This is a genomic window from Flavobacterium soli DSM 19725, from assembly GCF_000422705.1.
GTDB classification, from domain to species: Bacteria; Bacteroidota; Bacteroidia; order Flavobacteriales; family Flavobacteriaceae; genus Flavobacterium; species Flavobacterium soli.
Genome location: NZ_AUGO01000002.1, coordinates 1 through 115,343, shown reverse-complemented (window position 1 = coordinate 115,343; position 115,343 = coordinate 1). Strand labels below are relative to the sequence as shown.

General features: G+C 36.1%; 97 protein-coding genes, 2 tRNA genes and 1 rRNA gene (1 of these 100 running past the window's edge). 50 read left to right on the top strand and 50 right to left on the bottom strand.

Going from position 1 to position 115,343, the window contains the following annotated elements; all coding sequences use genetic code 11:
- The 4 genes in view from G508_RS0103585 to mraZ are tightly spaced (at most 5 nt apart) and all read right to left on the bottom strand, a layout consistent with a single transcriptional unit that may run on beyond the window.
- Positions 1 to 832 carry the beginning of a penicillin-binding protein gene (locus G508_RS0103585; protein ID WP_026704037.1) on the bottom strand. 1,172 nt of this gene lie to the left of the window's left edge, so only the first 832 of its 2,004 coding nucleotides appear in the window; it begins with the start codon at positions 830 to 832; its stop codon lies beyond the left edge, outside the window.
- Complete coding sequence (locus G508_RS0103580; RefSeq protein WP_026704036.1) at positions 823 to 1,170, bottom strand: FtsL-like putative cell division protein; 348 nt, start codon at positions 1,168 to 1,170, stop codon at positions 823 to 825. The genes G508_RS0103585 and G508_RS0103580 overlap by 10 nt, the downstream gene beginning before the upstream one ends.
- Before the next feature lie 5 nt (positions 1,171 to 1,175).
- Positions 1,176 to 2,084, bottom strand: a complete 909-nt coding sequence (gene rsmH / locus G508_RS0103575; protein WP_035694053.1) for a 16S rRNA (cytosine(1402)-N(4))-methyltransferase RsmH — start codon at positions 2,082 to 2,084, stop codon at positions 1,176 to 1,178.
- A complete protein-coding gene (gene mraZ, locus G508_RS0103570; protein WP_026704034.1) occupies positions 2,059 to 2,532 on the bottom strand; it encodes a division/cell wall cluster transcriptional repressor MraZ in 474 nt (157 codons plus the stop codon). Before mraZ ends, rsmH begins: the two co-directional genes overlap by 26 nt.
- A 408-nt stretch (positions 2,533 to 2,940) precedes the next feature.
- On the opposite strand from mraZ, the gene G508_RS0103565 reads away from it, so the two are divergent.
- Both G508_RS0103565 and yihA read left to right on the top strand, forming a co-directional pair.
- Entirely contained in the window at positions 2,941 to 3,705 is a 765-nt protein-coding gene (locus tag G508_RS0103565; RefSeq protein ID WP_026704033.1) for an alpha/beta fold hydrolase, read from the top strand.
- A gap of 97 nt (positions 3,706 to 3,802) precedes the next feature.
- Entirely contained in the window at positions 3,803 to 4,420 is a 618-nt protein-coding gene (gene yihA, locus G508_RS0103560; RefSeq protein WP_026704032.1) for a ribosome biogenesis GTP-binding protein YihA/YsxC, read from the top strand.
- Between the two features lie 83 nt (positions 4,421 to 4,503).
- Here the strand turns inward: yihA and gldC are convergent, their stop codons facing one another.
- Both gldC and gldB read right to left on the bottom strand, forming a co-directional pair.
- Complete coding sequence (gene gldC, locus G508_RS0103555; protein WP_026704031.1) at positions 4,504 to 4,839, bottom strand: gliding motility protein GldC; 336 nt, start codon at positions 4,837 to 4,839, stop codon at positions 4,504 to 4,506.
- Complete coding sequence (gldB, locus tag G508_RS0103550; protein ID WP_026704030.1) at positions 4,839 to 5,801, bottom strand: gliding motility lipoprotein GldB; 963 nt, start codon at positions 5,799 to 5,801, stop codon at positions 4,839 to 4,841. Before gldB ends, gldC begins: the two co-directional genes overlap by 1 nt.
- 216 nt (positions 5,802 to 6,017) lie before the next feature.
- On the opposite strand from gldB, the gene nadE reads away from it, so the two are divergent.
- The gene (nadE, locus tag G508_RS0103545; protein ID WP_026704029.1) at positions 6,018 to 6,821 is read left to right on the top strand and encodes an NAD(+) synthase; all 804 of its coding nucleotides are present in this window, start codon (positions 6,018 to 6,020) and stop codon (positions 6,819 to 6,821) included.
- 91 nt (positions 6,822 to 6,912) lie between these two features.
- A complete protein-coding gene (locus G508_RS0103540) occupies positions 6,913 to 7,542 on the top strand; it encodes a response regulator transcription factor (RefSeq protein WP_026704028.1) in 630 nt (209 codons plus the stop codon).
- Here G508_RS0103540 and dnaG read toward each other — a convergent pair.
- The 7 genes from dnaG to G508_RS0103495 form a co-directional block, all read right to left on the bottom strand.
- Positions 7,539 to 9,521 carry a DNA primase gene (gene dnaG / locus G508_RS0103535; protein WP_026704027.1) on the bottom strand — a complete coding sequence of 661 codons (1,983 nt, stop codon included), beginning with the start codon at positions 9,519 to 9,521 and terminating at the stop codon, positions 7,539 to 7,541. The two genes, G508_RS0103540 and dnaG, sit on opposite strands and share 4 nt — an antisense overlap.
- A gap of 429 nt (positions 9,522 to 9,950) precedes the next feature.
- Positions 9,951 to 11,006 (bottom strand): V-type proton ATPase subunit G, encoded by a 1,056-nt coding sequence (locus G508_RS0103525; RefSeq protein ID WP_026704026.1) that lies wholly within the window; start codon positions 11,004 to 11,006, stop codon positions 9,951 to 9,953.
- Between the two features lie 29 nt (positions 11,007 to 11,035).
- A complete protein-coding gene (locus tag G508_RS0103520) occupies positions 11,036 to 11,761 on the bottom strand; it encodes a hypothetical protein (protein ID WP_026704025.1) in 726 nt (241 codons plus the stop codon).
- Positions 11,748 to 12,308, bottom strand: coding sequence for an RNA polymerase sigma factor (locus G508_RS0103515; RefSeq protein WP_026704024.1), 561 nt, complete (start codon positions 12,306 to 12,308; stop codon positions 11,748 to 11,750). The genes G508_RS0103520 and G508_RS0103515 overlap by 14 nt, the downstream gene beginning before the upstream one ends.
- 155 nt (positions 12,309 to 12,463) lie before the next feature.
- Positions 12,464 to 13,441 (bottom strand): polyprenyl synthetase family protein, encoded by a 978-nt coding sequence (locus tag G508_RS0103510; RefSeq protein WP_026704023.1) that lies wholly within the window; start codon positions 13,439 to 13,441, stop codon positions 12,464 to 12,466.
- 255 nt (positions 13,442 to 13,696) lie between these two features.
- Positions 13,697 to 14,740, bottom strand: a complete 1,044-nt coding sequence (gene rlmN, locus G508_RS0103500) for a 23S rRNA (adenine(2503)-C(2))-methyltransferase RlmN (RefSeq protein WP_026704022.1) — start codon at positions 14,738 to 14,740, stop codon at positions 13,697 to 13,699.
- Between the two features lie 62 nt (positions 14,741 to 14,802).
- Positions 14,803 to 17,067, bottom strand: a complete 2,265-nt coding sequence (locus tag G508_RS0103495; protein ID WP_026704021.1) for a T9SS type A sorting domain-containing protein — start codon at positions 17,065 to 17,067, stop codon at positions 14,803 to 14,805.
- A 97-nt stretch (positions 17,068 to 17,164) separates the two neighbouring features.
- Between G508_RS0103495 and G508_RS0103490 the strand changes: the two genes are divergently transcribed.
- Positions 17,165 to 17,806 (top strand): O-methyltransferase, encoded by a 642-nt coding sequence (locus G508_RS0103490; RefSeq protein WP_026704020.1) that lies wholly within the window; start codon positions 17,165 to 17,167, stop codon positions 17,804 to 17,806.
- 41 nt (positions 17,807 to 17,847) lie between these two features.
- Here G508_RS0103490 and G508_RS0103485 read toward each other — a convergent pair whose 3' ends face one another.
- The 9 genes from G508_RS0103485 to G508_RS0103445 all read right to left on the bottom strand — a co-directional run bounded on the left by G508_RS0103485 (position 17,848) and on the right by G508_RS0103445 (position 25,393).
- Positions 17,848 to 18,417: a phosphatase PAP2 family protein gene (locus G508_RS0103485; RefSeq protein WP_026704019.1), complete on the bottom strand. Its 570-nt coding sequence runs from the start codon at positions 18,415 to 18,417 to the stop codon at positions 17,848 to 17,850.
- Positions 18,417 to 18,788 carry a Sec-independent protein translocase subunit TatA/TatB gene (locus tag G508_RS0103480; protein ID WP_026704018.1) on the bottom strand — a complete coding sequence of 124 codons (372 nt, stop codon included), beginning with the start codon at positions 18,786 to 18,788 and terminating at the stop codon, positions 18,417 to 18,419. Before G508_RS0103480 ends, G508_RS0103485 begins: the two co-directional genes overlap by 1 nt.
- Before the next feature lie 91 nt (positions 18,789 to 18,879).
- Positions 18,880 to 21,105, bottom strand: coding sequence for a M1 family metallopeptidase (locus G508_RS0103475; protein WP_026704017.1), 2,226 nt, complete (start codon positions 21,103 to 21,105; stop codon positions 18,880 to 18,882).
- A 63-nt stretch (positions 21,106 to 21,168) separates the two neighbouring features.
- Positions 21,169 to 21,672 carry a DUF6702 family protein gene (locus tag G508_RS0103470; RefSeq protein ID WP_026704016.1) on the bottom strand — a complete coding sequence of 168 codons (504 nt, stop codon included), beginning with the start codon at positions 21,670 to 21,672 and terminating at the stop codon, positions 21,169 to 21,171.
- Between the two features lie 12 nt (positions 21,673 to 21,684).
- A complete protein-coding gene (locus G508_RS19425; RefSeq protein ID WP_051197428.1) occupies positions 21,685 to 22,485 on the bottom strand; it encodes a carboxypeptidase-like regulatory domain-containing protein in 801 nt (266 codons plus the stop codon).
- Positions 22,475 to 23,227 (bottom strand): peptidase associated/transthyretin-like domain-containing protein, encoded by a 753-nt coding sequence (locus tag G508_RS0103460; RefSeq protein ID WP_026704015.1) that lies wholly within the window; start codon positions 23,225 to 23,227, stop codon positions 22,475 to 22,477. The genes G508_RS19425 and G508_RS0103460 overlap by 11 nt, the downstream gene beginning before the upstream one ends.
- Entirely contained in the window at positions 23,217 to 23,927 is a 711-nt protein-coding gene (locus tag G508_RS0103455; protein ID WP_026704014.1) for a hypothetical protein, read from the bottom strand. Before G508_RS0103455 ends, G508_RS0103460 begins: the two co-directional genes overlap by 11 nt.
- Positions 23,917 to 24,672 (bottom strand): hypothetical protein, encoded by a 756-nt coding sequence (locus tag G508_RS19420; protein WP_051197426.1) that lies wholly within the window; start codon positions 24,670 to 24,672, stop codon positions 23,917 to 23,919. Before G508_RS19420 ends, G508_RS0103455 begins: the two co-directional genes overlap by 11 nt.
- Entirely contained in the window at positions 24,662 to 25,393 is a 732-nt protein-coding gene (locus G508_RS0103445; RefSeq protein WP_026704013.1) for a hypothetical protein, read from the bottom strand. The genes G508_RS19420 and G508_RS0103445 overlap by 11 nt, the downstream gene beginning before the upstream one ends.
- Before the next feature lie 159 nt (positions 25,394 to 25,552).
- Between G508_RS0103445 and pepE the strand changes: the two genes are divergently transcribed.
- Positions 25,553 to 26,272 carry a dipeptidase PepE gene (pepE, locus tag G508_RS0103440; RefSeq protein ID WP_026704012.1) on the top strand — a complete coding sequence of 240 codons (720 nt, stop codon included), beginning with the start codon at positions 25,553 to 25,555 and terminating at the stop codon, positions 26,270 to 26,272.
- Between the two features lie 38 nt (positions 26,273 to 26,310).
- Here the strand turns inward: pepE and G508_RS0103435 are convergent.
- Both G508_RS0103435 and G508_RS0103430 read right to left on the bottom strand, forming a co-directional pair.
- Positions 26,311 to 26,383: transfer RNA gene (locus tag G508_RS0103435), tRNA-Gly, on the bottom strand.
- A gap of 369 nt (positions 26,384 to 26,752) precedes the next feature.
- Complete coding sequence (locus G508_RS0103430; protein ID WP_026704011.1) at positions 26,753 to 27,460, bottom strand: murein L,D-transpeptidase catalytic domain family protein; 708 nt, start codon at positions 27,458 to 27,460, stop codon at positions 26,753 to 26,755.
- Between the two features lie 200 nt (positions 27,461 to 27,660).
- Between G508_RS0103430 and G508_RS0103425 the strand changes: the two genes are divergently transcribed.
- From G508_RS0103425 to G508_RS0103390, 7 genes are all read left to right on the top strand, one after another.
- Positions 27,661 to 30,063 carry a DUF5916 domain-containing protein gene (locus G508_RS0103425; protein ID WP_035694048.1) on the top strand — a complete coding sequence of 801 codons (2,403 nt, stop codon included), beginning with the start codon at positions 27,661 to 27,663 and terminating at the stop codon, positions 30,061 to 30,063.
- 151 nt (positions 30,064 to 30,214) lie between these two features.
- On the top strand, positions 30,215 to 31,735 hold the full coding sequence (gene gpmI, locus G508_RS0103420; RefSeq protein ID WP_026704009.1) for a 2,3-bisphosphoglycerate-independent phosphoglycerate mutase: 1,521 nt from the start codon (positions 30,215 to 30,217) through the stop codon (positions 31,733 to 31,735).
- Positions 31,736 to 31,905: 170 nt separating this feature from the next.
- Positions 31,906 to 34,971, top strand: a complete 3,066-nt coding sequence (locus G508_RS0103410; protein WP_026704008.1) for a T9SS type B sorting domain-containing protein — start codon at positions 31,906 to 31,908, stop codon at positions 34,969 to 34,971.
- A gap of 111 nt (positions 34,972 to 35,082) precedes the next feature.
- On the top strand, positions 35,083 to 35,757 hold the full coding sequence (locus tag G508_RS0103405; protein ID WP_026704007.1) for a TetR/AcrR family transcriptional regulator: 675 nt from the start codon (positions 35,083 to 35,085) through the stop codon (positions 35,755 to 35,757).
- A 2-nt stretch (positions 35,758 to 35,759) separates the two neighbouring features.
- Positions 35,760 to 37,424, top strand: coding sequence for a peptidase domain-containing ABC transporter (locus G508_RS0103400; protein WP_026704006.1), 1,665 nt, complete (start codon positions 35,760 to 35,762; stop codon positions 37,422 to 37,424).
- A gap of 5 nt (positions 37,425 to 37,429) precedes the next feature.
- Entirely contained in the window at positions 37,430 to 38,782 is a 1,353-nt protein-coding gene (locus G508_RS0103395; RefSeq protein ID WP_026704005.1) for an HlyD family secretion protein, read from the top strand.
- A complete protein-coding gene (locus tag G508_RS0103390; protein ID WP_026704004.1) occupies positions 38,779 to 40,158 on the top strand; it encodes a TolC family protein in 1,380 nt (459 codons plus the stop codon). The genes G508_RS0103395 and G508_RS0103390 overlap by 4 nt, the downstream gene beginning before the upstream one ends.
- Before the next feature lie 9 nt (positions 40,159 to 40,167).
- On the opposite strand, the gene G508_RS0103385 is transcribed toward G508_RS0103390, so the two are convergent.
- Entirely contained in the window at positions 40,168 to 41,442 is a 1,275-nt protein-coding gene (locus G508_RS0103385) for an acetyl-CoA hydrolase/transferase family protein (RefSeq protein WP_026704003.1), read from the bottom strand.
- A 102-nt stretch (positions 41,443 to 41,544) separates the two neighbouring features.
- On the opposite strand from G508_RS0103385, the gene map reads away from it, so the two are divergent.
- The 3 genes from map to G508_RS0103370 all read left to right on the top strand — a co-directional run bounded on the left by map (position 41,545) and on the right by G508_RS0103370 (position 43,599).
- The gene (map, locus tag G508_RS0103380) at positions 41,545 to 42,363 is read left to right on the top strand and encodes a type I methionyl aminopeptidase (protein WP_026704002.1); all 819 of its coding nucleotides are present in this window, start codon (positions 41,545 to 41,547) and stop codon (positions 42,361 to 42,363) included.
- Positions 42,364 to 42,442: 79 nt separating this feature from the next.
- On the top strand, positions 42,443 to 42,817 hold the full coding sequence (locus G508_RS0103375) for a GxxExxY protein (RefSeq protein WP_026704001.1): 375 nt from the start codon (positions 42,443 to 42,445) through the stop codon (positions 42,815 to 42,817).
- Positions 42,818 to 42,834: 17 nt separating this feature from the next.
- Positions 42,835 to 43,599 carry a class I SAM-dependent methyltransferase gene (locus G508_RS0103370; RefSeq protein WP_026704000.1) on the top strand — a complete coding sequence of 255 codons (765 nt, stop codon included), beginning with the start codon at positions 42,835 to 42,837 and terminating at the stop codon, positions 43,597 to 43,599.
- A 50-nt stretch (positions 43,600 to 43,649) separates the two neighbouring features.
- On the opposite strand, the gene G508_RS0103365 is transcribed toward G508_RS0103370, so the two are convergent.
- Positions 43,650 to 46,460, bottom strand: a complete 2,811-nt coding sequence (locus tag G508_RS0103365) for a M16 family metallopeptidase (protein ID WP_051197423.1) — start codon at positions 46,458 to 46,460, stop codon at positions 43,650 to 43,652.
- 194 nt (positions 46,461 to 46,654) lie between these two features.
- On the opposite strand from G508_RS0103365, the gene G508_RS0103360 reads away from it, so the two are divergent.
- Positions 46,655 to 47,908, top strand: a complete 1,254-nt coding sequence (locus tag G508_RS0103360) for a type IX secretion system plug protein (protein WP_026703998.1) — start codon at positions 46,655 to 46,657, stop codon at positions 47,906 to 47,908.
- Between the two features lie 102 nt (positions 47,909 to 48,010).
- Positions 48,011 to 48,397: a Co2+/Mg2+ efflux protein ApaG gene (apaG, locus tag G508_RS0103355; RefSeq protein ID WP_026703997.1), complete on the top strand. Its 387-nt coding sequence runs from the start codon at positions 48,011 to 48,013 to the stop codon at positions 48,395 to 48,397.
- Between the two features lie 118 nt (positions 48,398 to 48,515).
- Here apaG and pdeM read toward each other — a convergent pair whose 3' ends face one another.
- From pdeM to G508_RS0103330, 5 genes are all read right to left on the bottom strand, one after another.
- Positions 48,516 to 49,157, bottom strand: coding sequence for a ligase-associated DNA damage response endonuclease PdeM (pdeM, locus tag G508_RS0103350; protein WP_026703996.1), 642 nt, complete (start codon positions 49,155 to 49,157; stop codon positions 48,516 to 48,518).
- Between the two features lie 129 nt (positions 49,158 to 49,286).
- A complete protein-coding gene (locus G508_RS0103345; protein WP_026703995.1) occupies positions 49,287 to 51,746 on the bottom strand; it encodes a ligase-associated DNA damage response DEXH box helicase in 2,460 nt (819 codons plus the stop codon).
- Positions 51,747 to 52,021: 275 nt separating this feature from the next.
- Complete coding sequence (locus tag G508_RS0103340) at positions 52,022 to 53,623, bottom strand: ATP-dependent DNA ligase (protein ID WP_026703994.1); 1,602 nt, start codon at positions 53,621 to 53,623, stop codon at positions 52,022 to 52,024.
- Positions 53,624 to 53,797: 174 nt separating this feature from the next.
- On the bottom strand, positions 53,798 to 54,835 hold the full coding sequence (locus tag G508_RS0103335) for a ligase-associated DNA damage response exonuclease (protein WP_026703993.1): 1,038 nt from the start codon (positions 54,833 to 54,835) through the stop codon (positions 53,798 to 53,800).
- A 119-nt stretch (positions 54,836 to 54,954) separates the two neighbouring features.
- Positions 54,955 to 55,731 (bottom strand): hypothetical protein, encoded by a 777-nt coding sequence (locus G508_RS0103330; RefSeq protein ID WP_026703992.1) that lies wholly within the window; start codon positions 55,729 to 55,731, stop codon positions 54,955 to 54,957.
- A 104-nt stretch (positions 55,732 to 55,835) separates the two neighbouring features.
- On the opposite strand from G508_RS0103330, the gene G508_RS0103325 reads away from it, so the two are divergent.
- From G508_RS0103325 to pruA, 8 genes are all read left to right on the top strand, one after another.
- Positions 55,836 to 56,255 carry a hypothetical protein gene (locus tag G508_RS0103325; RefSeq protein WP_026703991.1) on the top strand — a complete coding sequence of 140 codons (420 nt, stop codon included), beginning with the start codon at positions 55,836 to 55,838 and terminating at the stop codon, positions 56,253 to 56,255.
- 406 nt (positions 56,256 to 56,661) lie between these two features.
- Positions 56,662 to 57,747 (top strand): SMEK domain-containing protein, encoded by a 1,086-nt coding sequence (locus G508_RS0103320; RefSeq protein ID WP_026703990.1) that lies wholly within the window; start codon positions 56,662 to 56,664, stop codon positions 57,745 to 57,747.
- Positions 57,748 to 57,820: 73 nt separating this feature from the next.
- Positions 57,821 to 58,471 carry a hypothetical protein gene (locus tag G508_RS0103315; protein WP_026703989.1) on the top strand — a complete coding sequence of 217 codons (651 nt, stop codon included), beginning with the start codon at positions 57,821 to 57,823 and terminating at the stop codon, positions 58,469 to 58,471.
- A gap of 44 nt (positions 58,472 to 58,515) precedes the next feature.
- The gene (locus G508_RS18505; protein ID WP_051197422.1) at positions 58,516 to 59,031 is read left to right on the top strand and encodes a hypothetical protein; all 516 of its coding nucleotides are present in this window, start codon (positions 58,516 to 58,518) and stop codon (positions 59,029 to 59,031) included.
- Between the two features lie 272 nt (positions 59,032 to 59,303).
- Positions 59,304 to 60,161, top strand: coding sequence for a hypothetical protein (locus G508_RS0103305; RefSeq protein WP_035694046.1), 858 nt, complete (start codon positions 59,304 to 59,306; stop codon positions 60,159 to 60,161).
- 287 nt (positions 60,162 to 60,448) lie between these two features.
- Positions 60,449 to 61,441 (top strand): SDR family NAD(P)-dependent oxidoreductase, encoded by a 993-nt coding sequence (locus tag G508_RS0103300; RefSeq protein ID WP_026703987.1) that lies wholly within the window; start codon positions 60,449 to 60,451, stop codon positions 61,439 to 61,441.
- A 31-nt stretch (positions 61,442 to 61,472) separates the two neighbouring features.
- Positions 61,473 to 62,282 (top strand): AraC family transcriptional regulator, encoded by an 810-nt coding sequence (locus G508_RS0103295; protein WP_026703986.1) that lies wholly within the window; start codon positions 61,473 to 61,475, stop codon positions 62,280 to 62,282.
- Between the two features lie 131 nt (positions 62,283 to 62,413).
- Positions 62,414 to 64,042: an L-glutamate gamma-semialdehyde dehydrogenase gene (pruA, locus tag G508_RS0103290; protein WP_026703985.1), complete on the top strand. Its 1,629-nt coding sequence runs from the start codon at positions 62,414 to 62,416 to the stop codon at positions 64,040 to 64,042.
- 173 nt (positions 64,043 to 64,215) lie between these two features.
- Here pruA and rsmG read toward each other — a convergent pair whose 3' ends face one another.
- Complete coding sequence (gene rsmG, locus G508_RS0103285; RefSeq protein ID WP_026703984.1) at positions 64,216 to 64,845, bottom strand: 16S rRNA (guanine(527)-N(7))-methyltransferase RsmG; 630 nt, start codon at positions 64,843 to 64,845, stop codon at positions 64,216 to 64,218.
- A gap of 153 nt (positions 64,846 to 64,998) precedes the next feature.
- Here rsmG and G508_RS0103280 point away from each other — a divergent pair, with 153 nt between their 5' ends.
- Complete coding sequence (locus tag G508_RS0103280; RefSeq protein WP_026703983.1) at positions 64,999 to 66,093, top strand: fatty acid desaturase family protein; 1,095 nt, start codon at positions 64,999 to 65,001, stop codon at positions 66,091 to 66,093.
- A 46-nt stretch (positions 66,094 to 66,139) separates the two neighbouring features.
- Entirely contained in the window at positions 66,140 to 67,324 is a 1,185-nt protein-coding gene (locus G508_RS0103275; RefSeq protein ID WP_026703982.1) for a pyridoxal phosphate-dependent aminotransferase, read from the top strand.
- 292 nt (positions 67,325 to 67,616) lie between these two features.
- On the opposite strand, the gene G508_RS19980 is transcribed toward G508_RS0103275, so the two are convergent.
- The gene (locus G508_RS19980) at positions 67,617 to 67,802 is read right to left on the bottom strand and encodes a hypothetical protein (RefSeq protein ID WP_157485866.1); all 186 of its coding nucleotides are present in this window, start codon (positions 67,800 to 67,802) and stop codon (positions 67,617 to 67,619) included.
- 44 nt (positions 67,803 to 67,846) lie between these two features.
- Complete coding sequence (locus G508_RS0103265) at positions 67,847 to 68,818, bottom strand: carboxypeptidase-like regulatory domain-containing protein (RefSeq protein ID WP_026703980.1); 972 nt, start codon at positions 68,816 to 68,818, stop codon at positions 67,847 to 67,849.
- A 133-nt stretch (positions 68,819 to 68,951) separates the two neighbouring features.
- Here G508_RS0103265 and purT point away from each other — a divergent pair, with 133 nt between their 5' ends.
- The 6 genes from purT to G508_RS0103235 all read left to right on the top strand — a co-directional run bounded on the left by purT (position 68,952) and on the right by G508_RS0103235 (position 74,580).
- A complete protein-coding gene (gene purT, locus G508_RS0103260; RefSeq protein ID WP_026703979.1) occupies positions 68,952 to 70,121 on the top strand; it encodes a formate-dependent phosphoribosylglycinamide formyltransferase in 1,170 nt (389 codons plus the stop codon).
- Between the two features lies 1 nt (position 70,122).
- Positions 70,123 to 70,464 carry a DUF6370 family protein gene (locus G508_RS0103255; RefSeq protein WP_026703978.1) on the top strand — a complete coding sequence of 114 codons (342 nt, stop codon included), beginning with the start codon at positions 70,123 to 70,125 and terminating at the stop codon, positions 70,462 to 70,464.
- A 244-nt stretch (positions 70,465 to 70,708) separates the two neighbouring features.
- Positions 70,709 to 71,383 (top strand): response regulator transcription factor, encoded by a 675-nt coding sequence (locus tag G508_RS0103250; RefSeq protein ID WP_026703977.1) that lies wholly within the window; start codon positions 70,709 to 70,711, stop codon positions 71,381 to 71,383.
- A 1-nt stretch (position 71,384) separates the two neighbouring features.
- Positions 71,385 to 72,773, top strand: coding sequence for a sensor histidine kinase (locus G508_RS0103245; RefSeq protein WP_026703976.1), 1,389 nt, complete (start codon positions 71,385 to 71,387; stop codon positions 72,771 to 72,773).
- 80 nt (positions 72,774 to 72,853) lie between these two features.
- Complete coding sequence (locus G508_RS0103240; protein WP_026703975.1) at positions 72,854 to 73,579, top strand: hypothetical protein; 726 nt, start codon at positions 72,854 to 72,856, stop codon at positions 73,577 to 73,579.
- 50 nt (positions 73,580 to 73,629) lie between these two features.
- Positions 73,630 to 74,580, top strand: a complete 951-nt coding sequence (locus tag G508_RS0103235; RefSeq protein ID WP_026703974.1) for a bestrophin family protein — start codon at positions 73,630 to 73,632, stop codon at positions 74,578 to 74,580.
- Positions 74,581 to 74,629: 49 nt separating this feature from the next.
- On the opposite strand, the gene G508_RS0103230 is transcribed toward G508_RS0103235, so the two are convergent.
- Entirely contained in the window at positions 74,630 to 77,482 is a 2,853-nt protein-coding gene (locus G508_RS0103230; RefSeq protein ID WP_245569839.1) for a helix-turn-helix and ligand-binding sensor domain-containing protein, read from the bottom strand.
- Between the two features lie 331 nt (positions 77,483 to 77,813).
- Between G508_RS0103230 and G508_RS0103225 the strand changes: the two genes are divergently transcribed.
- The 6 genes from G508_RS0103225 (at position 77,814) to G508_RS0103200 (ending at position 88,879) form a co-directional block, all read left to right on the top strand.
- Entirely contained in the window at positions 77,814 to 80,945 is a 3,132-nt protein-coding gene (locus G508_RS0103225; RefSeq protein ID WP_026703972.1) for a SusC/RagA family TonB-linked outer membrane protein, read from the top strand.
- An 18-nt stretch (positions 80,946 to 80,963) separates the two neighbouring features.
- On the top strand, positions 80,964 to 82,469 hold the full coding sequence (locus G508_RS0103220) for a RagB/SusD family nutrient uptake outer membrane protein (RefSeq protein WP_026703971.1): 1,506 nt from the start codon (positions 80,964 to 80,966) through the stop codon (positions 82,467 to 82,469).
- A gap of 18 nt (positions 82,470 to 82,487) precedes the next feature.
- On the top strand, positions 82,488 to 83,351 hold the full coding sequence (locus G508_RS0103215) for a PKD domain-containing protein (protein ID WP_026703970.1): 864 nt from the start codon (positions 82,488 to 82,490) through the stop codon (positions 83,349 to 83,351).
- An 88-nt stretch (positions 83,352 to 83,439) separates the two neighbouring features.
- Positions 83,440 to 84,900 carry a glycoside hydrolase family 30 protein gene (locus G508_RS0103210; RefSeq protein WP_026703969.1) on the top strand — a complete coding sequence of 487 codons (1,461 nt, stop codon included), beginning with the start codon at positions 83,440 to 83,442 and terminating at the stop codon, positions 84,898 to 84,900.
- A gap of 11 nt (positions 84,901 to 84,911) precedes the next feature.
- Complete coding sequence (locus G508_RS19750; protein ID WP_026703968.1) at positions 84,912 to 88,187, top strand: carbohydrate-binding protein; 3,276 nt, start codon at positions 84,912 to 84,914, stop codon at positions 88,185 to 88,187.
- Entirely contained in the window at positions 88,184 to 88,879 is a 696-nt protein-coding gene (locus G508_RS0103200; protein WP_026703967.1) for a hypothetical protein, read from the top strand. The genes G508_RS19750 and G508_RS0103200 overlap by 4 nt, the downstream gene beginning before the upstream one ends.
- A gap of 126 nt (positions 88,880 to 89,005) precedes the next feature.
- Here the strand turns inward: G508_RS0103200 and G508_RS20350 are convergent, their stop codons facing one another.
- From G508_RS20350 to G508_RS0103150, 9 genes are all read right to left on the bottom strand, one after another.
- Positions 89,006 to 93,481, bottom strand: a complete 4,476-nt coding sequence (locus tag G508_RS20350; protein ID WP_051197420.1) for a choice-of-anchor I family protein — start codon at positions 93,479 to 93,481, stop codon at positions 89,006 to 89,008.
- A gap of 271 nt (positions 93,482 to 93,752) precedes the next feature.
- Positions 93,753 to 94,496, bottom strand: coding sequence for a hypothetical protein (locus G508_RS0103190; RefSeq protein ID WP_026703966.1), 744 nt, complete (start codon positions 94,494 to 94,496; stop codon positions 93,753 to 93,755).
- A gap of 145 nt (positions 94,497 to 94,641) precedes the next feature.
- Positions 94,642 to 94,716, bottom strand: a tRNA-Val gene (locus G508_RS0103185).
- 80 nt (positions 94,717 to 94,796) lie between these two features.
- A complete protein-coding gene (locus G508_RS0103180; RefSeq protein WP_026703965.1) occupies positions 94,797 to 96,017 on the bottom strand; it encodes a bifunctional folylpolyglutamate synthase/dihydrofolate synthase in 1,221 nt (406 codons plus the stop codon).
- Positions 96,018 to 96,026: 9 nt separating this feature from the next.
- Positions 96,027 to 96,818, bottom strand: a complete 792-nt coding sequence (locus G508_RS0103175) for an energy transducer TonB (protein ID WP_026703964.1) — start codon at positions 96,816 to 96,818, stop codon at positions 96,027 to 96,029.
- Between the two features lie 2 nt (positions 96,819 to 96,820).
- Positions 96,821 to 97,216 (bottom strand): ExbD/TolR family protein, encoded by a 396-nt coding sequence (locus G508_RS0103170; protein ID WP_026703963.1) that lies wholly within the window; start codon positions 97,214 to 97,216, stop codon positions 96,821 to 96,823.
- Between the two features lie 2 nt (positions 97,217 to 97,218).
- A complete protein-coding gene (locus G508_RS0103165; RefSeq protein WP_026703962.1) occupies positions 97,219 to 97,926 on the bottom strand; it encodes a MotA/TolQ/ExbB proton channel family protein in 708 nt (235 codons plus the stop codon).
- Positions 97,927 to 98,065: 139 nt separating this feature from the next.
- The gene (locus tag G508_RS0103160; RefSeq protein WP_026703961.1) at positions 98,066 to 99,292 is read right to left on the bottom strand and encodes a Glu/Leu/Phe/Val dehydrogenase dimerization domain-containing protein; all 1,227 of its coding nucleotides are present in this window, start codon (positions 99,290 to 99,292) and stop codon (positions 98,066 to 98,068) included.
- Positions 99,293 to 100,278: 986 nt separating this feature from the next.
- Complete coding sequence (locus G508_RS0103150; RefSeq protein WP_026703959.1) at positions 100,279 to 101,358, bottom strand: anhydro-N-acetylmuramic acid kinase; 1,080 nt, start codon at positions 101,356 to 101,358, stop codon at positions 100,279 to 100,281.
- 96 nt (positions 101,359 to 101,454) lie between these two features.
- Here G508_RS0103150 and G508_RS0103145 point away from each other — a divergent pair, with 96 nt between their 5' ends.
- The 10 genes from G508_RS0103145 (at position 101,455) to G508_RS0103100 (ending at position 108,603) form a co-directional block, all read left to right on the top strand.
- Positions 101,455 to 102,594: an acyl-CoA dehydrogenase family protein gene (locus G508_RS0103145; protein ID WP_026703958.1), complete on the top strand. Its 1,140-nt coding sequence runs from the start codon at positions 101,455 to 101,457 to the stop codon at positions 102,592 to 102,594.
- A gap of 105 nt (positions 102,595 to 102,699) precedes the next feature.
- Positions 102,700 to 103,380, top strand: a complete 681-nt coding sequence (locus tag G508_RS0103140; protein WP_026703957.1) for a Crp/Fnr family transcriptional regulator — start codon at positions 102,700 to 102,702, stop codon at positions 103,378 to 103,380.
- 81 nt (positions 103,381 to 103,461) lie between these two features.
- Positions 103,462 to 103,878: a DM13 domain-containing protein gene (locus G508_RS19405; protein WP_051197417.1), complete on the top strand. Its 417-nt coding sequence runs from the start codon at positions 103,462 to 103,464 to the stop codon at positions 103,876 to 103,878.
- 3 nt (positions 103,879 to 103,881) lie between these two features.
- Complete coding sequence (locus G508_RS0103130; protein ID WP_026703956.1) at positions 103,882 to 104,781, top strand: hypothetical protein; 900 nt, start codon at positions 103,882 to 103,884, stop codon at positions 104,779 to 104,781.
- An 84-nt stretch (positions 104,782 to 104,865) separates the two neighbouring features.
- Positions 104,866 to 105,327 carry a YHS domain-containing (seleno)protein gene (locus G508_RS0103125; RefSeq protein ID WP_026703955.1) on the top strand — a complete coding sequence of 154 codons (462 nt, stop codon included), beginning with the start codon at positions 104,866 to 104,868 and terminating at the stop codon, positions 105,325 to 105,327.
- Positions 105,328 to 105,345: 18 nt separating this feature from the next.
- The gene (locus G508_RS0103120) at positions 105,346 to 105,735 is read left to right on the top strand and encodes a DoxX family protein (protein ID WP_026703954.1); all 390 of its coding nucleotides are present in this window, start codon (positions 105,346 to 105,348) and stop codon (positions 105,733 to 105,735) included.
- Between the two features lie 2 nt (positions 105,736 to 105,737).
- Positions 105,738 to 106,226: a hypothetical protein gene (locus G508_RS0103115; protein ID WP_026703953.1), complete on the top strand. Its 489-nt coding sequence runs from the start codon at positions 105,738 to 105,740 to the stop codon at positions 106,224 to 106,226.
- On the top strand, positions 106,214 to 106,933 hold the full coding sequence (locus G508_RS0103110; protein WP_026703952.1) for an NRDE family protein: 720 nt from the start codon (positions 106,214 to 106,216) through the stop codon (positions 106,931 to 106,933). The genes G508_RS0103115 and G508_RS0103110 overlap by 13 nt, the downstream gene beginning before the upstream one ends.
- Positions 106,930 to 107,964 carry an ATP-grasp domain-containing protein gene (locus G508_RS0103105; protein WP_026703951.1) on the top strand — a complete coding sequence of 345 codons (1,035 nt, stop codon included), beginning with the start codon at positions 106,930 to 106,932 and terminating at the stop codon, positions 107,962 to 107,964. The genes G508_RS0103110 and G508_RS0103105 overlap by 4 nt, the downstream gene beginning before the upstream one ends.
- Positions 107,965 to 108,603: a hypothetical protein gene (locus G508_RS0103100; RefSeq protein ID WP_026703950.1), complete on the top strand. Its 639-nt coding sequence runs from the start codon at positions 107,965 to 107,967 to the stop codon at positions 108,601 to 108,603. It abuts the gene before it with no gap.
- A gap of 2 nt (positions 108,604 to 108,605) precedes the next feature.
- Here the strand turns inward: G508_RS0103100 and G508_RS19400 are convergent, their stop codons facing one another.
- The 6 genes from G508_RS19400 to rrf form a co-directional block, all read right to left on the bottom strand.
- The gene (locus G508_RS19400) at positions 108,606 to 111,857 is read right to left on the bottom strand and encodes a T9SS type B sorting domain-containing protein (RefSeq protein ID WP_051197415.1); all 3,252 of its coding nucleotides are present in this window, start codon (positions 111,855 to 111,857) and stop codon (positions 108,606 to 108,608) included.
- A gap of 149 nt (positions 111,858 to 112,006) precedes the next feature.
- Positions 112,007 to 113,248 (bottom strand): glycosyltransferase family 4 protein, encoded by a 1,242-nt coding sequence (locus G508_RS0103090; protein ID WP_026703949.1) that lies wholly within the window; start codon positions 113,246 to 113,248, stop codon positions 112,007 to 112,009.
- 407 nt (positions 113,249 to 113,655) lie between these two features.
- Positions 113,656 to 114,525, bottom strand: a complete 870-nt coding sequence (locus tag G508_RS0103085) for an IS3 family transposase (protein ID WP_026703948.1) — start codon at positions 114,523 to 114,525, stop codon at positions 113,656 to 113,658.
- Positions 114,526 to 114,539: 14 nt separating this feature from the next.
- Positions 114,540 to 114,737 carry a hypothetical protein gene (locus G508_RS20270; RefSeq protein WP_211223372.1) on the bottom strand — a complete coding sequence of 66 codons (198 nt, stop codon included), beginning with the start codon at positions 114,735 to 114,737 and terminating at the stop codon, positions 114,540 to 114,542.
- Positions 114,737 to 114,973, bottom strand: a complete 237-nt coding sequence (locus G508_RS20265; RefSeq protein ID WP_211223371.1) for a transposase — start codon at positions 114,971 to 114,973, stop codon at positions 114,737 to 114,739. The genes G508_RS20270 and G508_RS20265 overlap by 1 nt, the downstream gene beginning before the upstream one ends.
- Before the next feature lie 86 nt (positions 114,974 to 115,059).
- Positions 115,060 to 115,169 (bottom strand): 5S ribosomal RNA (gene rrf / locus G508_RS0103075).
- Between the last annotated feature and the right edge of the window lie 174 nt (positions 115,170 to 115,343).

Genomic DNA, 115,343 nt, shown 5'->3' with positions numbered 1-115,343 from the left:
TAGCTTTCACATGCCCTGTTTTGGTTTCCATTACTACAACACAACCATGTTCTGCTTCATATAATTCCAACTGCTTCAACAAGGCGTGATGTGCGATATCTTGAATATAAACATCAATTGTTGAGATTACATCATAACCATCTTGAGGTTCAATTTCATTGACATCGCGAATAGGTTTCCACTGACCTTTTGCAATTTTTTGTTTTAAAATCTTACCGTCTTTTCCGTTTAGATAATTGCGAAAAGCCCACTCGATTCCCTTTCCATCTGGAGTTCCGTTAGGGGTTATCCTTTCATAACCAATGGTTCTCTCAGCAATTTTTCCAATTGGATGTTCGCGAACTGTTTGCTGGTCCACAATTATTCCTCCTTTATAAACGCCAAGATTGAATAATGGAAAACTTTTTATTTTTACATATTCGGTATAACTCAAATTTCGAGCAATCAAATAATACCTATTTTTATTGGTTCTGGCACGTGTCAATTCTCTTTCGTAGAAACTTTTTGGCTTGCCTAACAAAACCGAAAGTGAATCTGCCAAAGGCTCAATATTCTTTTGAAAATTTTCAGCTGTTGGCGCCAATGCATCAAACCTTATATAATAATTAGGTATCGATGTGGCAAGCAAACTTCCGTCAGAAGAATAAATATTTCCTTTATTAGCTGGAATTACAAACTTTTTAACCGAACGATCCTTGGCTAATTTTCTGTAATAATCGCCTTCAACCCATTGAATATTAGTTAACTTTATGACAATTGCAGACGCCATCAACAGTATTGCAAATGCAAACAGATAAATTCTATAAGAGATATTTTTATCTTCTACTGCCATAATTTTTTATACCAACTTTTTTCTTCTTCTTTAACTACTTTTATTTTTACCGGAGGAACTGACGATGGCACAATTCCTTTTTCTAACATTTTCTTTTCGATGGTCGATTCGAGCTTTAGCTCCATCAACTCCGATCTCCTGTCTACAAACTCTGATCGTAGCTCTTTCACCTCTTCCTCTAAAGCCTTTATTCTAAAAATCTTTCGTTCGTATCGATTCGTATTTGCAATCATCACAATCGCCAGAAGAATCACAAAAACTATGAAACGCCAGTTTTTATTTGCATCCTCGTTTACGAGAAATCGAGCCTTGAGTATGTTGTAAATTCCACCTTTCATTCGAGTTAAATCTTTTCAGCAATTCTCAACTTTGCACTTCTCGCTCTATTGTTGATTCGGATTTCCTCATTTCCTGGAACGATTAATTTTCCGATGGTTCTGAATGGAACTGAGAAGTTACCAAAGAAATCACGTTCTGGTTCACCTTCAAACATTCCGTTTTTGATAAATCTTTTTACCAATCTATCTTCTAAAGAATGATAGGAAATCACACTCAATCTCCCTTCTGGATTTAAAATCTCCAATGATTGCTCCAAAAATTCTTTTAAAACATCCATTTCTTGATTCACTTCAATTCTGATTGCCTGATACATTTGAGCTAGAATCTTGTGACTTTTATGGGCTGGTAGAAATCTACTTAAAACCGTTTTCAATTGTTCGGTGTTTCTAATTTCCTCTTTTTCTCTTGCTTCCAAAATCACTCTTGCAATTGCCGGAGCATTTTTTAATTCGCCATAATCCAAAAACACACGACGAAGATTGGCTTCATCATATTCGTTCACCACTTTATAAGCACTCAAATCATTTTTCTGACTCATTCTCATATCCAATTCGGCATCAAAACGAGTAGAAAAACCCCTTTCGGCGACATCAAATTGATGAGACGAAACACCTAAATCAGCCAGAATTCCGTCAACCGATTTAATTCCATGGAAACGTAAAAATCTTTTTATGAACCTGAAATTCTCATTTATAAGTATAAACCTTTCATCTGGCAAGGCATTCGCCAAAGCATCTTCATCCTGATCGAAAGCAAACAGTTTTCCGTTTGGACCCAATCTGCTCAATATTTCTTTTGAATGACCACCCCCACCGAAAGTCACATCCACGTAAACTCCATCTGGTTTGATATTCAAACCATCAACAGTTTCTTTCAATAAAACCGGATTATGATATTCCATTGTCGTCGTCATTTAAATTTCCCATTACTTCTTCTGCCAAATCTGCAAAATCAATATCATCATCTCCAATTGATTTTTCATATAAATCCTTGTCCCAAATCTCCACAATGTTCACTTTTGATGAAAGCACCACATCTTTTGAGATTTTACTGAACGAAACAAGGTCTTTCGGAATCAATAACCTTCCCAGATCATCAATTTCAATCACTTTTACACCCGCCATAAACTTTCGAATGAAATCGTTGTTTTTCTTATTGAAGCGATTCAGTTTGTTAATTTTTAACATCATCAAATTCCATTCTGCCATTGGCCAAAGTTCAAGACAAGCATCAAACACAGAACGCTTTAGCACGAAACCTTCCTGCAAAGACGCCGTCAATTGCTTCTTCAAGGGCGATGGCAACATCAGCCTTCCTTTAGCATCAACTTTACATTCGTATGTCCCGATTATCGTATTCAAGTCGTTCAGATTTGTTTAAGGACAAAAATATAAAAAATAATACCACATTTTACCACTTTATCCCACTTTGTTGATAAGTTTTACCACTTGCGTATCAAAAAGCTTAGCTGTTCGATTTCAGATTATTAGAATTTCTTTGATTATATTTTAATGATTCAGTGAATTTGGAAAATAATTAGCAACAATCAGTTTATTTTTGCTCATCAATTGGTTTATCTTCAATAGCAGAATTACATCAGATATAATTACAAATTTTAACTTGGATCATTGTAATTGTTAAAATCTTACAAATCATTTTCAAGTAAATTGCATAGTTGTTAAATAATAAAGAAGTAAAAAATAGTTTTTACCCATAAAATCATATATTTGTTGTTCCTGAAATTTCGGGATAAAAATGCCAAAACAACAATGGAACACGAGTTAAAAAAAGACGGAAAATACAAATATTACGAAGCTGGTGAAGGAACACCAATCATCATTTTGCACGGTTTAATGGGAGGCTTGAGCAATTTTGACGGGGTTGCCAATTTTTTTCCAAAATATGGCTATAAAGTAGTAATTCCAGAATTGCCAATCTACACCCAAAGTATTCTTAAAACAAATGTTAAGGCTTTTGCCAAGTATGTAAAAGATTTCATCACTTATAAAGGTTTTGACAGGGTTATTCTTCTTGGAAATTCTCTTGGCGGGCATATCGCTTTGTACCATACGAAAATGTATCCTGAAAAAATGCTCGGACTTATAATCACAGGAAGTTCAGGTCTTTATGAAAGTGCAATGGGCGACAGCTATCCAAGAAGAGGCGATTATGACTATATTCAAAAGAAAGCAGAGGATGTATTTTATGACCCAAAAATTGCCACTAAAGAAATTGTTGACGAGGTTTATACAATGGCCAATGATCGAATAAAATTAATTAAGACCTTAACAATTGCTAAAAGTGCGATTCGCCATAATATGGCAAAGGATTTACCAAAGATGCACGTTCCAACTTGCATCATTTGGGGCAAAAATGACAAAGTGACACCTCCTGAAGTTGCAATAGAGTTTGATAAACTACTACCAAATTCTTCCTTATATTGGATTGACAAATGTGGCCATGCTGCCATGATGGAACATCCTGATGAATTTAACGAAGTGATGCACAATTGGCTGAAGAAAGCAAATTTATAACACTACTGAATGACAAAAGACCACTATTTTACTGAATTTGATTCAGAAAAGTAGTGGTCATTTTTTTTGACTAACTTTGCCCAAATCTATTGAAATAATGAAAATTAATACCGCCGAGTTTATAATAAGTAATTCTGAAGTTGCAAAATGCCCAAAAGATCCAATTCCTGAATATGCTTTTATTGGGAGATCTAACGTTGGGAAATCTTCGTTGATTAACATGCTGACGAACCATAAAAATTTAGCAAAAACTTCTGGAAGACCAGGAAAGACTCAACTTATTAATCATTTCAAGATCAACAATAATTGGTTTTTGGTCGATTTGCCGGGTTATGGATATGCAAAAGTTTCAAAAAAAACCAAATCTGTTTTCCAGCAGTTTATTACTGATTATTTTGAAACAAGAGAACAATTGGTTTGTGCTTTTGTCTTGATAGATATTCGTCATGAAGCTCAGAATATCGATATTGAATTTATGAACTATATGGGCGAAAGCGAAATACCTTTCTGCATCGTTTTTACTAAAGCAGACAAGATCAGCAAGACAAAAATCGACTCACATATTGCAGCTTACAAAAAACAAATGTTTGCTAATAATTGGGCCGAAATGCCTCCTTATTTTGTTACTTCATCTCTTGATGCAATTGGAAAAGAAGAGCTTTTAGATTACATCGGAGAAATTAATGATGAAATGTTTAAGAATAATTTGTTGTAGACAATACTTTTAAACAAATTGCACCAATTTTCACATATCAATTCGTGAAAATTGGTGCAATTCGTATTTAATTCCTAAAGCTTCTACCCCTTCAACTCCATCTTCTCTGCAAAATAATCGCAGAAATCCTTCATCGTATCGGTCATTTTTTCATCATCGGTAGCACGCTGAAAAGTATCGGCCATAGCCACAAGCGTTTGATGGAAAAATTTTTTCATTTCGTCTACCGGCATGTCTTTCGTCCACAAGTCGATTCTCAAGGTTTCTTGGGCTTTACTGTCCCATATTGACAGCATTAGTGCTTTTGCTTCTTCAGCATCCACTCCGCCATCTTGAGCCGTCCAGCTCAGTTTTTCGGGAACTCTATTTTCGTCTAATTCAACTAGGAATTTTATTTCTGAGGTAATTGTATTGGCCATTATTTCTTTGGTTTATATTTTGATTTATTAAAAATTTCAACAGCATCCATCTGCAAAAGCTGCTCTAAACTGACATCATTATTTTTTGCAAACGAACGAACAATTTGCCATCCCACCCAAGTTCCAACTCTACCTGGTGTTTCATTATCTATCTCCAGATAGAATTTAGAAAAGGGAGCTTTATTGATAAAACGATTTCCTAATCGAGAATCTGAATCATATAAAAGATTCCCTTCAATAAAATAACGCCACATGTATTCTTCATTTTCATCACACCAAGCAATTTGTTCTTGTGTGTATCCAATTTTGTCGGCATCAGAAACGTCCGGAATTAGCAAGTCCTTAATATAGAGTTCCTTTCCTGCAAAGACCATCTGGGATAGTAAATTTTTAGTGGCTGGTTCCGATATCTTTCCTGTACTAAAAGCCGAAACAATATCAGGCATCAATTGTTGCTTTTGAAAATTTTGACGTAGATAGGCAGGAAATTCACTTTGATAGTATTCATGATCTTTCCCTAAATACAATTCCATTGAAATTAAAAGCAAATTACCGGTGTAAATCACCTTATTATTATAGTCCATTTCTCCAATCACTGTTATAACTTCTGGCGTTTGGGTTTCTGGAAAATAGTACTTTGCATGTCTAAAAACATCCTCTATCGCCGTTTTCTCAGATCCAAAATCACCAAATGTCTTTTGAACTTCTGCATATAATTCCCTCCACAATGGATTACTCATTTTTTCAATCCAAACCTTATCTTCCACACCATCGGGGAAAAATTCGGGATATAGTTTTTTAATTTTTGGCAAATCAGCTACTGGCGTCTCAAAGAAAACTTTATCAAATCGTTCTACTTTTACTTCAAGTGGAATTTCTTCAACTTGCTTTTCGACCTTTGATTTCTTGTCGCAAGAAGCCATAATAATAATTAAGGAACAAAGTAAAAATGCCTGTTTCATGAATAGTTTTGTTTTTACAACCAACAATTACGAAGTTTCGTAAGAAAACCCTTTAGACCAAGCCTTCAGCGAAATAAATTATCCCAATAAGTAGGTATAATCGCCTAATGTTTTAGTGAAATTCCGTAACAATCAGTATTTTTGTTTTTTATAATTTTAACCACTTTAAAATACAGTGCAAATATACACTGCTGTTTTTTTAGATATCAAAATATTATGCAAAAAAAGAATTCAATTGCTATTGAAAAAGTAAATGAACATATTGTAAATTGGTTGAAAACCTATGCAACTAACGCAAAAGTGAACGGTTTTGTTGTAGGAATATCTGGAGGTGTCGATTCGGCTGTTACTTCGACACTTTGTGCTCAAACTGGCTTGAAGGTTTTATGCGTAGAAATGCCCATTCATCAAGATCCGAAACAAGTTAATCGTGGACAGGAGCATATTGAACAATTGAAAAGCCGGTTTCCGAATGTTACCAATGTGATTGCAGATTTGACTTCGACATTTGAAACGTTCAAAACAGCTGTTCCTGAAACAGATGATATAGCAAAACTAAATCTATCGCTTGCCAATACTAGAGCAAGACTACGAATGACTACCTTATATTACTTTGCTGGAATTCATGGCCTTTTGGTTGCCGGAACAGGAAACAAAGTAGAAGACTTCGGTGTTGGTTTCTATACCAAATATGGTGATGGAGGAGTAGATTTGAGTCCAATTGCTGATTTGATGAAGAGTGAAGTATATGCTTTAGGCGAATATCTTTCCATACCACAGTCTATTTTGAAAGCAGCCCCTACAGATGGACTATTTGGTGATGATAGAACTGATGAAGATCAACTTGGAGCGAGTTATGACGAACTAGAATGGGCAATGATTGCTGATGAACAAGGAAGAACTTCAGATGAATTTTCTGGCAGAGAAAAAGTTGTTTTTGAGATATATAAGAAATTAAATACAATAAACCAGCATAAAATGCTTCCTATACCTGTTTGCAACCTTCCAAATCAATATTAATAGTAATTTTTTAACATTATTATAACAGTATTTATTTTTTTTATTTAACTTTACATGCCCAAATTGATTAACGTTTCTTAAATTTATTATTATGATTAAAGTAATTATAGCAGATAATCAACCTGTAGTTCGATTTGGAATTAAATCGTATTTTAAAAATCATTCTGATGTAAGTATCTCAGGAGAAAGCAATGATTTTTCCGAAGTTTTAAGTACTTTGAAAAACAAGGATGTTGATGTCTTAGTTCTAGATTTAGAACTTGAAGGTCTAAAAAGTGTGAACGTTATTAAAGCGATGGTTAAAGATCATCCTAAAACCAAGATACTTATTTTCACCAATCTTTCTGAAACCATGTATGCTCCAAATCTCTTGAAAACAGGAGTTGCTGGATTTATTCACAAAACGGAAAGCTTAGAAAGCTTAGAGTCAGCAATTATCAATGCTTCAAAAGGCGAAGTTGTTTTTAGCGAATTGGTAAAAAGAAATATCGCTATGGCAGCCAAACTTCATAAAAGCGAACGCCTTTACAGAAAACTATCTACAAGAGAATTGGAAGTTTTAAGGTATTTGAGTGCTGGTAAAAAGAACCACGAAATATCAGAAATTCTTGGATTAAACGAAAAAACAATCAGTACCTACAAATTGAGATTGCTCAATAAATTGAATGTAACGAATCTTGTTGATTTGGTAAACAAAGCCAAAACATTGGATATCGTTTAGTGATAACGAGACATTACTCTTCCTAATTTAGAAGAAAAAGAATTAATTAATTTATAATAATCCATAGCCGTTGAAAGGATTTCAGAATTATCAGCACTAGGTTCTGGCGATATTTCTCCTTTTAATTCTTCGATTATTTTATCCACTAAAAACCATCGTAACGTCAGTATTGTTTCAGAAACATACTGACTTATGGACTGGTTTTTTTGTTTTACGATAATGTTCTGGGCTTCCCAATTATGAAGCGCTACTTTTTCATCTTCCATCAAAATATCAGTTACTTCCTGGGCAAAATCTTGGTTGAGTTGCATCAAGTAATGCTCCATATTGAAGTTTTCGGCTTGATGAAAATAATTAATAAGGTCGTTATAAATTTCTCTAAATAGCGGATTGGCAAGCTCTACCTCATCTTCCTGAAGGCTCAAATAAATTCTTTGATAAACCTTATAATTCTTCTTTTCGGTAACGGTTTCAATATCACCTTCTTCGTTTGCCCTCATCAAAACATCTTCAAATTCATCCTCAACATTTCCGTAGAGCAACAAAATTTCGATTATTTTTCGTTCTAAACCATAAAGAATATCTACTTTTTCTGGAGTGACAGCCTCATCTTCAGACTTAATGACGTCAAATGCCTTTTGCTCTTGCTTCAGCTTCTTTCCAGTTTCAGTTATGTCTTTCTGAACGAGTTGAGCAAGGGTGCTCACCAAAACCTGCTCTGAAATATCCATAATCCTAGAACATTCCTGAATGTATATTTCCCTTTGAATTCGATCTGGAATCTTCGAAATACTTACGACAATTTCCCGAATCAAATCGGCTTTTTTTACCGGGTCATTCTTGGCATCATCCATCAAGAGAGAAGCTTTGAATTGGATAAAATCCTTTGCATTGGTCTCCAAATAAGCTACTAAATCTTCGTAGGATGTTTTTCTGGCAAAACTATCTGGGTCGTCTCCCTCAGGAAAAGTACAGACTTTTACATTCATTCCTTCCTCCAAAATCAAATCGATTCCACGGATGGAAGCCCGAAGTCCGGCAGCATCGCCATCAAACAACACGGTAATATTTTTGGTCAATCTATTAATCAATCGAATCTGATCTGGCGTCAGGGCCGTTCCAGAAGAAGCTACTACATTCTCTATTCCGGCCTGGTTGAACTGAATTACATCAGTATAACCCTCAACCAAAAAACAATTGTTTTGCTTGGCTATGGCTTGCTTGGCTTGATAAATTCCGTACAAAACCTTGCTCTTATGATAAATATCGCTTTCGGGCGAGTTCAGGTATTTTGCAGCCTTTTTATCATTTGTCAAAATCCTACCACCAAAACCCAATGTTCGTCCCGACATACTTTGTATCGGGAACATTACTCTTGCACGAAAACGATCTAATAATTTCTGATCGTCTTTTACAATCGTCAATCCCGTGCTTTCAAGGAACTCCAATTTATAGCCTTTCCCAAGAGCTTCTTTAGAAAAAGCATCCCAAGATTCTGGCGAATATCCCAACCCAAATTTCTTGATGGTTTCGTTAGAAAATCCTCTTTCCTTGAAATACGAAAGACCGATGGCCTTGCCTTCATCTGAATGCAAAAGCGTGTCGTGAAAATATTTCTGGGCAAATTCAGAAACCAGAAACATACTTTCCTTCAAATCAACATTGGCTTTTTCGGCTTCCGTCTGTTCGGTTTCTTCAATTTCGATGTTGTATTTTTTTGCCAGATAGCGAATGGCTTCCGGATAGGTAAAATGTTCGTGCTCCATCAAAAAGGCGATGGAATTCCCTCCTTTTCCAGAACTAAAATCCTTCCAGATCTGCTTTACAGGCGATACCATAAACGACGGAGAACGCTCGTTAGAGAACGGACTCAATCCTTTAAAATTACTTCCAGCTCTTTTGAGCTGAACGAAATCGCCGATAACCTCCTCTACTCGGGCGGTTTCGAAAACAGTATCTATGGTATTTTTGGATATCACTTTTGCAGAAAAAATTCAATAGTTGAGAGGCTCAAAGATACAAAGTTTTTGGGTCTATAAAATAATAAAGGCTCACTCAAGAGGTTTGCTGTTATCCATTAACTGTCGGGAAGCAAATCAAGGAGTTGAAAAATTCAAATTCGATTGGCGGAAGCCGACAAACCCCTTGAAAAGTCTAAATTCGCATGGCGGAACTCAACCAAGGCCTTGGAGCGTTCAAATTTGCTTGGCGGAAGCCGACAAACCTCTTGGGAACCTTTTTGAAAAATGGTTTACCTCCAAAGCGAATAACAGAAGGCTTTCTCTCAATAAAAGATTTTTTTTCAATATGTTTTCCTAAATCAATCAACAAAAATCCGTCTGCAAAACAAAAAAAGTGCCTCCGGAAAGAAGCACTCTTGCATTATAAACTAATAACTAATCAAACTTTTAATTTAAGTCGAAACGAATTCCTAAAGAAATATTATTTTGGTCGATGGCATTGTCTTTAAATAAAGGACTCAAATCGTATTTTAGATACAAACTGGTTTCTTTATATCCGATGTAAGTACTGACTCCGTAAACAAAATCATTGACATTGAAACTCCCTTTGGTTACTTCCTTGGTTTTATAGCCATCAATATCATATTTGATGATTTGTTTCGATTTTACATTCACACCTGCATAACCTCCAATTCCAAAGCGAACACTTTTATGAGATCTGAAAACAGGTTTCCCGTCGTGTTCTATTTTTTTGCTGAAATCAAATTCTAAATGAACCGGAACTACAAGATTTAAATTACGAAAACGAGAATCTTTCATATTTACAGGAGAAGTTTCAAGATCAGTTGTTGTTCCATTGTCTACAAACAATCGATTATCTGTAGCACGAAGGTTGTTATACTGAAAAGAAAAACCATATTTCAGATGCAAAAGGTTGCTATTTTTTGCCAAACGTGTGTTCCATGTAGTTCCCCACTCATAAAAATGGGATCCCCAATATCTAAAATCTGAATTGGCAACAGCTCCATCGGTTACGAGATTATTGACACCTGCTGCAAAAACGAATTGTGAAGTGGTTCTTCTTTCAGAAGTTATATTTTGTATCGAATCCCTTTTTCGCACATCCTTTTTCCAACTATCAGATCGCCAAACAAATCTAAATTTTTTAATAGTATCAGGGTCTTTTATTTTTCCATCTACTTTTTGTTGTACAATCTCTTTTAATTCAGATTCATATTGAGCTACTTTTGTTTCAATATTGTTCGATCTGATTTCGGCCAATTGCAATTTCTTTGCATCTCCTTCTTTATAGGTTAATTTTCCAGCTTCTACTTCCTTGTTTACCTCGTCAACTTCTTTTTTAAGCAACGCTTTTTCTTCTTTGGTTACAAGTTCAATTTTTTTAGCAATGTCTCTAACTCTTTCGTCGAAGGTTTCTTGGGCAGACACTTTAGTTACTAAAAGGCATGCCGATACTGCTAAGTAAATGGTTAAATTTCTCATGATAGTTTTGTTTTAAAATGATTGATGATTTATTCTTGGTTTCGTGTGGTTAGTGCCACTTTTACTTCTTGATAATTTTTAGTTACCGATTTGATTACTTTTTGCCTGAAAGAAAGCTCCAACTCACCATCTACTTGCGAAAGCAAATCGCTTGAATTTACTCTAACAGTAGCCTTGTCTTGAAAAAGCTTGTCTTTCTTGTTTTTCTTAACTGCCGCCAAAAGCTCGTCAACATTGGCATAGTCAGATTTTTGTGGTGAGGTTTCAGTTGTCAGTTGTCCATTATCCGCTATTTGTTGCTGCTTTTCAACAATTTCATCTTGATGACGTACAACAGTTTGGTTTTGATTGATTGAATTTTGATTGATGATTGAGTTTTTATGCTTTTTACTTAATTTGTTTTCTGTTTTTGCTACAGTTTGTTCTTCTTTCGGAGTGATTGTCTCCGTTTTAACGACTTCCTCTTCAGAAGGAATTATGGTTGTTTCGTTTACTATTGGTGCTTTTTCAACATCAATCAATTCTTCTGTTTGACTTAAAAAAACTGTAACAATTAATATAAATCCAAGAAAGCTTGCCGCGATGTGCATCCAACTGAAACCTCTTTTTGATTTTTTCTTCTCCTCAACAGTATTGTTCGAGTCGGCAACCGCAAGCATTGCATCAAGACGGTCCCAGGCGTTTTCAGAAGGCTTGATTTCCCTGCTGTTTAGCTTTTCTCTAAACTGGTTATATATATTATTATTCGGTTCCATTGTCATAATTCTTTAACTTGTTAATCTGTTCCTGCAACATTTTCCTAGCATGCGATAACTGTGATTTTGATGTTCCCTCATTAATCCCTAACATCTCGGCGATTTCCTTGTGCTTATAACCTTCGATGGCATAAAGGTTGAAAATCATCTTATAGCCATCTGGCAAACTATCTATCAACGATTGAATATCTTCTACAGAAAAATTGCTTTCGATGTTGTTGAAACTTTCTTCCTTATAATATTCGTCTTCCAGAAAGCTTACTCTTTTTTGGGCTCGGATAAAAGATATGCTTTCATTCACCATAATTCTTCTAATCCAACCTTCGAAACTTCCTTTGCTTTCAAAATTCTTCAGGTTGGTAAAAACTTTCATAAAAGCAGTAATCATAATATCTTCTGCCTGATGAACATCTTTTATATATTGACGGCAAACGCTTAACATTTTAGGCGAAAATTTAGAATATATTTGATGCTGAGCGTGCCTGTTGTTTTCGGCAGCCTGTCGGATCAAATCCTTTTCGTCCTGATGTAAATTAATTACCTTCAACTTTGTTTTTGTTTTGTTTTTGATTGAAATCCTGTTTCTAACCGACTTCTATTACATAGACGAGAAGGGTTGAAAAATGGTTGCATAAAGAATTAAAAAAAGTGCTAAAAAATATTTTAATTCAGCAAAATCAATACTTTACAGCGATAAAAAAATTATTTTTTTCTTTCGATAACGTAGTTGACCATCAAGGTCAAAGCATCTTTGTATGGAGAATCTGGATAATTTTCGATTAGAGATAAGGCTTCCTGTTGGAATTCTACCATTTTATCTTCGGCATACGAAAGTCCGTTATTGTTTTTTACAAATGCAATAACTTCCTTCACCCTTTTTTTATCCTTGTTATGATTTTTGATCGAATTGATAAGCCAATCCTTTTCCTTTTTTGTGCAGTTGTTGAGAACATGAATCAAAGGCAAGGTCATTTTTTGTTCCTTGATATCGATTCCTGTTGGCTTTCCGATGGCATCATCTGTATAATCGAACAAATCATCCTTGATTTGAAAAGCCATTCCGATTAGTTCGCCAAATTTTCGCATATTCTCTACCTGAACCTCATCTTCAATTACCGATTTAGCACCAAGAGCACAACAAGCAGCAATTAAGGTAGCGGTTTTTTGTCGGATGATTTCGTAGTAGACGTCTTCGGTAATGTCCAGACGGCGTGCTTTTTCTATCTGAAGTAATTCGCCTTCACTCATTTCGCGAACGGCTACGGAAATGATCTTTAACAAATCGAAATCGCCATTGTCAATGGAAAGCAATAACCCTTTAGAAAGCAGATAATCGCCAACGAGGACGGCAATCTTGTTTTTCCAAAGCGCATTGATGGAAAAAAAACCTCTTCTTCTATTGGAATCGTCCACCACATCGTCGTGAACCAAAGTTGCAGTATGAATCAATTCAATTACCGAAGCACCACGATAGGTTCGCTCGTTTACCGTTCCGCCCGAAAGCATTTTGGCGGTTAGAAAAACAAACATCGGTCGCATTTGTTTTCCTTTTCGGTTGACAATATAATAGGTGATGCGGTTGAGCAAAGCCACTTTTGAAGTCATGGAATCTTGGAACTTCTTTTCGAAAAGTTCCATTTCCTTTTGAATGGGCTGTTTTATTTGCTCGGTAATTTTCATTGATGGCAAATATACGGCTATTGATTTTAAAATTAAAAGATTTAAAGATTGAAGGATTAAAAGATTTGGGCTGTGATTAGCGTGAAAGTTTAAAGAATGCCTAAAGATTTTTCCCTAGCCCCGTCCCGAAGCTTCGGGAGAATTGGAAATCCTTTTCTTTTTTTTCTTAAAAAAAAGAAAAGATTGGGAACGAAAAGCGGGAAAATGTCCCGAAGCTTCGGGATGAAAATGCCCTAACGATTTGCTCCTAAAAAACTATGCTTCTTTATTAGCCAATTGTCCACATGCGGCATCGATGTCTTTTCCACGGCTACGACGTACTTTTACTACGATTCCGGTGGCTTCGAGTGCTTTAATGTAGGCATTTATAGATTCCTCTGAAGCTTGCTGGAACTCGCCATCGTCGATGGGGTTGTATTCGATCAGGTTGACCTTGCAGGGAACATATTTACAGAATTTCACGAGTGCATCGATGGATTCCTTGTTGTCGTTAATGCCTTTCCAAACCACATATTCATAGGAAACCTTGCTTTTGGTTTTTCTATACCAATATTCTAATGCTTCGCGTAAATCGGCCAGTGGAAAATTCTTGCTGAACGGCATGATTCGAGAACGAATTTCGTCGATTGCGGAATGAAGGGAAACGGCAAGTTTGAATTTTACTTCATCGTCTGCCAACTTTTTAATCATTTTTGGCACTCCTGATGTTGAAACCATGATGCGCTTTGGTGACATCCCCAAACCTTCTGGCGAAGTAATCATTTCGATGGCTTTGAGCACGTTATTGTAGTTCATCAACGGTTCGCCCATTCCCATAAAAACGATGTTGGACAAGGGATGGTTGTGGTACAAACGGCTTTCACGATCGATGGCTACAACTTGGTCATAGATTTCGTCTGGACCAAGGTTTCGCATTCTTTTTAATCGTGCGGTTGCACAAAAATTGCAATCGAGACTGCAACCTACTTGGCTCGAAACACAAGCCGTTGTTCGGGTTGCGGTTGGAATCAGAACGGATTCTACCACAAGACCGTCGTGAAGGCGAACGGCGTTTTTCACAGTTCCGTCCTCGCTTCGTTGCATTTGGTCGACCTTGATGTGGTTAATGACAAAATGTTCTTCGAGCATCTGGCGTGTTGGTTTTGCTACATTGGTCATGTCATCAAATTGATGAGCTCCTTTGCTCCAAAGCCATTCATAGACCTGATTACCGCGAAAGGCTTTGTCTCCATTGGAAACAAAAAATTCACGCAATTGGTCTTTTGATAATGCCCTGATGTCCTTTTTCTCGATTTGCATGGTGCAAAAGTACTGAAATTGTTTTGCATAAAAAAAGGGAGCTAAAATGCTCCCTTTTTGTATTATTCTTTTATAAGTTTGAAATTCTTGGTTTTGTTTGAAACCACATCGGTTACTTTTAAAAGGTAAACGCCTTCTGCATTACCAGATAAATCAATTTGATGCTGGTTGCTATTTGAGCTTCCTTTTTTGATGGTTTGTCCTAATAGATTATACACTTCAAATTGAAAATCCACAGTTGTATCAAATTTCAAATTGAAAATTCCGTTTGATGGATTTGGATATACTTTTAAGAAATTTGCAGAAGCAAAATCATCTGTAGAAAGGTTTTCAGAAGCTCCAAAGGTTATGGATTCCCCACTTCCGAAATCACCTCCTTGGATAATGATGACATTATCTGTCGTTTTTAGTGAATAACTTCCGAAACCATAATCACAACAAATTCCGTCAGCGGCATCATCATTAATCGTAAAAGTGTAGCAGCCATCAGCTGGCAAATCAATTGTTTGGTTTATGGTAGTTTCATTAGGATAATTTCCGCCAGAAGCAACGACAACATCATTAGCATCTTTTACGTCCCAAGATGTTTCATCACCATAATCATCAGTATTCAACTGAAAAACTACTTGAGTGGTTTCGTATGTTGTCACTGTACTAAAATTAAATAAAGTTGTATTGTCGCTTGGAAATCCGTCAACTGTTCCGTTTGGACTTTCAACGGTAGCATTGAAAGTATTTTCGCCATTTGCAACTGTTAAAGTTCCAACTGCAACATCTGCACTTTGTCCTTGTAACAGGTTACCAGTCCAGTTGATTGTGGTTTGGGGATTGGTATTCAAATTGTATTTTAGTGTAGCCGATGTTAAAACACTGGAACCATTATTCGTTATTTTTATCGAAGGCGTAATTTGAGCACTACACAATGGGGCAGTAATTCCAACAATTGAAGCTTTTGCATTTACGGCATACACCACATCTGGAGGATAGACATCTGTAGTCATCAAATTAGTGTTTGTAGGATCCAGCCAATCTTTTAATCTTGATGCTGCTGTTGTTCCTGTATTCCAAGACGTATTGAATCTCCCATAATCATCTGACCCACCATTATCCACAATTCCGCTACAAGCTGCCGAACCTCTCCATAATTGTCCAATAATTCTACCTTGATGGTTAAAAAGTGGAGAACCTGACGAACCTCCTTCAGTAACACCTTGAGTCCAATCGTTTACCTGCCAGTAGTTTCCGTTATCATTAAACGAAGATGGAGCTCCGTTATCTAAACACACTTTCATAATCGCTCCAGCAGGATGGTGAATCCCAAAAACCGATGGTGGTGCAGTTGTACTTCTATCCCAACCGGCCCATTTCACATCCCAAGTGGACGGAATTGCATTGTTTATTTGAACCAGACAAAAATCCGACTCATAACGTTTTGCCTTTAAAGTTGCACCACTGATGGTTAAATACCCCGTCGTGTTGGTACTTTGCAAATTTTGAGCACAAACTGGGTTGGGACTGATCCACTTGAATCGGAACGACCAAGTTGCAGGATTAGAATAGCAATGATTTGCAGTCAAAAAATAAGGAGTTCCATCGTTACTGGTATTGTTGATCAAGGCTCCCGTACAAAAACTATTGTTATTGGTTATCATTAAACCAACCGATTTTTTGTTGATGTTTTTCATGGAATCAATGCTTCCCATTACACAATCGACATCGTAGTTGCATTTTCCAGCCGAATTCAGATCATCATCAACAGCTTTTAGATTTTCGTCAGATGTTCTATAACCATGAACTACTTTAAAAATTTCCAGTTTCCCTTTATCTAGTTGAGCTTTTGGTTCGAAATATTCCAGCCAAATATCAGCTCCGTTTACCAACCATGTTCCTAAAACCCTTTGATCATTATTTTGTTTTGCATCATAGGCTCCTAACAAATCCGTATGTGTACTATTATAAAGATATAGTGTTGCTCCTTCGGGCATATAAAAATCGCTAAAGATAAAGTTCATCGTTTTTGCACCTTTCGATTGAAAACGGATTCTCCAAATTCTATCGCCATTGTCCAATGTGGTCCATTGTCCTGAATTCCCTAGGTTATAATCTACAATGATTTCTTGTCCAAAACGCCAAGGCAAATCTTTTCGCTGGTCGTTTATTGCATCTTCGGCCTGTAATGTTTTTAAATCAATTTCTGGAAGTACTATCGGAGCTAATTTTTGTTTATACTCCAAACTCCAACTTACTGGCTTTCCTTCATTAGTAACCTGTGCATGCATTTCTAAAAAGGAGATTAGAATACAGAAAATGGTAATCTTAAATTTCATTATGTAACAAATTAATTAATTTTTGTAAAAATATAAAAAAATATCAGATATGAAATTATAATCCTTCCATTCTTTATCTTTGCAAAAAAAGGAAGAAATGCATTTTATATCCCAAGAATTAGAAGACTACGTTTCCAATCATTCTGAAAACGAACCCGCACTTTTATCTGCCTTGAATCGTGAAACACATCAGAAAATTTTATTACCACGAATGCTGAGCGGTCATTTTCAAGGACGTGTTTTGAGTATGCTTTCAAAATTAATACGACCTGTAAATATTTTAGAAATTGGCACTTATACCGGTTATGCTACTTTATGCCTTTGTGAAGGAATGCAGAAAAATGGAACCGTTGATACAATCGACATCAACGAAGAATTGATGGATTTTCAGAAAAAATATTTTGATTTATCTGATTGGAAAAGCCAAATCTTTCAGCATTTGGGAGATGCCACTGAGATTATTCCAACTTTAGATAAAAAATATGATTTGGTTTTTGTGGATGCCGACAAGGAAAATTACCTTACCTATTTTGAAATCATTCTTCCTAAAATGAACAAGGCCGGTATTATTTTATCCGATAATGTGTTGTGGAGCGGGAAAGTTTTGGAGACACCAAACCCTAAAGACTTAAGTACAAATGTTTTATTGGAATATAATAAAAAATTAAAAGAAGACCCTAGAGTCGAAACCGTCTTGTTACCAATTAGAGATGGATTGACTGTTAGTCGGGTGCTATAAAAAAACAAAACGCTTTCTAATTGAAAGCATTTTTGTTTTGTTTATCGGTCGGTCAAGTTGTATTTTGTATGCAAATAGCAGAATAGTTTGTAAAATCCAAATCCACTCATCAATCCGAAGGCATAACCTGCCAGAATATCACCCGGAAAATGCAATCCCAAATAAATTCGGGTATAGGCAAAAAGAAGTGGGAAAAGAAACATTAAAAAGGCGTATTTATAGTATTTTCTTAAAATTAAAAATAAAATTAAGGTTGAACCGCTAGAATTGGAAGCATGCCCTGAGAAAAAGCTCCAACTACTGCTCGATTTCACAACACGAATCATATCTTTTAAACCTGGATCATTTACGGGTCGGAAACGTTCGACAGTATTTTTGACCAAGTTGGTCATTTGATCTGTGAAAACAAAAAAGGCTGCCAAAACCAAAACCAATAATAAGAATTGTTTAGGGGTTATTTTTTTTAGGAGTAAAAAAATAAGCAGTAAAAAATAAGGCCACCAATTGAGTTGTTTTGTAATATGGAGAAAAAAAGCATCCCATCTTTCAGAGCCCAATCCATTTAGGCAAACAAAAAGATTACGATCAAGTTCTATTAAATAGTCTAACATTATCGCTGTCTTTTGATAGGTCCCGTCATGTCTTCGATATTTTCCTTGGCTTTGCTGATCTCAGATTCAATATCACCAGTAATAGAACTGATATTTAACGGATTCTCTGGCGTGTTTTCACCAACCATCTTATTAAATCCTTGCTTTACATTATCAATTTCTTCGGTAAATCCACCCGTCAAGGTTTTCCTGTCTAAACCGCTATCTTCGGCACTTCTCTGGATTTCACTTTTAATATCGTTTGTTGCATTTTTCAGCTGGGCCATTCCTTTACCTAGAGTCCTAGCGATTTCTGGTACTTTATCAGCACCAAAAAGCATCACGACAACTATAATAATAAAAAATATTTCTGAACCGCCTATTCCAAACATTTTGCTTCTTTTTGAGAGTGCAAAGTTAACTAAAATTTGGTTTTAGGCTTTGCCAATTATCTTAAGATTTTCCTATTTAAATGAAATAACATTAGTCAAATTTTGACTTCGTTGTTTCGTTTGGCCAACTATTATTTGTGGTATCAATATCAGCAGTCAATAGTTTTGGATCGATAACAATTTTTGAAATTTTCTTTTCTGTTGCAAAAATACGGTGTACTTCCTTGTCATTCATGCGCCAAATTTGTGCTGGAAACGAATGGTTTTCCGTTGTTCCATCTTCGAATGTAAGTTCGACCAACAAAGGCATCACCAATCCTCCAGGCTTATCAAATGCTACTTGATAAAAATACTTTGGAGCTTTTAGCTTGCTTCTTTCTTCTTCGGTAAAATTGGACTTCAAATATTCGTCAAGGGTTTTAACATCTTCAACTTTCAAGGCTTTGGTTTTTCCATGATTGCTATCTTCTACCAAATACACCATTTTTCCTGTCAAATTAAACCTTCTTCGTCTCGAAGGCTGCTCCACTTTCAATCCTTCAGGAGCTTTATCCGTTACAACGAAACTTTTCACTTCTTTTATGCCAATGTCATTCACATCTGTCGTATAAAACCAGCCTCTCCAAAACCAATCCAAATCTACTGCCGAAGCATCTTCCATCGTTCGGAAAAAATCCTCAGGTGTTGGATGTTTGAATTTCCATCGATTGGCATAGGTTTTAAAAGCATGATCAAATAATTCATGCCCCATAATCACTTCTCGTAACATATTGAGTCCTGTTGCAGGTTTTGCATAAGCATTACTTCCAAATTGACGGATACTTTCTGAATTGGTCATAATAGGCTCCAAGCCAGACTGATCACCACTCATATAAGGAACGATCAATCTCGCCGGACCTCTTCGAAATGGATAATCGGCTTGAAATTCGGTTTCAGCAAGATATTGCAAAAAAGTGTTCAATCCTTCGTCCATCCAAGTCCATTGACGTTCATCAGAATTGACAATCATCGGGAAATAATTGTGTCCCACTTCGTGAATAATCACACCAATCATTCCATATTTTGTACCATCTGGAATAGTACCGTCTTTTTCTGGTCGTCCAAAATTCCAGCAAATCATAGGATATTCCATTCCTTGATCCTGTGCATTTACAGAAACCGCTTTTGGATAAGGATAATCAAATGTATATTTTGAATAGCTCCTTAGCGTATGAGCCACAACTCTTGTAGAATATTCTTCCCATAATGGATTTCCTTCTTTTGGATAAAGTGATGCCGCCAAAACATCTTTTCCACCAAGTTTTACCGCCATGGCATCATAAATGAATTTTCTAGAAGTTGAAATTCCAAAATCACGCACATTTTCGGCCTTGAATTTCCAAGTTTTCTTTTTATCAGAGAATGATTTCTCGGCTTTTTCAGCTTCGGCTTGAGTAACGATTATCACAGGATTGTCATACGATTTTTCGGCTTGAGCCAATCTTTTCAGTTGTTCTGGTGTAAAAACTTCATTTCTGTTTTGCAAAACTCCTGTCGCTTCCATGATGTGATCGGCTGGAACCGTGATATTTACTTCATAATTTCCAAACGCTAAAGCAAATTCGCCACTTCCCCAAAATTGCATGTTTTGCCAACCTTGAACGTCATTATAAACTGCCATTCTAGGAAAAAACTGAGCCAAAACATATAAATTATTTCCATCTTCAAAACGCTCATATCCAGAACGCCCTCCATCAACCATATAGTTATTGATGTTGTACCACCATTTTATAGAAAACGAAATTTTCTCGCCATGCAACAAAGGTTTTGGCAAATCGATTCGCATCATGGTTTCGTTAATCACATACGGTAACGCTTTTCCGTTGACATCTTTTACGAATTCGATATTGAAACCGCCTTGAAATTTTTCTTCTAAATAATTTTTTGAAAACCCTTGAACACTTATAGCAGGATCTACTTTATTGCTGCTTTTCTTTTTGGTAACCGAATTCGGATTGTGTGAATTTTGATCCAATTGCAACCACAAGTAATCCAATTGTTCTTTGGCATTGTTATGATAGGTAATGGTTTCCACACCACTCAATCGTGCATTTTTATCGTCCAGCTCGATATCCATCTTATAATCGGCTTGTTGCTGATAATATTCTGGACCTGGAGCTCCCGAAGCCGTTCGATACATATTTGGTGTCGCCAAAAGATCATACATCTGGCGAAATTTATCGACATTGACTTCGGAATTTTGTTTTTCAGTATCATTTTGCTGTGCATTTGAAAATTGAAAAACTAGGATAAAAATCAGGGAAATATATTTTTTCATATAACTAAAATTGATGCCTAAAAAAATGCAAAAGGCTAAAAGTACTTATTTTTAGTGAAAATTCTAAAACTTTAAGATATCTGAATAATTTTCACCTTCAAACATCATACTTTTCTTTTTGCCGTTAATATTAGTTTGGATGATATTTTGCTGATCAGAATTCAAATCAAGTAGTACTTTATTTTCGATTTCGATCGAACTAATCTTTGAAACTTCATTTATTCTAAGGTAACTAACCACCACATTATTATCAATTTCCTTGCTCAAAAACTGAATTGGCTTTGCTTTTCCGTTTATTTTGATAGTAAAATTATCTTCAAGGTATTTTTTCAACATCTTCAGGTCTTCTTCATTTTCAGATGTTTCCCCAATATTGGCTCTTTTTTTGAAGTTTTTTTCAAGTACAACATTCAAATCGTCCATAAAAATTCGGGAAGTTATTTCAACCCTTTTTTTATCTGAAACAAAATTGATCTGATAAATGGAAACATAGAATTTGTGCACCCCAAAAGAGGACAAACTCAATAATAAAACCATCAAAAACAGTAGGAATCCTTTACTTTTCATGCTTCAAAAATACTATTTCTTTTCGAGCGACTTGATATATTCGGGTTTTTTAGAAATTAAAAAATCGATCAATTCAAATTCTTTGTTGGCATAAAGAAGCCCTTGTGCTTTTGGATCATTTTCGCAAAAAGCCAGAAAGAGTCCAATCTCGTCTTTCTTGAGTTTCAATGTATCTCTGAAAAAAGTTTCCGGCAGTTTTTCCTGAACCGCTTCTGGAAATATTTTGGTAGAAGTATATTCTGCTTTCTTTTCTGTTTTTTTTCCTTTGAATAAACCGAACATTTTTACAATCTTGATTAAATCAGGCTGATAAAGCGTCTCAACATGTCCTGCCCCACGAATAGCGGTATTGGTTACTGAAGTTTTGTCATCAGCCTCAAACTCTTGAACCAATGCATCTTTCATGTTTACAGCCATATCCAACTGCGTGACTTTTATATTTTTAGCATCTTTTTCCAAATCACCAGTCAACGAATTTGGATCAATTATTACTTCATCCAATTGAGTAATATGGCTTTCCAATTTGATCTTTAACACCTTCATTTTCATATCCGAAGCATCGAGAACAACCGATCTTGAAGAATAATTCATGCTGGAAAACACCAACGTATCTTTTTCCCTGGCATATAAAGTAAAATGACCCTCATTGTCGGAAACAGCATATCTATTGGTGGTTTTATTGGTAATCATGATTCCTTCTACACTAATAGAATCAGCAATGATTTGACCATCCAGAATTTCTCGCGGTAGCTGTTGTGCAAAAAATAACTGGGTCATAAACAATAAAACGATGGTAAGTGTACTATTTTTCATTTGATTTTTTTTTATATTCCTGTGCAAGTCCGCCAATCAGGAAGGTTGCCAAGAATTTGTTTTTGGAATTAAGGGCTTCTATAAATCGTTCATTATAAATGATATAATATTGAAAAGATTTGATGGCTTCTTTCTCTATTTTTAATTTTTCGGTGTAATAACTTTCTTCAAATAAAGTATTGAGTTTGCTTAGAAGAAACTCTTTTTGCTCCACTTCAACTTCTTTCTTCAACATTGCCGTTCTTCCCGACATCCAATTGAAAAGTGGATCTAAACCAATCGATCCTCCCATCATCGTTCCAACGTTTGCCGTAGGATATAATCCTGTGGCGGTTTGTAGTCTTCTTTCGGCAGGAGTATACACTTTTGCAGGTCGGGATAAAATTCCAAGACTCACAGCGTTTATATTCGAAAAAACTCGAACCTCAACTTCTTCCAGCTCATTGATTTTAGATGTCATTTCAATTATCAAAAGATCCGAATTATAATCTTCAACTTCAATAAATTTTCGCATAAAATCCAAATGAACTGCCGAAAAAACCAGCAAATCTTCGGGTTGGATCCAAATGCTAAATTCACCTTTGCTATTGGTCATTACTTCCTTTTCACTAACCAGATTCACAACCTTGACACCCCCAGCCGTTGCATCTTTCACCACAACTTTACCTTTGATAAGCTTTGGTTCCTGACCAAAAGTTATCTGACAAATCAAAATGAAAGCGAAAAGGATTCTATTTCTCATTTATCGAATTGTATTTTGCAGCAATTTCTATCAATAGAAATGAAGCCAATGTTTTATCTTTTGATTGCAAAGCTGCTGCAAATCGGTTATCTTCTACAAGAAAATAATGAAAGCCTTTAATGTTTTCTTTTTCGATATTTAAATTTTTCAGATAAAACTCATCCGAATATAATCCCTCCAACTGTTCCAATAAAAATTCTCTTTTTTCTATTTCGACACCTTTTTCAAGCATCTTGGTTCTTCCTGAGATTAAGTTAATCAGAGCGTCAATTGGAGAGCTTGTTGCTCCAAACAATCTTCTTTCAGCTGGAGTATATTCCTTTGCTGGTTTTGACAAAATCCCTAAAGCTACAGCATTTATATTCGAATAATTTTTAACTTCAACTTCGTCTAATGCATTGATTTTGGAGGTCATTTCTATTACCAAGACACCTTTTTCATAATCCTCTTGCTCAACTATCTTTCGCATATAGTCCAAATGTCCTGCCGAAAAGACCAACAAATCATCAGGGCTTACTAAGATAGTAAATTCTCCTTGATTGTTTGTTATGGTTTCTTTGTCTTTTGTTAGATTAATCACATGAATATCATTGACCATTGCATCTTTCACTATAATTTTTCCGCTGATATTTTTGCCTTCTTGTGAAAAAGCAATGTGCACGACAAACACCAAAAAAAAGAGAATACTACTACTTTTCATTTGAAATTAAATTATTATAATCTACCGAAAGTTGGCTCATGACAAACGCGATTTGCGATTCATTGCTTTTATCCAAAACAGCAACAAATGCATCATTTTCAATCAGATAATATTTAAAACTATCCACAAAATCAGCATTGATTTTTAGTTTTTCCGTAAAATATTCTGCTGCATACATTTCTTCGAGTTGAGACAGATACTGCAGTTTCCTTTCCGTTTTGATTTCTTTTTTCAATCTTTTGGTCCGACCATTAATAGCATTCAACACTGGGTCAAAAGGCATCGAACCCCCTAAAATACTCAACAAATGTATCGGTTTGAAATCGCCTGCTGTTTTCAATCTTCTTTCGGCTGGAGTATAGGTTTTGACGCCATTTGTAATTCCGAGACTTTCAGCATTCAAATGTGAATGATCCACAACTTCCACTTCATCAAGCTGATTGATTTTGGAAGTCATTTTAATAACTAAAACCCCAGATTCAAAATCTTCAGCTTCAATTATTTTTCGCATATAATCCAAATGATTAGCCGAAAAAACGATCAAATCTTCAGGTTTTGCAAGAATTGAAAAGTAACCGAGACTATCTGAAATTGTTTCTTTTTCGTTGGATAAATTCAGAATCAGGACACCTTTTGGAGTGGCATCTTCGACAACAATTTTGCCATGAAGGAGCTTTTCGTCTTGAGAAAAAACGAAATTTGTGAACAACAATAAAAAAATAGGTAGCGTAAAATTATTCTTCATTGGCCATCATTTTTTTATATTTAATTGCCAGTTGAGTCAAAACAAAATCTCGAAGTGTGGTATCATTTCCTTCAACCAACTCTACAAATCTTTTATTTTCGACTAAAAAATATTGAAATCCTTTGATATAATCCGCTGGAATTTCAAGCCTATTGATTAAAACAACATCTTCAAAAAGTTCTTCGATTAATTTCAGCCATGCTTCTTTTTTTTCGGTTGCAACATCTCGTTTTAACTTTGCAGTTTTGCCAGAAAAAAAGTTCAAAACCGGATCTACCGATAAAAATCCTTTACTCGCTGCTTTCAATTTTCGCTCGGCTGGTGTATATTTTTTTTGATTGGCAGAAACAATTCCAAGTGAAACCGAATTGATGTGATTGTAATTAACTACTACAACTTCGCTCAATTCCTTGGCAACGGTTTCGAGTTTCACGAACAACAAATCCTTCTCCAAATCTTCTTCACAAATCAACATCTTCAAACCTTTGATATTCGTTCCCGAAAACATCAAAGTATCGCCTTCCTTTGCTTCAACCGTAAAATAACCACCCGTTTGAGTTCTTTTGAATTTTTCGGTTTGAACATTGATCACATCAATATCTTCCAAATCATACAAATCAACTAGTATTTTCCCATTCAAGAGTTTTCGCGCTGTTTCTTGTGACCAGCTATTTGGCACAATAATCAGAAAAAAAATAAAAGCGATCAGGAATCTTTTCATGTGGAAGAATCTACTATAAAATTGTTTGCAGTAAAAGTATCCTAAACCCTTCCAAATTAATTATTAACGCACTTGTAAATTTATGTTAATTAAAAAATATATAAATTCGATTAGATACACATTTAAGATTTTTATCTTTAACCAAATTTCTGCCCAATTATGAAAAACCTTATTATTGCCAGTACTTCGACACTTCATGGAGGTGAATACTTGGAATATATTCTGCCCGAATTAAAACTTCATTTTAAAAGTTGCAACACGATTCTCTTTATCCCGTTTGCTCGACCAGGAGGCATTTCGCATGACGATTATACTAAAAAAGTGAAGTCGGCTTTCGCCAAAATCAATCTGGATGTTAAAGGATTGCACGAATTTGAAAATCCTGAACACGCCATTAACCAGGCCGAAGGCATTTTTACAGGTGGCGGAAACACCTTTCTTTTGGTTGCACAACTCTATAAATTCAAGGTTATGACAGTTTTGGCGGAAGCCTTAAAAAACGGAATTCCCTATCTTGGAACCAGTGCCGGAAGTAATATCACCGGGCTTTCGATGCAAACCACCAATGACATGCCCATTGTTTATCCTCCAAGCTTTCAAACCTTGGGAATGATTCCGTTCAATTTGAATCCGCATTATTTGGATCCTGATACGAATTCAACCCACATGGGAGAAACCCGCGAAACCAGAATTCAGGAATTTCATCAATTCAACAGCATTCCTGTTTTGGGCTTGCGAGAAGGAAGTTGGCTGGATGTAAAAGGTGAAAAGATTATTTTGAAAGGAACATTGACCGCCCGACTTTTCAAGCAAAATCAAATTCCCGAGGAAATAGCAACCGGAACTGATTTGAGTTTTTTAGGAAACCTTCAATTTTAAGCATAAAAAAAGCCTCAAATTTTCATTTGAGGCTTTTGAGCGGAAGACGAGGCTCGAACTCGCGACAACCAGCTTGGAAGGCTGGAGCTCTACCAACTGAGCTACTTCCGCTTATCAACGGTGCAAATATAAGCAATAAGTTTTTTTAGTTGCAAGCTTTTTTGAAAAAAAATTATTGGATTTACCTTTAAAAAATGACTTTGAGAGCATAATTCATTTACAATTAAAAAGTTATCGGATCAAAAAAAATAAAAATATTTTTCAAAATCATCTAATATGTATTGGTTATTGTAGCTTTTGAACATCCAATAGCTCGAAAATCATTCATGAGATGTAGCCAAAAAGCACTAAAAACAGCTTGATTTAGGCCTGTCTTGAAAAAATTGAGAATAATAAAACAAAAAACGGCACTTTCTAATTCAGAAAAAGTGCCGTTTCGTATTGGTATGAAGATCCAAAATGTCTTCGAAATCTACTTAATTATGAAACCAACCTTCCTAATCCTTTTTTGTTAGCCGAAGGGTGGTAGATATAAAGACATGATTTATCTTTAATCGTATTGATGATTTCCTTTGTCATTCCAACTGGAATTGCAGGACAACCAAGACTTCTTCCTAAACGTTTGTTTTGTTTGATAAACGATTCTGCTACATAATCTGCTCCGTGAATCACAACTGCTCTTTCTCTTGCTTTATCATTCACACCTTTTTCAAGGCCATCCAATTTTAAAGAAAGTCCGTGTTTTCCTTGATATACTTCACCTGTTGCATAAAAACCTAGACTGCTTTTATACGATTCAGGTTGGTTTGAAAATGCTTTTGCAAATTCATCACCCGTATTTCTTCCGTGAGCTACTAAAGAGTTGTACAGGATTGTATTTGTAGTCAAATCAATAATCCACATTCTTTTGGTATTTGAAGAAAGACTAAAATCAACCAATGTCAAGATATCTCTTTTGATTTTTCCTTTTTCTTTCAAGTCATAAAAACCTTCTAAAGCTTTAGTAAAGCTTTCTAATTTTGGTAATGAAAGATTGTTGGAATTTAAATTATTGTAAAGTGTTTCGGCCTTTGATGCGAAACTTATTTTTGTTGTTGAGGCTACTAATTTTGGCTCTGTAGGTTTTACTTCGTTTGAACTAAATGTCGAAAACAGAAATAATAAAATTGGGGCTATTTTATAAATCATTGAATGTGTTTAGGTTATACATTTTTTTGATGGTGGCAAATATTATAAAAATAGTTTACAAATTCTAATTGAAAGACAAACTTTAACAATGTTGTAATATTTGCTGATAATAATATAAAACGAGTGTTTTTGAAATTTATTATAATAGAAATTGTTAATCTTAGTTAAATTATTACTTTTGTTATCCCGAATTAGACCTTATGCAACCATTATTTCGAGGGATTTTAACATTCCTTTTGTTCTTTACTTCTACTATTTACAGCCAAAAAAAAGCGGTTGAAGCCAAAACTATATCTGAAAAAATAGTTATTGATGGCGAACTCGATGAGAACATTTGGAACAGTGCAAAGGTTGCCACTGATTTTGTCATGCTAGAACCCGATAATGGCGTACCCATCAGTTCGGAGAAAAAAACTGACGTCAGGATACTCTATGATAATGAGGCCATTTATGTTTCGGCTCTTTTATATGACAACCAGCCCGATTTGATTTTGCGAGAAATGACACAGCGTGACAATTTTGGAACGGCTGATCATTTTGGAATTTACATCAATGGATTTAACGATGGACAACAAGATTTTCGCTTTTTTGTAAGTGCAGCAGGAGTCCAAATGGATTGTCTTGCCACCGAAGCCGACGAAGATTACAGCTGGGACGCTATTTGGAGCAGCAGCGTGAAAATAACTGATTTTGGCTGGGTGGTCGAAATGCGAATTCCCTATGCCGCACTTCGATTTTCGAAGGAAGACAAGCAAACTTGGGGCCTCAACTTATACCGCGAAATAAAAAGAGACCGTCAAAAATATACTTGGAGTCCTATTGACATGAAAATTGGAGCTGTTTTGCCACAAGCTGGACTTTTGGAAGGAATTGAAAACATCAAGCCGCCGGTTAGATTATTTTTTATTCCCTACTCCTCTTTTTATCACGAACGAAACGAAGTCACGTCTAGCAATACTTTCAAAGCCGGAATGGACATTAAGTATGGCATCAATGATTCGTTTACTTTAGATGCCATTCTGATTCCCGATTTTGGGCAAACGGTTTATGATGACGTACAGCTAAATCTTGGTCCTTTCGAACAACAATTCAATGAAAATCGACCTTTCTTCACTGAAGGAACCGATATTTTCAACAAAGGAAATTTACTCTATTCGAGACGAATTGGCGGAAGCCCTTCCCTTTACGCTTCAAGCGAAAACAGCGATGATGAAGTTAAAAATCCTGCTTCGGTGAATTTAATTAATGCCATAAAAGTTTCGGGAAGAACTTCAAAAGGTTTGGGAATTGGCGTTTTGAATGCAGTTACCGAACGAACTTTTGCGACAATCCGAAATACCGTTTCTGGAGCTTCTCGAAATGTCGAGGTAGAGCCTTTGGCAAATTATAATGTCTTTGTTTTAGATCAACGTTTCAATCAAAATTCATCGGTTGCCTTTGTGAATACGAATGTAACCCGAAACGGAAATTATCGCGATGCGAATGTTTCGGCTTTGGTGTATGATTTGAATACAAAGAACAATAGATATAACCTTTCTGGAGACTTCAAATACAGTTACATCAATGAATATGCGGATTATGATAACCAAAATGGAATCAATACTACACTAGGTATTGGAAAAAAAGGTGGTAAATGGAGGTATAATATTGGCGGAAATTATGTTTCTGACGAATATGACGCTAATGATCTAGGTATCACTTTCATCAACAATTATCACGGTGGTTATGGAAATTTGGGATACAGAATTCTGAATCCAAGCGGAATGTTCAATACGTTTAGAATTAACACCAATTATTATTTAGAGTTTCAAAATACAACAGGACGTGCCCAACAAGCACAAATCAACATTGATATCATTTCGACAACTAAACAGAATGATTATTTCAGTTTAGCAGTTTATGTCAATCCGTTTGAAACCTATGATTTTTATGAAGCCCGAAGAAGTGGCAGATTTGTAAACATTCCGAAAAATGTTTACAGTTCGTTTTATATTTCGACCAATTATAACCGACCATTTGCCTTGGATATGAATCTTTATGCTACAGCTACAACCGAAAGAGATCGTGAGAATTTAGGCTTTACCTTCGCGCCAAGATATCGTGTTAATGACCGACTATTATTGAATTCTTCGACTGATTTTTTCAACCAATATAGCGATAAAGGCTGGGTGGCTTTTGACGGAGATGATATTGTTTTTTCTGAAAGAGATCGAAAAACCATCACCAATGAATTGGCTGTAAAATATGCCATCAATCCAACCATGACCGTTAATTTAACAGCTCGTTATTACTGGTCGTATGCCGAAAACAAACAATTCTTGACCCTTCAAGAGAACGGTGTTTTGACTCCAAATTCTACTTTTACAGAAAACAGAAACTCAGATTTTAGCACTTGGAATTTCGATTTATCCTATTCGTGGTGGTTTGCCCCAGGAAGCCAACTTTCGGTTTTATATAGAAATAATGCGTCGAATTTTAGCAATGAAATAAACAAAAGTGTTCGAAGTAATTTCAGCAGTTTATTCGAAAATAATCTCAACAATATCTTCTCGGTTAGCTTCCGCTATTTCATCGATTACAATTCGATTAAAAACGTTTTCTAGGATCAAGAGTAGCAAGTGGATTTTAATTTACAGATTTTTAATTTTTTATTAAGATTCACTACAAGGTTTTCGTAATTTGTCCCAATATCCGTTTCTGTATCAATACTTTTTAACATTGAAATCTTTTATCTTTGTTTAAAATATTTTTAAAATGAACAAAAAAGTAATCCTTATGATACTTGATGGTTGGGGAACATCTCCAGACCCAAAAGTTTCGGCCATCGATAATGCAAATACTCCTTTTATTGACAGTTTATATACAAAATATCCAAGTGCTCAACTTCGAACCGACGGCTTAAATGTTGGTCTTCCCGAAGGACAAATGGGAAATTCAGAAGTGGGTCACATGAATCTTGGAGCCGGAAGAATCATCTATCAGGATTTGGCAAAAATCAATCTTGCAGTTCAAAACAAAACCTTAAATCAGGAAAAGGTATTGGTGGATGCTTTTCAATATGCAAAAGACCATAACAAAGATGTTCATTTTCTAGGATTGGTTTCGGATGGCGGTGTTCACTCCCATATTGAGCATTTGAAAGGTTTGGTTGATGCAACTCAAACTTTTGGTTTGGAGAAAGTATTTATCCATGCTTTTACAGATGGTCGTGATGTGGATCCAAGATCGGGAACTTTCTTTTTATCAGATTTAGAAAATCATATCAAAAACACTACTGCAAAATTAGCTTCGGTTATCGGAAGGTATTATGCCATGGATCGTGATCGCCGTTGGGAACGCGTGAAATTAGCATATGATTTGATTGTAAACGGCATTGGAACACATTCTACAAATGCTATTGACAGCATTCAGGATGATTACAAAAAAGATATTACGGATGAATTTATTCAGCCAATCGTAATGGTAGATGAAAACGATCAGCCAGTTGCAAAAATAAAAGAAGGTGACGTGATTATTTTCTTCAATTTTAGAACTGATAGAGGCCGCCAACTAACGGAAGTATTGACACAATTCGATTGTCACGAACAAAACATGCACAAGTTTAATGATTTGTATTATGTGACCATGACCAATTATGACGATACTTACAAAGGGATGCATGTGATTTATGACAAAGACAATATCACAGAAACACTTGGGGAAGTATTGGAGAAAAACGGCAAAAAACAAATCCGAATAGCCGAAACAGAGAAATACCCTCACGTGACTTTTTTCTTTTCGGGTGGTCGTGAAGAGCCTTTTGTTGGCGAAAGCCGTATCTTGAAAAACTCTCCAAAAGTAGCAACTTATGATTTGCAACCCGAGATGAGTGCTTTTGATTTAACCGATGCCTTGGTTCCAGAATTAGAAAAAGAAGAAGTCGATTTTGTATGCCTGAACTTTGCAAATGGCGACATGGTGGGACATACGGGTGTTATGGAAGCTGCAATCAAGGCTTGTGAAGCAGTTGATAAATGTGCAGAAAGAGTCATCACAACCGCTTTAGAACATAATTACACGACGATTGTAATTGCAGATCACGGAAATTGCGAAACGATGATTAATCCTGACGGAAGCCCAAATACAGCTCATACCACCAATCCAGTTCCGATTATTCTAGTAGATAAAGATTTAAAAACAATTCATGATGGAGTTCTGGGGGATATTGCACCCACAATTCTAGCTTTGATGGGTGTTGAAAAACCTGAGGCAATGAATAGATATTCACTGTTGTAATTTAATAATGTAAAAAAAAACATAACCAATATCTGCTGATTTTACAGCCTGATATTGGTTATTTTTGTAACAAGTTAAGGTTGACATCAAAATAAATACAACAATTTAAAAATTTCTTAGTTTCTTTGCGAATACAATACCCACACACTTAAAAAACAAATTACCCCAGAATGAAAATATTTCAAAAAGTCTTATTACTCGTTTTATTAATTTCTATTGAGCTGGGATATGCTCAAGGTGGTGCTTCGTCATGCAGCGAACTTCAAGCAAATTTTGAACAATATCAATCTTGTGCAACCAGCATCCCTTTTACAAATTCAACCAATAACATAAGTGGAGAGAACTTTGTCACATCCTGTATCGGTGGGGCGTTTCAAGGACCTACATGGTTTTTTATGAAAATACAAACCTCTGGGAATATTTTCTTGCAAATCGCACAGCAAAACAATGCTGGAGCCGGAACAGATGTTGATTTTGTTCTTTGGGGACCTTTCAATAATTTAAACAATATTTGTAACCAGTTAGGTCCTGCAAAAGAGGTTGATTGCAGTTATGAACCTGACAGTATTGAGAGCGTTCAGTTGCTTAATGCAGTTGCTGGCGAATTTTATATTTTACTAGTAGATAATTATTCTAACACACCTGGGCAAATCACCATATCCCAAACCGGCGGTAATGGAAGCTCGGATTGTAGTTTTCTTTCATCGGTTGAAATTAAAGACACCACAGGAAACGAAATAGTACAAGCCAACTATTGCAAACCCGAAACAAAAGACCTCGTTGCGACAATAGATGTTAATGATTTTCCTGGCAATGTAGCTGATTTAAGATTCAATTACAAATGGTACCGGGATGGTATTTTATTGACCGAAATATTAGATTCAACTTCAAATACTAATACTTTTACAGCCACAGTTACTGGTCTATATAAAGTTGAAACAACTGCTTATGATTTTACAGATCCATCTGTTGATCCAGGTGATTTAGTAATTAGTTCAGATGAAATACAGTTGAATTTTTATGACAAACCTGTCTTGAATGCTGGTCCTCATGCTTTGCAACAATGTGATTTTATAGCACCAAATAATGATGGAATCGCTTCCCAAAACCTAACTGAATTAGCTGCTGTTATCACAAACAATGACAGCACAATCAGCTTGAGCTATTTTACAGATGCTGGACTAACACAGCAAATTACCACTCCTCAAAACTTTACAAATACAACTGCCTTCAACCAAACCATTTATGTTACGGGAAGATTTGGAAACGAACCTTTTGTTTGTGATTCGAATGCCGTAGAAATTCAGCTGACTGTAAATCCTACAAGCGTTTCTACCTATCCTGATATGGCTCCAGCTTGTCCAGTATTGAATACGAATGCTACTACTTTTGATTTTGATGCTCAAAGGATTTTAATAAAAAATACTTTTTTCCCAACGACAACCGTAGATATTCGCTTTTATGCAACTCCTAACGAGGCTTCGGTAGAAGAAAATGAACTCTCAAATACATCAAGCTTTACTGCTGGAGTTTATACGATTTACACAAGAGTTGAAACTGGAAATGATTGTGAAGGGATTGGAACTTTTGAAATAGAAGTCTATGAAACTCCTAATCTAAATGCAGTCGATCCGATAAATATCTGCGAAAGCGAAACCCTAATTTTAGCGGATAAAGATGCTGACATTTTAGCTTCACAGAATCCTAATGTTGTCACCCGTTATTTTAGTTCTTTTGAAAATGCAGAAGACAACACTAATGTTATCAACAAAAATGCACCTTTCAACCTTGTCGTAGGTACAACCACTATTTTCGTTCGCTTGATCAATACTGACAATCAATGTTTCTCGATTGTAGATTTTCCTTTAAATGTTTTTCCATCTCCTGTAATTGTAAATCCAACACCACTTTCTAGCTGTGGAGACAATAACGCAACGGTTTTTGATTTGAATTCTAAAATTGCAGAAATAACAGGTGGCAATCCAAATTATGTGGTCCGTTTTTATGAAACTCAAGCCGATTTGAATGCTGGAAATGCAATTCCAAATCCTGAAGCTTATGATTCATTTTCCAAAACACTTTTTGTTCAAGTTGAAGATCCTACTGGAAATGGGTGTACTTCCGAAACAACTTTGTCCTTAAATGTTTTGCAAGTACCAGGAATTGATACGGTTCCGCAACTACTTGAAGAATGTGACGCAACAGGTTTTCATGTTTTTGATATTACTGAAAGAGAACCTATCATGAGAGGAACTACACCTGTAAATGAAACGGAGTTTAAGTATTATATCAATTTAAGTGATGCTCAAGCCAATAACAACAACACTATAAACACACCAGAAGCTTTTACAAACACTGTAATTGATTATCAAAAAATATACATTCGATTAAACAGCACCGTAAATTTCGATAGTGAAACTGGAATTCCTTGCCATCGAATTTATGAACAAGAAATTTTTGTTCGTCCTTATCCAGAAGATTTATTAAAAGATACTTCCTATAAGATTTGTATCGATATTGATGGAAACGTTGTAAATGAAGCCTTGGTGGATGCCGGATTACCTGATTCCGAATATGATTTTGATTGGTATAATGGCTTTGATGCTTTAGATGGAAATCGAATTTCAAATGGAAACGGAAGGATTTTCACAACACCAGAAGCTGGTGAATATTCTGTAGAAATTACCAATATAACAAACGGTGCCCTTTGTTCTACTATCGTAAATTTTACCGTAGAAAACACCTTGATACCGTTTTCTATCGTAGGCGAACCATCGGAATTGGTAGGCTTTGGGATTGACAACACCATCACAGCCATTGCAACTCCTGCCTCACCCGATTTTGAATATATGTTGAACAATGAAGGTTGGCAACAAGACAATGTTTTCTATAATGTACTTCAAGGAATTCACACTTTGACAGTTCGAAATAAATTTAGCTGTGGAGAAATTAGCACGTTTGTGGTCATAACAGATTATCCAAAATTCTTTACTCCAAATGGAGATGGTTTCAATGATTATTGGAATATTGGAGGAAGAATTGGAGTAGATACCTTGAAAGTATATGTTTTTGATCGTTCAGGAAAGTTAATCATCGATTTAACCAATAATGAAAGTGGATGGGACGGAACTCTGGAAGGACGACCACTTCCTTCTGATGATTATTGGTTTAAAGTGATTTATGCTAAAAACGGAATTACCGGAGAATATTTGAACCATTTCACACTAAAAAGATAAATCAATCCCTCAAAAAAAAAGCTGTTCATCCGAACGGCTTTTTTTATAAATAAAAGTTAAATTCTCAATATTAAAAGTATTACTATTATATTTGCATTAAATATTTTTTTTATGAAAAATTTGCTTTCAACTATTAAGATTCAGGTGAATAATAAGATATACGTCAAAGATCCAGAAACATCGGAACTTGGCAAAAGAATTATTCAAAACAGCATTCTATTGATTGATGAAATAGGTTTTGATAATTTCACGTTTCGAAAATTAGGCGATCTAATTGGTTCAAATGAAAGCTCCATCTACCGATATTTTGAAAACAAACATAAGCTTTTGGTTTACCTCTCCTCTTGGTATTGGAGTTGGATTGAATACCGATTAGTATTTGCAACAAGCAACATCGATGATCCCAAGGAAAAGCTGTTCAAAGCAATTACAATTGTGACCGAAAACATTGAAGATGATTTAAATACCGAGCATATCAACGAGTCGATCCTGAACCGAATTATCATTACAGAATTCACGAAAACGCTTCATACCAAAGAAGTAGATATTGAGAATAAAGAAGGCTTTTTCCTGATTTATAAACGAGTAATCAATAGAATTATAGCAATTGTAGAAGAGGTCAATCCGGAATATCCTTTTGCAAAGACCTTGATTTCAACTATAGTTGAAGGAGCTTTGCATCAGCACTTCTTGAAAAACCATCTCAAGACTATTACGAATTGTAATGAGAATATTGCCCCATCGGAGATTTATATTGATATGATCGAACGCATTTTAAAAAATTAAAAATGAAACAAACGCCATTACAACGCTATTTCAATCTTCTAAAATTAGACAAAAAAGATGTCTATCAGATTTTTTTCTATGCCATTTTTGCTGGATTAGTGAGCTTGTCTTTGCCTTTGGGAATTCAAGCCATCATCAATTTCATTCAAAGTGGCCGTGTTAGTGCCTCTTGGATTTTGCTTGTATTCCTTGTAATTTCGGGAGTTGCATTGGTTGGAATTTTGTCATTGATGCAATTGAGAATTACCGAAAATCTTCAGCAAAAAATATTTGTACGTTCCTCTTTTGAGTTTGGCTATCGTCTTCCGAAGCTAAAATCAGAATCGATCTACAATCAATATCCGCCAGAATTAGCCAATCGCTTTTTTGACACTTTAACCCTTCAAAAAGGAACTTCAAAATTACTAATTGATTTTTCATCGGCCTTGCTGCAAATCATTTTTGGTATTATTTTGCTTTCGCTTTATCATCCGTATTTTATTTTATTTGGAATTTTGCTATTGATTTTGTTGTATTCTATTTTTAAATTTTCGTTTGATAGAGGTTTAAGCGAAAGCTTGAAAGAATCAAAATACAAGTATAAAGTTGCTAGTTGGCTTCAGGAAATTGCCCGAAACAGTTTCAGCTTCAAGAAAAAAGAAAATTTTGATTTTGGAATGGAAAAAAATGACAAGCTGGTTGCGGAATATCTTTTTCATCGAGAAAAGCATTTTAATGTTGTCAAAAGACAATTTACACAACTCATCATTTTTAAAATCGTTATTACAACGGGTTTATTACTAATTGGAGGATTTTTGGTAATCAATAATCAAATGAACATCGGGCAATTTGTGGCTTCGGAAATTATTATTTTATTGGTAATCAATTCTGTAGAAAAAATAATCATCGGACTCGAAACCCTTTATGACGTTTTAACATCAGTTGAAAAAATCGGACAAGTTGTAGATTTGGAAATTGAACCTGATGCTACTCAAGAAGTTCAAAGTTGCTATACCAGTATTTTTATCGAATGTGAAGCGATTCAGTTTAAATTTCCAGATTCAGGCAGTTCAGTCCTCAAAGATATTTCAATAAAGATTGAACAAGGTGAGAAAATTTATCTTGATGGCGAAAATGGTTCTGGAAAAAGCACACTGACTAGAATTTTAGCGGGACTGTTACAACCCACTTCGGGAAGATTTTTTATCAATGATGATATCTATCGGAAAATAGACCTTGCCAATTACCGCTCACAAATTGGAACTATCCTGCAAAATGAAACACCTTTTGAAGGTTCTATTTTAGAAAACATTACACTTAACAATCCTAATATTTCCTACGAAGATATCAAATGGGCAATAGAAAACGTGCAACTTGCTTCATACATACAAAAATTACCAAACGGACTTGAAACAAGAATTTATCCCGAAGGCAAACAATTATCTTCTTCCAATGCACAAAAAATTCTTTTGGCACGAAGCATTATTCACAAACCAAAAATTCTTTTTTTCGAAGATCCACTGGACAAAACAGATGAAGAAGCTGCACGAAAAATAATCGATTTTTTAACGGATAGCAAAAATAAGTGGACCCTTATTGTTTCGGCAAAAGACGATTATTGGAAAGCAAAATGTGATCGAAATATCACACTTCATAAAGGAAAAATTGTTGCAGACATTAAAAGATAAAAAGCATGCTAAATATATCAGAAAATAAAGTCAACATCAAGAATATCGAGCAGTTCCAAACCATCAAGGATTTAGCAAATCGACCACATTATAAGATCCTGAACCGCATTATAATTGGGGTTTCAATCTTTGCTGTATTGGTGTTGTTTCTTCCATGGACACAAAATATTTCAGGAAGTGGAGCCGTAACCACCTTGAAACCCGATCAACGACCACAAACGATTCATAGTGTTATTGGCGGAAGAATCGAAAAATGGTATGTTCAGGAAGGCGATTTTGTAAAAAAGGGAGATACTATTTTATTTATTTCGGAAACCAAAGAAGAATATTTTGACCCAAACTTGATTAAAAACACCGAAAATCAAGTAAAATCAAAGAAAATGGCGATGGATTCCTATGAGGGGAAAGTCAGTTCGCTTTCCGATCAAATTAAAGCGATTGAAACAGAACGTAAATTGAAATTGGAACAATCCCGAAATAAAATCCGCCAGGCACAACTCAAGATAAAAAGTGACAGTATGGATCTTGAAGCTGTTAAAACACAAATAAAAATTGCCAACACACAATATAACCGTTCGTTTCAACTCAACAAAGAAGGCTTAAAACCAATGACGGATGTGGAAGAAAAACGATTGAAACTTCAAGAAGTGGAAGCCAAAATCATTACGCAAGAAAATAAATTATTGGCCAGCAGAAACGAACTTATCAATGCAAAAGTAGAAATCAACCGTATCACGGCTGAATATTCTGAGAAGATTTCCAAAACCCAAAGCGACCAGTTTACAGCCTTGAGTAGCCAATATGACACAGAGGCACAAGTGACCAAACTGGAAAATCAATTTGTGAATTACAGCATCAGAAATGGGATGTATTATATCAAAGCGCCTCAAGATGGTTATGTCAACAGAGCTTTGCAATCTGGTATTGGTGAAACGATTAAAGAAGGTATTCCGATTGTTAGCATCATGCCTTCGAACTATGAAATTGCCGTGGAAACATTCGTAAATCCTATCGATTTGCCACTTATCCATAAAGGCGAGAAAGTTCGAGTTTGGTTTGATGGATGGCCAACAATTGTCTTTTCCGGTTGGCCCAATATGTCCTACGGAACTTTCGGTGGGAGAATTGTCGCCATAGAAAATTTTATTAGCGTGAACGGAAAATACCGCGTTTTGATCGCTCCAGATAGTGAGGAACAGGCATGGCCAAAACAACTCAGCATTGGAGCTGGTGCTCAAACAATCGCGCTATTAGATAATGTTCCCGTTTGGTTTGAAATATGGCGAAGTATTAATGGCTTTCCGCCAAATTATTACCAACCTGTTGCAAATGCAGAAAAAACAGCCAATAAAAAATGAGAACAATACTCTTACTATTTATCACATTTGCATCTTTTGCCCAGCAAAACCCAAATGAACTCACCTATAATGAGTTTCTGGGTTATGTGAAAAAGTTTCATCCTGCCGTAAAGCAATCCAATCTCACGCTTTCCGAAGCACAAGCCAATTTGATGATGGCTAGAGGTGGTTTTGACCCGAAGATTGAAGTCGATTTCAACGAAAAGCAATTTAAAAGCACCGAATATTATTCGATTCTAAACAGCAGTTTCAAGATACCAACTTGGTACGGAATCGAAATCAAGGCAGGTTTTGACAATAGTGAAGGAGTTTATGTAAATCCGCAAAATACAACTCCAAACAATGGATTGACTTCTTTGGGAATAACCGTTCCCGTAGGTCAAGGCTTATTCATCAATCAACGAATGGCCGATTTGAGAAAAGCAAAAATACAAGTACAATTGAGCCAAGCCGAACGAAAACTCGAAGCCATTGAAGTGTTATATGAAGCTTCGGTTGCCTATTTTAATTGGAAAAGAAGTTATGACGAACGAATGTTATATGAAACCTATTATGAAAATGCAGAAGTTCGTTATCAAGGAGTTGTAAAACTTATTGAACAAGGCGATCAATCTGCAATTGACAGTATCGAAGCTGGAATTACGGTTAAAACCAGACTTTTAAATTTAGAAGATGCCAAACTGAAATTGGTAAAATCCAGACTCGAACTTTCTAATTTTCTTTGGCTTGACAATAATATCCCGCTCGAATTATCCGAAGAAATGATTCCCGAAGTTAATCTGGATGCAACGGTTGAAGCTACACTTCGAACCAATGACTTGTTGCAAACTGAAAGTCCTGTTGCCAATCATCCAAAATTAAATGCCTTGCAAAGCAAAATAGAATTATTGGATGTAGAACGAAGATTTAAAGCGAACTTCCTTTTGCCAAAAATTGATCTTGGCTATCATTATCTTTCGAAACCACGCTATTTTGACAATTATCAATTTGAAGATTATAAATTTGGTGTCAACTTTAGCTTTCCAATTTTCTTGCGAAAAGAACGTGGAAGCCTTCAACTTACAAAATTAAAATTACAAGATGCCCGACTCGATTTGGAACTCGAAAAATTGCAACTCAACAATAAAATAGAAGCCCAAAAAGCCGAAATCAGTAACTTGGCAATTCAAAAAAATATTCTGGACGGCCTTGTTCAGGATTACAGCACCATGCTTTCGGCCGAAGAACGAATGTTTCTCTTAGGCGAAAGCTCATTGTTCTTGATCAATTCGAGAGAGAACAATTTGGTTACGAGCCAACTTTCCAGAATCAATTTGGAAAACCGCTATTTTCTATCTAATGCAACGCTTTTCAGGATAATGGCAAATCCAGATTAATTGGAAAAATTATAGCTTGTGTAACAAATCAAAATATCCTTTTTCAATATTTTCCTGATGCATCGGATGGGCAATTTTCACCATTTCTAGCATTCGTTGCTTCAAGGTTTTTCCATATAAATCTGCAATTCCATTTTCGGTAATGATGTATTGAACGTGAGAACGCGTTGTCACCACTCCAGCCCCTTGACGTAAAAATGGTACAATCCTGCTTTCGCCTTTTTTGGTTACAGAAGGCAATGCAATAATAGCCTTTCCTCCAGTACTCAAGGATGCTCCTCGAATGAAATCCATTTGTCCGCCAACACCCGAATACATTTTGGCACCAATAGAATCTGCACAAACCTGACCTGTAATATCAACTTCAATAGCCGAATTTATCGCCACCATTTTCGGATTTCTGCGAATGACAGAAGTGTCGTTTACAAACGAAGATTCACGCATTTCTACAAAAGGGTTGTCGTTCACAAAATCATACAAACGCTGTGAACCAATTAAAAAAGTAGCCAAAGCTCTACCTCGTGCAACACCTTTAAAATTGCAGTTAATAACGTCATTCTCAATCAAGTCTACCACTCCATCGGAAAACATTTCTGTATGCAAGCCTAGATTTTTATGATGAATCAATTTGGTTAAAGCCGCATTCGGGATAGAACCAATTCCCATCTGCAAGGTACTTTCATCTTCAATTAACGATGCAACATAGGTTCCAATTCTATCTTCTTCTGGAGAAATCAACGCCATTTCGTGACTGTGAATGGGAACATCCACTTCTACCAAATAATTGATTTCGGAAACGTGAATCACCCCATCTCCAAAAGTTCGTGGCATTCTTGGATTGACTTGTGCAATCACATATTCTGCATTTTCAATAGCTGCCAAAGTTGCTTCAACCGAAACACCTAACGAACAATAACCATGACGATCAGGAAGCGAAACATGGATCAAAACTACATTTAATTTCAGGACCTTTTTTCGGAACAAATGTGGCAATTCACTCAAAAAAACGGGTGTGTAAGAGCCATTTCCTGCTTGAAGTGTATGGCGAACATTTTTACCAATAAAAAAAGAATTGATATGAAAACTCTCCGATAATTCGGGATTTGCATAAGGAGCTTCGCCTTCAGTATGCAAATGACAAATCTCTACATCTCTTAATTCTGGTGCTCTTTCAGACAAAGCTTTTGTTAATATTGTTGGCGTTGCAGCTGCAGCCTGAACATAGACTAGATCACCCGATTTTACGATTTTGACCGCCTCTTCGGCAGTAACATATTTACTCATACCTTGAATTTTTAGCAAAATTATTTCTGAATTTATAGATAAAAAATGACAAATCTCATATTCCAAATAAATACTTACTTTTGCAGTCACAAATTTTTAGATATGATTATCCCAAAAACGAGAGAAGAAATAGAATTGATGCGCGAAAGTGCCTTATTGGTTTCTAAAACATTAGGCATGATTGCTGCGGAAATCAAACCCGGAGTTACAACTTTGCAACTTGATAAAATGGCCGAAGCTTTTATCCGCGATCATAATGCCGTTCCTGGTTTCTTGGGATTATACGGTTGTCCTTCTACACTTTTAACGAGTGTAAACGAACAAGTGGTGCACGGTTTGCCAACAACCCGTCCGATTGAGGAAGGTGATATTGTTTCGGTTGATTGTGGTGCTTTGAAAAATGATTTTTATGGCGATCACGCTTATACTTTTGAGATTGGCGATGTGAATCCTGAAACTAAAAAGCTGTTACAGATTACAAAAGAATCTTTATACGTTGGAATCCGTCAATTCAGAGCTGGAAACCGTGTGGAAGATATTGGAAATGCGATTCAAACCTATACAGAAGCTCAAGGCTATGGTGTGGTTCGTGAGTTGGTCGGACACGGTTTAGGCAGAAAAATGCACGAAGATCCAGAAGTTCCAAATTATGGGAAACGTGGTAGAGGAAAAATGTTTGTAGAAGGAATGGTAATTGCCATCGAACCGATGATCAACATGGGAACCCGTAATATCAAGACCTTAAAAGACGGTTGGACAATTGTAACGGCTGATAAAAAACCAAGTGCTCATTTCGAACACGATGTAGCTTTGATAGATGGAAAACCAGAATTGCTTTCTACTTTTTCGTATATCTATCAAGCGTTGGGAATCACTTCTAATGAAGAAGATGAGTTTAGAAAACTGCCGATTATTTTATAACACAGATTTCACAAATTTTCACAGATTTACTTTAACTTGAAAAAGTAAAAATGACATTCTAAATCTAAAAGCCAAACAAATGGAAGAATTTTATTTAAAAGAGGAAACGTATAAAATAATTGGTTTGTGTATGGAAGTACACAAAATACTAGGAAAAGGTCATAGCGAAAACATTTATGCTGATGCTTTGGAATACGAATTCAAATGTAATTCTATTCCTTATGAAAGAGAAAAAAAATACAACATTGAATACAAAGACATTATTCTTCCGAGATATTATTTCTCCGATTTTACTGTTTTTGGCACAATAATTTTAGAGCTGAAGGCTATTGAAAAGTTATCCAATAGCGAAATTAAACAAACATTAAATTATCTAGCTGCTTCAAAAAACAAAATTGGATTGCTAATCAATTTTGGAGAAGACAGTTTAAACTACAAAAGAGTTATTCTTTAATTAATCTGTGAGAATCTGTGAAATCTGTGTTTAAATTTATACTCAATACAATCCCCCGTCCATTCCTCATCCGTTTGAGTTATGTAATCCGTCCTGTTTTGGCTTTTGCCTTAAAAGGAAATAAATTTACTGACCCAATCGATGGAAGAAGCTTCAAGAGTTTTTTGCCTTATGGATATGGAACCCAACGAAACAATGTGCTTTCGCCAAGTACGCTTTCACTCGAAAGACACCGCCTGTTGTGGCTGTATTTGAAAAATGAAACTGATTTTTTTACGGCTCCAAAGAAAGTATTGCATTTTGCACCCGAACAGGCCTTTTATAAGTTGTTCCGAAATCAGAAAAATCTAGAGTATACTACAACCGATTTGTTTTCGCCATTGGCTGATGTAAAAGCGGATATCTGCGATTTGCCGTTTCAAGATAACTCGTATGACATTATCCTTTGCAATCATGTTTTGGAACATATTCCAGACGATACCAAAGCGATGCAGGAATTATACCGCGTTCTAAAACCTGGCGGAATGGGGATTTTTCAGATTCCGCAGGATTTGAATAGAGCCACAACTTTTTCTGATGACACGATTACCGATCAAAAAGAAAGAGCCAAAATCTTCGGGCAATATGACCACGTTCGTATTTATGGAAGGGATTATTTTGACAAGTTGAGAAGTATCGGTTTTACCGTAATTGAGGAAGATTATACTAAGAAAATCATGCCTGAATTGGTTGAAAAATATTGTTTGGCTAAGGGAGAAATTATTCCGGTTTGCTACAAATAAAAAAAATCCCAAACTCACGTTTGGGATTTTTCATTTACTGCTAAAATCAATTAGCTTTTTTCTGGCATCAAAATACCTACAACTTTATCTTTCGTGAGGTATTTTTTGGCTACAGCCTGAATATCTTTTGCCGTAATAGCATTCACTTTTTCTTCAAATTTCAGAATATCTTCTGCACTCGTTCCATTTGTGTAGGCTTTACTAAAGTTACTCAACCAAGTTCTATTTTCTTTGATGTCTTTCTTATAATCAAGTAATTCTGCTTCTTTAAATTTCACAACATCGCCTTCTACAGGACCGTTATCGATAATTTTTTGAAGTTCTCTCAAGGCTGAAGCCGTAAGTTTTTCAGCATTTTCTGGTCCACACGGAAAACCGATATTGAAGCTATAGGATCCGTTTGGAATTTTATTCATACTTCCTCTGGCACTAACACCATAAACTCCGCTTTCGTTCTCTCTCAATTCCTCAATCAATTTGATGGTCAACACTTCGCCTAGAGCTTGCATTGCCAAAGCTTCTTTTGCAGAATATTCAGCATCGCCATAAAACATGATGGTTACAGAACTTTTTGGATCTGTTCCTTTATTTACGATTTTTTTATGTTCGCCTTTTAGCATTCGGTACCCCAAATCAACTGCTTTTTCTTTTTTATCATTTGCTGGTAAAGAAGCCAAATATTTAGCCGAAAATTCCTCGATCGCTTTGTCATCTACATTTCCTACGAAGAAAAATTCAAAATCTCCAGCATTAGCAAAACGCTCTTTGTATTTGTTGTAGGCCAGTTCATAATCGGTAGTTTCCCAAGCTTTATCATCCGGGAACATTCCGAAAAATCTAGGATTATCTTTCATCAAAAATCCATAAAACTCCATTTGAAAGAAAACGTTTGGCTGTGAAGATAAGTTCTTGAAAAAAGCCGATTGCTTTTGTTTGTAACCTTCAAAAGCTTCTTTGTCTAAGTTCAAATCTGTAAAATAAGCATGAACGGTTTGGAACAAATATTCCAAATCTTTTGGCGTTGCATTTCCTCTAAAACCTTCGGTAGTATTACCAATATACGGACTTGCAGAGGCAATTTTTCCTGCCATAAATTTGTTGATGTCATTCAATTTCAAACCTGAAAAACCTGCTTCGGTCAAAGCTCCATTTGCAAATTGCGTTTTCTTGGCCTCTTCATTCGAGTATAAATTTGTTCCTCCAAAACTGATTCCTTCCATCAAAATTTCGTCATTCTTGAAATCAGTCTTTTTGTAGGTCACCTTCACACCATTTGATAAGGTCAAGGTTGTAGCTCCAATATTTGCATTGAATTCTTTTTTCACCACCTTTCCCGGCTGTACTTCCTTTCGCAACAAGCTTGAAGCTAAAGCTGTTTCTTCATACGGTTTTACATCATCAGAATTTACTTTTAAAGTATTCAAAACCTCTTGTTCTGTCACTTTTTTTAATCCGTCTTTTTCTGGACCTGTAATGATTACAACACGATTGTCATCTTTCACGTATTCTTTTACAAAACCGGCAACATCTTTCAATTCTATTTTTGGAAGCATTTGTTTCACAGCTTCAAATTCCCAAGCAATTCCTGGAGCTGGTGTTCCTTCTAGAAAATGAGATTGATATTCTCCAACAAACATTTCTGAATTTGATTTGTCTCTGTCGTTATAGGCTTTTTCATATTGAGCCAAATAATCCGACTTTGCACGATCTAATTCGCTTTGCGTAAAACCATATTTTTTAGCTCTTTCATTTTCAGTAACCAAAACTTTCAAGGCATCTAGTTGCTTGTCTTCTTGTGTCATGGCAAACGATTGATAGGCTTCTTTGGTTCTGGCCCAAGTTCCACCATGATAAGAATATCCAAATGTGAATGGAGGTGTTGGCGAATTGGTCAATTCATCCAGCCTGTTGTTCAACATTGTAGTAAAAATTCCTTCTACTAAATCAGCTCTATAATCTGCAACCGTAACCGTTTTTTTAGGCTCGTTATAATCTTTATAAATCAATTGCACTTGAGTTCCCGAAGCTTCTTTGTCGCTTTCAACCGCTACAAAAGTTTCCTTATGATTGGGAACATCGTATACTTTTCGAGGTTTTTCATTCTTAGGGTTTTGATATTTTCCAAAATGATCATTGATTTTTTTCTCCATTTCGGCAACATCAATATCCCCAACCACAATCACACTCATCAAGTTTGGACGGTACCAATCTTTATAGAAAGAAGTTAATTTATCGTATTTGAAATTCTCTAAAATTTCTTTTTTCCCGATAGGCAAACGATCTGCATAATGTGATTTGTACATCATTTTTGGCATGTAACGGCCCATCATTCTTTTGCTTGCTCCAAGTCCGAGGCGGTATTCTTCTAGAACCACACCTCTTTCTTTATCGACTTCTTCTGGCGTTAGAACGGCATTAAAAGCCCAATCTTCGATAATATTGAAACCATTTTCTAATTTTTCTGGATCATCAGAAGGAATCGGAAGAAAATAAACCGTTTCGTCAAAACTGGTATAGGCATTCAAATGCTGACCAAATTTCACCCCGATACTTTGCAAATAATCAACCAATTTGTTTTTAGGAAAACGCTTGGTTCCATTGAAACACATGTGTTCCATAAAGTGAGCCAAACCTTGCTGTTCATCAGTCTCTAAAATAGAACCTGCATTAATTACCAATCTCAAATCTACCTTATTTTCGGGCTTGGCATTTTTCTTGATGTAGTAGGTCAACCCATTTTTCAGTTTTCCGGTTTTGACACTTGGATCAAAAGGAATCGGACTGTCGGCTTTTAAATCTTGTGCTACGATTGTTAGTGGCAAAGCCAATAAAAAAAAGAGCGTTCTTTTAATTTGTTTCATAAATAATTGTTTTTTGTTTTGTCGAATTTAGATAATAACTTCAAAAAATATTTTTTATTATACTATTTTTAACAGAAAACCCTTATATATTTGGAAGATTGCACTAAATCCAACAAACGCTATGCTAAATTTCCTGAAATGTTGTTATTGTAATTTGCTATCTTTACTTTTTTGAAATTAAATTCAATTCTAAAATGTCTAAAAAAGTCTATTCCTTACTGTTGCTAATTTTCTATTGCTCTACTGGTCAATTATTTGCTCAAGAAAAAGAAATCAATCCTCCCTATAACATCAAGACGGTTACTTTCCTTCAAAACAATCAAAACACGATTCCACTCTTTAGGCTGAACGATAGCTTTCAGTTCCAATTCGACGATTTATATGGAGACGAAGCAAATTATTTTTATACTATTACCCATTGTGACTACGACTGGAAACCTTCGCAATTATCTAAAGCAGAATATATCGATGGTTTTGACGATCAAAGGATTCAGAACTATACCAACTCCTTCAATACCCTGCAATTATACTCGCATTATGATTTGACTTTTCCCAATAAATTCACGCGTTTTAGAGTAAGTGGCAACTATGTCATCAAGATTTTAAACGATAATAAAGAAGTTGTTTTCAGTAGAAAATTTATCCTGTATGAAGAATTAGTATCGGTTCCTATGCAAGTAAAAAGGGCTCGAAATGTAAACGAAATCAACTACAAGCAAAATTTAGACTTTGCCATTCGTTCCCAAACCATACAATTTCAAACTCCGTTGCAAAACGTAAAAGTATTGTTGATGCAAAACGGACAATTCAATGGCGCCATCACAAATGTAAAACCGATGTACACGATTGGCAATGATTTAATTTATAAATATGATGCAGAAACCCAGTTTTGGGGTGGAAACGAATTTTTATTTTTTGACAACAAAGACATTCGAGCAGCCAACAACAGTGTTTCGCGTGTTGATGCAAAAGAAATCTACAATTCGCATCTTTTCACCAATACTCCAAGAGCTGATGTTCCTTATACTTTTTTTCCTGACGTAAATGGAAATTTCGTAGTCCGAAACCTAAACGCCGAAAACAATACCATCGAAGCAGATTATGCCTGGGTATTTTTCTCCCTCAGTGCTCCAGCCTATTATGGCAAAAACGACATCTATGTAACCGGAATGTTCAACAACTATGCTTTGACACCGGAGTATAAGATGGAGTATAATAAGGATAAAGGCATTTATGAAAAGGCATTGATGGTCAAGCAAGGATTTGTCAACTACCAATATACTATTGCCGATAAAAATGGCAAAATCGACCATCAAAATGCTATTGATGGCAACTTTTATCAAACTGAAAACAATTATTCGGCAATCGTTTATTATCGTGAAAACGGACAACGTTATGACCGAATTATTGGAAAAGGAATTGCAACTTCGATTGACATCATCAATTAAAAATATAAGAATCTGCTACAAAACCATTTAACTAAAATTTATATCCCTAAAATGCAATTCCAAAATTAAAATTTGTAATTTTGGTACACTTATTCAACAGATATGGTTTCACAAATCACCAGAGGTATTAAAATATCGGTTCTTACTAGTTTTGAAGGCACCTACTTCAAGAACTATAAGATTCATTTTGCCTTTAGCTATGAGATCACTATCGAAAATCATAGCAAGGATTCCGTTCAACTCATTTCACGTCATTGGGAGATTTTTGATTCACTCAACGATACAGAATTCGTTGATGGCGAAGGAGTTGTTGGCAAGAAACCAGTGCTAAAACCAGGAGAATCTCACACTTATAGTTCGGGTTGTTTGTTGTCGTCCCCTTTTGGTTCGATGAAAGGTTATTTCAACATGATTAATTTTACTACAACAAGAAGTTTTAGAGTGATGGTACCTACTTTCAAATTAAGCACTCCATTTGCTTTAAATTAAGGAGCTAATTCCAGCTTTTCATTTCAAACAACGTTCACTGAACTCTTTTGAAAAATATTTTCCTGTGAAGTAATCTGGGCTAGGGCATTAGAATAAAAATCAACTTTATTTTTTCCGATTAACGTTTCTGTACTAAAATCACCTCATCCTTTGCAATTGCATAAACCAAGTCATTCCCCTCTGGAACCATAATATATTTCCCTGTAAATTCCCCAAAAGCAGGTAAAATCATCTGATTTTCTTTCTGAAAAAAACAAGGCAATTTTATGTGATGTCCCCCAAAACCTCTTAATGAAACTCCTGGATGAATATGTCCAGAAAAATTAAACAGACCTTCCTTTTCTGTGGGATGATGCGTCAATAAAAAATCTTCAATTTCCAATTCCTTGAAAATTTTCACCCCAATTTTATCATAGTTTTCCTTTCCAATTATATCGTGATTTCCAGCAATCAAGATGATTTCTGCCACACAACAATCCGACCATTCTACAAATAAATTCCATTCGCTATTTTTAGAACTATGAAATAAATCTCCAAGAAAAATAACGCTTTCTGGATCAAAATAATCTACAACTTCTGTCAATCTTTGAAAGTTTTTTGAAACCGCAGTATTCGGAATTGCAACACCGTGTTTCCTGAAATGCGAAACCTTCCCCAGATGCACATCTGAAATTAAAAGGGCTTTTCTATCTTCCCAAAACAAAGCACCACTTGGATGCAAGATAAAGGTTTGTGATTTTATTTTTATGGTAATTGTCATCCCTGTTTTTTTTTAGTATCCTAACAGGTTTTCAAAACCTGTTAGGTATTATAATAACCCCAACAAAAGGACTTCAAACAAACCTAACAAGTTTTGTCCCGAAGCTTCGGGACTGTTAGGATGTGAAAATTACTTCATATAAGAAACTGTCATTTTTTTAATTCGTTCTGCCAACGTTTCACTCGATAATTTTTCTCGAAGTCTATCCGTAATTATCGGAAAGCTGAAAGGTGTTGGTTTTTCGCATCTTTTCCAAACAATTTCTTGATTAGAAATTCGTTCCAAAGCCAATAATAATCGGCCTTCTTCCAACTGATGTTCAAACGTTTCCCGATAGGCTTGCTGAAACAATAAATTCTCGGGCTCATAATCCCTAAATACTTCAAAAAGCAATTGCGAACCACTTTGCAAATGTTTGGTCTTGATCATTTTCCCTGGCATCCCTGTAAAAACCAAACCTGCAATTACGGCAATATCTCGGAATTTTCTTCTTGCCATTTCGGTTGCATTCAAGCTTTTCTGCAAATCAGAATGTACATAATCTGTTGAAAAAAGATTGTTGTCCAATACTTCCTGCATATTGATTTCTTGGTCGGAAAGCAATTCAAAACCATAATCGTTATAGGCCAACGAAAAACTTATCGGCGAAAGCAAACTGATTCGATACGCCAATAAACTCGCCAAAGCTTCATGCACAAACCGACCTTCAAATGGATAAAATATCGCGTGGTAACCTTCTCTGGTTTTAAAGGTTTCAATCAAGAATTCATTGGCATTTGGAACAATTGATTCCTTTCTTTGCCTATGAAACATCGGTTGCAAAGCCTTTAATTCTGGCGATAAATCATCGGTATTTGCCCGATACAATTCCTGACGAAGCAGTTCACTCATTTGAGCCGAAAGCGCCATCCGTCCTCCCATCCAACTCACCAATCTCGATTTCTTTGAAGGATCAGCTTTTCGAACCAAAACCTGCATGTTTTTTATTCGGTATAGTTCTAACTTTTTTCCACCAAACGTGAACGTATCACCAGGATTTAATTTGGAAATAAACCATTCTTCAATAGTTCCGATGAAACCGCCACCCATGAATTTCACATTAAGAGTTGCATCACTCACAATGGTTCCAATCTGCATTCGGTGGTGCATGGCAATCATTCGGCTGTTGATTTTAAAACGACCGTCCTCTTCAATTTCTACTTTTTTATATTCGTCATAAGCCTGCAAACTTTGGCTTCCGTTGACAATAAAGTTCAAAATCCAGTTCCAATTTTCCCTTGTCATCGCTTGATAGCAAAAGGTTGATTTCACTTCTTCGTAAATTTCATCAGGAAAAAAACCATCGGAAACAGCCAATGTATTCAGGTATTGCACCAAGACATCCCAACTGTTCAAATACGGAACTCGATCCTCGACAACCGTATTTTTAACTGCTTTTTTCAAGGCCGAAGCTTCAATCAATTCGATGGAATGGGTTGCTAGAAAATAAATATTGCTTTCTTTTCCTGGCTGATGACCGCTTCGTCCAGCACGTTGTAAAAACCGAGCAACGCCTTTCGGACCTCCCACTTGAATAATCGTTTCCACTGGAGCAAAATCGACACCCAGATCCAGGCTTGAGGTACATACCACGACTTTCAATTCTTCATCCCGAATGGCTTGTTCCACCCAAAGTCGGGTTTCCCTATTGATGCTTCCATGGTGCATCGCCATTTCGCCAGCAAACTCTGGATATTTTTCCAAAAGTCTTTGAAACCATATCTCGCAAGCAGAACGGACATTGGTAAATAGCAACGTTGTTCGGCTAGCTTTGATGATTTTCGCCACCTCATCCACCAAGTGCAACCCCATGTGACCCCGCCACGGATAGGTTTCCATTTGGTTCGGAATTATCGAAATGACATTTATTTTTTTATTGATGACCGCCTTGATTAAAACCGAATTTTTATAAGCTTCCGAGTCCATTCCAAGTAAAACTTCCTGAGCTTGTTGCAAATTGCCGATTGTTGCCGAAATCCCCCAGATTCGCATATTCGGAGCGATTTTTTTTAGTCGGGATAATGCCAATTCCGTTTGAACGCCACGTTTTGTTCCCAATAATTCGTGCCATTCATCAATGACAATTGCCGAACAATCTTTAAATGTTTTTTCATAGCCTTTCGATGCCAAAAGCAATTGCAGACTTTCTGGTGTTGTCACCAATAGATCAGGCATCTTTCCTTTTTGCTTGGCTCTTTCATTTGCCGAAGTATCACCAGAACGAATCCCGACTGTCATTTGTGTACCCAAATCATTCACAATTCTTTCGGCAGATTGCTTGATTTCTACCGACAGTGCCCGAAGTGGCGTTATCCAAATGGCTTTCAGTCCGGGCTTGTGTTTTTCTTTATAATCAGGATTTTTTTTGATGTAATCGAGAACAATCGGCAACCATAAGGCGTATGTTTTTCCACTTCCTGTTGGAGCGTTTAGCAGGCCGTTTTTACCTTGCAAGAAAGCTGTCCAAGTTTGTGTTTGGAACGGAAAGGGTTTCCATCCTTGTTGACGGAACCAGTCGCTTGCTAGGTTAAAAAGTTGTTCTCTGTTCATTTAAAATATTTATTTTGTTTTGAACCATTAAGTCCCGAAACTTCGGGATAAGAAAAATTAAGAATTAGCTTAATGAAACTTAATCCCTTAATGGTTTAAATCTTTTTTTAACCACAAAGAGCACAAAGGTTTTACACAATCCCGAAGCTTCGGGACGCAAAGCTTTTTCGCTAAAAATCTGTGCTAATTTGTGCAATCTGTGTTGGTTATCTCGCAAAGACGCTAAGTCACAAAGTTCTTTCTTCTTGTTTCTTGCCTCTTTTGTCTTGCCTTACTCAAACAATCATACTCTTCAAATCTTCAATAGAATTCGCTTCCTCAATTTTCTTGTCGATTCGCCATCTGAGGATTCTTGGAAAACGGGTAGCAATTCCGCTTTTGTGTCGTTTGGACAATGAAATTCCCTCGAAGCCAATTTCGAAAACCAACTTCGGTGTCACACTTCGAACAGGCCCAAAACGTTCGAGTGTGTTTTTCTTGATGAAATCATCGACCATCCTGAATTCGGCATCCGTTAAACCTGAATACGCTTTAGCGAAAGTCACCAATTCACGTTCGCCATTTTCGTTGTCTTGCCATAAAGCGAAGGTGTAATCGGTAAACAGATTCGAGCGTCTTCCGTGACCCCGCATGGCATACGTCAGGACGGCATCGATGGTTAAGGGCTCGACTTTCCATTTCCACCAATCGCCTTTTTTTCGTCCTACGAGATATGGCGAATCTTTTCGCTTCAGCATCAAACCTTCGCTTTTCATTTCCCTTGAACGGATTCTTTCTTCCGCAACCTCTTCCCAAGTCGAAAAGGTGACGCGTTCTGAAAGTTGAAGCGGTAAATTTTTATCTTTTATTTCTTCGTATAATTTTTCGAGCAGAAGTCGTCTTTCTTCAAAAGGAAAGTTCCGGATATCCTCTCCTTTCCATTCCAATAAATCGTATGCTTTGATGATAACCGGATTGTTTTTCAAGATGGATTGCGAAACTGTTTTCCGACCAATTCGGGTTTGCAAATCATTAAATGTTCCGATTTCTCCGTCTAAAAAAGGAAGAATCTCGCCGTCGATTACTGTTCCATCGGGAATAACTCCAATGAAAGAGGCGAACTCTGGATATTTATCGGTAACCAATTCTTCTCCCCTGCTCCATACATAAATCTCGTTATCACGGATGATAGTTTGCGATCGGATACCATCCCATTTGTGTTCGGCACTCCAATCTTCTGGGTTTCCTAGATTAGAAACTTCTCCTTCAATCGGATAGGCCAAATAAAATGGGTAGGGTTTCGACAGATAATCACTGCTTTTTTCGTCTAAAATCAATTCTTGAAAGGTGATAGTATTCGGATTCCAATCACCCATTAATTTATAGGCCAAAGCATCTTCTTCGATATTTTCGGCTTTCGAAAGTGCCCTTGTCATCAGTTTTTGGCTTACACCAATTCTAAAACTTCCTGTAATTAATTTGGTAAAAACAAAGCGTTCGTAATAATTCAACGCCAACCAATTTTCATGCAGGTATTCCCTTTTTTCTTCGTCGGTTTTCTTTTTAAGGGCGATGATTTCCTGCAGATATTCTGTCAGGCTCTTTTCCGAATGTTCTTTTGTAGTTGGGATGATGAGTGCAATGGTCTCCGCCAAATCGCCAACGATATGATAGCTTTCCTCAAACAACCAAAGCGGAATATTCGCCAATTCATTTGCCCATAATCTTAATAATGTCGTGTTCACGGGTCGGGGTGGACGGCGGTGGGAAAGGATAGCAATCGTCCACACCTTGTCCTCATCACTTGCGTTTTTGAAGTAATTGGTGAGTGCTTCAACTTTTATAGATGTCTTATTGGAGCTGTCCAGGGATTTTATTAATTCGGCGAAGTTTTTCATATCTTTTTTTTACCTCAAAGAACACAAAGGTTTTTCGCAATCCCGAAGCTTCGGGACGCAAAGTTTTGAACCATTAAGAAATTAAGAAAAATAAGCCTTATGCCTTAATGAAACTTAATTTCTTAATGGTTTAAATTCTCATCTTTCTTGCTTCTTTCATCTTTTTTCTTTTCTCTATTCTCTTTCTACATTTTCCTCTCCCACCTCTTTTTTCGCATCCATTTCTCCTGATTCGCCTTCGTATTGGGTGTTGGCAGTTCTTGCATCATATCCCAGTTCCAGCAAATACTTTGAAAAAATATCCGAGTAGCCGTGTGTGCAAATTACTTTTTCGGCTCCCGTTGCTTTGATGCTTTCCAGTAATCCTGTCCAATCGCAATGGTCACTCAGGACAAAACCCCTGTCAACAGCTCGCCTTCGTCGTGCACCCCGAAACGCCATCCAGCCACTTGCCGAACCGGTCACGAAGGGTGTCATCTTCCTGATCCATGTGCTTCCGTGAGCACTTGGTGGAGCCAGGACAATGTTTCCCAGTAGCTCTTCTTTTTTGGTTTCACGTGTAACCAAAGTTGTAGGCGGAAAATCCACAATGGGCCTCAACACTTCGGTCATGTTTTCAATCGCTCCGTGGGTGTATATTTTTCCAATATCGGTATCTAGATATTTCAAGAGGCGTTGTGCTTTTCCGAGCGAATAACCAAAAAGCATCGATGTCTTTCCTTCTGCCCTGTTTTCGGCCCACCAGTTGTTGATGTCGGTCATGACTTCGGCTTGAGGTGTCCATTTGAAGGCTGGTAATCCGAAGGTGCATTCGGTTATAAACGAGTGGCATTTTACGACTTCGTAGGGGGTTGAAATGCCGTCATCTTCGGTTTTATAATCACCTGTAAACACCCAGACTTCGCCCTTGAACTCCACCCTGATTTGGGCAGAGCCAATGATATGTCCGGCGGGATGAAGAGAGAATTTCACCCCATTGATGGTGAAGGTTTCGTTCCAATCCTTCCCTGTCACGTTTATGGGGCCGAGTCGGTGCTTGATAATCGGGACATTGGTGTGATGGGTAATATAATTTTGATGGCCCCAACGCGAATGATCGGCATGACCGTGGGTAATGATGGCATTCGTGACAGGTCGCCACGGATCAAGATATACATCGGCTTGCTGACAATAAATGCCTTTATCGTTAAAGGCTAAAAGTGGTTGTTTCATAGCATCTTTAGGTAATCCGTTGGAGATTTTGGGTTACCTAAATTTAAGGCTACATTTTTGGAGAAGGAATATATTTGTAACAAGTTTAACTTTTGTTGAAACGCAAAATGTGCTGTTGCTTATGCCACCTTTTCTCTTCCAACCAAATACAACAACATCCCCGGACCCGATTTTATCCTCTCTATCTGCCATTCATAATGCTCCGTATTATTAAGACCCTTCACCAACATTTTCATTTCGTCAACCGAATAGGTTCTTAAAGACGATACTACACCATCCCACAAAACAACCAACGGAACAATAGGAATCAAATAAGTAAAAATAATGCGACTGATTTTAAAAGGCCTTATAAAGGGTGTCATAAAAAAAACGGTGAAAGGCGAGAACAGCATGGCCAAGATACTTGGAAAACTTCGCTCCTGTGCTTCAAAAATAGCAATGGAAGAATGAGAATCTACTGCATTTTGCAAAATCTGTTTTGCATCTGCTGGCCTAAAATGGTGCAACGACAAGAATTGAGTTCTCACGCCTTTCAGTTCTTCCGGAACATTTCGGGCATCAACCGGCTTTTCATAATAATCAAAAGTATCTGATTGCTGTTTCGTATAGACAAATGCTGGCAGGTTCGGATAGTAATCCGTAAGGACAATTTTCAACCCTGGAACTGTCTTTTTCAATTCCTTGCTCAGTCCCAGAAGTCCACCTCCGCCACCTGAAGCAAGGTCGATTATAGTTGCTGTTTTACCCTCTTTCAAAAGTGTTTCAAGGAGAGGTACTGCTGGTTTGAACATCCCTGTTTTATTGGACAGGAACTGCAAAAAATCGGTTACATAGTTTCTCAAAAAAGCTGGAAACCATTCCTGGTCTTCAAATTCAAATAGATGTATTCTTGCCATGTTTTTTAGTCTAAATTGTACTATAGTAGTTTTTTAATCGTTGTATAAAGATAAAAGTTTTTTGCATAATTTTCTCGTTGACACTTACCCTAACTGCTTTTTATATGGCAAAAACAACGTTGCTTTCCGTCTTGCTATTAACATCACTCCTTTTTGGTTGCAAGAAAAAAAACTTCAAAGACGATCACATTTCCTACCGAGCCATTAACGGAAGAGATACGGCACTCCTGGATATTGTGGTAGATGAAAACCATTTTTATGGCCAATTTGAAATGATATATGGCAAGAACGGCAAGGATTCTGGAGCCATTCGGGGGCAAATTTATGGCGACACCTTGAAGGGACTTTATGAATACCGCTCCTATGGTGGTAGCAACAGCCGTAGGCCTATTGTTTTTTTAAATAGGGATGGGAAATACCGTTTAGGGAAAGGACTACCGACAACTTTTGTAGGCATTCCCTTTTTTGTAAAAGATGTCCCGATTGATTATGAAATTGGGTTTGTTTTTGAGGAGGTAAAATAGCGGGATTAAAGAGGATAAGACAGGGGATATTAGCAGAAAAGGACTGAATTAAATAGTATTGTTACCGTACTCTTTTTGGATTTTACCGTACTCTTTTGGATTTCTACCGTACTTTTTGGGGTTGTCCCGTACTCTTTTGGATTTCTACCGTACTTTTTGGGGTTGTCCCGTACTCTTTTGGGTTTTTACCGTGCTTCTTTTGGTTTTACCGCACTCTTTTGAGTTTCTACCGTACTTTTATGCTGGCAGGGAGGTTTTGTATGTTTGATAAAGGTGGAGCTACAATTTGTAGAGATGATTTTATGTATATTTGAAGGAATAAAAAACCAAAACTTCGCATATACATTATAAATGGGTGGATTGGCGAAGGTTTGTTTTGGATATAAACAAATTGGTGACAATTAATATGAGTGAGAGAGAAAATTTCATCAAAATAATTTCAGAACATTTTTCAATTTGGGAAGTCAGATTACAAAATCTTTCTTCTCTTAATCTTTATGATGCAAATAGTTTTTCTGAATACACTATTACGGAAATCTTAAATCTAATTTTCGGTTACAGCTTAGAGAATTTAAATTTACTTAAAATGAATTTCCCAGCCATCGACTTGGGAGATAAAATAAATTCATTGTGTGTCCAAGTCACTACAACGAAATCAAGAAAAAAAATTCAAGATACGATTGATAAATTTTTAGAGCAAAAATTAAACGCAACATATTCTGAAATCTTTATTGTTGTTTTAGGAAAAAAACAAAGGAAATATAGTCAATTTCAAAATTTAGGGTCGATTAGTTTTGACCCGGATAATCAGATTTTAGATTTCAGAGATTTATTACGTCTTATTCAAAGTAAGCCAATTTCCACATTAGAAAGGATTGTGAAAATTCTTCAAAGTGAAAATTCAACATCCAATAAGACCAAAGCCAATCCAAATGAAATAAAGATAAAGAAGAATCTTGCAACTAAGAGAAAATTGCAGAAAGCCTTACTGAGAAAGCTGGAGCGAAGTGACTGGGAATTATCATGGTATGAACCATGGATAGGTTTTGTATATAGTCAAATACTAATCAGGTCAGTTGATGATATAAGCTGGCCAAATTCTGAAGAAAATTCAACAGGGGAAATCAGCTCTTGGTTTAAAGGTAATTTTTCAGAGTTTTACGAAAACGGAATTGAATTGATTACTCATGGTGGTCGTGCTATTTTTGATGAAAACGGAAATTGGGACTTACTTGATACATTTTATGATAAAAGAGAAAACAATCCTAAATATGAAGTGAAAAATTATAATCTATTTTTAAGAATCCCATTTGATTACATCGTCGAATTAGATATGGATACTGATCCATATGATGGTTTACCTACTATGTTCGTCAAATATGAAAAGAACAACATGCCTTACGAAAGCATTCTTTATGGAATTCCTGGATCATATAATCTTCGTAGGCTTAAATATATATTTGATAATGAATTTAGAAAGCTCCTAGAATAACAGGCCCGGCAACCGCATTTTATTACAAACAGAAGAAAAAAACATAACAGCACATTTACAATTGCCTAAAACCATGCTAGAAAAACTAATCGAAAGAACAAATGCCATTGAGTTTTATCAAGATTGTAACTTGAAATTTATTTCCTATTCCATCAAATCTCATAACAAAGTAGAATTTTTATTTTCAATAAATCAAATCAGTTATGATGTTCCAATTGAATACGAAGAATGGAAGATCTCGTGTGAAAACTTAAAAGAATTTCAAGGCTTTGAAAATGAAATTCTCATGCCTTATCCCAAAATCAGACTTTTCGATCATCATTCATTACTTTGGAAGTTTAATGAAAAACATTTTGAATGCGACATTAACAATTATACTAATGACGTAAGCAAATTAATCGGAGACTTATATCTTGAGTTAGAAGATAAAACTGGGAATTGGATAAGGATTAACGATTATATTTGGAATATTCGAGATTATTTTGATGAAGATTATAATCGCTCGTTAATCCTACCTGAATCGTTAGCAATGATTGTAAAAAATGTCTTTACAAAACATCATTTAGATTTCAAGATTTTAAATAATGACAGTCAAGATAAATGGATTAGCGAACAACCCTCTAAATTACTAATGTTCGGAAACAACGATGTTAGCCCGTATAGTTTTAATCTCCATCAACATTATATTATCTCTGAAAATTTTGTAGTTGAGAGAATTAAGTAATTCCTGGCTACCGCATTCTATTATAAAAAAACAACACTCCGATAATGAAATTCAACTTTTTTAAATCAAAACTGCATTCTGAAAAGCAATCAAAATCTGAAAATAAAGATATTGAGAATTTGGAAGAAAATGAGCTGTTTGAATATGACAAAAATGTTGACTTTTATTATACTAATCTAATTAACTCATTAATTCTTTTTACTTATAATTCTGATGAACTAGAACAAATGGAAAATGTTTTAATTGACCCTTTGACAGAATTATACGAGGAGATAGACTATGCATTTTTGCCAGCTTGTTTTGAAACTATATTTAGAAATAATGTAATCGAAGATAAATATAAAGATGAACTTCTAAATTTTAAAAAATTAGTTGATGAAATTCCGAATGAAATTTGGGATTACGAATTTATTGGAGTAAGTGAAAAATGGACGGAAGTTAAAAATAACGCTGAAAACTTATTAAATAAACTACGAGTTGAAACTAGAATTTTCAATACAAATTACCACAAAACAATAACCAATGATGGCGAAAAGAATTTTGATGGTAAAAACAAATAAAAGAAACTACCGCTAATAAGGGTTTTGCCCCTGCTGGGTGAACTTCTAGCTCTAATAAAATTTAAAAGTATTCTGTTTGAGGCCACGAGCTAGAACCTCTCGGTAGCATGAGGAAATGACTCAAAACCAACACCCTTATTTTAAATTTATAAGTCTTCAGGTATTCGTAGAGAAAACTAAAGCACCTGTTTTTATAAAAACTGAAATTAAAAAAGAACCTGTAAACTGGCACACATTTTGTCGAAGGAATGCAACCCTCTACCCCTCGGCTTATGAAAAGAATAATTACTCTTTTTTTACTGATTATTACTACAACCAGCCCTGCACAACTTAATGATACCGAGGCAGGCCTTTACAACATCGGACTGGGTTCCTTGACGGGAGGCATTGGCGCCATGATCAATAAGAAACCCGATGAAAAACTTGGATCGGTCTTATTGAAAGGGTTATGGCAAGGTGCAGTTGGCGGGTATACTATCTTCGAAAGCAAGCGGTTAATAAGGCTTGTGCATCAAAACAAGGAATTGGGTTTTTCATGGCCTTCCAAGATTGTAAATGCAGCAGGAACTTCGATTGTAGAAAATGCAGCAGCAAATAGGAATTTCTGGGAGAAGTGGCACCTCAATTATGGCTTCAACCGAATTGAGCTGGACCTCTCAGATGGTCCCAAGGTTCAGTATAAAGTGATGCCTGTGTCTTTGGTCCACACCATCGGGATTGCCTTTCAGTCTAAATTTGAGTTGGAAAAAACATTGCAAACGGGCCAGTTTATCTTTTCGACCAACACGAAAAGATGGGAAGAAACCAATAGTGTGGGGATTGCCTTTCCGGGCAATATTGTGTATAAACCAGACACACCCGGATTTTATAATTTGATTTCGCATGAGATTATTCACCTCTATCAACTAAACGATTTTAATGGAATCAATACTTACTTGGATAAACCGCATGCTTATTTGGTCAGTAAATCAAGCTTTTTCAAGACATTCGATAAATGGGTGGCGATTGAATACAATAGTGCAGTGCAGCTTTTCCTTTATGGATTAGAAAACAGGAACAGGATTAACTACTATGATAATTATTTTGAGCATGAGGCAGGCTACTATAGCAATACCTTGACCGACCACTAATATTTTGTCTTTTTCTTTTGTCTTTCTTCTTTGCTCTTTTTCCTACTATGTGAAGTGTTCATTATTAGTAGTGAAGTTCTACTAAATCTCCCGATTTCACATCCAACACCATGAAGCACCAAGTCCACATCGGTTTCACGTATTGGCTGATTCTACTTTCCTTACCCTGCAATTGAGCTATCCCTGCAAAGCGACTGGCCTTTTAAACAAAGTTCATTTAGACGTTTGAACAAAGTAACTACACTAAATACCTTCTAATTTTGTCCCAACACATTAAAATTTTAAAAATGGGACAGCACAATTATCAAGGAGCGTTACAGCAACCAATTGGTTCAGGATTTAACGCAAAATCTACCACTAGCGAAGTTATAAAAGGCATTGACCTTACGGGTAAAATTGCCATCGTAACAGGAGGCAATTCGGGTATAGGTCTAGAAACCGTGAAAACACTTTCTAAGGCAGGTGCCACGGTTATTGTTCCGGCAAGGGACATTGAAAAAGCAAAAAGAAATCTGGACGGAATTATAAATGTAGAAATAGAAGAAATGGATTTAATGCATCCCGATTCTATTGATGCTTTTGCAGAAAATTTTTTGGCTTCCGGCAGGCCCTTGCATCTCCTCATCAACAATGCAGGGATCATGTGGGTACCTTTGAGAAGGGACAATCGCGGATATGAATCGCAATTAGCAACCAATTATCTGGCACTTTTTCAGCTCACGGCCCGATTATGGTCGGCCTTAAAAAAAGCGGATGGTGCAAGAGTGGTAAATGTATCTTCTGGCGGACATCAATTTTCTGATTTTGATTTTGAAGATCCTAATTTCCTGTATCGTGAGTATGAAACATTGGAAGGATATGGACAATCAAAAACAGCCGTTAATCTTTTTTCGCTTGAATTGGACACAAAGGCAAAAGCCCATAATGTCCGAAGTTATTCCTTATGCCCGGGTGCTGTTGGTGAAACAGAATTATCGAGAGAAGCACCAATGGATTTGTTTTATAAATTAGGCTACACTGATGCCGATGGGATTATATTGCCTGAAGTTGCCTCTTCGTTAAAAACCATTCCGCAAGGTGCAGCGACAACAGTTTGGGCTGCAACAAGTCCGATGCTCAACAACATCGGTGGCGTATATTGCGAAAATGCTGATGTAGCACTTTTAAGTACTGATGTTTCCCTTATTGGTGGTATCAAGCCGTATTCCCTGGACGAAGCCAATGCAAAGCGTTTATGGAAATTAAGTGAGGAAATGACAGGAGTAACATTCAATTTTTAGTGATATTTGTATCTTCTACCAAACAAGCAACATGGAGTATCAGGTAAATTATATAAACCCCGAAATTAAACTTTCCGACTATACGGGCAAGTTGTTTAAAACGGAAGCCGCATTTGATGATCATTTGCTTGTTTGGCTACTATCCGGCGAAACAAAAATTATCCAGGCCGATCAACGTTTTATATTTGGTGCAGGTAGTACTTTTTTGATTCCAAGAAATCAATTGGCTACTATCATCAATATTCCAAAAGACGGACTGCCACACAAAGCCGTCGCCATGCACTTATCGGTTAAAAGACTTCGGGAATTTTATGGTTCTGAAAACCGAAAACAGAAAGTTGCACCAAACAGAATTTTCAGTTTTAAGAAGCATCCATTGCTCGAAAGTTGCTTGGCTTCGTTGATTCCTTATTTTGAAATGCAGGAAAACTTTCCAGAAAACATAGCGTCTTTAAAAATTACGGAAGCGATTTCTATCCTGACAACTATTGACAAGGACATCGACTCAATTTTAGCAAACTTTGAAGAACCGGACAAGATTGACTTGGCTGCCTTTATGGATAAAAACTTTATGTTCAACATGCCGTTGGAAAAATTTGGGTATTTGACAGGTCGTAGCCTCACTACTTTTAAACGTGATTTTTATAAGATTTTCAACGTTACACCTCAACGTTGGCTCACCAAAAAAAGGTTAGATTTGGCACATTATGAACTTGCCGAAAAGAATAAAAAACCTATTGAAGTATATTATGAAATAGGGTTTGAGAACTTATCGCATTTCTCTTATGCGTTTAGAAAACAGTTTGGATATTCGCCAACAGAGTTGATAGGACAAAAATAGAAACTTGTGGAGTACCAATTTTCTCTTGCATCTTCAGTACTTGTTATTGATTTGGTAAATTTTTCCTATTTCGGCATTGATTTTATATCTTTGTACAACGAAATTTTGATAATTTATAAAAATACTTCAATATGTTAAAAGGATTCTTTCACGTACCAAAAGCAGTAAACGAGCCTGTAAAATCGTATGCCCCAAACAGCCCTGAGAAAGCGGCAGTATTGGCTGCCTACAAAGAAATGTGGAACTCAAAAATCGAAGTGCCACTTTATATCGGTAGCGAGCAAATTAAAACCGGAAACACCCGTAACATGACCGCTCCACACGACCATAAACATGTAGTAGGAACCTATCATTTAGCAGAGAAATCCCATATCGAAAAAGCTATTGCCAATGCTTTGGAGTCAAAAGAACAATGGGCTAATTTGGCTTGGGAACAACGTGCCGCTATCTTTTTGAAAGCTGCCGAATTAATCGCTGGACCTTACAGAGCAAAGATCAATGCTGCAACCATGATTGCACAATCTAAAAATATCTTTCAGGCAGAAATTGATGCTTCTTGCGAATTAATTGATTTCTTACGCTACAACGTAGAGTTCATGACGCAAATCTATAACGACCAGCCAAAATCGGATTCGTCTGTTTGGAACCGTTTAGAATACCGCCCGTTAGAAGGATTTGTTTATGCCATTACACCTTTCAACTTTACTGCCATTGCTGCAAATTTACCTGCAAGTGCTGCCATGATGGGGAATGTTGTGGTTTGGAAACCAAGCGACAGTCAAGTGTTTTCTGCAAAAGTAATCATCGATGTGTTCAAAGAAGCTGGTCTTCCTGATGGTGTGATCAATGTGGTTTTTGGAGACGCTCAAATGATTAGTGAGACGGTTTTTGCAAGTCGTGATTTTGCTGGAATTCACTTTACAGGTTCTACTCACGTTTTTAAAGACATCTGGAAAAACATCGGAAACAACATCCACCACTATAAAACCTATCCAAGAATTGTTGGAGAAACAGGTGGTAAAGATTTTATCGTTGCCCATCCAAGTGCAAATGTAAAACAAGTAGTAACTGGAATTGTTCGTGGAGCATTTGAGTTTCAAGGACAAAAATGTTCGGCGGCTTCAAGAGCTTATATTCCACAAAGTTTATGGCCTGCGGTAAAAGAACAATTGACAAAAGATGTTCAATCGTTAAAAATGGGTTCTCCGGAAGATTTCGGGAACTTTATTACAGCAGTTATCCACGAAGGTTCTTTTGATAAATTGGCGAGCTATATTGACCAAGCTAAAAAAGATGCAGATGCTGAGGTGATCTTAGGAGGAAATTATGACAAATCTGTAGGTTATTTTATTGAGCCAACAGTTATCGTCACTACGAATCCAAAGTATACTACTATGGAAACCGAGTTGTTCGGACCAGTTATCACTATCTATGTTTATGAAGATGCGAAATGGGCTGAAACGTTGAAATTGGTTGATGGAACTTCAGAATATGCCTTGACGGGAGCTATTTTTAGCCAAAACCGTTATGCAATTGCTGAAGCGACAGAAGCATTGAAAAATGCAGCTGGTAACTTCTACATCAACGACAAGCCAACTGGTGCTGTTGTAGGAATGCAACCTTTTGGAGGAGCGAGGGCTTCAGGAACAAACGATAAAGCTGGTTCTGCATTGAACTTACTTCGTTGGGCTTCACCAAGAACGATCAAGGAAACTTTTGTAACTCCTGAGGATTACAGATATCCGTTTTTAGGAGAATAATTTTATTCAGTCACAGTGGTCAGTTTTCAGTTTCCACTGTTTGAGATAAAAGAAAAGCCGATTCAGTTTTTGAATCGGCTTTTCTTTTTAAAAAATTTAAACCATTAAGGAATTAAGAAAAGTTAAGCCATTCAAAACTTAATGAAACTTAACTTCTTAATGGTTTAAAAATATTACAACTTAAATTTAAGGGGCAAATGAACTACCTTTTTGGTTTCAAAGAATTCATCTTCAAAGAAATTGGCAATATTGTATTCTGTTGCTTTTGGGAAGTCTTTTAATTCCTCGGTCAAATCGCCTCCCTTTAGATATAGAATTCCGTTTTTGAGTTCGTGTTTTTGTTGCTTCTTGATTTTATCTTTTATCCAAGAAACAAAATCGGGCATATTCGTAACAGCACGACTTACGATGAAATCGAAATCTCCTTTTACGTTTTCGGCACGGATTTGCTCAGCTTTGACATTCTTAAGTTCTAATCCTTCGGCTACAGCTTTTACTACATTAATCTTTTTCAGGATGACATCAATAAGATAAAAACGTGTTTCAGGAAAAAGAATTGCCAAAGGAATTCCTGGAAAGCCACCCCCTGTTCCTACATCTAAAATATAGGTTCCTGGTTCAAACGGTTGGATTTTGGCTATAGCCAAAGAATGAAGCACATGTTTGGTATATAATTCATCAATATCCTTGCGTGAAATGACGTTGATTTTTGCATTCCAATCATGGTATAATTCCTCTAATTTTTGAAACTGTTCTTTCTGAATATCAGTCAGGTTAGGGAAATGCTTTAGAATTTCTTCCATTTTAAAAAAATTTACTTTTTAAATTCCGATAAAAAATATCGGGTCACAAAAGTAATGCTTTTCGTGATGAAATTTTTAACCTTTTCCTGCGTTTTGATTATACAATAATATTTATCTTTGAAAATTCTATTTTAGATTAATTATAAATTATATATGAATACCACAATTCCAACCTTTTCCAAACAAGATAGCCTGAAGTTTTTCAGGACATTGAACACGCGTGTGAACAATTACTTCAAGGAAAATAATATCAAGAAAACCGGTAACTGGAAATTGCATTTGAAAGCAATTATCATGTTCGTCATTTTCTTGACGCCTTACTTTTTAATTCTAACTTTAGAAATGCCTTTCTGGGTGATGCTATTGCTTTCGATGGTAATCGGAATCGGTATGGCTGGAGTTGGAATGAACGTGATGCATGACGGAAACCATGGTTCGTTCTCCAACAGGTCTTGGCTGAATAAATTTATGGGCGGAAGCATCTATATTTTGGCAGGAAATGTTCACAACTGGCAAGTTCAGCACAACGTTTTGCACCATACTTACACCAACATTCACGGTCATGACGAAGATTTAGATGCGGGAAGAATCATCCGTTTTACCCAAGAAGCAGAATGGAGAAGGTTTCACAAATTCCAACATTACTATTCGGTTTTCCTTTATGGATTATTGACCTTCAATTGGGCCCTTACTACTGATTTCAAACAGATGAAAGCCTATTTGAAACGTAAGTTATCGTATGGAGAACCACAAAGTCCAGCTAAATTATGGACGGTCTTAGTGATTACAAAAATTATTTACGTATCGCTTTGGTTGGTCTTGCCAATGATTATCGGCATCACTTGGTGGAAAGTATTAATTGGCTTTTTCGTAATGCATTATACTGCTGGTTTGATTTTGAGTATCGTTTTCCAATTGGCACACGTTGTAGATGAAACTACAAATCCAATTCCGAATGCTGAAGGCGAAATCGAAAACACTTGGGCAATTCACCAATTATACACTACTGCTAATTTTGCTCCAAAAAACAGAATTGTAAACTGGTTTACAGGCGGATTGAACCACCAAATTGAGCACCATATTTTTCCACACATCAGCCACGTTCATTATGGCAAGATTGCAGAAATCGTGAAGGAAACTGCTAAAGAATGTAACCTTCCTTATCATGAATTCAAAACCATGAGAGGTGCTGTTATGGCTCACTTCAAACATTTGAGAGATTTGGGTCAGGAGCCTCAAATGGCATAATTATACTACAACAAACCAAAAACATCAACACACAATTTTTTTTTCAATGAACCATTTATCGGATAGAATTAACAGCTTATCAACATCACAAACCTTGGCAATGGCGGCATTGGCAAGAGAATTAAAAGCACAAGGAAAAGACATTATTAGCTTAAGTTTGGGCGAACCAGATTTCAACACGCCTGACTTTATCAAGGAAGCTGCAAAGAAAGCCATCGATGAAAACTACAGCACCTATTCGCCAGTTGACGGATATGTCGAACTAAAAGAAGCCATCTGTAGAAAATTCAAAAGAGATAATAATTTAGAGTATAAACCAGCAAACATTGTTGTTTCAACTGGTGCCAAACAATCTTTATACAACATTGCACAAGTAATGCTAAATGACGGAGACGAAGTTATTCTTCCCGCTCCTTACTGGGTTAGTTACTTTGAAATCGTAAAAATGTCGGGCGGAGTTCCTGTAGAAGTTCCTACTTCTGTAGAAAGCGATTTTAAAATCACTCCGGAACAATTAGAAGCTGCAATTACACCAAAAACAAAAATGATTTGGTACAGCTCGCCTTGCAACCCAAGCGGTTCGGTTTACAGTCGTGAGGAATTGACAGCTTTGGCGAAAGTATTGGAAAAATATCCAAATATATTTGTGGTTTCAGATGAAATCTACGAACACATCAACTTTTCGGGAACATTTTGCAGCATTGCTTCGATTCCTGGAATGTTAGAAAGAACGATTACCGTTAATGGTGTAGCAAAAGCATTTGCCATGACAGGATGGAGAATCGGATATATTGGAGCTCCAGAATTCATTGCAAAAGCGTGTACCAAAATGCAAGGACAGGTAACTAGTGGTGCCAATTCTATTGCACAAAGAGCTACCATTACTGCTGTTGATGCAGATCCAAGTGTTTTGAACGAAATGGTAGGTGCTTTCAAAAGCCGTAGAGATTTGGTTGTGGGATTAATTAAAAATATTCCAGGATTGAAACTGAATGTTCCAGAAGGTGCGTTTTATGTTTTCCCAGATGTTTCTTCTTATTTTGGAAAAACATTGAGAGGAACAGAAATCAAAAATGCTGATGATTTTTCGATGTATCTTTTGGCAGAAGCCAATGTAGCAACTGTAACAGGAGATGCTTTTGGAAACCCTAACTGCATTCGTTTTTCATACGCTACAAGCGAAGAAGTATTAACGGAAGCTTTGAAGAGAATTAAAGAAGCTTTGGTTTAATATATAAAATGCCTCAAGGAAACTTGGGGCATTTTAATTTACTATATAGTATGAAAGTGTCAAACGAGAATATTAGAGGTTTATATGCCTTACTTGTTGGTTTCCCATTCAGCTGTATTCTTTCTTATTTGATTTTTAAACCTACCAATGTTATCGAATTATTTTTAGAAATTGCTGATTTTGGAGTTCAAGGATCTTCCTTGTTTTGGGGAATTATCTATCCAGTTTTATATCTAATCATATTGTTTACAACAGGTAAAAATATAAACCATTCAGAAAACAATACATTCTTTCAAAAAGTATCTAAATTTTCATTTTCGGCAACTTTAAAAGTTATCGCTATCTTTATTTTTCTTTTTTTAGGAGATAAGATTTGCAATGGCATTTCAACTACCGTAATTCCTTTAATATCAGTATTTCTTTTCTCTCTAATCATGCTGTTATTCATTATTTTGACATCAGCAATTATAAACTTCATAATAGGTTTTTTAACTGTAAAGTTTATTCAGAAGAAATAAAAAACTAATACCCCGAAAAAGTATATCCAATCCCAACATTCAAAAATGGATATTCTTTCTCATTTTTATACACCATCGGTCTTGTGATTCGTTCCCATTTTGTAATATCGCTGAATACATTTCTAAAATAGGTCAGTTGACCTTTTGGAGCTTCAACCAAGGCATAATTTGGAAGGATAATCTTGAGGATTTTCTTTTTTCTATCAGGTAATTCACGAATAGCATACGGCATTTCGGGCACATAGATTCCTTGCTTATTGGTTTTCCCGATGATAGTCATGGCGACAAACAAACCTTCTTCGGGAATTTCAATTTCTTCTTCAAAATCTATCGTGATTTGTCCCGATACTTTGCCTGAATGAATGATGACTTTCTTTTCATACTCATTTAATTTCGCATCGGGTAAGTTATTGGCACTACTCAAAAATTCAACTTTAACCATCGTTCCATAGGGATTGATCTCAAATGAATCTTCTGCCATTCCTTGATGAATATCTTGCACAATTAGCGGAATCGTAATGGATTTCAGAATTCCGTCTTCTTTTGAACTCGGAATATAAAAAGCATATTGTTGCCCTATTGAAGACCAATACATCTTATTGATATTGTCATGCAATTGAGGTTTTACAGTAAAATCTTTTCGTGTTTTTTTATTCTTTTTCGAAGCTACCACTTTCACCTCGCTTAATGCATTGGCTTCAGGCTTCAAGAAAATAATAGTATTTTTTAATTGACTAATCGAAACCGTCTTGGATGCATATCCTACATACGTAATCTTGATTTTTTCAGCAGCATCCTGTCCAATTGTTACTTGTCCGTTATCGTCTGTAAACATCCCGAAACCATTAAGCAAACTCACACTTGCAAAAGGAAGTGCTTCATTGGTTATAGAATCCTTGACCGTCAGAACGCGTTGTTGAGCATTGCCAAAGAAAGAAAAGAAAAATAAAAAGAAGAAGAGTAATTTATGCTGCATTCAAGATGATTTAAAAATTAAAGTGACAACCCTTTACCATAACTTAAAAATCTTTTCAATAGTATACAACTCCAAACATTTCTTGCCCAAAAGTTTTAAACTTGTTACCTTTAAAGCTTCTAACAACACAACAATGCAAAAGAAAATACTACTACTAGGTTCTGGAGAACTCGGAAAAGAATTCGTTATTGCTGCACAACGAATTGGACAAACTGTTATCGCAGTCGACAGTTATGAAAATGCTCCAGCCATGCAAGTGGCTCACGGTTTTGAAATCATCAATATGCTCGACGGCGATGCTTTGGATGCAATCGTTGCCAAGCACCAACCCGATTTTATAGTTCCTGAGATTGAGGCGATTCGGACAGAACGTTTCTATGATTATGAAAAACAAGGAATCACAGTGGTTCCATCTGCGAAAGCGGCAAATTTCACCATGAATAGAAAAGCTATTCGCGATTTGGCTGCAAAAGAATTAGGACTGAAAACTGCCAATTACCGCTATGCCACTTCAGCAGAAGAACTTAATAAAGCGGTTCTGGAAGTTGGAATTCCATGTGTGGTAAAACCGCTAATGTCGTCTTCTGGAAAAGGACAATCAACAATCAAATCGGAAGAAGATATTGAGAAAGCATGGAACTATGCTGTTGAAGGTTCGCGTGGTGATGTGGTGGAAGTAATAGTGGAAGCTTTCGTAAAATTCAATTCAGAAATCACGCTTTTAACGGTTACCCAAAATAATAATCCGACGCTTTTTTGTGCTCCAATCGGGCACAGACAAGAACGTGGCGATTATCAAGAAAGTTGGCAGCCGGCTCGAATTTCCGACAAGGATTTATTTGAAGCACAAGATATGGCCGAAAAAGTGACCGAAGCTCTTGGCGGTGCAGGTCTTTTTGGTGTGGAATTTTTCTTGGCAGATGATGGGGTTTATTTCTCCGAATTATCTCCAAGACCACACGATACTGGAATGGTGACTTTGGCAGGAACACAAAACTTCAACGAATTTGAATTGCATCTTCGTGCGATTTTAAGCCTTCCAATTTTTGAAATCAAATTGGAGAAACATGGAGCTAGTGCGGTAATTTTGGCTTCCGAAAATTCATCGAATCCAGGCTTTGAAGGATTGGAAAAAATTGCAGGACTGGCCAAAACCGATTTCCGTATATTTGGAAAACCAACTTCAAGACCTTATAGAAGAATGGGAGTTGCTTTGGCAAATGATACTTTGGAAACACCCATCGAAGAAATTGTAGAACGAGCGAAAGATGCTTCGAAATTAGTAACTGTAACCTATAAATAATATGAAAAACATATTTACAATCGCATGCTTTCTGTTTGCTTTCGGAGTAAATGCACAAGAAAAAAAGATTACAAAACCTCAAGTTGTAGAAGCTTCTTGTGGACAATGCAACTTTGGGATGAAGGATAAAAAAGGGTGTGACTTGGCGGTAAAGATTGATGGAAAACCTTATTTTGTTGATGGAACGAAGCTGGACGACCACGGGGATGCCCATGCCGAAGATGGTTTTTGTTCCAAAATCCGTCAAGCGGAAGTTACAGGAGAGGTAAAAGATAATCGCTTTTTGGCAAGTTCGTTTACATTATTGCCTGAGAAAAAAGTAAAAAAAGCAAAGAAAAAATAAGTTCTGCAATTTTAAGAAAAAGAAAGCGTCTAGAAATAGATGCTTTTTTTGTTTAACGAAAAAAAGAAATTCAGTCTTCTTTCAGATATCAATAAATTTAGAATAGAATAATTTCGATATTACACCAAACAAGCCTAGAGCTATACGAATTCTTCAAAAATCACCATGCTAGTTAGTGGTTTTACATAAATTTAAGAATTCAATTAGTATTTTTGTATTCCTCTTTACCCTTAAAATTATTCCTATGAAGTTACTCGTTGTGGAAGATGAGCCCAATTTATTGTCGGTTATCCGAAAAGGACTTTCTGAAAACAACAACGATGTGAGTGTTGCTATGGATGGCAGGACTGCTTTGGAAATGATTCAAAATCACACTTTCGATGTGGTTGTTCTAGACATCATGCTACCAGAAATCAATGGAATTGAAATTTGCCGAAGACTTAGGGCATCAAAAAATTTCGTCCCAATTTTACTTCTAACGGCTTTAGGAACAACTGAAAATGTGGTAACAGGATTGAATGCTGGTGCAGATGATTATTTAGCAAAACCCTTTAAATTCTCGGAACTCGAAGCTAGAATTAGTGCTTTAGCACGTCGTGCCAATCAAGATAACAAGCCAAACGACATCATCACGATTGACGATTTGGAAATTGACGGACGGTCGAAATCCGTGAAACGCGAAGGCGACATTATCACTTTGACAGCCAAGGAATTCAAGCTATTGTATTATCTCGCTAAAAATTCGGGTACCATTCTATCAAGGGAAAAAATTCTTGACAATGTTTGGGACATTAATTTTGACATGAATACTAATGTTGTAGATGTATATATTAATTATTTGAGAAAAAAAATCGACAAGCCCTATCAAAGCAATCTTATCCAGACCATCAAAGGTTTGGGATATGTCATAAAATCATAGTATGCAAATTCGGAAAAAAATTACGGTAACCTATATCGCACTTTCCTGTTTCAGCACCTTGCTGTTGAGCATCGTCGTTTTCTTTTTATTCAAACAAAATAACCAATATTATTTTCTAAAAAGACTTCATGATCGTGCTAAAATCGCAGCATCGATTCATTATCAGAACGATCCTGTAAAGGCAAAATATTTTCAGGACTTCAAAAAAGAAGGGCTTGAGGAATTGATTGAAGAAAAAAATTATGTGCTGAAAATAAACGGAGAAAACAGTTTCGAATATAATACGGAGTTGCACCTTGAACCCGAATTCTACAAGGAAGTGATGAAAAATGGTTCGGGTTGGACCGAGGAAAATCACATCTACCATTATGGTCAGGTTTTTAACGAATCGGGTCAGAAATATATGGTAATTGTAAGTGCAAAAGACCGTCGGGGAAACACCAGTGCGATTTATATCATCCAAATTATGCTTTTTGGAGGAATTGCTTTTGTGGTGATGGCCTACTTTTTTGGAAGGTTTTTAGCCAAAAGATTCATCAATCCTGTTTCTCGAATCACCAAAGAAGTAAAGCGAATCAGTGCCTCAAATCTCCACAACCGACTTCCTGATGTTGACAATTCGGATGAAATTTCGGACCTTACCAAAACCTTCAACGACATGTTGGATCGATTGGAAACTTCCTTCGAAATTCAGGCCAACTTTATCAACAACGCCTCTCATGAACTCAAAACTCCTATAACAACTATCATTGCCGAAAGCGAAATCATGCTGCTAAAGGAACGTGAAACAGCAGATTATATCCAATCGCTCGAAAACATCCACAAGCAAGCTTCCAAACTTGGCAACCTAACCGAAGGTTTGCTCAAGCTTACCCAAACGGGTTATGACGGTAACAAGCAAGTGCTCGATATTGCGAGAATTGACCAATTGCTGATGGACGTGAAAGTTGATGTCGATAAAATTTATCCCAACAACCGTGTGAATATAAAATTGGGCAATCTTCCAGACGACGAATATTTGTTGACCATTCCTTGCAATAAACCTTTATTGGAACTTGCCTTGAACAATATCATTTCCAATGGTGTAAAATATTCTGACAATGATGAAGTCTTCGTATCGTTATTGGCAGAAAAAAATTTCATAAGAATTACGATCACTGATATTGGAATCGGAATTCCGCCTGAGGATATTCCGCATTTGTATGAACCTTTCTTCCGCGGAAAAATTGCTTCAAAGTATACCGGTTATGGTTTAGGACTTCCATTGGCAATGAAAATCATCCGAATGCATAATGGCGAAATCCAAGTGCAATCAGAGACAGGAAAAGGAACGGTGGTGAATATTATCTTCGATAAATCCAACATTAAAAATTCTAATGTAAAATCTTAGGGAATTCTAATTTTAAATTAAGGTTGCTCTAAAGTTGCAGTGGTTACTTTGTATGTATAAAAAAATAAAAAGCTATACATATGAAAAATTTACTGATCCCTACGACACTTGAAGCAGATACTGTCAATGCTGTAAAAACTGCAATCCGACAATTTAAAGACGAAAATTGCACGATCATGCTAATGATTGTAGCAGAAGTTCCTGATACTGAATCGCCCTCTTTTTTTCTAAGAAGCATCAAAAGCGAAATGACGGTTTCCCAAAAAAATGTCTTGAATGACATTCGTCAAATCGTGAACGAAACCGAAAATTGCACTCTCAAGGTTCACCATCAATATGGGATTTCTTCTCCCTTGATTAAAAATCTGATTGAGTACCACAACATTTGCCTTACAATAGTTACTCCTTCTTATAAGGCTTCCGCCAAAAGAATACAGCAACAATGCCTTCAACTTTTATGCAATTGCAAATCACCAATCCTTCATTTGACGGAAAATTGTGAAGAACAAGATTTATCAAAAGCATTATATATCGAGACCATAAAATCGAGATTTCAAGCAGAAGACGTACAGCAATTGATCCAAAACGACTTTGATTGCAAGATTGTAAGCCAGGCAAAAATGCTCGAAAGTCAAGTGCCTGAAGATATGACCTCTATCCTTTCTGAAGCCATTTCTAAAAACAAAATCAATTTACTGATTGAAACTAGAAAACCTGAGAAAATTTCGTTCAAGAAAAAAAACAAAATTGCTGTAAACGAACTACTTGGACTTCCTGTTCTTTCGGTTTACGAAGAACTTGTATAAAAACGACACGCTAAACGATGTGATCGTTATTCATCTTAAAAAAATAATTTATGCTACTAAATAAGAAAATCCCAATGAAATATGTCTTGGGAAAGATAAAATTCGAGCTGATATTGGTGATCTTTTATGTGATTGCCTTCGAAGTCGCTCACTCTTTTTTTGAAGCAAATGCATTGAATATTCCAATCGCAATTCCAACGATTATTGGAACGATTATTTCCTTGCTATTAGCCTTCAAATCCAACCAAGCTTATGATAGATGGTGGGAAGCCCGAATCATTTGGGGTGCTATCGTCAATGATTCTAGAACCTTGGTCCGACAAGTTATGACCTTCTATAAAGATCCTGATTTCTCTGTAGAAGCCAGTGATTTCAAGAAAAAATTTGCCAATCGACAGGCGGCTTGGTGCTATAGTTTAGGACAAGCTCTTCGTGGTAAAGACCCCATCAAACCTATAAAAAATTTGCTTTCGCAAGAAGAATTGCGATTTGTAAAAAAGCACAAGCACGTTCCGAATGCCTTACTGATTTTGCATTCAAAAGACTTGAAACTTGCCAGTCAAAAGGGATATCTTAATGTGTATCAGCAAGTAGAAATCGACAACACATTAACGCGCTTATGTGACTCTATGGGTAAATGTGAACGGATCAAAAACACAATTTTCCCAACTACCTATAGCATGTATATCCGTTTCACGCTGTGTTTGTTTTTGATCTTGTTGCCTTTCGGATTAAACGATTTGATAGGATGGTTGCAAATCCCGTTAGTAACAACAATTGGAGCCGCTTTTTTCTTGATCGAAAAAATGGCAATTCATCTTCAAGATCCATTTGAAAGTCGTCCAACTGATACTCCGGTTACTGCGATTTCAAACAATATCGAGAAAAATTTGATGCAGATGGTCAACGAATACCGTGATGAATTTGAGGAAGACAAAATTGAGGCACTTCCAAATGAACATCATATTGCACCTCTGAAAAACACCTATTTTGTTTTATAACAGCCTTTTATAATATAAAAAAGCGTCTAATTGTAGACGCTTTTTTATATTATATACTCATCAAGAACCCTATCAGATTTTCTTTTTTATTGAGCCCAAGTTTTTTTCGTAATCTGTAACGGGCCAGTTCTACTCCACCACTCGATATGTTCATGATCTCTGCAATTTCCTTGGTCGACATATTCATCAAAAGATAGGTCGAAAGATCGAGCTCACGAGGTGAAATCGTGGGATATTTTTCTTTTAATCGTTTCAGGAAATCAAAATGAACATTCTTGATGTGCTTCTCTAAATCCTTCCAACTTTTATCAGCATTCACTTCCTTGACGATACTTTTGTTGAGTTTGCCAAATTGAAACTTCACCGAATCATCAAGGTTTTCTACATCAATGTCTTTCAGTTTATGAATAATACCATTCAAAATTTTATTCTTTTTCACTACCTGAAGCGAATTGTTGACTAACTCTTTGTCTTTCGCCAAAATTTTAATCTTCAGCTTATCGTTTTTGAGTCGCTCTATTTCTTTCTCCAGTTCAAATTGTTCCTGCCTAATTTTAGCTTCTTTTTCCAAATAAAGCCTTCGCTGTTCGACCGTTTCATAATATTTATTTTTTCGGATTTTCATCTTAATGCGATATCGAATGACGTAAACAATTCCAACGGCAGCCATCAGATAAAAAATATAAGCTAAAAAATGCCTGTAAAAGGGAGGTGAAACTGTAAATGCAACCTCATCTGTTTCTGAAACAATCCCGTAACTGTTTCGAACTCTCACTTTCATTATATAATCGTCTTCTTGTAAATTGGTATATTCTTTCATCGAAACACTGCTCCAATTGCTCCATTTTTCGTCAAAACCTTCAAGCTTATAGGAAAATTCTACATTTTCAAGATTTTCATAAGTGGGCGACGAAAAAGTAAATTTCACATTATTGGACTTGTATTTAAGTGTGTAGGGACTTTTACTTTTAGGAATGTTACCAACAATCAAAGTGTCATCTGGAAAAGTGAAACTCTTGATAAACACTTTTGGTTTGGAAGAAAAGTTAGTGCTAAGTTCCGGATCATAATGTGCCAATCCATCCGTCATTCCAATAAAAATATTTTGTGGATCGATTGTATTAATAGACAGATAATTAAATAAAATATTTCCCGTTAGATTAGAAAAAGGTGCCAAAATATTCCTGTAACCCGATTCGTTATCTTTTTTCAGCACGCCTATCGATTCATCATAAACATACCAAATGTTTCCGATCTTATCCTGAAAAGACGAACGAATAATAGGCAAATCTTTGAATAAAATACTAATTTGCTTGTCCTCAAAAAATAAATCCCTTTCGGCAGAATACCTATAAAAATGATTGTTGTTCTGAAAATATACCCTGTTGTTAATCAACTGAATGCTGGAAATACCTTTTTCAGTTGGCGACAAATTGTTGTAGGTTTTAATCGATTTAAACTTTTTAAAATCAGTACTGAGTTTCATCTGATATAAGAGTTCATCTTTTTTGAGCCAAACATTGTTGTTTTCTATCTCATAAGTATTTGCAGATTTGGTCATTCCTTCAATTTGATTTCGAAGACTCCAAACGCTACCTATTTTTTGAAAAATCGAAAAACCGCTGTAGTGACAACCCAGTAAAAGATTAGGCTGATTAGGGATATTTTTCAAACCCCAGTAGCCATTCGAATCCAAAGTGCGAATCACTTTATTGCCAGAAACCTGAAGCAATCCTCTATTATGTCCACAAAATAATTGTCCGTCTATTACCTGAATGTTCCAAGCTTGTCCCGTAGTTCCTTCTACTAATTCAAAAGAATCTTCCTTGAAGGTTTTATCCCATGAATGGTAAAAAAGCCCTTGATTTGTCGCGACATAAAGCGTATTTTGATAAACAACCGAAGCATAAACCGTACTGATTCCATAGCTGAATCCGAAATAAGTAAAAGGTGAACTTTCGTTTATAAAGGTAATTCCGTTATCGAGTCCCAACCACAAGTTATTCTTGCTATCAATAAAAGAGGCCAAGACAGTGTTGTTTTGCATTCCTTTTTTTCGGTTAATATGTTGCACAATTCTTCCGTTGAAATCGGTTATCAAAATTCCATCTAGCACTGAATTAAAAGCTAAAAACCTATTCTGAATCACAACTCCTCCCAAACAGCTGTTTTGTTGCAAGAAAGAATTGGCTTCGGTTTGCCACTGCGTTAGTTTGTTATTTTCATATAAAAACAACCCTTTGTCTAGCGTCGTAATCAGCATCTTTGTTTTTGATAAGGCAAACATTCCCCAAACTTCTGTAGCATTCAAAGACATTGTTTCGGGTAGCGGGACCAATTTTCCGTTCACATATTCCATTAATCCGAAAGAACTGTCTTGGAAATATAATCGATCATTTACCACAAATGAAAATTGAAATTTCCCGGGAGCTTCAAGTATTTTTAAGGTTTTACCATTATAGATGTAGGCCTTCTCGAAAGCCTGAAAAACAATTTCATTTTTAAATTGATGCAATTTCCAAATAAAATCAATTTGTTGTCTATTATTTTCATTCACCAATTTAGCAACCGATTGATAAATGAATTTACCTTTTTTATTGGGTTGAAAATAGCCAAATTCATTATACCCCCCCACATAGATCTTGTTAGCATCTCCAACCTTCAACGATCGGATGGAAGAATTATTGGGAAGATGAAATTCATGCCAAGCCGAACCATCAAATTTTAGAAGACCAGAATTATTAGCAAAATATAAATTCCCATTTGCATCTTGATCGATTCCCCAGTTTTGAGTTCCACCTTTATAATCTGATCTTTTATAATTGGTAATTTCAGGCAGACCGATATTTTTTACTTGACCAAATACATCTAATTGTAACCCTACCATAAAAACGGTAAGCATAAGAAAAGTTGAAAATCTCATAATGACTAAATAATGGGGTTGTTTACTCCTCATTTACTGTTAAGTAATACTTAAAGACCAATAAATGATATGTTAATTCAATAATTCTATAAATGTAGTGTTTGTTTTTTTAAGTTAACGTTTTCGTAACATTTAAAAATAATTTTCAACTGATTAATTATCAATTAATTAAAAATTATTTGATGTGTTTTTGTTTAGTAAAAATTACTAAGTTGATGTGTTTTTGTAAGGATAATTAATTGCTGATTTAAAAAAAATAGGTATAATATTGCTTCGAATCAATAATTAACTAACCAAAATTTTCAGAATTATGAAATTTACAAAATTACTCTTTTTTTGTTTTTCGTCTATTCTATTCTCACTCAACATCTATGCTCAAGACATTATTGTGAAGGGAAATATTGTAGATGAAGTAGGCCTTCCAATGCCTGGCGTGACAGTTGCAGTGAAAGGAACTACATCCGCCACTTCCTCGGATATGGATGGAAATTATCAAATTACTGCTCCATCAAGCAGCACATTAACGTATAGCTTTATCGGCTATGCAACGGGTGAAGAAGCTGTAAATGGTAGAAGCACCATTAATTTTTCCTTAAAACCTGACACCCAAAACTTAGAAGAAGTTGTAGTGGTAGGTTATGGTACACAAAAGAAAAGTGTTGTTACAGGTGCTATTTCGAGTGTAAAGGCAAAAGATTTAGAAAATTTGCCGATTACTCGTGTTGAGTCAGCATTACAAGGCCGAGCTTCCGGGGTTACAATTGCTGCAAATTCTGGGCAACCAGGTTCAAGTGCAACAATTAGAGTTCGTGGTATTACTACTTTTGGCAACAACGAACCACTTTGGGTTATTGACGGTGTTATAGTGGATGCTGGAGGAATTGGTTTTCTTAATCAATCGGATATCGAATCGATTGAGGTCTTAAAAGATGCCGCTTCGCAAGCAATTTACGGGTCACGATCTGCAGCAGGTGTGATTTTAGTGACCACAAAAAAAGGAAAAGCAGGTAAAATTAGCGTCAATTATAACGGATTTACAGGTTTTTCATCTGTTGCCAGAAAACTTGATTTATTAAATGCGGATCAATATGCCACTTTAATAAACGAGTCTTATACCAATGGATATTCAGGTGAACCAGCTGATTTTACTCTTCCTGCTCCAAATGCTGGATCATATGGAAAAGGAACAGATTGGCAAGATCAAATTTTCAGCAAAAATGCACAAAGACAAGGCCATGAACTAAGCCTTAGTGGCGGAAATGATGTTTCAAACTTTTATTTTTCATTTGGTCTTTTAGACCAAGAAGGTATTGTAGCATCACAAATTTCTAACTTTAATAGAAAAAACGTACGTATCAATTCTACCCACAAGATTTCTAAATGGATGACTTTCGGGCAAACTTTATCCTACACTGATACAAAAACTATTGGAATTGGCAATACAAATAGTGAATTTGGAGGACCTTTGGCTTCTGCAATCAATTTGGATCCAATTACACCAGCTGTGGTAACAGATCCAGCTGTAGCCAATATGGCACCCTATTCTAACCAAGCGGGAATTTTTAGAGACGAAATGGGGAATCCTTATGGAATTTCTTCACTAGTGCTTCAAGAAATGTCAAATCCATTAGCGTATACGAGATCTCGTTTAGGAAACTACGGTTGGTCTAACGATTTAGTGGGAAATGCATATCTTGAAGTTGAGCCGTTAAAAGGTTTAAAATTCAAATCAACCTTTGGTGCTAAAGTGTCAAACTGGGGGAATTATAGTTTCACACCCGTTTCCTATTTTAACTCTTCATTTGCCGTACCAGTAAATAATATTTCTCAAGATTCAAATAGAAATTTTCTTTGGAATGTTGAAAACACATTAACCTACACGAAATTAGTTGGGAAACACAATTTTAATGCTCTTGTAGGTCAAGGTACCTATGTAGATGGTATATCTAGTGGCAATGGTGTAACATATCGAAATATTCCAGCGGATGATTATCGTAATGCAGCTTTTTTTAGCGGACATCCAAGTGAAGATATAACTGCTTACGGATATAAAAACTACAGAGGATCTGAACACAGGGTAGTTTCCTTATTTTCAAGATTGAACTATGACTATGATGAAAAATATTTATTTACAGGAATCGTTCGTAGAGATGGATCTACTAATTTTGGTTCTAACAAAAAATATGGCCTTTTCCCTTCGTTCTCTTTGGGATGGGTGGCATCAAGAGAAGATTTTTGGATAGAGAACAAGGCTATCACTCAATTGAAAGTTAGAGGTGGATTTGGAGTAACAGGAAATGATAATATTGGAGCTTTTAGATATTTATCTACTGTTTCAGGAGGACGAAATTATTCAATTGGACCAGATGGAACTGTGATTCCTGGATATAGTCCGGATGCACCCTCAAATCCAGATTTACAATGGGAAGAAACCACTCAAACCAATATTGGATTTGATGCTACACTTTTTGAAAATTTCAATCTTACTTTCGATTTATACAACAAAAAAACAACTGGTATCTTGATGGATGTAATCATTCCTGGATATATTGGAGCTACAGGAAACCCTGTAGGAAACGTAGCCGATATGGAAAACAAAGGTTTTGACATCGAATTAGGATACCGTAAAAGAATTGGTGAAGTAAACCTATCTCTAAATGCGAATGTTTCTTTCGTACAAAACGAAGTTACTTATATTGGAACTGTTGACCATTTAACAGGACCAACGGTACAATCTGGAGCATTTCCAATTACAAGATCAGAGGTTGGTGAAGCTTTTAATTCATTCTATGGCTATCAAACCGCTGGAATTTTCCAAAATCAAGATGAAGTTAATGCTTATACCAATACAGATGGAAATTTAATGCAACCAAATGCTCAACCCGGAGACTTCAGATGGAAAGACATCAATGGTGATGGTACTATTAATGATGATGATAGAACTTTCATTGGAAATCCGCTTCCTGACTATACTTTTGGTTTTACCGTAAACGTTGAATATAAAGGATTTGATGTATTGGTTTTTGCTCAAGGAGCTGCTGGAAACCAAATCTATCAAGGTTTAAGAAGATTGGATATTGGATATGCCAATTATCAAACTGAAGCTTTAGGAAGATGGGTTGGTGAAGGAACTTCAAATACATATCCAAGATTGACTTCTAATGATACGAACCGAAACTTTAGCAATCCCTCAAACTTTCATTTAGAAGATGGGGATTATATAAGAATTAAAACAATTCAATTAGGATATTCTCTTCCTACAAAACTTATAAATTCTATTGGTATTCAAAAAGTCAGACTGTATGTAACAGGCGAAAACTTATTCACTTTTACAAAATACACAGGATATGACCCAGAAATTGGGGGTGGTGTTCTTGGAATTGATAGAGGTTTCTATCCTCAAGCTAAATCGTATATGTTTGGTGTTAACATGCAATTTTAATCATAAAAAAAAAGAAATATGAAAACAATACAAAAATCAATAATTGCTATTTTGCTGGTGTTTCTAGCTGTTGGTTGTAGCGACGATTTTATAGAAGTTACTCCAAAAGGGAGTTTCTTAGAAGACAATTATTATAAAAACGAAGAAGAGGCTTATTCAGGTCTGATTTCGGTTTATGACATCATGCGAAAACAATCAGGTGGATTTGAAAACATGGTAGCCATGCTAAATGCAGGATCAGATGATTTTTATGCAGGTGGTGGTGGTGCAACAGATGGGACAGGAATACAGTCGTTCTCAAATTATACCATAACTCAGGCAACCATTCCTGGAAGTTTTTGGAATGATTTCTATCAGGGAATATTTAGAGCCAACACCTTATTGCTTAAAATTCCTAATGTTCCTATGGATGAAAACACGAAACTAAGATATACTGCAGAATGCAAAGCCTTGAGAGCTCATTACTATTTTGAACTTTTAAGAACATTTCGCAACATTCCGTTAATTACGGAACCTGTTCCTACTTCCGAAATTTATAATGTCACCCAAGCTGATCCAGCTGATGTGTATACCCAAATTGAAACTGATTTAATGGAAGCCATGGCCGATTTGCCTCCAATGGTTGCTACTGCAGAATCAGGCAGACTATCAAGAGGTGCTGCTCAAGCTTTGTTAGGAAAAGTATACTTATACCAAGGCAAGAACAGCTTGGCTGCTACAGAGTTTGCCGAAGTAAATGGAACTCCAGGGGGAACAAGCCAATACGGATATCGACTTCTAGACAATTTTGCTTCGCTTTGGGTTATCGACAACAAATTCAATACCGAATCCATTATGGAAGTTTCACATACCGCAAAAAGCAATACGGGTTGGGGAAATTGGGGTTCAGGAAGTGACGAAGGAAACAGCCTTAACACGATGCTAGGACCAAGAGGATACGTTAGAACTGAGGGTTCAACTGCACCAGATTATGCAACAGGATGGAGTTTTAATACCGTTACGGAAGAATTGTATGATGTTCTACAAACAGATCCTCGTTTTGATGCTACAATTGCTGATGTAAAAGCATTAGTTGAAGCGGGACAAGCAACTTACACTCCTGGATATAAAGATACTGGATATTTCTTGAAGAAATTTATGCCTTTAACTACTGATGTAACTCCTGGAGGAGAACCTGTTTTAAATTACAGACAAAACTCCTATATCATCCGTCTAGCAGATACTTATCTGATGGAAGCCGAAGCTTTAGGCGGTACTGGAGCAAGAGCTCAAGCTTTGCTGGATGCCGTTAGAGAAAGAGTTGGATTAGGTCCAATTCCTGTTTCGATGGAAGCTATCATGAACGAAAGACGTTTAGAACTTGCAGGCGAAGGACACCGTTGGTTTGACCTAGTAAGAACAAATAGAGCTGCTCAAGTATTAGCTACAAGAGGTTTCGTTGCTGGAAAACATGAAATTTGGCCAATACCTTTTAGAGAACTTGAAAACACACTTATCGAGCAAAATCCAAACTATGAGAATTAATCTTTATTCCTTATAACAATGAAAAAATATATCTATATAGTATTGACAACTATTTTTACGGCAACTGCCTTAACAAGTTGTCAACCCGAAGAATTTGACGCTGGAAACGGATTGGCAGATCCAAATGTTGATGCCAGTTTTGCAGTCAGTCAAGTTGATGATGCTGGAAACCGTTACGAATTACTACCAACAAAAGACGGTGTAATCAGACATCTATGGGAACTTGGAGACGGAAGTCCTGCCTATTTTTCAAATAGTGATACTGAAGCTGTATTTTTCCCAGATGCAGGGACCTACACCGTTTCGCATACAGCATTTGGAAGAGGCGGATTATCCAATACCACGATGCAAGAAATTGTGGTAGCAACTTCAGACCCTGTGGCAGGAAATCTTGTAAAAGGTGGGAAATTTGAAAATGCCGAAGACCATGCACAATGGACGGTTCTAAACATTGGAAATCCAGGAACAGCTTGGACTTTTAACTCTGGTTCTGCAACAATTACTGGTGGTGGATGGAACCAACAAGCAATCTATCAAGCAATCCAAGTTGAAGCTAACAAAGAATATTCAATCGACATGATTGTTTCGGGAGCGGGATCTGTAAACACTTGGTTTGAAGTCTATGCTTCAACAACAGCTCCAACTCCTGGTTCAGATTATTCTGCAGATGGAAGAAGAATGGGATTGAGTACTTGGGACGGATGTGCAACAGCTTCTTTCAATGGAAAATTATCCATTGTTGGTTGTGTAGGTTCTGGAAATGTGGTGAGTTTTCCACAATCAGGAACCATCTATTTACTCATCAAATGTGGTGGCGAAAATATTGGAACAACTGGAATCACAATCGACAATGTCGAATTCCGTGGAGTTCCTCAAAATTAAAAAATAGTTTGAGTTTGAGTTAGTTGAAATAGCCTGTGCTGTTGTGGGTTACAGGCTATTTTTTTTGAATATCACAAAAAAAATTACAATGAAAAAAAACAAAATAGTCGTTTTATCACTTCTTCTTTCTTTTTCTGGCTTTAGCCAAAATACCACAGTTGCTGCAAAGAAATCATTTTCTACCGATGGAAAAAAAATCACGGTTTACACCACAGCCGATAGCATCAACCTACGATTAACACAAACCGATAATTTGGTTTTTAAACCTGCCAAGCAACCTTTGGAAACCGAAATATCTGTTTTTGTAAATCCAAATAAAACGTTTCAAAGTTTTATGGGAATTGGTGGTGCCATTACGGATGCAAGTGCCGAAATATTTGCAAAACTGCCGAAAAACAAACAACAAGAATTTCTAGATGCCTATTATGATACCGAAAAAGGTATTGGATATTCACTATTGAGAACCACCATCCACAGCTCAGATTTTGCAAGCGGAAGCTACACTTACATCAAGGAAGGTGACAAGGATTTAAAAACTTTTAGCATCGATCACGATAAAAAATACCGCATCCCGCTAATAAAAGCTGCAACCAAAACTGCTGGCGGAAAACTGCCTCTTTATGCAAGTCCGTGGAGTCCTCCCGCTTTTATGAAAGACAACAATCACATGCTTAAAGGCGGAAAATTATTGCCCGAGTATTACCAATCTTGGGCAAATTATTATACAAAATTCATCAATGCCTATGAAAAAGAAGGCATGCCAATTTGGGGAATCACCATTCAAAACGAACCAATGGCGATACAAAAATGGGAATCTTGCATTTTTACTGCCGAAGACGAAAGGGATTTCTTGAAAAACTATCTAGGTCCAACAATGGCCAAAAGTGGTTATGCCGATAAAAAAATTGTGGTTTGGGACCATAACCGCGATTTGATGTTTCAACGTGCCAACACTATTTTTTCAGATCCCGAAGCTTCAAAATATGCTTGGGGAATGGGGTTTCACTGGTATGAAACTTGGGCTGGTGGTGAACCAATGTATGAAAACGTAGCAAAAGTATACGAAGCTTATCCTGATAAAAAACTACTATTTACCGAAGGTTGTGTTGAAAGTTTCGATGCTAAAAAATACCAATTCTGGGCAAACGGAGAACGATATGGAGCTTCAATGATTCATGATTTTAATAACGGAACAGTTGCCTGGACGGATTGGAACATCCTTTTGGATCAAAATGGAGGTCCAAATCACGTTGGCAATTTTTGCTTCGCTCCTATTCATGGCGACACTTCGACTGGCGAGTTGATCTACACGCCTTCTTACTATTACATCGGGCATTTTTCAAAATTTATTCGCCCAGAAGCAAAAAGAGTAAGTACCGTTGTGAGTCGTAGCCAATTGTTGAGCACTTCTTTCTTAAATACAGATGGAAAAATGGTTACCGTTGTTATGAACAAAAGCGATAAAAAAGTAACCTACAACCTTTTTATAGACATGAACAAAACCGTTGTCGAAATTCCTGCACATGGGATTCAAACTTTGGTTTATTAAAAAATAATTTTATGAAAAAAATAATTTTACTTCTACTCATAAGCTGTTCCCTATCCTCTTTCGGACAAGGATTTCTGCATCGTGATGGACAAAATATCGTAGATGGAAACGGGCAAAATGTAATCCTGAGAGGTCTTGGCCTTGGCGGATGGATGGTTCAGGAAGGATACATGCTTCAAACAGATGCTTTTGCAGGACCTCAGCATAAAATCAAGGAAAAAATCACACAGCTTATTGGCGAAAGCAATACGCAAGAATTTTATCAAGCTTATCGAGCCAACGGTATTACCAAAAGGGATATCGACTCGCTTGCTGCTTGGGGATTCAACTCGGTTCGATTGCCAATGCATTACAATTTATACACATTACCAATCGAAGACGAACCCGTTGCTGGTGAAAATACTTGGCTTGAAGAAGGTTTCGAAATGACCGACAATTTGCTGGCTTGGTGTGCTGCAAACAATTTATACCTGATTTTAGATTTGCATGCCGCTCCAGGTGGTCAAGGAAAAGATGCTAATATCTCCGATTATGACAGTACAAAACCATCACTTTGGGAAAGTGTCGACAACCGAAACAAAACGATTGCCTTGTGGAGAGAACTAGCCGAACGATATAAAGACAGTCCGTGGATTGGAGCTTATGATTTGATCAACGAGCCTAACTGGAACTTCACCGGATCTAACCAAAATGGCTGTGACGAACAAAACAACGGTCCTTTGAGAGCTTTGCAAATGGATATAACCGAAGCCATCCGCGAAGTCGACAACAACCATTTGATTTTTATCGAAGGAAATTGCTGGGGAAATAATTATAACGGAATGTTTCCGCTTTGGGATGATAATTTGGCCTTGAGCTTTCATAAATATTGGAACTACAATACTACGGCTTCGATCCAAGGTATATTGAATTTAAGGACTCAATATAACGTTCCTATTTGGTTGGGTGAAAGTGGCGAAAACTCAAATGTTTGGTTTACCGAAGCGATTTCGCTGGTCGAATCAAACAATATTGGATGGGCTTTTTGGCCAATGAAAAAAATCGAAAGTATTGCTGGAGTTACCGCCGTTACTAAAACTGCCGACTATCAAACCTTATTGAATTATTGGCAAAATGGTGGAACACAACCTACTGTAGCTTTCGCAAAAACGGCCTTGATGCAAATTGCCGAAAACTATAAGATGGAAAATGTAACGGTTAAACAAGATGTCATTGATGCCATGTTCCGCCAAGTACAATCTAGCGAAACATTGCCTTATAAAACCCATGCTTTGCCAGGAAAAGTATATGCTGTAAATTATGATTTGGGTCGAATTAATCATGCTTATTACGATACTGATTTCGTAAATTATAGAACCGATACTGGAACTTTTGCCGACTGGAACAAAGGTTGGACCATGCGAAATGACGGTGTTGATATACAAACCTGTAATGATACTGACACAAATGGCTTCCAAGTAGGATTTATCGAACCAAAAGAATGGTTACAATACACAATTGATGTTGATGAATTGACTGCCTACGATGTTGACATTCGCTATGCAAGTCCTTCCGCTGTTGCAAAATTATATCTGGCTGACGCCAATGGTCAAATTTCCGAAACCATCACACTTCCTTCAACTGGAGGTTATACAACTTGGGGGACTGCCACTCTTACTGATGTTTTATTAAACCAAGGCACTAATAAAGTCAAGATTTATTTCGAAGTGGGGAACTTCAACCTCAACTTTATCGAATTCAAAAACCCAACTCCTTCAGCTCAAGCAGCTATGAAAGTGGTTGAAGCTTCGACTTCTATCTTGGGAGAAAAAGTGAACGTTACTTTCAACAAAAATCTACAAGCTGGAATTGATTTTTCGACCAGTAATTTGCAGCTTTTTGTAAATGGAACACAACAAAATATCAGTTCAATTGCTATAAATCCTGAAAATCCAAGAGCGATTGTAGTGCAACCTGCAACTGCTATCAATGCTTCTGATGTAATCACACTTTCCTATAACGGAACCAATATTTTAGCCAATGATGCTACTGCTCAACCCATTTTTACCAATAAACCGGTGAAAAATAATGTCGGGAATATTTTAGGCATTTCAGGAAAAATTGAAGCGGAAGATTTTTATCATAATCAAGGAATGACAATAGAAACCACCTCCGATATTGGAGGTGGTTCTGCTTTAGGCTATACAGATAGTGGCGATTATTTGGATTTTTTGGTCAACATTTCCGAAGAAGGAAATTACAAAATTGAATACCGAACTTCTGGACAAAATGCAACCGGAAAAGTAAACCTGCAATTAATTGGCGAAACAACAACCACTTATCAAACCGTGACTTTGAACCCAACTGGGGCTTGGACGACTTGGGCTACTACGGTTTCAAATGCGACACTTCCTGCAGGACGCTATATGCTTCGAATAAATGTTGTCGATCCTGGTTTCAACCTCAACTGGGTTCGTTTTTCAATCATGCAACCTGATGACGACAATGATGGCGTTGCAAACGTAGATGATGATTGTCCAGATACACCAGCTGGTGATGTGGTAGATTTTAATGGCTGTACGATTTTTGCTTTAGCCTATGATAATTTCAGTGTAAAAAGCACCAGCGAAACTTGTAGAGATGCTAATAACGGAAGTATTGAAATTACAGCAAATGCCAATCATCCTTATGTGGCAACACTTTCTGGAAACGGCATCAACTTGAACAATTCTTTTACTCAAAATACGGCTTTCGCCAATTTGGCTTCGGGAACATATACCGTTTGCATCACCATTCCAACATTGACCGAAGCACAACATTGCTTTGAAATCGTGATTCAGGAACCTGCAAATTTAGCGGTAATGGCAAGAGTTTCAAACGAACGAAATAGCGCTACTTTAGATTTAAGTGGTGGGAATTTATACCGAATCAAACTCAACGATCAGCTTTTCATAACCGATGAAAACACGTTTACGCTAAACCTACAAGTTGGAGAAAATGCTGTTTCGGTAGAAACTGACAAGCCTTGTCAAGGAGTTTATCAAGAGAAATTTTTGATGGAAAATAAGATTTTTGCTTATCCAAATCCGGTGAAAGATCATTTTCTCTTCGTAAATGTTCCTGCTAAGAAAGACGAAACCGTTTTTATCCAGGTCTATTCGATGATGGGAAAATTGGTCATTAACAAACAATTTCAATTTGACGGAAGTGCTTTTTCTATCGATATGAGTTCGCTTTCTACTGGAACTTATGCTTTAAAAGTAGTTTCAAACACTTCAATGTATAATACTAAAATCATCAAGCAATGAGAATCATTTTAAAAAACATAGCCGTTACTTCTCTTCTATTGCTTCTTGGATGTGGATCATCTGAAGATAATGGAGATGCTTCTGGAGGAAATCCAAATGCGGCAGTTTTACTTTTTCCTCTTAACAATTCAGAATGTACGACTGGAACAGAAGTTTCGGCTACACAAAGCAAGGTTACTTTTGAATGGAATGCGGCTCAAAATACTGAACTCTATTATGTGTATGTAAAAAATCTCAACACCCAAACACAGTTACAATTTAATGCTGGAAACGCTACCTCAATAGACATCACTATTCTAAAAGGAACACCTTTCTCGTGGCATGTTGTAGCAAAAGGTACCAATGGAACTTTGGTTGAAAGCGAAAAATGGAAATTCTATAATGCCGGAGACGGGATTGAAAGTTATGTCCCTTTTCCTGTTGATTTGGTTGCACCAATGATGAGCAGCACCGTTCAAGATCCAGCTGTTGATTTGGAATGGTCCGGAAACGACATCGATAATGATATTGTAGATTATAAAGTATATTTTGGAACAAATCCAAATCCTACGACTCTTATTGGAACTGTAACCGAAGAACGATTAAATCAGGTAAATACAACTTCAAACACAAGCTATTATTGGAAAGTAATAACCACCGACGAAGCTGGAAATTCCTCAACTTCAACTATTTTTCAATTTAAAACTTTTTAGATAGAAATTTAGCTTCATTGTTTTTTGTGAAAAAGCTCCGCTAGAAATAGTGGAGCTGTTTTTTTTGATTTATAAACAAAAAAAGACCCTCAACTAAGAGGGTCTTTTCTATAAAACATAAACTAATTACTTTATGATAATCTTGCTAACAAGTCCTTCAGATGTTTTTACAAAATAAAGTCCTGTTGCTAAATTTGACGTATCGATAGTTTGAGCTTCTTTGGCTTGTAAAATTAATTTTCCAGTTCCATCATATAATTCGATATCAGCTGTACGATTAAAATAAACCATTCCTCTATCCGATGGATTTGGGAAAACTACAAACGTTTTTGGGTCAGTGTTTGCGTGATCTGGAGTAGAAAGCGTTGTAGCATCTACTTCAAAAATAGTGATCGTTCCACTGATTTCATTGGATACCAAAACATACCCTTTATCGTCTGGACCATTTGTTGGTTCAATATAAATAACACCTTCGGCACCATGGTCACCACTATAAGCTGAAGTGCTTCTTGTATTTTTATAATCAACGAAAGTTGGATTGTTTGGATCCGTAATATTATATACCATCACACCACCAATTCGTTCCAAACCAATAAAAGCAAAAGTTTGATCGGCAATTGTTGCAACCGTTACCCCTTCTGGCTCTGGACCTTTTGCACGGCTTCTCACTTTTGCTGCATTCTCTTCGTGATCTGCATTAAAAATAGTTGGATAATTTTCGGCCGTATAGCGTTCAAAATCATCACCACTATCATAAACAATTTGTTGAGTAGCGGTATTGAAAATAGAAAATGAACGTGATCCTACACAGTTGATTTCTTCAAATTGTGCATCGCCATCCAAGTTTCCGTTTAGGTTAGTTACTCTAAAGCGACCCAGGTTATGCGATTTTTTCAGCATTTCAACATGAGGAAAATTAGTTCCGTCTAATTGGTAAGAAGCAGCTCCAACAGTTGTTCTTTCTTCAAAACCTGTATATTCTTTTTCGTCACCTTCATTGGCTGTAACCAAATAGGTAACGCCACCAACTGTATAACTTGACATTGCATCTGGAAGGTAAAATGCTTTTACTGGCCAGTTTGCAATTAATATTTCGCTATTATTATCTGAAGCATCAAAACCATTTCCTGGCAAGCTCATGTCTTTTGTCCCTAAAGCCCAAACACTAGTATAGGTATTGTTCGTCAAATTGATTGCAGCAATGGCATTGTTTTCCTGCAAAGAAACCCATGCAGTCTGGCTATCGTCACTTATTGTAATATATTCTGGCTCAAAATCTTGCGATAATGTACTTGTCAATTTTAATTTTCTAACACCAGAAGCCATCAATGTAGTCTCTTGTGAGTTGAATTGCGTGAACAACATTGTCGTCACGTTAGACTGCGTTAATGCAGGAATTCCACCTGAAATATCAATCACACTCACTGAACCTTCTGGATCGATGGAGTAATTAGCGTTTGGTTGTCCTTCATTTGCTGTCAAAACTTTCGTTCCGTCTGGAGTAAAAGTAATCATATCCGGCAAGGCACCAACCGTCACTTGTTTTTGGAATACACCATTGGTATCAAAAAACACTACTGAACCATCAAGAGCTTCATTTGCATTCGGTGAAGCAACTGCTACAATTCCGTTTTTCACCGCCACACTTGTCAGACCTCCATAAGTATCCATGTTTATTGACGTAATCAATGTTGGTGCTGTTGGATCACTGAAGTCGATGATGTCTAAGAAATTTGCAATAGCACTTGTAGCAAACAAACGTTGACTGATCGGATCATGAGCTACAATTTCGCAAGTACTGGTGTTGTTTCCAGAAGGATCAAAACTTCCGATGTAGTTCAACTCAATTTCTTGAGAAGGAACTGGAGCTACATTGTCATTATCGATAATATAAATAGTTGCAAAAGAATCTCCATTTATGGTCAAGCCAATAGGATTTTCTAAACTCAATACAAAATATTCAGCTTGTTGTTCTATCGTACTGTCATCGGTGATTGGAATTGTGATGGTTTGTGTCAATGAACTCGTTCCAGTAAAATTCAGAGTTTGAGTTGTCAATGTGAAATCATTGGCGTCAGCCGTACTAAACGGAGCTCCTTTCACTACTAGATCTACAGAAGCAACTGCAGGACTGTCCAAATTGATAACGAAGTTCAATGTTCCCGCATTCTCATTTACTTTAACAAAACTTGAAGCAAGACTCACGCTTGTATCGAAACCGAATGTGAAAGTAAACGGACAAGACATTGGAGCATTGTTCACGTTTTGAACATTATCTACAACTAAAGCATAATCTGTTGCAGGTAAAAATGGAGTTGAATAGGTCAAAGTAACCTTATTATCTGCCACTACAGCCGAAGTTAAATTCGCAACACCTGTGTAATTTGACAATGTTGAAGCTGAAGCCGCATTTACACTTTGATTGAAAGTTACTTCAATCGTAGTATTGTTGATTACTACCGCATTCAACACTTGAATCGTACTTGGGAAATTCCATGTTGGCCAAGTTTGAGGAGCTGTTCCACCCTCAACCGCTACCCAATTGGCAGGGTTTAAAATAGCCGTTGTTAAGGTTTCAGGTGTTCCAGATTGAGTTCCATTATAGAAAGCATTTACAGCGTTTGCAGCAACATTTCCAGTAGCTGTGCTTGTGTTTAAAGCTGTTGAACCATCCGTCAAACCAGCTGGAATCATGGAAATACTTCCGCCACATGTGGTGTTAGAAGCAACCCATCCGTTTGAACTTAAAGCTGTGATATAATTTGGTGCAGCAGCCGTTCCCGTATATACAATCACTTGATCACCTCCAGAACTTAATCCGAAACCTGAACCTGTAACCGTTCCTTTATTGGCAATCAATGCCGATGTTTGAATCGTGATTACCGAACCAGCAGGAACACATTCGTTAGCTCCTAAAGTCCATACAATTCCGTTTGGACACTGTGGTTGAGCATTTGTAGTATATTTCGAATCAGTTAAATTGATAAACGTTCCTGGTTCGATGTCAACCATTGTCAACAAAGCAACCTCATCTTCGGTAGCTGTAGCATTCATTCTGTAACCTACAAATACTAAATCGCCAGCTTGAAATTGCGTTTGAACAGCAATAGTTGTAAAAGTACTTCCTGTAACAACCGTTACTGCATTGTTACTAAAATCTTCCACCATATTTGGTAACAACGTCACAAAATAGGTTTGGTTATTCGTTAAAGCAACTGTCGGGATTAGTGTAATTGTATTGTTTTCGAATGTAGTTGTGAAAGGTACTAAACCACCTGTAGCATTATTTAAACGCAATTCTACAACAGTAGCTGCATTTGTATTGGTTATTGCTTCGTCATTAACCAAACGTACATTTTCATTAAATGTAACAGTAGGATTTGAAGTAATGGCAATGTTCGTAGCATTATTTGAAGGAGAAAATGTAACAACTGGAGCGATAGCATCACCTCCACCGATTGAAGTTCCGTCAACAGTGAGATTGTCAAAACGATTGTTACCAACGGTTCCTCCAGTTCCTTGCTGAAAAGCAACTCTCAATTTAAAGTTAGGATTATTATTTACTGCTTCAATAGCTGAAAAATCTAAAGTTTCCAAAACTGGATTTCCACTTATTGGAAGAATCGTTGCAAAAGGAACATAAGTTGTTCCATCCACACTGTATGACCAAAGTTGTTCTCCCGCTCCAGAACCTGAACGACGAGTAGCAAACTTTATCATAACATTCTCGAAACCTGTCGTTGGCAAGTCAAATTGCAATTGACCTCCAATTGGATCATTGAAACGCAAATGAGCTCCAGCAACATCACTGTTTCTAGCGTTTAGATTATCAACATCAAAATTCTGACCTGTTCCACCAGCAGCATCAATAGCACTGATTCCACCTGCAATTGCAGTAATTCCAGCTCCAGTTACAACTGATTCTGATATAGTTGTAAGATTGGCAACAGATGAGTTATCATTAAAATTCCAGTAATGAATTAAAGCAGGAACTGAAACAACATTTCCTTCCAAAGTAAAATTATCAAAACGATTGTTCCCAACTGTTCCTCCAGTTCCTTGCTGAAAAGCAACTCTCAATTTAAAGTTAGGATTATTATTTACAGCTTCAATAGCTGAAAAATCTAAAGTTTCCAAAACTGGATTTCCGCTTATTGGAAGAATCGTTACAAAAGGAACATAAGTTGTTCCATCCACACTGTATGACCAAAGTTGTTCTCCCGCTCCAGAACCTGAACGACGAGTAGCAAACTTTATCATAACATTCTCGAAACCTGTCGTTGGCAAGTCAAATTGTAACTGACCTCCAATTGGATCGTTGAAACGCAAATGTGTTCCGGCAACATCACTGTTTCTAGCGTTTAGATTATCAACATCAAAATTCTGACCTGTTCCGCCAGCAGTATCAATGGAACTGATTCCTCCTGCAATGGCAGAGATTCCAGCTCCTGTTACGAAAGTTTGCGAAGGTGTTGTTAGGGTTACAACAGTTGAATTGTCGTTGAAATTCCAATAATGAACTAGTGATTGTCCCCAAGAACTGGTTTGCATCACTACCATCAACAGGAATAAAAAACCTTTGATTTTGTAGTTTTTAAACATCTTTTTAAGTTTAGATTAATTTGCTACAAAATTCAACACAACTTGTTAGTGGTATTTTACCATAATAATAAATAACGTTTAAATGGCTTTCGGGCTATGTTTAGAGAAAGTTAAGGGGTAATGTTTAGGTAATAATTCGGTAATAGTACTGATCAAGATTGCAAACTAAAACTCTAAACCTTTTTTAGGAGGGTGTCAAAAAAAAGATTTTTTCTAAAATTTTAAAACTAAAAAAACTCTTCTGTTTCCTAAAGAGTTTTTACATGTTTTTTTAAAAATCTATTTGAAACCCTAGACCTTTATTATTGGCTACAAATTTTAGTTCAGTGTTTTCTAAAAATACTGTCTTGTTTTGGGGCAGAACATTATATCCTTCAATGGATTGTTTCACTTTTTTAATTCCGCCTAACTTAATGGGAATACCAATTATAGAAGTTGCCAAGCCCACAATTAGAATCGCTGGAGAACCTCCTTCTTGATTGTTTTTTGCAGCATTCAAGTTTGCCAAACCACCTCCAACGAAGAGACCAATTCCTCCACCAATCAAAATATCACCAAGTGCTGCTTCATTTTTCCCTTTTTTGTATTTTGCGTAAACATTAGTATTGGTCTGCAATAAAAGTTCTAAATTTTCACGGTTCAATTTTTCATCTCCTTGAAAAATTCTCGATACCGATTTATAAACCAAGGGTTCTGTTTGCACTTCAGTACTTGAAATTGCTTTTTCATTTGCATCATTCAAATCTTTTTTCTTCGCAACAATTTTTGATGCTTCGAAAATTGTTATCCCGCTTCCATCTACAATATTCTTAATGGATTGTAATGAAAAACTCATTTCAGTTTTAGCAACTTCATTATAATAGAATGCTTTTTCGTTTTCAATTGTTAGGTTTTTAAATTCCAACATCGATCCACTATTAAAAGTGATGTAACCTGATGTGACGGTTTTCTTATCTTGAGAAAAAGACAATAAAGGCAATAAGAATGCCAACAGAAAAAGTAGTTTTATTTTCATAGGGTATTTTATTAAGATCACAAATGGATTTCGCAAAAGTAAGTAATACAAAAACAATTCTGTATTAAGTCTAAAAAGCTTTTATCAAGAATATAGAAATGACTTTATTCCAAAAAAAAACTCCAACATTTCTGTTGAAGTTTTGTGGGCGATGAGGGGTTCGAACCCCCGACCCCCTCGGTGTAAACGAGGTGCTCTGAACCAGCTGAGCTAATCGCCCTATTTCAGCAACTTAGTTTCCCTTATTGCGTGTGCAAATATAAGCCTCTTTTCGGTATTTGCAAACAAATATTTAAAAAATTATAAAATTTCTGCCACTACAAATGTGCTTCCACCAACATAAATAAAATCAGTTTTAGCAGCCACTTTTAAAGCTTCTTGATAAGCTTCTGGAATTGAAGCATATACTTTTCCTGTCAATCCAAAATCATTTGCTTTTGATTGTAAAATTTCTGCATCAAGTCCGCGAGGAATGTTCGGTCTTGAAAAATAATAGTAGGCTTTTTTTGGAAACAAAGGCAGGATTTCTTCCAAATCCTTATCATTTACAACCCCTAAAACAAAATGAAGTGCATCAAATTTTTCCTTTTGAACCTGATTCAACACAATTTCCAGTCCATGTTTGTTGTGTGCCGTATCGCAAATAACTTTTGGTTCGGCATGAAGTTGTTGCCATCTCCCTTGAATTCCGGTGTTTTCGACAACTTTCCAAAACCCATTTTGGATATTTTCTTCAGAAATGATAAACTGCTTTTGATCCTGCAATACTTTTATAGTTTGCAAAACTGTTTTTTTATTGTGCTTTTGGTAGTCCCCAATTAAAACCGAAGGATAAGTTTCGCTAATTAAATCGGAAGCAAAATAAATTTTGGAATTTGTTTCTTGGGCTTTCGCCAAAAAGACGCTCTTGGTTTCTTGGACATATTCTCCAATTACGACAGGAACATCCCGTTTGATAATTCCTGCTTTTTCAGAGGCAATTAACCCTAATGTATTCCCTAAAAACTGAACATGATCGAGTCCGATATTGGTAATAACCGAAACCAAAGGTGTGATTATATTTGTAGAATCGAGTCTTCCTCCCATTCCAACTTCAATAATGGCAATGTCAATATTTTTCTTGTTGAAATAATCAAAAGCCAAACCAACTGTCATTTCAAAGAAACTCAATTGATTTTTTTCGAAGAACAATTTATTTTCAGCAATAAAATTACACACAAATTCTTCAGAAATAGTTGATCCGTTGATTTTGATCCGTTCCCTAAAATCTTTTAAATGTGGGGAAGTGTATAAACCTACTCTATACCCAGCTTCTTGCAAAACCGAGGCTAATAAATGTGAAGTTGAACCTTTTCCGTTAGTTCCAGCTACATGGATGGCCTTGATATTTCGCTCTGGATTTTCGAGATAATCTGCTAATAGAATTGTGTTGGTTAAATCTTTTTTATAAGCCGATGCTCCTTGCTGTTGATACATTGGCAATTGGGCAAACATCCAATCTAAAGTTTCCTGATAGTTCATCGAAGCTAATTATTCGCCTAATTTAAAGTTCACCACGATAAATCCGATTTGAGTTTCGGGAGCATCTGGATCAGGTTGCCATTTGTATTTTTTTGCAGTTGCAATAGCTGGATTTACCAAACACGGATTGGTGTTGGTGGTTCCTTGGGTATATTTTGCAGCAATAACATTACCGTTTCGGTTCACTGTAATCTGTACGACAACAGTTCCCGATTCGTTGCATTTTTGCACTTCTTTTCCGCTACTGCTTAATTTTCTCCCATTCAAGCCCCAGCCACCTCCACCTTTTCCGTTTCCGTAAAAGTTGTTAGAATATTTGTCGCCGTTAGGATCGCCTTTGTCTCCTGGAGTACCGTCATTTCCATGACCGCCTTGCACAGCTCCATCAGATTTTGGTCCGTTGAGCAAACTTGAAAGCGCATCAGTACTTGCTTTATTGGGTTTTGGAGCTTCAGCCGCTTTTGGCTTGACCTCAGTTCCTGTAGTAGCTTTTTTTGTGTCCGATGATTTAATTACCGGAGCTGCAGTATTAGTTTGTGTTGTAATATTTTGTGCAGCCGATTTTGCCGTTTCAGCAGCAGCTGGTTGTGGAGAAGTTTTAACAGGCTCCATTGGTTGGACATCACCTTGGCCCACATCTGAGGTACCGAAATTGATAGCAATCTCGCCACCCTCAAAAACTTCCGGGATATTCGGGTCGTCTTTCAGAATATATAAAAAGAACCATATAAACATCAATACAAAAATAGCTGTAGTGATGCCGAAGGAACGTTTTTGATATTTAGTTTCTAATAGTACCATATTTATTTTGGCGCTACAGCCAATACAATTTTAAACTTATTTCGATAAGCGATATCCATTACTTTTACGGCATTTTCAATCGGAACACCTTTTGCCACATTCAACACTACATTCGGTTCTTTTTGATCTGCCAAAAGTGCCTTTAATGCATTTTCCAACTCTTCTTCTGGATATTGCTGCTTGTCTATATAATAATTCAATTTCTCATCTACACTAACGGCTACAGTTTCTACCTCATCGGCTTTTCCGTCAGAATTTGGCAATACCAAATCCAAAGCATTAGTGGTTGTCATCGTCGTCACTGCTATCATAAAGAAAATTAGCAACAAGAAAACGATATCCGTCATGGACGACATATTAAAGTCGGCATTGATTCTATTTCTTCCTCGTAAATTCATAATTATACTGGATCATTTAATACATCTAGGAAATCTACTACACTCACTTCCATCATGTTCACTACCTTATCCGTGATACTCACCAAGTGATTGTATCCCACATAAGCAATAATTCCCACAATTAACCCAACAACTGTTGTCATCATCGCGGTATAAATCCCTTCGGCCAAAACACTCATTTCGATTTTATTAGATGCACTAGCCGCCATTTCGTGAAACGCCATTACCATCCCGACAACCGTTCCGAGGAAACCAGTCATTGGACCTGCTCCCGAAATCGTAGCCAACAAACTAACGTTTCTCTCTAGTTTATAGACCTCTAATTTTCCTGCGTTTTCGATTGCAATATTGATGTCATTTAAAGGTTTTCCGATACGGGAAATTCCCTTTTCGATAAGTCGTGCTACAGGAGAATTTGTAGAAACACAAAGCATTCGGGCATTTTCTATCTTGCCTTGTTGCAAATACATTTTGATTTGGGTCATAAAGGTCTGATCCATTTTGGATGCCGCTTTTATCGCCATCAATCGTTCAAAATAAAGATAAATTGCAAAGAACAGCATGATAAAGATAGCACTCATAATGGCTATCCCAACAGGACCTCCACTAAAAATAATACTCATCAATGTGATTTCTTTTGTTGTTGCAACGTCTTCTGCAATTTGTGTTGCCGCTTGGCCTAAAGTATCTGCCTGAAGTAGTAAACTCATAATTGTTTTGTATTTATAATGGTAACGCTAATATGATTTAAAAATTGTTGCGTAAATATATCCTTAATTTGACTTAAAACAAAAATTCCTTTATCAAATAAAGGAATTTTAAGTTTTTATATAGAATTTCAACGATTGTTTACACCAATTGCTTCAATGCTATTTCGAAAGCTGTTGCACTGATATTGGTTTTTGAATTGTTGATAGTATGTGCCTTTACAATTGCATTTTTGATGATTTCCGAAGTATCGTTGAAGATAGATTCGTCTGTCATTTGCACTTTTTTCTCCATGAAATAGGCAAAAACACGAGCCATTCCGCAGTTTGAAATAAAATCTGGAATCAAGCTAACTTTCGCATCAACGTTTTCCATAATAGGCCCAAAGAAAATTGCTTTATCAGCAAAAGGAACATTAGCTCCACACGAAATTACTTCTAATCCTGAAGCAATCATACTATCTACTTGATCTTGAGTCACCAATCTTGAAGCTGCACATGGTGTAAAAATTTCAGCACCAATTGTCCAAATTTTAGCATTGATTTCTTCAAAAGGAATCATATTTTCGGCAACCAATTTGTTTCCGTCTTTGTTTAGGAATAAAGTTCTGATTTCTTCGAAAGTAAAACCTTCTTCTTTTATCAAACCACCATCACGGTCGATGATCCCTACCACTTTCGCACCCATATCGGCAAGGTAGAAAGCCGCTGCAGAACCTACGTTTCCGAAACCTTGAACGATTGCTTTCTTGCCTTTTACTGAACCTCCATAGATATCATAGAAATGACGAACGGCCTGAGCCACGCCATATCCTGTAATCATATCAGCAACGGTATATTTTTTAGCAACATCTGGAGAGAAAGATGGGTTTTCAATCACCTTTACAACTCCTTGACGCAATTGCCCAATGCGGTTGATTTTATCAGCTTCGGTTGGTTTGAAATGTCCGTTGAAAACACCTTCTTGTGGATGCCAAACACCACATTCTTCGGTCATTGGAATTACTTCATGGATTTCGTCAACATTCAAATCGCCACCTGTTCCATAATAGCTTTTCAATAATGGAGAAACCGCTTTGTACCAACGTTGCAGCACTCCTTTTTTTCGAGGGTCATTAGGATCGAAATTGATTCCAGATTTTGCTCCACCAATTGCCGGACCTGAAACCGAGAACTTTACTTCCATTGTTTTGGCAAGCGAAAGTACTTCATTCATATCCAAACCTTTTCGCATACGAGTTCCTCCACCTGCAGCTCCTCCTCTAAGTGAGTTAATAACTGTCCAACCTTCGGCTTCGGTTTCGGCATCTTTCCAATTGAATACTATTTCTGGCTCCTTATTTTCAAATTTATGTAATAAATCTTTCATTATGTTGCGATATGTTTAGTTTTTGCAAATATAAAAAATAGGTTGATGAGAATTTGGTATTTTTTGTGATTTTTTGGAAAGAACTGTTAGAGGAGGGTGTAAGGTTCTAGGATTAGAGTTTTGGGTTGAAATAGGTGTTACACAAAGTGTAAAAAAAGAAAAAAATCTTTTCTTTATATTATTTAAGTTTTACAAGGTGATAATTCTAGTATCGTCTGTGCTCATATAGATTCGAATTCTTGTACTCTGTCCTAGTAATTCATTGATTTTTTTATTTAGCCCTATTTCAATTTCAGTATTGCATATAATTATATCAATAGAATTCTTATTTACAACATTAAAATTTCTATTGAATAAGTTTATGAATTGATTTACTAACATTATAAGTTGATTCACCTCTTTTTCAATTACATTTAGTTTATCATTAAATGATTGATTTTCATAAATCGTAATTCTTTCAATTATTTGAATAACAGTTTCGATTTGTTTTTTCGTTATTAACAACGCTCTGACATCATATTTTAATCTTTGAACATTATTTAAATCATACTCTTTGAAAAGTTTTAAAAATTTATTCAATTCCGAAATACTCTCTATTCTTTTTTTTCATTTTTTTTTAGTTTAACTATTGATTTATCAAAAATAAAGCATCCTTTAGACATCACCAAAAAGGTTACAAATCAATCGTCTAAACTCTAAAACAGAGAAAAGCCAGATGTCATCTAACAATGACAGAATTGAAGTTGGATCATGTTGATATGAAAACTGGTCGTTCCTACAGAACTTGTTTTTACGGAATTTGCATTTACTTTTAGAAGTACTTATCATCATAATCCTTAACCAAAACCATCAACAATTCTAATTCATCGCTTTCTGGCCTATGGTTGTGCATGGAAAATTTCAATCAATCAAGCGCTAAATTTATAATTGAAAACCTGACAGGTTTTTAAAAACCTGTCAGGTCTAGCAAGAAGAATATCACAATTTTACTCTAACCCTTGATTCGTATAAATAACCCCACTCGAATGATCCTTTGTTGCCCCAGTAACACTACACAAAACATTAATTTCATTCCGTAATTTTAAAACACCTAACAAAGCAAAAATTAAAGCTTCCTTGAATTCGAGGATTTTACTTTCAGGAATGATGATTTGCATTTGGGGTAAATGAAATTGAATTCGGTTGATGAGGAATTTGTTGTAAGCTCCACCGCCCGTGATGAACAGCTTTCCTTCTTTTACCTTGAGTGCCCAACCAATTTGACAAGCAATATGTTCGGTAAACGTGTGCATCTTATCTTCTATCGGAATTTCAAAACTTTCGATTAACGGGAGAATTGTTTCTTTTACAAATTCGAAACCCAATGATTTTGGATAGCTTTCTTGATAAAAATCGAGTGCATTGAGTTGATTGTATAAATCAGAATTTACCTTTCCCGACTTTGAAATTTTTCCTTCGTCGTCATAATCGAATCCAAGTTGATTGGCATAGAAATTCAAAACGGTGTTGACAGGCGAAATATCAAAGGCAATTCTTGTATTGTTTTCTTCGAAAGAAACATTTGAAAAACCACCAAGATTGAGGCAATACTCATATTCTGAAAAAAGAATTCGGTCACCAATTGGTACCAATGGAGCCCCTTGCCCGCCTAATTCAACATCCTGGATACGAAAATCGCAAACTACTTTTTGATTGATAATTTTCGATATTTCGGGAAGATTGCCAATTTGCAACGTAAAACCGTTTTGTGGCTGATGCAAAATCGTATGTCCATGAGAACAGACGGCATCGAGGTTTTCGATTTTATGCTTGGAAATAAAATCAGAAATAATGGTTCCTAATAACAGTGTATAATCTGCATTGAGTTGCTTCAGTTGCTTTTCTGAATAATCGACAGCGTTTTTAAGTTTGTTTATCCACTCCTGAATATACGGAACCGTTTCACTTTCAAATATTTGAAACTGCCATTTATTATCCAGTATTGAAAAATGAATATGTGCCAAATCGACTCCATCTAATGAAGTCCCCGACATTACTCCGATAACGTTATAGTTTTGCTTAAACATTGGCTAAAATTATAAAATTGCATTGAAAAATTGACAATAAAAATTTATCTTTGACCACATTTTTTAAATATACGACAATTTTTATTTTATAAAATTATGGATTTCAATCTAACCGAAGAGCAATTAATGATTCAACAAGCCGCTAGAGATTTTGCACAAGCAGAACTTTTGCCAGGTGTAATTGAGAGAGATGAACATTCTAAATTTCCAACGGAACAAGTCAAAATGATGGGTGAACTTGGATTTTTAGGAATGATGGTGGACCCGAAATACGGAGGTTCTGGATTGGACAGCGTTTCCTATGTTTTGGCCATGACCGAAATTGCAAAAGTTGATGCTTCGGCAGCCGTGATCATGTCGGTAAACAATTCCTTGGTTTGTGCAGGTATGGAAAAATACTGCAACGAGGAACAAAAAATGAAATATTTGGTGCCGTTGGCAAAAGGAGAAGTAATTGGTGCTTTCTGTTTGAGCGAGCCAGAAGCGGGAAGTGATGCGACTTCGCAAAAAACGACTGCTATCGATATGGGCGACCACTATATATTAAACGGTACGAAAAACTGGATTACAAATGGTGCAACTGCTTCAACTTATTTGGTAATTGCACAAACCGATGTTGAGAAAAAACACAAAGGAATCAATGCTTTCATCGTGGAGAAAGGATGGGCTGGATTTGAAATTGGTCCAAAGGAAAAGAAAATGGGAATCAGAGGTTCTGACACACATTCTTTGATGTTTACGGATGTAAAAGTTCCAAAAGAAAATAGAATTGGCGAAGACGGATTTGGTTTTGCATTTGCCATGAATGTATTAAATGGTGGACGAATCGGGATTGCTTCTCAAGCATTAGGAATCGCAACTGGAGCTTATGAAATTGCTTTGAAATATTCGCACGACAGAAAAGCTTTCGGCAAGGAAATTTTCAACCACCAAGCTATTGCCTTTAAATTGGCTGACATGTATGTGAAAGTTACTGCTGCAAAATTATTGGTAATGAAAGCGGCTTGCGAAAAAGATGAAGGTAAAGACATAGCACATTCTGGAGCGATGGCAAAATTATATGCCTCTGAAATTGCTTTGGAAGTGGCCAATGACGCCGTTCAGATTCACGGTGGAAACGGTTATGTGGCCGAATATCATGTGGAGCGAATGATGCGTGATTCTAAGATCACCCAGATTTATGAAGGTACTTCTGAAATTCAAAGAATCGTTATTTCTAGAGGATTGGTTTCATAAAAACTACATAGCAAAATATAATAACCCTTTCTTGGTATTTTACCTCGAAAGGGTTTTCTTTTTTGAACCGTTTTTTTATACTTTTACATTATAAATTGCTATCTGATGTATGATGAATTAAAATATTGGTATTTGCGAGACCATAAGTTATTTTGGACGCTAAGCATGTCGCAAATCAAGCAGTTATGCATCATAACAGGATTCAAAAAAGCCAATAAAGGCGATATTATTTATTTCTCTTCATCAGAAGTTCCTCGGATTTATTTACTCAAAAAAGGAAATATAAAAATTGTTTCTATAGATGAAAACGGGAATGAAACCATCAAAGAAATTCTCCAGAAAGGCGATCTTTTTGGCGAACTATCACTGGAAGCCGATGAAAACATTAATGAATATGCCAAGGTTTTAACCGATGAAGTCTCCATTTGCAGTTTTCTCCTATCGGATTTTGAAGATTTATTGGTTCGGAATCCAACGCTTGCCTTGTCCTACACTAAATTTGTGGGATTAAAAATGAAGCGCTTTAAAAACAATTATTCCAATTTGGTTTCTAAAGATGCCAAAACCAGATTGTGTTCTTTCTTGAAAGATTGGGCTGAACGTGAAGGCATCCAAGATGGCCTTAAATACAGACTTACCAATTATCTGACTCAAGTTGATATTGCTCAGATTATTTGTACTTCTAGGCAAACTGCCACTTTACTACTCAATGAATTAGAAGAAAAAAAGATTATTTTATACAATCGAAAAGAGATTATAATTGAAGATATTTCTAAATTGAACTAGTATTTATAAAGGTTTGTAAACTAGCCGACAATTTGCTTTTTCTGCAGTACTTATTTTTGTTTCAATAAAAATAAAATTGCTATGAAAAAACTTTTATTACTTCCTGTTCTCTTCTTTTTATTTTCTTGTGAAAATGAAGGTGAACTAACTAGAGATGGCTTGCTAGACGAAACCATTTCTGAAACAAGTGTTTTGAACTATACTGGTTTGTTTTTGCCAACCTCCGGAATAACGGTTACTGGAAGTGCAAAAATCTATTTTGAAAACAATTCCTATAAATTAAAACTGGATGATTTTAGTATTTCTGACGGTCCCGATTTGAAGGTTTACCTCTCAAGATCAGCTTCTCCTAGTGATTTTGTTACTTTAGGCAATTTAACTTCATCAACGGTATATTCCATTCCGCAGGCTGTTAATCTAGCTTCTTATTCTCATGTTCTGATTCATTGCCAACAATACAATCATTTATTTGCAATCGCGGCATTAACTCAAAATTAAAGTATGAAAAAAATATTTATAACATTTGGCCTACTCTTAACCCTATCCTCAGTAAAAGCCCAAGGTTGTAGCGATGCTGGAATTTGTTCTGTTGGAAACAAATGGGAGGCTAATGATCAATCAACGAAAAACACCTTAGAAATAGCCACCGTCTTTGGTGTTGGGGAAGCTGATGTAACTTATATTTCACCCTTTATAGCCTATACTAGAAAATTCTCAGAAAAATTCACACTCACAACCCGTGTCACCTTTTCGTCTGCTAATGGGAGTTTTGGCACAAGAGCCAGTTTTGGTGATGCTTTTCTAATTGGAAATTATGCCTTTAAGGAAAAAAACCAAAAGCAATGGAGTGTTTTGAGTGGGTGGAAGTTTCCCTTTACAAGTTCCAATCTTAAAATCAATGGATATTCGTTACCATTAGATTATCAAGCAAGTTTGGGTACCTTCGATTTATTTCTAGGAACTAATTTGAAATATAAAAAATGGGATTTTAATGCCGTTGTTCAACTACCCGTTTTCAACAATAACAAGAATTCCTATTTTAAAGAATTTTCGGGTACTGATGATTTCCCTACCACTAATTTATTTGAACGAAAATCAGATGCTTTATTTAGAACAACCTATACTTTAAAAACAAAAAATGAAAAACTTGTTTTTAAGCCAAATGTGCTTTTTATCTATCATCTTGGTGAGGACAGCTTTAAAAATCAATTTGGCAAGAGCGAAACTATAAAAGGTTCTGATGGATTAACTATAAATGGAAATCTCATTTCAGCCTACCATTTTAACACTAAAAATTCGATTGAAGTGTCACTAGCTGCTCCATTTGTTGTTAGAACTATTCGTCCGGATGGATTGACAAGAGGCTTTGTTGCGGGAATAAATTATATCGTTTCCTTTTAATTGATGCCAAATGTAAACTAGCAGACATAACAGCTTTTGCTATCGAACTATTTTTGTCTCATAAAAACATAAAAAATTAAAATCATGAAAAAAGCATTTTTATTATTCGTAATTTCAGTAATGTCTATGACAGCATTTTCTCAAAATGCAGCCAAAAGAACCAGAGACTTCAATCTTGAAGATAAGGTTGCAATTCAAGGATATGATCCCGTTGCCTATTTTACGCAGAAAAAAGCAGTAAAAGGAAAATCGTCCTTAACAGCAACCTATGAAGGTGTTGTATATAATTTCTCCTCACAATCAAACAAGGAATTATTTTTAAAAAATCCTTCAGGTTATGAGCCCCAATATGGAGGATGGTGTGCATTTGCAATGGGTGATTATGGTGAAAAAGTTGAAATAGATCCAGAAACTTTTAAAATTATAGACGGTAAATTATACTTGTATTACAACGCCTTTTTTAACAATACCCTTAAAAGCTGGAACAAAGACGAAACAAATTTGAAGAAAAAAGCCGATGCAAATTGGAAAAAAATAATCAATTAACTTTATAAAAAAAATTCAATGAAAAACTCAATATTTACTTGGATTGTTAAACTTGTTGCGGTTGTAATTTTGGTTCAAACTTTATATTTCAAATTTACGGGTGCAGAAGAAAGTGTCTATATTTTTACGACTTTAGCAATGGAGCCTGTGGGCCGAATTGGTTCTGGAATTGTTGAACTTTTAGCTTCAATTTTAATTTTATTGCCAAGAACTACCTTGCTTGGAGCAATTACTGGATTGGGTACAATGGCAGGAGCGATTTTTTCTCATATATTTGTGCTAGGAATTGAAGTAAAAAATGATGGTGGAACACTTTTCGCTTTGGCGTTAATTACTTTTATTTGCTGTTTGATTTTAATAATTCAGAACAAAGAAAAAATTCCAGATTTACTAAAATTTAAAATTTAAAAATGCTTCTACCTTCTATTCACAATAGCTTGAACGAATTAGTTGACTTACTGGATCAACTTTCTGATAGTGAATATGCTAAACCGTGTCCACAGTTGAGCAATGCAACTATCGGAGAACACACCCGCCATATTATTGAAATGTTTCAATGCCTTGAAAATTTTTATGAAATTGGCTTGGTAAATTATGACAAACGTGAACGGAATATTCTAATTCAAACCAGTACTGAATTTGCTAAAAGCAAAATTGTTGACATCAAAAACAACTTGGACAAACCTAACAAAAAAATCGAATTGCAACAAATAATTGATGGAGAAGAAATTAGAATTGACAGCAACTATCACCGTGAATTGCTTTATAATCTAGAACATTGCATTCATCATCAGGCATTGATAAAAGTTGCGATTTTGCAATGCGAAGACATCCAAATTGATGCTAATTTTGGCGTTGCACGTTCCACTATAGAATACAGAAGTAAATGTGCACAGTAAGTTTTGTTCCTTCAAAAGATAAAATAATTATTACCTCCAATCGTGACGAAGCGGTTTTGAGAACGGCTTTGCCCCCCGAAACCTATTTGATAAATCAAAAAAAAATTACTTTTCCTAAAGACCCAAAAGCGGGTGGGACTTGGTATGCCGTTGCAGAAAACGGAACCGTATTGGTGCTCTTAAATGGTGCCGATGAAAAGCACAAACACCAACCACCATATAGCAGAAGTCGGGGTTTGATTGTTTTGGAGCTCATCAGTAATGACTCGCCAATTAACCATTGGAATGCAATTGATTTAGAAAATGTAGAACCTTTTACATTGGTCTTATATCAAGATTCAAAATTGTATCAGTTACGTTGGAACGGAAGTATCAAAAGCAGGGTCGATTTGGATACATCCAAAAATCACATTTGGTCGTCTTCTACTTTATACCCAAAGGAAATCAGGGAACAGCGATCAGAATGGTTTTATCGCTTTATGCAAAATAAAGAAGATGCTTCAGAGGACGAAATGTTTGGCTTTCATCGTTATACTGAAAACTCAAATGCTGAAAATGGTTTAATTATCAACCGAAATGATGCGTTGAAAACTTTGACGATTACACAAACAGTTCTTCAAAACGATAAAATAATTATGAATCATTATGATTTGATAGATGGAGAAAATTATAATGTGTTAGTTAACAGCAATACTAAATTCTCTTGAAATTATTTTTTCACAAACTGACACATTGGGAATACTGGCCATTTTTGGTGGTGTATATTCCAGTGTATTTTCTTTGGGCATTTTATGCTTTGAGAGCGAAGTCGATTTTCTTTTTTAATGCCTGTAATCCCACTATCAAGAATGGCGGTTTTATGATGGAATCGAAAAAAGCCATTTATGACTTGATTCCACAGCAGTATTATCCAAAAACCGAATTGATTAAAGAAGGTACTTGCTATGAAAAAGTTCTGGATGTCATCCGCGAAAGCGAAATAAAATTTCCCTTAATTGCAAAACCAGATATCGGTTTGAGAGGTTCTGCTGTGAAGAAAATCGACACTTTAGAAGATTTGAAATCCTATACCGAAAAAGCCGATTTTGATTATCTGGTTCAAGATTTGATTCCCTATCCAAATGAAATTGGGATTTTTTATGTGAGATATCCTCATGAAAAAGAAGGAAAAATAACAGGAATCGTTGCGAAGGAGTTTTTGATTGTAACTGGAAATGGTTTTGCTACAATCGAAGAATTAATTAAAGAAAATCCTCGATATGAATTGCAGTTGAAAGCCTTGAAACGCGAATATGGTAACAAGCTTTTAACGATTCCCGCTCAAGGCGAAAAGATAAACCTTGTGCCGTATGGCAATCATGCCAGGGGTGCGAAATTTATTGATGGAAGTAACTGGATTACTCCAGAATTGAATACAACTTTAAATAAAATATGCCTTCAAATTGATGGTTTTTATTTTGGAAGAATGGATTTGATGTACAATTCATTGGAAGAATTAGAACGTGGCGAGCATTTTTCAATCGTTGAGTTAAACGGGGCTGCAAGCGAACCGACTCATATTTATGATCCGAAACATTCGATTTTTTTCGCTTGGAAAGAGTTGTTCCGACATATTACCTATATGTATGAAATAAGCGTTGAAAATCATAAAAGAGGATTTCCGTATTTGGAACATAAAACCGGAATGAAAGAATACCGGATGCATTTGGAACAAAGCAAAAAAATCGTAAATTTCTAAATGCTAAAAGCTTTAAAAAATATATTCGTTGGATTCTTGGTGAGCTTTATTGGCTCGATTCCATTGGGATACCTCAATATTATAGGTTTTGAAGTATATTCGAAAAGCGGAATAAACAGCCTTTTGCTCTATCTTTTGGGAGTCATAACTATCGAAGCCATTGTCATTTATTGCACCTTACTTTTTGCAGATAAATTGGCACGAAATAAAAAACTGATGAAATTTATCGACTTTTTTTCGATTATTTTCATGCTGGTTTTGGCGTATGTCTTTTATTCCCAATCCAAAACAGATGGCACAACCGATAATCAATTATCAGGTTATATACAGTATTCGGCCTATTTGATTGGGATTATTTTTAGTAGTTTGAATTTTATGCAAATCCCATTTTGGTTAGGTTGGAATGTGTATGTCGTAAATGCGAATTATATCACTTTAGGCAAAAAATTAAATCTTGTTTATTTGACAGGAACTTTAATTGGAAGCTTTTCGGGAATCTTGACGGTCGTAATGCTTTTGAATTTGGTTACAGAAGGCACGAGTATGCTATCAAAATATTTGCTTTCACATATTATTCCTTTATTTTTTGTGGGAATGGCGGTTTATCAGGCTTACAAGTATTACAAGAAATACCAATAAGATTATCGTTTCATTGCAAAATGACCTTTGTGTGTAGTTCCGTCTTCTCTGATCACTACAAACCAATAATCGGTTGAAGGCAAAAGATGTCCATTATAGGTACCATCCCAACCTGGACCATCTCCATATAATCGGATTAAAAATTTTCCATATCGATCAAAAATATCAATATGCATATTGGGTTCAAAAGAAGCAAATTTGATGTTCCATGTATCATTATAACCATCTCCATTTGGCGTGAAGAAGTTTGGATAATTGAGTAAGGAAAAGGTGTCCTTGATTGTTCCGCATCCATTCAAATCTTTTACATAAACGGTATATTCTCCTGGTAATAAATTTGTAAAAGTATTTTCAACTTGAAAATTTACGTTATCCAAAGAGTACACATAATTGCCGCTTCCAGAAACCAGAACCGTTATGGTATTGTTTGAAGCCGTCCAATCCAAAGTATTTATATTCACAAAACTTGCAATCCCAGAACCTGTAACAATGAATTCTTTTGAACTATCACAAGTAAAATCTTGATACACATTCTTGACGGTGACACCATAAGTCCCAGGTTGTGTAATGACAATCGAAGGAGTAGTTTCGCCAGTTGTCCATTCATAAGCATCAAAACCTGGATCGGCATTTAATGTTCTGCTGTTTCCTTCGCATACAAAAATTGGAAGAGTTGGGGTTAGTATTGGATTATTACCAATAAAAATTGGAAAAGAAGTTGTGGCATAACAATCCGAGAGCGTTTTATGAGTCACCCTAGCATAAATGGTCTGCGGATTCGAAATATTAGTGTAAGCCTCATCCAAAGGAGCGTTTCCTGAATTTGCATCCTGTTGGCTTAGATGATAGGTAACGGAATAATCATTTGGATTTTGATTGCCTAAAATTTGAATATTTTGGTCGGAAAGAATAAAAACCCCCACTTGATTAGTATCAGTTCGACAGACTAGCATACTTTCTGGTGTATTGGCTCTAGCCAAAGGAAGAAGGTTGCCTACTTCTACCCTGGTATTTTGAATGTTTCCGCAATTGTCCATTACTTCAAAGTCATAAATACCGGGTGCTAATCCAGAAAACACATTGCTATTTCCGTTATCAAACTCAAATGGAGCTGTAATACTAAAGGTGAAAGGCGCCACTCCAACAACATCTAAAATAATATCTGAAGGGCCAGAACCTCCATTGCAGTCGAGACTATAAGCACCATTGATGATTAATTTTTCTGAAATCGTGAATAGTGCATATTCATCCAAACAATTTGTATTTCCTGTACCACTGTTATAGGATGCAAATACTTTGATAATCCTGAAATCTCCCAGTAAAAACAAATTATAAATCACATTGAAGTTTTGAAGTTCAATCGCATTTGAAGAATTAGGAACTGTTCCTTCTACATAACTTCCGCCGATATAGGGGTGTCCCCAAGAATTTGTTTCGGGAAAAAATCTTTGAAACCAATATTGTTGATCGGTAACGGTCGTATCCGTGTCACTTAGCCCGAGATTAAAGGATCCGCAATTTCGTGTAAGTTGCCATCCATCTGGAGTAGTAGTATATCCGACAACTTCTTGAGTGATTTCCAACTCAAATCCACATTCGTCTATTGCCTCGAAGGTATATGCTCCAGCAGGTAAATTACTCATATAAAAATCCCCGGTTGCAGCATCAATATTGAATGTTACATCATAAGGCAAAATTTCATTATAGGTTAATGGAGCACCCGTCATCTCTATCGAAACAAGATTTCCATTTCCGCTTGAAACCATTAGCGATCCGCTACCAGGGTCACAATTTGGCAAAGCCGAAGCTGCTAATTCTTGCATTTCAAACTCTGGAACATCTTGCTCAATTAAATATTCATAACCACAATCATCAATTATTGTAATTTGATAATCTCCAACTGGAAGATCAGCCAGAAGAACTCCTTCTGCATCAACAAAAGAAGTAATATCCGATGGAAGAGGCTCTGTATAAGCTGGTGGAGCAACGGTAATAATTGCAGAAACGATTATTCTATCATCTGGAATCGCTACCCTAATAACTCCTGGACCTACACCACATTGACCACTACCACCACTTACTATTGGATCTAGTTCAGTTTCTTCTACTTCGAGTTCAAAACTCCCAATTCGTCCACAGGAATCTACTATCGAAACAATATAAATTCCAAAAGGTACTGGATTTTCCTCATCTCCAAAATCCAGAAGAGGATCTGAAGCTGGTCCAGGATAAATTGGATTAAAGTCTGCAGGAATAAAATCATCTGGGGCTTCATCAAAATTAATTGTGTAGGGAGGCAGAAAGCCTTTAACTGAAAGTGTAAAATAATGATTTGCACATGGAGCATCCCGCAATGACAACTCAACAATTGGATTTGGATCGATGGTATTGACTATTGTATATTCCGTTTCACAATTATCGACTACTAATAAATCAAACTCATAAACTTGATCTCCATATAAGGGAAGCGTGTTTGTGAGCTCTATAATATCTGAAGGCCCAGATGTTAGGTTTTGAGTTACAACTTGATCTGGAGAGCCATCTGGCGGATGCAGTGTGTAGGTTATTGTTAATGGATATCCAATTTCACCACCTGCTGGACCAGAAATGGAATTTGTTACCACTACCTCTGTACAAGAGTCGTAAATTATGGGATAGGAAGCTACGCCAATTTCCAAACTGTTACCTGGCAAGAACATTGTATAGGTTTTAGAAAGAGCATTTTCACAATCATCAAAAACTCTTATAATATAGGTTCCAGCAGGCAATCCAGGAAATTCATTTGATGATTGCTGAGGAGCAAGGACAGGTCCTGATATAATTTCGTAGGAAACTGGATTTCCAGCTATAACATCCACAGAAATTGTACCCGTAACATCGCATTCCGTAACCGTAGTAAACGAAAGACCATAATCTAAAGTTTCTACAAAGTCTTGAATTACTACATCTTGTTGCTGAGAATTTGAGAGTCCTGTTAAACTTTGAGTTGCTATAACCCTATAATTCCCGGCTTGCAAACTACCAAATGAATTTATAGAAGTTTCGGCAATAGCATTAGTATAATCAGGCGATAGGTAAAGGCTATATATAATTTCAGATCCAGGAGTTGTATTTGAAACTGTCATTTCTAAAGTTCCGTTTCCTGAACAGGTTTCGTCGGTAGCAACAACATTTAAATTAAAATCTGCTAACTGAGAAAAACCGATAGAAGTTATAAAAAAAAGAATAGTAGAGATTATTTTCTTAAATGCCATCTTAACTTGGGGAAAACCTATTTCTAAAAAGAAAACAAAATGGAAATACTTTTAGGAATAAGACATAGTTTAACATAAATACCTTATCAAATATACAATTTATTTTCTTTGAGAAAAAAAGTCAAAAGTATTTAACAAAATATCAGAAATCAGTTTTTATTTTTTTCCTGTATCCATCTGGACATATATTCAGTACTTCTAAGTGTATGGTGTTGCAATAAAGCTCCCATAAAATTTTTCTTCCGATGATTTTTTAATTCCGCTTTAATTTTTAGAACATATTCTATGAATGAAGGAGCAAACAATTCCTTCCTATAACGGTTATTAAGTATTTCAATACCATTTGATCTAGCTTCGTTCCATAATTTCTCGTCGTTGTATAAAGTAATAGCATGGTGTGCAAAAGTTTCGACATCATCTGTGATAAAACCATTCCATTTTAAATCAACATTCATACTTTCGGCACCAATCGAAGTTGTAACACTTGGAGTACCATACTGCATTGCTTCTAGTAGCTTTCCTTTAATTCCTGCTCCAAAACGCAAAGGAGCCAGAATAATTTTTGCAGTATTAAATACCTCTGCAGCATTTTCGGCTCTTCCCATAATAAGAAATCCTTCCTTGTCATTATGTAATTGAAATACCTTATGAGAAGGATAGGCTCCATAAATTTTCAATTCGGCATTCTTCATCTTTTTACGAATAAGAGGCCAAATTTCTTGTTTTAAAAACTGAACAGCATTCCAATTAGGCTCATGAAGAAAATTACCAATGAACATAAAATCTTTTTTTTCTTCAAAAGTTTTCCATTTCGAAATAGAATCATTGTTTAGTTCTACAAAAATTGGAAGGTAAAAGAGGAGACTCTTGTCAATTTTGAAGAGTGATTTCAAAATATTGATTTCAAATTCTGATACTAATAATGTGATGTCGCACCTTAAAATACTCGCAATTTCTCTCTTGGTAATTTCTTGCAAAAGTAAACTATCAATTTCAAAATCTATCTTTTCCTTAAAGGCGGTTTGCCTAGATGCTCTTAGACTATGTAAATCTTCAGTATCTAAAATTCTTAAAGCATTCGGACAATTCGAAGCAACTCTCCATCCGAATTGTTCCTCAATCATAAAACGATCAAATAAAACGATTGAAGGATTAAACTCCCTTAAAAAGAAATCAAATGTATCTGAATTAAGCTCAATTCTTATAGTATCAACACCTATTGAAGAAAGATTGACCATATAATCACTATCCAATGCCGTTGACGCAAAAGTGACCTTATATCCCTCTGCTAAAAATATTTCAATTAATTGTAGCATTCGCAAGCCTGCTGCAGAAGAATTAGGCTCAGGCCAAACAAATCCTATGACTAAAACTTTCATCGTATGTTTCATTGTTTAAAGTAATAAACTATATATGCTCCTACTTACGATTATCGCAATTTGAAATCAAATGTAGATATTCTATAGTTAATAGCATTCATTCGTTTAGTATTTATAAAAACTCATTATATCTCTTACTTTTTACAATTCTCAGCAAATTTTATTTTCACATATATCAATTTTAGATATTCAATTTCAAAAGAATAGATTTACAAGATTAATAGTTTTCTTTTTTAAACCATTATCATAAGGACAGTCATGCTTTTGTGGTTGATACGTAATATTTCTATCCATTTATAGAGATTTCCAATAACAAATTTCTGCCATTTTATTTCATCAATGCTTCTCAGTTGGAAACCCAATACCTATATCCAGCATACCAGCATCATGACTCGTCCTAAAAAATCGATACAGATTTATTAGACAAAAATAATTAATGAAACACTTGCAAGAGCGTTCTTGCAAGTGTTTTTTGTTTTATAGGTTTTCATTTTCAATTTATTTTGTTGATGCATTTGATTTGGTGTTAGCATGTGATTAGAATAATGAGGTCTTTGTTCATTGTAAATTTTAATAGTTTCTTTTATTATTTGTTTCATAATTGGTAAGTCTTTGTTGTATTTATCAATGTTGAATTCTTGTTTTAAAATACCATTAATTCTTTCTGCTATAGCATTTTCATACGGATCGGAGTTTTGTGTCATACTTGGTTTTATCTTGTTTTTGCTTAATAGCTTCTGATATTCATTGGCACAATATTGTAACCCTCTATCAGAATGATGTATTAAAACTAGATCCTTATTTTTTCTTTGTTTTATAGCCAATCGTAATGCCACCAAACTGCTTTCAGTATTTAAATTGTCAGATACGTTATAACCAACAATCTTCTTAGAATACGCATCGGTTATTAAACTCAGATAGCAAGGCTTTTCTCTTTTTCCTATATAGGTTATATCAGATACCCAGACTTGTTCTGGCTTGTTTATTTCTAAATCTAGTATTTGATTATTGTATTTTCTAAAGCGAGAATGTGAGTTTGTTGTAATATGATAAGAACGTTTTGGAGTAATGAGTAAATGATTGGCTCTAAGAATATCAATAAACCGATCCCTGCCGATTTTTAAAACCCTTAAATCTTCATTTAATAGATAATACAATTTCTTGGCGCCAATTCTTGGCATTTGTGATCTGATTTCTAAAACCATATCAACAACTAACCGGGCTTTGTTTTGCTTGTTAAAACGACGTTTGATCTTTCTATAATAAACCTGTCTATCTATCCCGAACAAGGTACAGGCAAACTTTATTGTTTGTTTTTCTTGTTCTTTGAATTGGTCGATTGTTCGGGTGGCAAGTTTTTTCGTATGTCGATTTTATACTCTTGTTCAGCAATATTAATCATCATATCAAAAATGATAGCTTTCTTATCGGCAAGATAAGCTTGTTGTTCTAAAAAGGCTTTTTGCTTTTCTAATAATTTGACTTGAGCTTCAAGTTCCATTATTTTTTGTTCTGTGATTTTGGCATATTTGAAGGGATTTGGTTCTCCCAATCAAAGTTACCAAATTTCTTGAGCCATTCTACAACTGTTTTCCTACATTGAATTCCATACTTCTTAGTTGCTACAGAAATAGAGAGCTTGCCAGTTTCTATTTCGTGAACAATTTGAAGCTTTAAAGACATTGGGTAATCTTTCTGTGTTCGCTTTACATAGCGATTTTCTTGAAGGGTTTCCATAACGATGAATTTTGTGTATCGCTATTTCAGGACAAGACATATCTAAAACAAAAAACCCCTCATCGAATGATGAGGGGTTTTCAAAAGAAAGGCGACGACATACTCTCCCACATAACTGCAGTACCATCTGCGCAGGCGGGCTTAACTTCTCTGTTCGGGATGGGAAGAGGTGAGCCCCGCCGCAATAACCACCTTAGGTCGTTACGCGATCGGATTCGATCACATTATATTATCAACACACTGAGATAAAGAAAAGTATATATTAGAAAGTTTCTCCCCGAGCCTTGCGGCCCGGGAAAAGGATGTACATAAGCTTACGGGTTATTAGTACTACTCGACTATGACATTACTGCCTTTACATCTGTAGCCT

What these genes read in the sequence shown, in the direction of transcription:
- G508_RS0103580 (WP_026704036.1), bottom strand. Translation starts at nt 1,170, where the DNA reads ATGAAAGGTGGAATTTACAACATACTCAAGGCTCGATTTCTCGTAAAC.
- rsmH (WP_035694053.1), bottom strand. Translation starts at nt 2,084, where the DNA reads ATGACGACGACAATGGAATATCATAATCCGGTTTTATTGAAAGAAACT.
- G508_RS0103565 (WP_026704033.1), top strand. Translation starts at nt 2,941, where the DNA reads ATGGAACACGAGTTAAAAAAAGACGGAAAATACAAATATTACGAAGCT.
- yihA (WP_026704032.1), top strand. Translation starts at nt 3,803, where the DNA reads ATGAAAATTAATACCGCCGAGTTTATAATAAGTAATTCTGAAGTTGCA.
- gldC (WP_026704031.1), bottom strand. Translation starts at nt 4,839, where the DNA reads ATGGCCAATACAATTACCTCAGAAATAAAATTCCTAGTTGAATTAGAC.
- gldB (WP_026704030.1), bottom strand. Translation starts at nt 5,801, where the DNA reads ATGAAACAGGCATTTTTACTTTGTTCCTTAATTATTATTATGGCTTCT.
- nadE (WP_026704029.1), top strand. Translation starts at nt 6,018, where the DNA reads ATGCAAAAAAAGAATTCAATTGCTATTGAAAAAGTAAATGAACATATT.
- G508_RS0103540 (WP_026704028.1), top strand. Translation starts at nt 6,913, where the DNA reads ATGATTAAAGTAATTATAGCAGATAATCAACCTGTAGTTCGATTTGGA.
- G508_RS0103525 (WP_026704026.1), bottom strand. Translation starts at nt 11,006, where the DNA reads ATGAGAAATTTAACCATTTACTTAGCAGTATCGGCATGCCTTTTAGTA.
- G508_RS0103520 (WP_026704025.1), bottom strand. Translation starts at nt 11,761, where the DNA reads ATGGAACCGAATAATAATATATATAACCAGTTTAGAGAAAAGCTAAAC.
- G508_RS0103510 (WP_026704023.1), bottom strand. Translation starts at nt 13,441, where the DNA reads ATGAAAATTACCGAGCAAATAAAACAGCCCATTCAAAAGGAAATGGAA.
- rlmN (WP_026704022.1), bottom strand. Translation starts at nt 14,740, where the DNA reads ATGCAAATCGAGAAAAAGGACATCAGGGCATTATCAAAAGACCAATTG.
- G508_RS0103495 (WP_026704021.1), bottom strand. Translation starts at nt 17,067, where the DNA reads ATGAAATTTAAGATTACCATTTTCTGTATTCTAATCTCCTTTTTAGAA.
- G508_RS0103490 (WP_026704020.1), top strand. Translation starts at nt 17,165, where the DNA reads ATGCATTTTATATCCCAAGAATTAGAAGACTACGTTTCCAATCATTCT.
- G508_RS0103485 (WP_026704019.1), bottom strand. Translation starts at nt 18,417, where the DNA reads ATGTTAGACTATTTAATAGAACTTGATCGTAATCTTTTTGTTTGCCTA.
- G508_RS0103480 (WP_026704018.1), bottom strand. Translation starts at nt 18,788, where the DNA reads ATGTTTGGAATAGGCGGTTCAGAAATATTTTTTATTATTATAGTTGTC.
- G508_RS0103475 (WP_026704017.1), bottom strand. Translation starts at nt 21,105, where the DNA reads ATGAAAAAATATATTTCCCTGATTTTTATCCTAGTTTTTCAATTTTCA.
- G508_RS0103470 (WP_026704016.1), bottom strand. Translation starts at nt 21,672, where the DNA reads ATGAAAAGTAAAGGATTCCTACTGTTTTTGATGGTTTTATTATTGAGT.
- G508_RS19425 (WP_051197428.1), bottom strand. Translation starts at nt 22,485, where the DNA reads ATGAAAAATAGTACACTTACCATCGTTTTATTGTTTATGACCCAGTTA.
- G508_RS0103460 (WP_026704015.1), bottom strand. Translation starts at nt 23,227, where the DNA reads ATGAGAAATAGAATCCTTTTCGCTTTCATTTTGATTTGTCAGATAACT.
- G508_RS0103455 (WP_026704014.1), bottom strand. Translation starts at nt 23,927, where the DNA reads ATGAAAAGTAGTAGTATTCTCTTTTTTTTGGTGTTTGTCGTGCACATT.
- G508_RS19420 (WP_051197426.1), bottom strand. Translation starts at nt 24,672, where the DNA reads ATGAAGAATAATTTTACGCTACCTATTTTTTTATTGTTGTTCACAAAT.
- G508_RS0103445 (WP_026704013.1), bottom strand. Translation starts at nt 25,393, where the DNA reads ATGAAAAGATTCCTGATCGCTTTTATTTTTTTTCTGATTATTGTGCCA.
- pepE (WP_026704012.1), top strand. Translation starts at nt 25,553, where the DNA reads ATGAAAAACCTTATTATTGCCAGTACTTCGACACTTCATGGAGGTGAA.
- G508_RS0103430 (WP_026704011.1), bottom strand. Translation starts at nt 27,460, where the DNA reads ATGATTTATAAAATAGCCCCAATTTTATTATTTCTGTTTTCGACATTT.
- G508_RS0103425 (WP_035694048.1), top strand. Translation starts at nt 27,661, where the DNA reads ATGCAACCATTATTTCGAGGGATTTTAACATTCCTTTTGTTCTTTACT.
- gpmI (WP_026704009.1), top strand. Translation starts at nt 30,215, where the DNA reads ATGAACAAAAAAGTAATCCTTATGATACTTGATGGTTGGGGAACATCT.
- G508_RS0103410 (WP_026704008.1), top strand. Translation starts at nt 31,906, where the DNA reads ATGAAAATATTTCAAAAAGTCTTATTACTCGTTTTATTAATTTCTATT.
- G508_RS0103405 (WP_026704007.1), top strand. Translation starts at nt 35,083, where the DNA reads ATGAAAAATTTGCTTTCAACTATTAAGATTCAGGTGAATAATAAGATA.
- G508_RS0103400 (WP_026704006.1), top strand. Translation starts at nt 35,760, where the DNA reads ATGAAACAAACGCCATTACAACGCTATTTCAATCTTCTAAAATTAGAC.
- G508_RS0103395 (WP_026704005.1), top strand. Translation starts at nt 37,430, where the DNA reads ATGCTAAATATATCAGAAAATAAAGTCAACATCAAGAATATCGAGCAG.
- G508_RS0103390 (WP_026704004.1), top strand. Translation starts at nt 38,779, where the DNA reads ATGAGAACAATACTCTTACTATTTATCACATTTGCATCTTTTGCCCAG.
- G508_RS0103385 (WP_026704003.1), bottom strand. Translation starts at nt 41,442, where the DNA reads ATGAGTAAATATGTTACTGCCGAAGAGGCGGTCAAAATCGTAAAATCG.
- map (WP_026704002.1), top strand. Translation starts at nt 41,545, where the DNA reads ATGATTATCCCAAAAACGAGAGAAGAAATAGAATTGATGCGCGAAAGT.
- G508_RS0103375 (WP_026704001.1), top strand. Translation starts at nt 42,443, where the DNA reads ATGGAAGAATTTTATTTAAAAGAGGAAACGTATAAAATAATTGGTTTG.
- G508_RS0103365 (WP_051197423.1), bottom strand. Translation starts at nt 46,460, where the DNA reads ATGAAACAAATTAAAAGAACGCTCTTTTTTTTATTGGCTTTGCCACTA.
- G508_RS0103360 (WP_026703998.1), top strand. Translation starts at nt 46,655, where the DNA reads ATGTCTAAAAAAGTCTATTCCTTACTGTTGCTAATTTTCTATTGCTCT.
- apaG (WP_026703997.1), top strand. Translation starts at nt 48,011, where the DNA reads ATGGTTTCACAAATCACCAGAGGTATTAAAATATCGGTTCTTACTAGT.
- pdeM (WP_026703996.1), bottom strand. Translation starts at nt 49,157, where the DNA reads ATGACAATTACCATAAAAATAAAATCACAAACCTTTATCTTGCATCCA.
- G508_RS0103345 (WP_026703995.1), bottom strand. Translation starts at nt 51,746, where the DNA reads ATGAACAGAGAACAACTTTTTAACCTAGCAAGCGACTGGTTCCGTCAA.
- G508_RS0103340 (WP_026703994.1), bottom strand. Translation starts at nt 53,623, where the DNA reads ATGAAAAACTTCGCCGAATTAATAAAATCCCTGGACAGCTCCAATAAG.
- G508_RS0103335 (WP_026703993.1), bottom strand. Translation starts at nt 54,835, where the DNA reads ATGAAACAACCACTTTTAGCCTTTAACGATAAAGGCATTTATTGTCAG.
- G508_RS0103330 (WP_026703992.1), bottom strand. Translation starts at nt 55,731, where the DNA reads ATGGCAAGAATACATCTATTTGAATTTGAAGACCAGGAATGGTTTCCA.
- G508_RS0103325 (WP_026703991.1), top strand. Translation starts at nt 55,836, where the DNA reads ATGGCAAAAACAACGTTGCTTTCCGTCTTGCTATTAACATCACTCCTT.
- G508_RS0103320 (WP_026703990.1), top strand. Translation starts at nt 56,662, where the DNA reads ATGAGTGAGAGAGAAAATTTCATCAAAATAATTTCAGAACATTTTTCA.
- G508_RS0103315 (WP_026703989.1), top strand. Translation starts at nt 57,821, where the DNA reads ATGCTAGAAAAACTAATCGAAAGAACAAATGCCATTGAGTTTTATCAA.
- G508_RS18505 (WP_051197422.1), top strand. Translation starts at nt 58,516, where the DNA reads ATGAAATTCAACTTTTTTAAATCAAAACTGCATTCTGAAAAGCAATCA.
- G508_RS0103305 (WP_035694046.1), top strand. Translation starts at nt 59,304, where the DNA reads ATGAAAAGAATAATTACTCTTTTTTTACTGATTATTACTACAACCAGC.
- G508_RS0103300 (WP_026703987.1), top strand. Translation starts at nt 60,449, where the DNA reads ATGGGACAGCACAATTATCAAGGAGCGTTACAGCAACCAATTGGTTCA.
- G508_RS0103295 (WP_026703986.1), top strand. Translation starts at nt 61,473, where the DNA reads ATGGAGTATCAGGTAAATTATATAAACCCCGAAATTAAACTTTCCGAC.
- pruA (WP_026703985.1), top strand. Translation starts at nt 62,414, where the DNA reads ATGTTAAAAGGATTCTTTCACGTACCAAAAGCAGTAAACGAGCCTGTA.
- rsmG (WP_026703984.1), bottom strand. Translation starts at nt 64,845, where the DNA reads ATGGAAGAAATTCTAAAGCATTTCCCTAACCTGACTGATATTCAGAAA.
- G508_RS0103280 (WP_026703983.1), top strand. Translation starts at nt 64,999, where the DNA reads ATGAATACCACAATTCCAACCTTTTCCAAACAAGATAGCCTGAAGTTT.
- G508_RS0103275 (WP_026703982.1), top strand. Translation starts at nt 66,140, where the DNA reads ATGAACCATTTATCGGATAGAATTAACAGCTTATCAACATCACAAACC.
- G508_RS19980 (WP_157485866.1), bottom strand. Translation starts at nt 67,802, where the DNA reads ATGAAGTTTATAATTGCTGATGTCAAAATAATGAATAACAGCATGATT.
- G508_RS0103265 (WP_026703980.1), bottom strand. Translation starts at nt 68,818, where the DNA reads ATGCAGCATAAATTACTCTTCTTCTTTTTATTTTTCTTTTCTTTCTTT.
- purT (WP_026703979.1), top strand. Translation starts at nt 68,952, where the DNA reads ATGCAAAAGAAAATACTACTACTAGGTTCTGGAGAACTCGGAAAAGAA.
- G508_RS0103255 (WP_026703978.1), top strand. Translation starts at nt 70,123, where the DNA reads ATGAAAAACATATTTACAATCGCATGCTTTCTGTTTGCTTTCGGAGTA.
- G508_RS0103250 (WP_026703977.1), top strand. Translation starts at nt 70,709, where the DNA reads ATGAAGTTACTCGTTGTGGAAGATGAGCCCAATTTATTGTCGGTTATC.
- G508_RS0103245 (WP_026703976.1), top strand. Translation starts at nt 71,385, where the DNA reads ATGCAAATTCGGAAAAAAATTACGGTAACCTATATCGCACTTTCCTGT.
- G508_RS0103240 (WP_026703975.1), top strand. Translation starts at nt 72,854, where the DNA reads ATGAAAAATTTACTGATCCCTACGACACTTGAAGCAGATACTGTCAAT.
- G508_RS0103235 (WP_026703974.1), top strand. Translation starts at nt 73,630, where the DNA reads ATGCTACTAAATAAGAAAATCCCAATGAAATATGTCTTGGGAAAGATA.
- G508_RS0103230 (WP_245569839.1), bottom strand. Translation starts at nt 77,482, where the DNA reads ATGCTTACCGTTTTTATGGTAGGGTTACAATTAGATGTATTTGGTCAA.
- G508_RS0103225 (WP_026703972.1), top strand. Translation starts at nt 77,814, where the DNA reads ATGAAATTTACAAAATTACTCTTTTTTTGTTTTTCGTCTATTCTATTC.
- G508_RS0103220 (WP_026703971.1), top strand. Translation starts at nt 80,964, where the DNA reads ATGAAAACAATACAAAAATCAATAATTGCTATTTTGCTGGTGTTTCTA.
- G508_RS0103215 (WP_026703970.1), top strand. Translation starts at nt 82,488, where the DNA reads ATGAAAAAATATATCTATATAGTATTGACAACTATTTTTACGGCAACT.
- G508_RS0103210 (WP_026703969.1), top strand. Translation starts at nt 83,440, where the DNA reads ATGAAAAAAAACAAAATAGTCGTTTTATCACTTCTTCTTTCTTTTTCT.
- G508_RS19750 (WP_026703968.1), top strand. Translation starts at nt 84,912, where the DNA reads ATGAAAAAAATAATTTTACTTCTACTCATAAGCTGTTCCCTATCCTCT.
- G508_RS0103200 (WP_026703967.1), top strand. Translation starts at nt 88,184, where the DNA reads ATGAGAATCATTTTAAAAAACATAGCCGTTACTTCTCTTCTATTGCTT.
- G508_RS20350 (WP_051197420.1), bottom strand. Translation starts at nt 93,481, where the DNA reads ATGTTTAAAAACTACAAAATCAAAGGTTTTTTATTCCTGTTGATGGTA.
- G508_RS0103190 (WP_026703966.1), bottom strand. Translation starts at nt 94,496, where the DNA reads ATGAAAATAAAACTACTTTTTCTGTTGGCATTCTTATTGCCTTTATTG.
- G508_RS0103180 (WP_026703965.1), bottom strand. Translation starts at nt 96,017, where the DNA reads ATGAACTATCAGGAAACTTTAGATTGGATGTTTGCCCAATTGCCAATG.
- G508_RS0103175 (WP_026703964.1), bottom strand. Translation starts at nt 96,818, where the DNA reads ATGGTACTATTAGAAACTAAATATCAAAAACGTTCCTTCGGCATCACT.
- G508_RS0103170 (WP_026703963.1), bottom strand. Translation starts at nt 97,216, where the DNA reads ATGAATTTACGAGGAAGAAATAGAATCAATGCCGACTTTAATATGTCG.
- G508_RS0103165 (WP_026703962.1), bottom strand. Translation starts at nt 97,926, where the DNA reads ATGAGTTTACTACTTCAGGCAGATACTTTAGGCCAAGCGGCAACACAA.
- G508_RS0103160 (WP_026703961.1), bottom strand. Translation starts at nt 99,292, where the DNA reads ATGAAAGATTTATTACATAAATTTGAAAATAAGGAGCCAGAAATAGTA.
- G508_RS0103150 (WP_026703959.1), bottom strand. Translation starts at nt 101,358, where the DNA reads ATGTTTAAGCAAAACTATAACGTTATCGGAGTAATGTCGGGGACTTCA.
- G508_RS0103145 (WP_026703958.1), top strand. Translation starts at nt 101,455, where the DNA reads ATGGATTTCAATCTAACCGAAGAGCAATTAATGATTCAACAAGCCGCT.
- G508_RS0103140 (WP_026703957.1), top strand. Translation starts at nt 102,700, where the DNA reads ATGTATGATGAATTAAAATATTGGTATTTGCGAGACCATAAGTTATTT.
- G508_RS19405 (WP_051197417.1), top strand. Translation starts at nt 103,462, where the DNA reads ATGAAAAAACTTTTATTACTTCCTGTTCTCTTCTTTTTATTTTCTTGT.
- G508_RS0103130 (WP_026703956.1), top strand. Translation starts at nt 103,882, where the DNA reads ATGAAAAAAATATTTATAACATTTGGCCTACTCTTAACCCTATCCTCA.
- G508_RS0103125 (WP_026703955.1), top strand. Translation starts at nt 104,866, where the DNA reads ATGAAAAAAGCATTTTTATTATTCGTAATTTCAGTAATGTCTATGACA.
- G508_RS0103120 (WP_026703954.1), top strand. Translation starts at nt 105,346, where the DNA reads ATGAAAAACTCAATATTTACTTGGATTGTTAAACTTGTTGCGGTTGTA.
- G508_RS0103115 (WP_026703953.1), top strand. Translation starts at nt 105,738, where the DNA reads ATGCTTCTACCTTCTATTCACAATAGCTTGAACGAATTAGTTGACTTA.
- G508_RS0103110 (WP_026703952.1), top strand. Translation starts at nt 106,214, where the DNA reads ATGTGCACAGTAAGTTTTGTTCCTTCAAAAGATAAAATAATTATTACC.
- G508_RS0103100 (WP_026703950.1), top strand. Translation starts at nt 107,965, where the DNA reads ATGCTAAAAGCTTTAAAAAATATATTCGTTGGATTCTTGGTGAGCTTT.
- G508_RS19400 (WP_051197415.1), bottom strand. Translation starts at nt 111,857, where the DNA reads ATGGCATTTAAGAAAATAATCTCTACTATTCTTTTTTTTATAACTTCT.
- G508_RS0103090 (WP_026703949.1), bottom strand. Translation starts at nt 113,248, where the DNA reads ATGAAACATACGATGAAAGTTTTAGTCATAGGATTTGTTTGGCCTGAG.
- G508_RS20270 (WP_211223372.1), bottom strand. Translation starts at nt 114,737, where the DNA reads ATGGAACTTGAAGCTCAAGTCAAATTATTAGAAAAGCAAAAAGCCTTT.
- G508_RS20265 (WP_211223371.1), bottom strand. Translation starts at nt 114,973, where the DNA reads ATGGAAACCCTTCAAGAAAATCGCTATGTAAAGCGAACACAGAAAGAT.